Here is a 107,748-nt window from a genome sequence, read left to right as displayed (position 1 = left end):
TGCGCTGGAAGCCTTGCCACTGCTGGCTTTCCCGCTTCCCCGTGCCCCGGTGTCCGAAGCACGAAAGAGCGAGATTCTAGCGAGCCCGAAGAGGGCTTGCAAGCGTTATTTTGACAAGCGTATTAACGGTGCTTGAAAACCGGCTTGCGCTTCTCCACGAACGCGGCCATGCCTTCCTTCTGGTCTTCTGTCGCGAAGAGCGAATGGAACAGGCGGCGCTCGAAATGCACGCCTTCCGCGAGGGTCGTTTCATAGGCGCGGTTGATCGCCTCCTTCACCATCATCACCGCCGGCAGCGGGAATTCCGCGATGGTCGCGGCCGCAGCTATCGACTCATCAAGCAGTGAGGCAGCCGGAATAACACGCGAAACCAAGCCGGCACGCTCAGCTTCCGCCGCATCCATGAAACGGGCGGTCAGACAAAGATCCATCGCTTTCGCTTTCGAGACAGCACGCGGCAGTCGCTGCGTGCCGCCGGCGCCCGGCATGATGCCGAGCTTGATTTCCGGCTGGCCGAACCTGGCCGTGTCGGCAGCAAAAATGATGTCGCACATCATCGCCAACTCGCAGCCGCCGCCAAGCGCAAAACCCGCCACCGCGGCAATGATCGGCTTACGGATGGAGCGAACCGTTTCCCAGTTGCGGGTGATGTAGTCGCCTTTGTAGACATCCATATAGGTGTACGTCGACATCATGCCGATGTCGGCGCCAGCGGCGAACGCTTTCTCGCTACCCGTCACCACAATCGCACCGATCGCGTCGTCGCCGTCGAACTCGCGCAGCGCGCCCCCAAGTTCGTCCATCAATGCGTCGTTCAGAGCGTTCAACGCCTTCGGGCGATTCAACGTGATCAAACCGACCCGTCCCCGCGTCTCAACCAGAATGTTCTCGTAAACCATGCCACCTCCTAATGGTTAATCACACGCGAAAACGCTTCGCGCGGCTCTCTTAATAATGCTACCATTCCCCAACCAACCGGTCGGTCAATTATTAGACAGGCTTTTCCCCAACGTACAGCCAAGCCCCTCTGCCATGACACATCTGCTATTCACCAAGCACGAAGACACGCTGCAAAAGGCACTTACCGCGGTTGAAACGCGCGGCTACTGGAGCCCGTTCGTCGAGATGCCCAGTCCGAAAGTGTACGGGGAAACAGCCAACGCGGACGGCGAAGCCGCCTTCAAAGCGCTGCTCAACACAACGTTCGAACTGGACCAGCCGTCGACGGGAGAAACGGTCGGCGACGAAGTTTCGCCGTTCGGCTTCCCGCTCGGCGTGCGCTACCCAAAAGCCAACCCTGACGCCCTGATCGCAGCAGCCGCCGCCGCGCAGCGCGACTGGCGCGCGGCAGGCCCGCAGGCGTGGATCGGCGTGAGCCTCGAAATCCTCGCGCGGGTGAATCGCGCCAGCTTCGAAATTGGCTACAGCGTGATGCACACGACCGGCCAGGCATTCATGATGGCTTTTCAGGCCGGTGGCCCGCATGCACAAGACCGCGCGCTCGAAGCGGTCGTGTATGCGTGGGACCAGTTGCGCCGCATTCCCGCCGACGCTCACTGGGAAAAGCCGCAAGGCAAGAATCCGCCGCTCGCGATGCACAAGCGCTATACCGTCGTGCCGCGCGGCACCGGCCTTGTGCTCGGCTGCTGCACGTTCCCGACGTGGAATGGTTATCCGGGCCTCTTCGCCGATCTGGCCACTGGCAACACGGTCATCGTCAAGCCGCATCCGGGCGCGATTCTGCCGCTCGCGCTGACCGTACGAATCGCGCGTGACGTTTTGCGCGAAGCGGGGTTCGATCCGAACGTCGTCACGTTGCTGGCTTCCGAGCCGAACGATGGCGCACTCGTGCAGGACCTGGCCCTGCGCCCGGAAATCAAACTCATCGACTTCACCGGCAGCACCCAAAACGGCACGTGGCTCGAGCGCAATGCACACCAGGCTCAGGTCTACACCGAAAAAGCCGGTGTCAATCAGATCGTGATCGACTCGGTCGACGACATCAAAGCAGCCGCGCGCAACATCGCCTTCTCGCTGGCGCTGTACTCGGGCCAGATGTGCACCGCGCCGCAGAACATCTACGTGCCGCGCACCGGCATTCGCACTGCCGACGGCACGCTCGGTTTTGACGAAGTCGCTCAAGCCATTGCGGGCGCTGTGCAAAAACTCGTTGCCGACCCGGCCCGCGCGGTCGAACTGCTCGGCGCCATTCAGAACGAAGGCGTCACCCAGCGCATCGGCGAAGCCAGCAAGCTCGGCCGCGTTCTCGTCGAGAGCCAGCCGCTCGAACATCCGGCTTTTGCCGGCGCTCGCGTGCGCACGCCGCTCGTTCTGCAACTGGACGCAGCCACCGACCACGCGCAGTTCACCAAAGAGTGGTTCGGACCGATCTCGTTCGTGATCGCGACGGACTCGACCGCGCAGTCGCTCGATCTCGCCGGCGCCATTGCCGCCGAGCACGGCGCGCTGACGCTGTCGGTCTACAGCACCGACGCAGGCGTGCTCGACGACGCGCACGAGGCGTCGATCCGCGGCGGCGTAGCACTGTCGATCAATCTGACCGGTGGCGTGTTCGTCAATCAGTCCGCGGCCTTCTCCGACTTCCATGGCACGGGCGCGAACCCGGCAGCCAACGCCGCGCTGGCCGACGCAGCTTTTGTCGCAAACCGTTTCCGCGTAGTTCAAAGCCGCGTTCATGTTGAACCGAAAGCGGCGCCGGCGGTAGCTGGCTGAATGGCATAAGACAACGGCATAAGAAAGTGCACGGCTCCATTCCTACGCCATTTGGCTGAATGGACCGGGTCGTGCGCCCCAACTAACATGAGACATCGGATCGGCGTTACGCGCCGATCCGCCCCAGCGGGAAATCCTATGAACGACGCCTTCATCTGCGATGCGATTCGCACCCCCATCGGCCGCTACGGCGGCGCCCTGAAAGATGTCCGCGCCGACGACCTCGGCGCCGTCCCGATCAGGGCGCTGATCGAGCGCAATCCCGGGGTCGACTGGCGAGCTCTCGACGACGTAATCTACGGCTGCGCCAATCAGGCCGGCGAAGACAACCGCAACGTTGCACGCATGTCGGCATTGTTGGCCGGTCTGCCCACGGATGCGCCGGGCGCCACCATCAACCGCTTGTGTGGCTCGGGCATGGACGCGGTCGGCACCGCCGCACGCGCGATCAAGGCGGGCGAGGCGCGCCTCATGATTGCCGGCGGTGTCGAAAGCATGACGCGCGCGCCATTCGTCATGGGCAAGGCAACGAGCGCGTTCTCACGTCAAGCCGACATTCACGACACGACCATCGGCTGGCGTTTCATCAATCCGCTGATGAAGCGTCAGTACGGCGTCGATTCAATGCCGGAGACCGCGGAAAACGTCGCCGTCGAGTTCAGCGTGAGCCGCGCGGATCAGGATGCGTTTGCGCTTGCAAGCCAGCAAAAAGCGGCCCGAGCGCAACGTGATGGCACGTTGGCGCAGGAAATCGTCGGTGTCGACATCGCGCAGAAAAAAGGCGACCCCGTGCGCGTCCTGCTCGACGAGCATCCGCGGGAAACATCGCTCGAAAGTCTGGGCAAGCTCAAGGGCGTGGTTGGTCCGGACGGCAGCGTGACGGCAGGCAATGCGTCAGGCGTGAACGACGGCGCTTGCGCGCTGTTGCTTGCGAATCAGCAGGCGGCGGACCAGTACGGCCTGCGCCGCCGCGCACGCGTGGTGGGCATGGCGACCGCAGGCGTCGAACCGCGCATCATGGGTGTCGGACCGGCACCGGCGACGCAAAAGCTGCTCAAGCAACTCGGCATGACGCTCGAACAATTCGACGTGATCGAGCTTAACGAAGCATTCGCGTCGCAGGGCTTGGCCGTTCTGCGTACGCTCGGTCTGCGCGACGACGATCCGCGCGTCAATCCGAACGGCGGCGCCATTGCGCTCGGCCACCCGCTGGGCGCATCGGGCGCGCGTCTGATCACGACCGCGCTGTATCAACTGGAACGGATCAACGGCCGCTTTGCGCTGTGCACGATGTGCATCGGCGTAGGTCAAGGCATTGCACTGGTCATCGAGCAGCTCTAATCGCAACGCCGCAGTGCCCATCAGCAAAAGAGACTTTGAGGAGACACCCAATGTCATATGAAGCGATTCGCCTGGACATCGACGCATCGAGCCATGTAGCAACCATCACGCTGAACCGGCCGGACAAGCTCAACAGCTTCACGCGCGCGATGCATCAGGAACTGGGCGCCGCGCTTGATCAGGTTGAAGCGTCCGGCGCCCGTGCGCTCGTGCTGACGGGCGCGGGCCGAGGCTTTTGCGCCGGCCAGGATCTCGCCGACCTCGACTTCACGCCAGGCGCGACGACGGACCTGGGCGATCTGATCGACGAGCATTTCAACCCACTGATTCGCCGTCTGCAAGCACTGCCGCTACCGGTGATCGCGGCGGTCAACGGTACAGCTGCCGGCGCCGGCGCCAATCTCGCGCTGGCCTGCGACCTCGTGCTCGCGGCCCGTTCCGCCAGCTTCATTCAGGCGTTCGTGAAGATCGGCCTCGTGCCGGACTCGGGCGGCACCTGGTTCCTGCCGCAGCGCGTCGGCATGGCGCGCGCCTTGGGGCTCGCCATTACTGGCGACAAACTCAGCGCGGAAAAAGCCGAAAGCTGGGGCATGATCTGGCAGGCGCTCGACGACACGGAACTCTCCGCCACCGCGGCTAAACTCGCGGCCCAGTTCGCACGGCAACCTACGCGCGCCATCGCCGCGATCAAGCAGGCAATGCGTGCGGGCGCGACGCAAACCCTCGACCAGCAACTCGATCTCGAACGCGATCTGCAACGCGAGCTCGGTGCATCCCACGACTACACAGAAGGCGTGCAGGCATTCGTGGAAAAGCGTGCGCCACGCTTCGAGGGCCGCTGACATGTCCACTCAAGCCAACCACGCCAGCCAGATGACGCCGGACGAGCTCGCCCGCGCGACCGCTGCCGCGATGTACGAGAACGATGCCTGCAGCCGGGCGCTCGGACTCGAAATCCTGGAAGTGCGCGCTGGGTATGCGCGTCTGCGCATGGCGGTGCGCGACGACTTTCTGAACGGCCACGAGATTTGCCACGGCGGCCTGATTTTCACACTCGCCGACTCGACGTTCGCGTTCGCCTGCAACACATACAACATCAATACGGTCGCGGCCGGCTGTTCGATCGAGTACCTGAAACCTGTGCGAGGCGGCGATGTGCTGACGGCGGAAGCCGTCGAGCAGACACTGAGCGGGCGCACCGGCATCTACGATATTCGCGTCACGAATCGCGCCGAGGAGACTGTCGCCATGTTTCGCGGCAAGTCGGCGCAAATCAAAGGCAACCTGATTCCCACGGGCGATTGAAAGGCAAACGCGCGATGAACCGACGACAACGCAGCGGCAAAGGCCGCCGCAGCACCGCGGCAAACTCGCGACACAGTAGCGGCTCACCGACGCCCTATCCCAAAATAGCAGCCAGTCCCCGGTTTTTTGCGCGAGAGCGCACCGTACATCAGACTCAAGCACTGAGGCAGCAAGGAGACATTCAATGACGACCGTCCTTCCGCTCGATCCAATCGAGACCGCCAGCCGCGACGAACTTGCCGCGCTTCAACTTGAACGGCTCAAATGGTCGCTGAACCATGCGTATGAAAATTCGCCGGTCTATCGACGCAAGTTCGATGAAGCCGGCGTTCACCCGAGCGAAGTCCAAACGCTCGCGGATCTGGCGCGCTTTCCGTTCACCACCAAGAAGGATCTGCGCGACAGCTATCCGTTCGGGATGTTCGCCGTACCGCAGGAGCAGATTTCACGGATTCACGCATCGTCCGGCACGACGGGCAAGCCGACCGTCGTCGGCTACACCGCGCGCGATATCGACACGTGGGCGAATCTCGTCGCGCGTTCGATCCGCGCCGCCGGCGCGAAGCGCGGCGACAAGGTTCACGTGAGCTACGGCTACGGGCTGTTCACCGGCGGCCTCGGCGCGCACTACGGCGCCGAACGCGCGGGCCTCACCGTGATTCCGTTCGGTGGCGGCCAGACCGAGAAACAGGTGCAGCTGATTCAGGATTTCCGGCCGGACATCATCATGGTGACGCCTAGCTACATGCTCTCGATCGCCGACGAACTCGAACGGCAAGGCATCGACCCGGCCACTTGTTCGCTGCGCATCGGCATCTTCGGTGCGGAGCCGTGGACCAACGACATGCGTCAGGCGATCGAAAAGCGCATGGGCATCGATGCCGTCGACATCTACGGCCTGTCCGAGGTGATGGGCCCCGGCGTGGCATCGGAGTGCGTGGAAACGAAGGACGGCCCGACCATCTGGGAAGATCATTTCTATCCGGAGATCATCGATCCCGAAACCGGCGAGGTGCTGCCCGACGGTGAACTCGGCGAGCTGGTGTTCACGTCGTTGACCAAGGAAGCGTTGCCGATCGTCCGCTACCGCACGCGCGACCTCACGCGCCTGCTGCCAGGCAGCGCTCGCACGATGCGCCGGATGGAAAAGATCACCGGCCGCTCGGACGACATGATGATCGTGCGCGGCGTCAACGTGTTCCCGACGCAGATCGAAGAACTGCTGCTCAAGCAGCACGCGCTCGCGCCGCATTACCAGATCGTACTGACCAAGGAAGGCCCGCTCGACGTATTGACGCTGAACGTCGAGCCCTGCCCGGAAACCGCACCGGATACGGCCGCGCTGAACACGGCAAAGCAGACCCTCGCCTATGACATCAAGGCGCTGATCGGTGTGAGCGCGGTGGTGAACGTGCTGGCTGTGAACGGCATTGAACGCTCGGTGGGCAAGGCGCGGCGCGTGGTGGACAAGCGCAGGTCGGGGGGCTAACTCGCGCGAAAAAAAACGGCGTCACGTCCGGATTCACATCCGGACATGACGCCGTTTTCAACTACTCACTCAGCGAAGCTCCCCGGAAGCGGGCGCTCGTGCTGAGAACTCATGCGGGCTCGCTCTGCAAGTCTCGAAGCGGCGGTCTCGATTCAGAAACCCACTGCTTCACAGATCACCGAACTCTCACACTCACGAATTCGGCAGCAACAGCCACATCCTGCCGCCCTGCTTCATCTTGCCGGCCAGATCGCCGGCGTCGTCGCCGAGACCCCAGAAGTAGTCGGCACGCACGCCGCCTTTGATCGCGGAACCGGTGTCCTGCGCGAACACCAGGCGATTCATCGGCGAGTTCGTCAACGGACGCGTGGTCCGCAAGAACACCGGCGTACCCAGCGGAATCGACGTCGGATCGACCGCGATCGACCGCTCCGGTGTCAACGGCACGCCGAGCGCGCCGATTGGACCGTCCGCGCCGCCGCTCGGCACGCTTTCGCCGGACGGCATCTCACGGAAGAACACGAAGCGCGGATTCGTATCGAGCAGCGCATCGACCCGCGTCGGGTTCGCGCGCGCCCATGCCTTGATGCCCTGCATGGTCGCCTGCGCGGGCGTGAGCTCGCCGCGATCCAATAGCCAGCGCCCGATGGACTTGTACGGCTGATTGTTGGTGCCGCCGAAGCCGACGCGCATCACGCTGCCGTCTTCCATCACGACCCGCCCGGAACCCTGCACCTGCAGGAAGAACGCTTCAATCGGATCGTCGACCCAGACGAGTTCATTGCCGTTGAGCACGCCCGCGCGCTCGAGCTGCGCACGCGCCGGCAGCGGCGAGCCCGTGCGATAAGCGGATGGCCAGCGATACAGCGCCGTCTGATACACCCCGTGCCGTGTACGCGAACCGCGCAGCAAGGGCTCGTAGTACCCGGTGACGAGACCGTCGAGCGTGCCGTCGTTATTGGCTAGCTGGAAAGGCGTGAAGTAGGCTTCGAAAAAAGCCCGCGCACTGGTGACGTCGAGATCGTCGATTTGCGAGGCCGCGGCACACGCACGCGACCAGTTCGGCTGACGCGCAAGCCTCACGCAGTTTTGCCGCAACGCCGCCGTCGCGCCGATCAGCGAGTCGTCCTGCCAACCCGGCACCTGCTGCCAGGCGACTGCGGTGAGTCGCGTCGCGGCAATCTGTCCGGGTATGATCGCGGCACCCGTGGGCGGCGAAACCGACGGCCGGACCGCACCGCTGCCTCCGCAGGACGCCAGCAGCACGGCAACCGAAAGCGCTCCGAGCCATGCTCCGGCCGTGCGGACAAAACGCATACAATGTTCGTTCTTGATGGAAACCGCCATGTCTGATCTGTTCGACGAATACCCGATGCTCATCTTCGCGCTGGAAGCGTTCGTCGCGCTCTTTCTGCTCGTCTTCATCGTTGTATGGACGTCGTCCGGCAGGAAGAAAGCGACGCGCGCCAATGCGAGTGAGCATCCCAGGCAGCAAAAACCGCAGTAATGCCATGCGAGAAACCGCGCGCTGAAGCCGAACCAGGCACTCAACTGCGCGTTTAACTGTTTAAAGACCGCGCGCCCGCCCCTCGGTTCAATGCAGCGTGCGCGGCATGCGCAGGATGAACTCCGGCACCGGTGCATCAAAACGCTCGCCGTCCTCGGCGACGCAGAAATAATCGCCGCGCATGGTGCCGACCGGTGTCGCGATGACCGCCCAACTCGTGTATTCGAACTGTTCGCCCGGTTTGAGCAATGGCTGATGACCGACCACGCCCAGACCTTTGACCTCCTGCACGTTGTTGTCGCTGTCGGTGATCACCCAGTGACGCGCAATCAGCTGTGCGGGCACCTGACCGCTATTACGGATAGTCAGCGTGTACGCAAACGCATACTGGCGGCGCTCCGGGTCCGACTCTTCAGGCAGATATTGCACCTGCGCCGAGACGCTGAATTCGTACTGGCTCATCCTGATTCCGGTCTGATGATACGGCTGTGAAAAATCGCGGGAAGGCCCGAACGCCAATGGTTTGCGGCGCATCGGCGAAGCGGCGCTTCTGGATTGGCATTCTGCTTCATGCGCGACATGCCCGCAACCGGACAAATCCTTTGGCCAAGGGCCGTTAAGGCGTTTTGTCATGGTCACGGCCCGCTCGGGAGCCGGCCTCAAACCATCCGTGCGCCGGCCCTGACGTGCACAAAACGGTAAAATGGCGCTTTCCCGCTTGTATCCGCCCCGCCATGACGCAATTCCGCATCGCCCCCAGCATTCTGTCCGCCGACTTCGCCCGTCTCGGCGAAGAGGTCCGCAACGTCGTCGCCGCTGGCGCCGACTGGATTCACTTCGACGTGATGGACAACCACTATGTGCCGAACCTGACCATCGGCCCGCTCGTGTGCGAAGCGCTCCGCCCGCACGTGGGCGTGCCGATCGACGTGCATCTGATGGTGCGTCCGGTCGACCGCATCGTGCCGGACTTCGCCAAAGCCGGCGCGAACCTGATCAGCTTTCACCCGGAAGGCTCGGACCATATCGACCGTACGCTGTCGCTGATTCGCGACCACGGCTGCAAGGCCGGCCTGGTGTTCAACCCGGCCACGTCGCTGAACTACCTGGACCACGTGATGGACAAGCTCGACCTCGTGCTGATCATGTCGGTGAACCCGGGCTTCGGCGGCCAGTCGTTCATTCCTGAAGCACTCAACAAGCTGCGCGAAGCCCGCAAGCGGATCGACGCGTACACGGAACGGACCGGCCGCGAGATTCACCTGGAAGTGGATGGCGGCGTAAAGGTCGACAACATCGCGGAAATCGCGGCGGCCGGCGCGGACACGTTCGTGGCCGGCTCGGCGATCTTCGGCCAGCCCGACCACAAGGTCGTGATCGACAAGATGCGCGCAGCACTCGCCAACGTTCAGCACTGAAACCAGCCAGCCCTATGACCGCTCCATTCCCCGCCCCGACCTTTCCCGGCCCGCGCCTGCAAGGCGCGATCATCGACCTCGACGGCACCATGATCGACACCGCCGACGACTTCACCGCCGGCCTGAACGGCATGCTCGCGCAACTCGACGCGACGGAAACGTCGCGCGAGGAAGTGGTCGGCTATGTCGGCAAGGGTTCGGAGCATCTGATCCGCAGCGTGCTCGCACCGCGCTTTGAAGCGGAACATGTGCAAGACCGCTTCGACGAGGCGCTCGCCATCTATCAGGCGGAATACGCGAAGATCAACGGCGTGCACACGCGGCTTTATCCCGATGTCGAAGCCGGTTTGCGCGCAATGCGCGATGCCGGCCTGAAGCTCGCCTGCGTGACCAACAAGCCGCATCGGTTCGCGGTCGAACTGCTGCAACAGTACGGGCTTGCGCAGTATTTCACCGTCGTGCTCGGCGGCGACAGCCTCGCGAAAAAGAAGCCGGACCCGCTGCCGATGCTCACCGCCGCAGCACAACTGGGCGTCGAACCGCAAGCCACCGTCGCGATCGGCGATTCGGAAAACGACGCGCTGGCGGGCCGCGCGGCGGGCATGGCGACGCTGACCGTGCCGTACGGCTACAACCACGGCCAAGCTATACAAACAATAAAATCCGATGGTATAGTTGCCTCGCTGCTCGACGCCGCCAAGGCGATCGCAGCGCACCATTCCACGACTTGAAAAGTCCTTCATCCTCATGTTTCTGAATAAAAAACGGAGTCTGATCAGCATCGACCGGGGAGCCTGGCCCTGGCGTCGCTGGTCGCGCTAACCTCGCCTGAGGTACGCTGAAGCTCGTCTTCGGCAACCGTTTTTTACTTCGCTGCGCTCACGCGTTTTTTCCATCGTCTTGTTCCGCTGCATCGGTTGATTTGGCCTGCGTGTACCCGCAAAGTACAGCTGTGCGCTGAAACCCCTTGCTCGCGTCGATGGGAAACTCGCGCCGGTCGGTATTATCGTGTCGAAACCTCGACGAACGCCCCGACCGGTCGCGCAACGCCCCGCTTTGTCCGGCGCACGCAGGCGCCGGACCACCGTACAGGATCGGAACATGACCGAACTCGAATTCCAGTCCCTCGCCAATGAGGGCTTCAACCGCATTCCGCTGATCGCCGAAGCGCTGGCCGACCTCGAAACGCCGCTCTCGCTATACCTGAAGCTCGCGCAGACCGAGCGCAACGGCGCCAACTCGTTCCTGCTGGAATCGGTGGTGGGCGGCGAACGTTTCGGCCGCTATTCGTTCATCGGACTGCCGGCGCGCACGCTGCTGCGCACGCGCAATGGCGTGTCGGAAGTGGTGCGCGACGGCACGGTCGTCGAAACGCACGAGGGCGATCCGCTCGAATTCATCCAGCAATTCCAGGGCCGCTTCAAAGTCGCGCAACGCCCCGGGCTGCCGCGTTTTGCGGGCGGTCTGGCCGGCTATTTCGGCTACGACGCAGTGCGCTACATCGAGAAAAAGCTCGCACACAGCGCGCCGAAAGACGATCTGAATCTGCCCGACATCCAGCTGCTGCTGACCGAAGAAGTCGCGGTGATCGACAATCTCGCGGGCAAGCTCTATCTGGTGGTGTACGCCGATCCGACGCAAGCCGAGGCGTACACGAAGGCCAAGCAGCGTCTGCGTGAACTGCGTCAGCGTCTGCGCACGACCGTGCAACCGCCGGTCACCTCGGCCAGCGTACTCACCGAGACCTACCGCGAATTCGCGAAAGACGACTATCTGGCCGCCGTGCGCAAGGCGAAGGAATACATCGCCGCCGGCGAACTGATGCAGGTGCAGGTCGGCCAGCGTCTGACCAAGCCGTACCGCGACAATCCGCTGTCGCTGTATCGCGCGCTGCGCTCGCTGAATCCGTCGCCGTATATGTATTACTACAACTTCGGCGACTTCCACGTGGTCGGCGCATCGCCGGAAATTCTGGTGCGCCAGGAAAAGCGCGGCGAGGACCGCATCGTCACGATCCGGCCGCTCGCCGGCACGCGTCCGCGCGGCAACACGCCGGAACGCGACGCGGAACTCGCGACCGAACTGCTGAACGACCCGAAGGAAATCGCCGAACACGTGATGCTGATCGACCTCGCGCGCAACGACGTGGGCCGCATCGCGCAGATCGGCTCGGTGGTCGTGACCGACAAGATGGTGATCGAAAAGTACTCGCACGTGCAGCACATCGTGAGTTCGGTCGAAGGCAAGCTGAAGCCGGGCACCACCAATTTCGACGTGCTGCGCGCCACGTTCCCGGCCGGCACGCTGTCGGGCGCGCCGAAGGTCCGCGCGATGGAACTGATCGACGAACTGGAACCCGTGAAGCGCGGCCTGTACGGCGGTGCGGTCGGCTACCTGTCGTTCACCGGCGAAATGGATCTGGCCATCACGATCCGCACCGGCGTGATCGCGAACGGCAATCTGTATGTGCAGGCGGCTGCGGGCGTAGTCGCGGATTCGGTGCCGGAATCCGAATGGCAAGAGACCGAGAACAAGGCACGCGCCGTGTTGCGCGCAGCCGAACAGGTTCAAGACGGCCTCGATAGCGACTTCTGACCGGAGACACACCATGCTGCTCATGATCGACAATTACGACTCGTTCACCTACAACCTGGTGCAGTACTTCGGCGAACTCGGCGAAGACGTGCACACCTATCGGAACGACGAAATCACGCTGGACGAGATCGCCAGGCTCAACCCCGAGCGCATCTGCCTGTCGCCCGGTCCCAGCAACCCGCAACACGCCGGCATCACGCTCGACGTGCTGCGCGAATTCGCCGGCAAGACGCCGATTCTCGGCGTCTGCCTTGGCCACCAGGCGATCGGCGAGGCCTTCGGCGGCCGCGTGGTGCGCGCGCAAACCATCATGCACGGCAAGGTGAGCACGATCGAAACGGACTGCAAAGGCGTGTTCGCCGATCTGCCGAAGCATTTCGTCGTGACCCGCTATCACTCGCTCGCGATCGAGCGCGAATCGCTGCCGGACTGCCTCGAAGTCTCGGCATGGACCGCGGACGGCGAAATAATGGGTGTGCGCCACAAGGAACTGGCCGTCGAAGGCGTGCAGTTCCATCCGGAATCGATCCTGTCCGAACACGGCCACGCGCTGCTCGAAAACTTCGTGAAGCAGTCGAAGCTCGTGAGCAGCAAGACGTCCCACAGCGCGTCCCAACGCAACGCTTGATCAAGAGAGACGAAGCCATGTCGATAACGCCCCAGGAAGCGCTGCAACGAACCATCGAGCACCGCGAGATTTTCCACGACGAAATGCTGCATCTGATGCGGCTCATCATGCGCGGCGAACTCTCGCCCGTGATGTCGGCCGCGATCATCACCGGCTTGCGCGTCAAGAAAGAGACCATCGGCGAGATCACCGCCGCCGCCACGGTGATGCGTGAATTTGCCCGGCACGTCGACGTGCAGGACAACTCGAACTTCGTCGATATCGTCGGCACCGGCGGCGACGGCTCGCACACCTTCAACATTTCCACCGCGACCATGTTCGTGTCGGCCGCGGCCGGCGCAAAGGTCGCGAAGCACGGCAATCGCGGCGTGTCGAGCAAATCGGGCAGCGCGGACGTGCTCGAAGCGCTAGGCGTGAATATCGATCTGCAGCCGGACCAGGTCGCGGCGTCGATTGCCGAAACGGGCATGGGCTTCATGTTTGCGCCGAATCATCATCCGGCAATGAAGAACATCGCCGCCGTGCGCCGCGAACTCGGCGTGCGCACCATCTTCAACATTCTCGGCCCGCTGACCAACCCGGCCGGCGCGCCGAACCAGTTGATGGGCGTGTTCCACGCGGACCTGGTCGGCATTCAGGTGCGCGTGATGCAGCGCCTCGGCGCGAAGCACGTGCTGGTGGTGTACGGGATGGACGGCATGGATGAAGTGTCGCTCGGCGCGGCGACGCAGGTCGGCGAGTTGCGCGACGGCGAAATCCACGAGTACGAGATTCATCCGGAAGACTTCGGCATGCAGATGGTGTCGAACCGCACGCTGAAAGTAGCCGACGCAACCGAATCCAAAGCGATGCTGCTCGACGCGCTCGACAACAAGCCGGGCGTCGCGCGCGAAATCGTCACGCTGAACGCGGGCACGGCGCTGTATTCGGCGAACGTGGCGTCGTCGATCGCGGACGGCATTCAACTGGCGCGCGAAGCGATCGCAAGCGGCAAGGCCCGCGCGAAGGTTGACGAGCTGATCCGCTTCACCCAGCAATTCAAGCAGTAATCACGTAGCGAGACACCTATGAGCGACATCCTCGACCGTATCATCGCGGTCAAACGCGAAGAAGTCCGCGCGGCCGAACAGAGCGCGCCGCTTGAAGAGCTGCGCCTCGAAGCATCGTCGCGCGATCTCCGCGACTTCGTCGGCGCGCTGCGCGCCAAACATGCGGCGGGTCTGGCCGCGGTGATCTCCGAAGTGAAGAAGGCTAGCCCGTCGAAAGGCGTGCTGCGCGAGAACTTCGACCCGGCCGAGATCGCGCGTTCGTATGAGAAACACGGCGCGGCCTGTCTGTCGGTGCTGACCGACGTGCAGTTCTTCAAGGGCAGCGTCGCGTATCTGCAACAAGCACGCGCCGCGTGCAGCCTGCCGGTGCTGCGCAAGGACTTCATCGTCGATCCGTACCAGATCGTCGAAGCCCGCGCGATGGGCGCCGACGCGATCCTGCTGATCGCCGCCGCGCTCGACACCTCGCAGATGCAGGATCTCGAAGCGCTCGCCCATTCGCTGGGTCTCGCGGTGCTGGTCGAAGTGCACGACAACGACGAGCTGAAAGAAGCGCTGACGCTGAAAACGCCGCTGATCGGCATCAACAACCGCAATCTGCGCACCTTCGAAACGTCGATCGACACCACCATCGGCATGCTCGACTCGATTCCCGACGACCGCATCGTCGTCACGGAATCGGGCATTCTGTCGCACGCCGACGTCGAACGCTTGCGCGCGATGGACGTGCATACGTTCCTGGTCGGCGAGGCGTTCATGCGCGCGCTAGAGCCGGGTGTCGAACTCGCGCGGATGTTTTTCCAGGCACGGCTCTAACACGCGGCACAGGTAGCGGAACAGATCATGGGCATGGAACGCGAAATCAAGCTGGCGCTGCCGGCTGGGCAGGTGCAGGCGGCGACGCAGTGGTTCGTCGCACGTGCCGGCGGACAGGGACGCCCGGTCAGGCTGGTGAATATCTACTTCGACACGCCGCAGCTGACGTTGGCGAGTTCGAAGAGCGCGCTGCGTCTGCGCCAGACGCCGGATGGCTGGCTGCAAACCTTCAAGACGGCTGGCGACGCGCAGGATGGATTGCACAGCCGGCATGAGTGGGAAATGCCGGTGGCGGGCGCAAAGCTGGAGATCGAGGCGTTGCTGCGCGCATGCGACGAGCCGGCCGCGGCAGATGCGTTGCGCCAGGCGGCGCCGGCGTTGATCGAACTGTTCCGCACGAATTTCACGCGGACGCTGTGGCATGTTCAGGTGGACGGTGCGGAAATCGAAGCAGCGATCGATCAGGGCGACGTGTTCGCCGAAGTCGACGGCGAGAACCGCCGCGCGCCGATTTCGGAGATCGAGCTCGAACTGAAGTCCGGCGACGAAGCCGCCCTGCGCGCGCTCGCGGCGGAACTCGGCAAGCAGATCACCGGCCTCGCGCCGGACAACATCAGCAAGGCGCAGCGCGGCTATCAGTTGCGGGCGGGTTGAGCGGCGATGCGCGCGATGCGATGCGCGGCGCCGCCGCACCTTGAGCCCGCGCGCGTTTGCTGCGACACTCCCCCGCCATGACCTCCGCTTCCCGAACCCGCTCCAACCCGTCGCAGGCTTCCCTGTTCGGCGACGCCGCATCCACACCGGCCAGTGCCATGATCAACCCGCAGCAGTCATCGGACGCCGACACCCCGCCGACGCTCGAAGCCCAATTCGCCGCGCTGCCCACCGCATGGCGCACGCATCTGACGCCCTTCATCGACAGCGATGCGTACGCGCCGCTCTGCCGTTTCGTCGACGGTGAACGCGCGGCCGGCAAAACCGTCTATCCGGCCGACGTGTTCCGCGCGCTGCGCCTGACCAGCCCCGACGAAGTGAAAGTGGTGATCCTCGGCCAGGACCCGTATCACGGCGAAGACCGCGGCACGCCGCAAGCTCACGGCCTCGCGTTTTCGGTCGCGCCGAACGTGCGCACGCCGCCGTCGCTACGCAATATCTTCAAGGAAATCGCCGCGAGTCTCGGCCACGAAACGCCGCGTCACGGCTGCCTCGACACATGGGCGAAGCAAGGCGTGCTGCTGCTGAACACGGTGCTGACCGTCGAACGCGACAGCGCCGCGAGCCACGCGAAACGCGGCTGGGAGAAATGCACGGACACGCTGATCCACGAACTGGCGATGCGCCACGACGGCCTCGTGTTCATGCTCTGGGGCGCGCATGCGCAGGCCAAGCGCGCGCTGCTCGGCGGCAAGTCGCATTGCGTGCTGGAGGCGCCGCATCCTTCGCCGCTGTCGGCGCATCGCGGCTTTCTCGGTTGCGGGCACTTCGCGAAGGCCAACGAATATCTGGTCGAGCACGGCCGCGAACCGATCGACTGGCGCCTGCCCGACGAAGCGCAAATGCTGGCGTAACGGCGCGAGCTTCGCCGCAATAGAAAAACGCCACGGATTCACATTCGTGGCGTTTTTCATTGCACCGCTATCCGCCGCTATTTACGGCATCAAAGCGGCAAGACCTTACGCAGCAGCGATCGCTTCGCGCGCGGAAGCCAGCGCGGCACCGGCAGCGTCCGGGCCCATGTTCAGGCCTTCTGCGTAGATGAAGTTCACGTCGGACATGCCGAGGAAGCCCAGGAAGCTCTTCAGATACGGCGTCTGGCTGTCGTTCGGCGTGCCCAGATACTTGCCGCCGCGAGCCGACACGACGTGGACCTTCTTGCCCTTCACGAGACCTTCCGGACCGTTCGCCGTGTATTGGAACGTGATGCCGGCGCGTGCGATGAAGTCGAAGTACGTCTTGAGCTGCGACGAGATACCGAAGTTGTACATCGGTGCGCCGATCACGACGATGTCGGCGGCTTGCAGTTCGGCGATCAGCGCTTCGCTGCGTGCGGCGATCGCGGCTTGCTCGGCCGTGCGCTGGTCAGCCGGCGTGAAGAACGCGCCGAGGACGGCGTCGTCGAGGTGCGGCAGCGGTTCGGCTTGCAGGTTGCGGACGACGACTTGCGCGCCCGGATTCGACTGTTGCAGCTTTGACGTCAGCTCGTTGACGAGCAGCGTCGAGTTCGCGCCTTGCGAGCGGGCTGCCGAGTTGATTTGCAGGATCGTGGTCATGGTTGACTCCAGTAGGGGCGCGCCGTGTTGCGCGAGTGGAGTCATTGTGTTTTTTTACCGCCCCGGGAAAAAGCCATCCAGCGGCGAAGGATTGTTGCACTGGTAGAACAATCCGACGCCGCCACCCTTCAATTAGTATCGGTCAAGATTACGATCAGCTTGCCAGCCAGCGCTCGCGCGCCTTGCGCGCGGCGACCCGCTTGTCGCTGACCGCGAGCTTGTAGCGTGCCGCCTCAGGCCCGTCCAGCTTGACTTGCGTGGTGCGCAGCTCGTCGCGGCGGAACGCGTGGACTGCCACTTTCGCGCCCGGTTGGTAGCGTGCCAGCAGGCCGTCAAGATTCGAGCCGGTCACCCGCAAGCCGTCTAGCGCGATCAGCACGTCGCCGGCCGACAGACCGGCTTTCTGCGCGGCGCTGCCTTCATGGACCGCCGCCAGCGTGCAATCCGCGCCGCCACGCAGGCGCGCGCCGAGCGACGGCTTGCCGTTCTTGTCGAATTCGGGCGCGAGCGAAACGCCGAACGGCGCGAGCAACGCGTCGAGCGGCAGGTCGCGGGTGCCGTGCACCGCGTCGGCGAACAATTCGCCCAGTTGCGCGCCGGTCGCTGCCGCGAAAATCGCCTCGATGCCGCTTTCGTCGACGCCGACCGGATTGCCGCGATAGAAGTCACGTCCAAAACGCTGCCACAGCAGCCGCATCACGTCGTCGAGCGATTTGCGGTTGCCGGTCTGCGCGCGGATCGTCAAATCGAACGCTAGCGCGACGAGCGAGCCCTTGGTGTAATAGCTGACGATCGCGTTCGGCGCGTTCTCGTCCTGCCGGTAGTATTTGACCCACGCGTCGAACGAGCTTTCGGCGACGGTCTGCTTCAGGCGGCCGCTGCCGCGCTGCACGCCGCCGATCACCTTGCCGAGCATGCCGAAATAGTCGTCCTGCGAAATCACGCCGCTGCGCACGAGGATCAGGTCGTCGTAGTAAGACGTAAAGCCTTCGAACAGCCACAGCAGCGACGTGTAGTTTTCGACGCCCAGGTCATACGGCGCGAACACGGCCGGCTTGATGCGCTTGACGTTCCAGGTGTGGAAATACTCGTGGCTGCACAGGCCGAGGTAGGTCCGGTAGCCTTCGGTCGGCGCGTTAAGACCTTCCACCGGCAGATCGCCGCGATTGCAGATCAGCGCAGTGGAGGCTCGATGTTCCAGCCCACCGTAACCATCGGTGACGGCCAGCGTCATGAACACGTAGCGATCGACCGGCGCCTTCTTCGTCTTGGGTTCGAACAATGCGATCTGCGCTTCGCAGATGCGCTTCAGGTCGGCGCACAGGCGCGCCATGTCCAGCCCGACCACCCGCCCGGCGATCACGACGTCGTGCGGCACGCCATGCGCGTTGAAGGTCGCCAATGCGAATTCGCCCAGCGTGACTGGATGATCGATCAGCTCGTCGTAGTTCTGCGCGCGATATTCGCCAAAGCCGTAGCGCTTCGTGCCGCGCGCTTCCGGCAGCGCGGTCGCGACGCACCACTTGCGATACGCCGCGCCTTGCGGCTTCTGGATCTCCACCACGCACTGCGCTTCCTCATGACCGAGCGGCGACAGGAACACGCTCGTGCCGTTGAAAAAGCCCGTTGTATCGTCGAGATGCGCGGCGCGCACCGACAGGTCCCACGCGTACACCTCGTAGCGCAACGTCAGCGCGCCTTTGACTGGCGCGGCCTGCCACGTGTGCTTGTCGGTCTTTTCCACCCGCACCTTGCGGCCTGCGTCGTTGACGGCGCGCAGCGTGACGATGTTGCGCGCGAACTCGCGCACCATGTAGCTGCCCGGAATCCACACCGGCAGCATGAAACGCTGGCCGGCCGGATCGGGATCGGCGACGGTCACGGTGACTTCGAACAGGTGGGCGGCGGGTTGCTTCGGAACGATGGTGTAGCGGATCGGCTTCATCGGCGGCGATTAGGAGATTCGAGACGGGGATATACGGAATGGCTGCATCGGGGGCTTGATGCGAAAGGAGGCGCTGTGCGCGCCTCCTTACCTGGACGTGTGCCGCGTGTGCTCAATGCACCGCGGACATTTCCCTGTCCAACCGGTCTGCCGGCACGGCGCCAGGCAGGCGGCGGCCGTCGGCGAGGAACACCGTGGGCGTGCCGTCGACGTTCATCGAATGGCCGAGCGCCAGGTTCTTGTCGATCGCGGCGGTGTCGCACGTGCCGGCGGCGGTGGGCGCCTGACGGTCCTGCATCCACGATTCCCAGGCCTTCGCGCGATCCGCCGAACACCAGATCGACTTCGACTTGGCCGTCGAATCCGGCGACAGAACCGGGTACAGGAACGTGTAGACCGTCACGTTGTCGAGCGACTTCAGCGACGTTTCGAGCTGCTTGCAGTACGGGCAGTTCGGATCGGAGAACACCGCGATCTTGCGCGCGCCGTTGCCGCGCACGACCTTCACCGCGTTCGCAAACGGCAGGCTCGCAAAATCAATCCGGTTGGTTTCCGACAGACGCGCTTCGGTCAGATTCTTGCGGGTCTTCGCGTCGACCATGTCGCCGAGCAACAGGTAATCGCCGTTCGCGTCGCTATAGACGATCTGGGTGCCGAGGTTCACCTCGTACAGGCCGGCGATCGGCGACTTCGTGACGCTCTTGATCGTCACGTCAGCGAGACGCGTTTGCAGCGTGGCTTTGAGCTTGTCGGTAGCCTGGTCGGCCTGGGCCGAGCAGCCGATCGTAAAGGCGGCAATCGCGAGCGCGCCGGCCACCATGCGGAAGTTTTTTTTCATGCTGAATTCCTGGGTTCGATCGCGCATCGTGCGCGTTTTGTCACGTGTCCGGCCGGACCGGAACGGCGTCAATCCGCTCATGATACCTGTGTTGCCGGCCGTGGCTGCCGGCGCCGCGATTTATCCCAGCGCGGCCGACACCAGCCAGCGTTTGATGAACGGCTGCGCGCCGACGAACGCCATGCCGGTATTGCGCAGCACCTTGACGAACGGACCGGGCGCGGAGAACAGTTTTTGCAGCCCATCCGTGGCGATCATCAGCGCGCGGATATCTTCGCGGCGGGCGCGTTCGTAGCGGCGCAGCAGCACCATATCGCCGAGATCGCGGAACGATTCCTTGCTGGCGACCGTGTCGACGAGCGCCGCGACGTCGCGCAAACCGAGGTTCATGCCTTGGCCCGCCAACGGGTGAATCAGATGCGCGGCGTCGCCGACCAGCGCGACGCGCGGCGCCGCGAGCCGGTCCACCGTTTGCAGCGCGAGCGGGAAGCCTTGCGCAGGCGTCACGCATTCGAGCGCGCCGAACTGGCCGCCGGTCACGCGCTCCACTTCGGCGGCGAGCTGCGCCGGATCGAGCGCGAGCAGTTGCCCCGCGTGCTCGGTGCGTGCCGACCAGACCAGCGACACGTGGCCGTCCGGCATCGGCAGCAGCGCGATGATCTCGCCGTCGCGGAACCATTGACAGGCGGTTTCGCCGTGCGGCTTGGCGGCCTTGAAATTGGCGACCACGCCGGTTTGCTTATAGTCGCGGCGGACCATCTTCGAGCCAATCTGCGCCCGCACCCACGAATGCGCGCCGTCCGCGCCGACCACCAGATCGGCTTCGACCACGTTGCCATTCGCGAGACCGACGCTGGCGCTCTGCGCAGCGAAGTCCAGCGCCTGCGCGCGCGTGTCGATCCACGTGAGGTTCGGCTGGAAGCGCAGCGCCGCATCCAGCGCGCGCTCGATCACCGACGACTCGACGATCCACGCCAGTTGCGGCACCGAGGCCTGGAACGCGGAGAAATGCAGTTCAGCATGCGCGTCGCCGTAGACGCGCATGTCGTAGACCGGCCCGAGCCGCGACAGATCGAGCGCCTGCCAGACCCGCAAGCGCTCCAGCAGCGCCTGCGAACTCGACGACAACGCGTAGACCCGCGAGTCGTAGGCGGCGCCGGCGGGCAATGCCGCGCACGGTTGCGCGAGCAGCGCCACGCGCAGGCCGCCTTGCGTCAGCGCGAGCGCCGCGGTCTTGCCGACGAGCCCGCCGCCGATTACGGCGGCATCAAAGGTCTGGTGGTGTGCGTTCATGCGCGCATTATAGCCGCGGGGGTTGCGGGGGACGGATCGGCGCGTGCGGCATTTGCGCCCGAATAATCGGCCGACGCCGGCTAATGTTTAGTGTTGCGGCCCCGTGGCTTGGCCTCGCCCGGCTTTCCCGCCGCCGCACCGGTGAGCCAACCCGAACGGGTTACAATTGCGCTTTCCGTGAAAACTCGCACTCAATCGTTGAGCCAACGCCCCGATTCGGTGACTTGTCCCGCTCCGCTGCGTTTGCCCGCCACGCCACACGCGAAAGCTTTCCGAAGCCGCACACAGCGTCGAGCGCATCACGCAACTTACTGATTCACTGAAGGATTTCCATGAGCCTCCAATGCGGCATCGTCGGCCTGCCTAACGTCGGCAAGTCCACCCTGTTCAATGCGCTGACCAAGGCGGGCATCTCCGCCGAAAACTATCCGTTCTGCACGATCGAGCCGAACGTCGGCATCGTCGAAGTGCCGGACGCGCGTCTGAAGGCGCTCGCCGAAATCGTCAAGCCGGAGCGCATCCTGCCGGCGGTGGTGGAATTCGTCGACATCGCCGGTCTCGTGGCCGGCGCCAGCAAGGGCGAAGGCCTCGGCAACCAGTTCCTCGCGAACATCCGCGAGACCGACGCGATCACGCACGTGGTGCGCTGCTTCGAAGACGACAACGTGATTCACGTCGCGAACAAGATCGATCCGCTGTCGGATATCGAAGTGATCAACACCGAACTGGCGCTGGCCGACCTCGCCACTGTCGAAAAGGCGCTCACGCGCTATTCGAAGGCCGCCAAGTCGGGTAACGACAAGGAAGCCGCCAGGAACGCCGCCGTGCTGGAAAAGGTCCGTGCTCAGCTCGACCAGGCCAAGCCGGTCCGTGCGCTCGATCTGTCGGACGAAGAAAAGGCGACGCTCAAGCCGTTCTGCCTGATCACCGCCAAGCCGACCATGTATGTGGCCAACGTGAAGGACGACGGTTTCGAAAACAACCCGCACCTGGACGCGGTGACGAAATTCGCGGCGGCGGAAAACGCGCCGGTCGTGGCCGTATGCGCGGCAATCGAAGCGGAAATCGGCGACCTCGACGAAGCCGACATGGCCGTGTTCCTTGCCGACATGGGCATGGAAGAGCCGGGGCTGAACCGCGTGATCCGCGCGGGCTTCAAGCTGCTCGGCCTGCAAACCTACTTCACCGCCGGCGTGAAGGAAGTGCGCGCGTGGACGATTCATATCGGCGATACCGCGCCGCAAGCGGCAGGTGCGATTCACACCGACTTCGAACGCGGCTTCATTCGTGCGCAGACGATCTCGTTCAACGACTTCATCACCTACAAGGGTGAGCAAGGCGCGAAGGAAGCCGGCAAGATGCGCGCGGAAGGTAAGGAATATGTCGTGCACGACGGCGACGTGATGAACTTCCTGTTCAACGTGTAAGGTTCAGCGTTGCTGCGACGCACGTAGTGCTCGAAGTTTGAGCACTGCAGTCCGCAGCATTCTCGTTCAGAAAAGCCCGCTTTTTGCGGGCTTTTCTATTACTCCGTCCGATTGCTCAGGAACGCGAACAACGCACGCGGCATCGGCACAGGTTCCTGGCTGCCGCCATTTGCAACATCGAATCCATCCACATCGCCGCCTCCGACGGTTTCCGTTTCATGACGGCCGATGTTAAATTGCGGCTGCGCCGCCCGCCTACGACGGTCCACGCCGCCCGGCCAGAGACGCCGAACTGTCATCGAACACAAATAGAATCGCGCGATTCGCCTTCGCGCCCGTTCCGATTAGCAACTACGTTGCACAGGAGACAAATCGATGAATTGCAAGCCGCTGTTCCGTTCGCTTTCCGTTGCCGCCGTGTTGAGCATCGGCTTCAACCAGCCGGCCCACGCCGCGACTGAGATCCAGTTCTGGCACGCGATGGAAGCCGCACTGGGCGAACGTCTGAACGACATTGCCAACGACTTCAACGCGTCGCAAAGCGACTACAAGATCGTGCCGGTATTCAAAGGCACCTACGACCAGACCCTCGCCGCCGGCATCGCCGCCTATCGCAGCGGCAACGCGCCGACCATTCTGCAGGTCTACGAAGTCGGCACCGCCACGATGATGCAGGCGAAGAAGGCCGTGATCCCGGTCACCGATGTGTTCCAGCAAGCCGGCGTGCCGCTCGACCAGAAGGCATTCGTGCCGACCATCGCGAGCTATTACAGCGACGCCAAAACCGGCAAGCTGATCTCGATGCCGTTCAACAGCTCGACGCCGGTGCTCTACTACAACAAGGACGCGTTCCAGAAAGCCGGGCTCGACCCGAATCAGCCGCCGAAAACCTGGGCCGAATTGCAGATCGACGCGCAGAAGCTGAAAGCGTCCGGCATGGCGTGCGGCTATTCGTCGGGCTGGCAGAGCTGGATTCAGCTCGAGAATTACAGCGCGTGGCATGCCGCGCCGTTCGCGTCGAAGAACAACGGTTTCGACGGGCCGGAAGCCGAGCTCGAATTCAACAAGCCGCTGCAGGTCGCGCACCTCCAGTTCCTGCAGAACATGCAGAAGGACGGCACCTTCACCTATGTCGGCCGCAAGGACGAACCGGTGTCGAAGTTCTATAGCGGCGACTGCGGGATCATCACGAACTCGTCGGGGTCGCTCGCCACGATCAAGAAGTACGCGAAGTTCAATTTCGGCACCGGCATGATGCCGTACGACGCAAGCGTGAAGGGCGCGCCGCAGAACGCGATTATCGGCGGGGCGAGCCTGTGGGTATTGTCGGGCAAGGATCCGGCCGTCTACAAGGGCGTGGCGAAGTTCCTCGCGTATCTGTCGTCGGCGCCGGTGGCCGCGAAGTGGCACCAGGACACGGGCTACCTGCCGATCACGACCGCCGCATACGATCTGACGCGTCAGCAAGGCTTCTACGAGAAGAATCCCGGCAGCGACACCGCGATCCGGCAGATGCTCAACAAGCCGCCTCTGCCGTACACGAAGGGCTTGCGTCTGGGCAACATGCCGCAGATCCGCACGGTGATCGACGAAGAACTCGAACAGGTGTGGGCGCAGAAGAAGACGCCGCAGCAGGCACTCGACTCGTCGGTATCGCGTGGCGACGAGCTGCTGCGCCGCTTCGAAAAAGCCGGTAGCTAGCCATTCGCCGGCAGGGATGCGGCGCGCTCGCGCCGCATCCCGTGGTTGCAGCCAACCTTGGGAATCCTCGATGGAAAAGCGCTCCAGCTTCGGCACCAGCCTGCTGCCCTACCTGCTCGTCGCGCCGCAACTCGTGATCACGCTGCTGTTCTTCCTGTGGCCGGCCGGCGAGGCGCTCTGGCAATCCACCCAGAGTCAGGACGCGTTCGGCACGTCGAGCGAGTTCGTCGGACTCGCGAACTTCAGGCAACTGCTCAGCGATCCGCTCTACCTGTCGTCGTTCAATACGACGCTGATCTTCTGCGCGCTCGTCACGGTGTCGGGGCTCGTGATCTCGCTGTTGCTGGCGGTCTGCGCCGATCGCGTGACGCGCGGCGCGAAGACCTATCAAACGCTGCTGATCTGGCCATACGCGGTCGCGCCCGCGATCGCCGCGGTGTTGTGGTCGTTCCTGTTCAATCCAAGCATCGGCCTCGTCACCTACGCGCTGGCCAGCCACGGCGTCGTGTGGAATCACGCGTTGAACGCGGGCCAGGCGATGTTCCTCGTGGTGCTCGCGTCGGTCTGGAAACAGGTCAGCTATAACTTCCTGTTCTTCTACGCGGGCTTGCAGGCGATTCCGCGCTCGCTGATCGAAGCGGCGGCAATCGACGGCGCCGGTCCGGTGCGACGCTTCTTCGGCATCGCGCTGCCGCTGCTGTCGCCGACCAGTTTCTTCCTGCTGGTGATCAACATCACCTACGCGTTCTTCGACACCTTCCCGGTGATCGACGCCGCCACCGGCGGCGGCCCCGCGCAAGCGACCCGCACGCTGATCTACAAGATCTTCGCCGAAGGCTTCCAGGGACTCGACATCGGCAGTTCGGGCGCGCAATCGGTGATCCTGATGATCATCGTCATCGCGTTGACGGTCGTGCAATTCCGCTTCATCGAACGCAAGGTTCAATACTCATGATCGAGAACCGCCGCGGTTTCGACCTCTTCTGCCACGCGGTGCTGATTCTCGGTGTCGTGCTGGTGGTGTTTCCAGTGTACGTCGCGTTCTGCGCGGCGACGATGAGCGAGCACGAAGTGTTCAGCGTGCCGCTGTCGCTGGTGCCGAGCACGCATCTGTTCGAGAACATCGCGACCATATGGTCGCACGGCAGCGGCAATGCGGCGGCGCCGTTCGGCCGCATGCTGTTCAACAGCCTCGTGATGGCGCTGGTGATTTCGATCGGCAAGATTGCCGTGTCGATGATCTCCGCGTACGCGATCGTGTTCTTCCGCTTTCCGTTTCGCACGTTCGCGTTCTGGCTGATCTTCGTCACACTGATGCTGCCGGTCGAAGTGCGGATCTTCCCGACCGTGCAGGTCGTGTCGTCGATGCATCTGAGCAACACGTATAGCGGTTTGACGTTGCCGCTGATCGCGTCGGCCACCGCGACGTTCCTGTTTCGCCAGTTCTTCATGACGCTGCCGGACGAATTGATGGAAGCGGCGCGCATCGACGGCGCGGGGGCCATGCGTTTTTTCTGGGACGTCGTGCTGCCGCTGTCCAGGACGAACATGGCGGCGCTGTTCGTGATCACGTTCATCTACGGCTGGAATCAGTATCTGTGGCCGATCCTGATTACGAGCCAGCAGTCGCTGACGACCGCGGTGATCGGCATCAGAAGCATGATCGCGTCCGGCGACACCGCGACCGAATGGCATCTCGTGATGAGCGCGACGCTGCTCGCGATGCTGCCGCCGCTCGCGGTCGTGCTGACGATGCAGCGCTGGTTCGTGCGCGGACTGGTGGATTCGGAGAAGTAGTCCGCGTCGCGTGGACGAGTTTCCTCCGGCATTGGAATACAAAACACCGCGCATTGAGCGGCAAGCAAAGAAAGGCTAAAACGCATGGCTGCACTGACTCTGCAAGGCGTTAAAAAAACCTATGACGGCAAACAGTTCGTGCTGCACGGCATCGACGTGGACGTGGCCGACGGCGAGTTCGTCGTGATGGTCGGACCGTCCGGCTGCGGCAAATCCACGTTGCTGCGGATGGTGGCCGGGCTCGAACGCATCTCCGACGGCCGCATTTCGATCGCCGGCAAAGTGGTCAACGAACTGGAGCCGAAGGATCGCAACATCGCGATGGTGTTCCAGAACTACGCGCTGTACCCGCATATGAGCGTGGCCGAGAACATGGGCTACGCGCTGAAGATCGCGGGCGTCGACCGGGCGCAGATCACGAAGCGTGTGCAGGGCGCCGCGCAGATTCTCGAACTCGAAGCGCTGTTGCAGCGCAAGCCGCGCGAGTTGTCCGGCGGGCAGCGGCAGCGCGTCGCGATGGGCCGCGCGATCGTGCGCGAGCCGGCGGTGTTTCTGTTCGACGAGCCGCTGTCGAATCTCGACGCGCGTTTGCGCGTGCAGATGCGCCTCGAAATCCAGCGTCTGCATGCGCGCCTCGCCACCACGAGTCTGTACGTCACGCACGATCAGATCGAAGCGATGACGCTCGCACAACGCGTGATCGTGATGAACAAGGGTCACGCCGAACAGATCGGCGCGCCGACCGAGGTCTACGAGCGGCCGGCCACGGTGTTCGTCGCGAGCTTCATCGGTTCGCCGGGGATGAATCTGCTGGAAGGTCGCGTGTCCGATGACGGCGCCACGTTCGACGTCGCCGGCAACGGCCCGAAACTGCCGCTGACCGGCGTCGCGCCGATCGGCCGGGAAGTCGCCAAGGGACGCGAGTGGACGCTCGGCATTCGCCCCGAGCACATGAGCCCGGGTCAGGCGGACGCATCGCACGCGACGCTCAGCGTCGATTCGTGCGAACTGCTCGGCGCGGACAATCTCGCGCACGGCCGCTGGGGCAAGCACGATGTGACGGTGCGCTTGCCGCACGCGCATCGGCCCGCGGCGGGCGAAGCGCTGCAGGTGGCGCTGCCGGCGCAGCATCTGCATTTTTTCGATCCGGCGACGGGACGGCGCGCGAACTGACGCACGCGAATCGACCTCCGCACCGCCGTCTCCTGCCGCGCCACCCGCCTCGCGAAGTACAATGCCACCTGAACCACCCGCCCGCGCGCGGGGCGTCGCTCAGTTCGACGCCGCGCTCGATGCCGCGCCGGCCGGCGCCAGGCACTCCGCCCGGCCCTGACACCGATTACCCATCCACCCCACGATTGCCCGCCCCCTCGCGGCCGGCGTCGTCAACGTCTATTGCAAGCAAATGGCCCAATACGTCTTCACCATGAACCGGGTCGGCAAGATCGTGCCGCCCAAGCGTCAAATCCTGAAAGACATCTCGCTGTCGTTTTTCCCCGGCGCGAAGATCGGCCTGCTCGGCCTGAACGGCTCGGGCAAGTCGACGCTGATCCGCATCATGGCCGGTGTGGACAAGGACATCGAAGGCGAAGCCACGCCGATGCCGAACCTGAACATCGGCTATCTGCCGCAGGAACCGCAGCTCGATCCGAGCAAGACGGTGCGTGAAGCGGTCGAGGAAGGTCTCGGCGACGTGTTCAACGCGCAGAAGAAGCTCGACGAAATCTATGCGGCCTACGCCGAGCCGGACGCCGACTTCGACGCGCTCGCCGCCGAACAGGCGAAGTACGAAGCGATCCTCGCCACGTCGGACGGCGGCAACGCCGAGCAGCAGATCGAAATCGCCGCCGACGCGCTGCGCCTGCCGGCCTGGGACGCGAAGATCGAACATCTGTCGGGCGGCGAAAAGCGCCGCGTCGCGCTGTGCAAGCTGCTGCTCGAAAAGCCGGACATGCTGCTGCTCGACGAGCCGACCAACCACCTGGACGCGGAATCGGTCGACTGGCTCGAACAGTTCCTGACGCGCTTCCCGGGCACCGTGGTCGCGGTGACTCACGATCGCTACTTCCTCGATAACGCCGCCGAGTGGATTCTCGAACTCGACCGCGGCTATGGCATTCCGTGGAAGGGCAACTACAGCAGCTGGCTCGACCAGAAGGAAGAGCGCCTGAAGCAGGAAGAGTCGTCGGAATCGGCGCGCCAGAAGGCTATCAAGAAGGAACTGGAGTGGGTGCGCCAGAATCCGAAGGGCCGTCAGGCGAAGTCGAAGGCGCGTATCGCCCGCTTCGAGGAACTGAACAGCCAGGACTACCAGAAGCGCAACGAAACCTCGGAAATTTTCATTCCGGTCGGCGACCGCCTCGGCAATGAAGTGATCGAGTTCAAGAACGTCAGCAAATCGTATGGCGACCGGCTGCTGCTCGACGACATCAGCTTCAAGATTCCGGCGGGCGCGATCGTCGGCATCATCGGCCCGAACGGCGCCGGCAAGTCGACGCTGTTCCGCATGCTGACCGGCCGCGAACAGCCGGATTCGGGCGAGATCGTGCAAGGCCCGACCGTCAAGCTCGCTTACGTCGACCAGAGCCGCGACGCGCTGGACGGCTCGAAGACCGTGTTCGAGGAAATCTCCGGCGGTGCGGACGTGCTCACGGTCGGCAAGTACGAAACGCCGTCGCGCGCGTACATCGGCCGCTTCAACTTCAAGGGCGGCGATCAGCAGAAGGTCGTCGGCAACCTGTCGGGCGGCGAGCGCGGCCGGCTGCATCTGGCGAAGACGCTGATCGCGGGCGGCAACGTGCTGCTGCTGGACGAACCGTCGAACGACCTCGACGTCGAAACGCTGCGCGCGCTCGAAGACGCGTTGCTCGAGTTCGCGGGCTCGGTGATGGTGATCTCGCACGATCGCTGGTTCCTCGACCGGATCGCGACGCACATCCTCTCGTTCGAAGGCGATTCGCAAGTCACGTTCTTCGACGGCAACTACCAGGAATACGAAGCGGACAAGCGCGCACGTCTCGGTGAAGAGGGTGCGCGTCCGAAGCGTCTGCGTTACAAGCCGATCACGCGGTAAGCGTGGGGTTCGGCGGCCTGCCTGGTGTTCGAGGGGCGGGCCGCTTTGCTGGTCCGTTTTGCTGGTCCGCTTCGGCCGTCGTTTTGCCTGCTGTGCCGCCGGCCGTTTTCCCTGTCGCTTTGCCGGTAGCCGCGGCGGTGGTTATCCATGGCATTTCGTGGCGCGCGCCGCGCATCCTTCGCATCGGCGCAATAGGCGCAATAAGCGGCAAGGCACACGCATTGCGTGCCCAAGCGTATTACATGTCGTCGTTCTGGTGGAACGCAGCCGTTCCGCCAGAACGGGCGTGCGCGAGGCCAGCGCACGCACAGGCCGTTCACAGCCACACCGCGCGCAACGTGGTGCCGAGGAGGCAAGCATGGCGATGTCGAAGGGCAAGCGCTGGTTGGTCGCCGTGGGCGCCATGCTGCTGGTGCTGATTGTGGTGGCACTCGGCGCGCTGCGGTTCGCGCAGCAGGAGGTCAAGGACCGCGTGGTCGCGGCGCTCGGCCCGCTCGGCAGCGCCGATAACATCGACGTCGGCCTCACCGCGGTTCATCTCACCAACGTACTCATCAAAGCGCCGCCCGGCTGGTCGGCCGGCGACCCGCTCAGAGCGGACGAGATCTCCGTCACCCCCGACATCCGTGAGCTGCTCTCACGGCGCCTGCGTATCCGCAGCGTGGTGGTGCGCGGCTTCGACTTGGCCGTGCTACGCACGAAGGACGGCTCGATCAAGCTGCTGCCGAATCTGCGGGAAGCGGTGAATCGCTCCGATGCACAAACCGGTGGCGTAGTGGCGCCTGCCCGACGCGAGAAGCAGGTCGATCACATCAGCTTCGAGCATGGCAACTTCCATTTCTACGACATGACGGTCGGGCCGCCGGCGTTCAAGGTGACGGTCAGCAACGCCAATGCGAGCGTCGACAACCTGAAGCTGCCCGCCCTCAGCGAGCGGACCAACGTCAGCGTCAGCGGCGCGCTCAAAGGCCCGGCGCACACGGGCACCGTGTCGTTCGGCGGCTGGATCAGAATCGCCAGCAAGGATTCGCAGACCACCACCAAACTGCACGGCGTCGATCTCGTGATGCTCGACCCGTACTTGCTGAAAAAGGCCGGCACAAGAGCGCAAGTGACGGGCGGCACGGTCGACTTGACGGTCGAGTCGACGGTACGCAACTATCAGTTGCACGCCCCCGGCACGGTGACGATCCACAATCTGCAACTCGCCGACAGCGACAATCCGCTCGAGACCTTCATGTCGATTCCGACCAAGGCGGCCGTTGCCGCGCTCAAGGCGCACGACGGCGACATCACGGTGCATTTCGTTCTGGACGGGGATTTGCGCGACCCGAAATTCTCGGTACGAGAAGGCATCATGATGCGCATCGGCGCTGGCTTTGCGAAGTCGCTAGGCGTGAGCGTCGAGGGCGTGGCGAAAGGCGCTGGGGAGACCGTGAAAGGGCTGGGTAATGCGTTGAAGAATTTGCTGGGTCAGTAGATCAGAGTCGGGCGCGCGACGCGGATGGGGCGTGCAGACAAGGGTCGGCGAAGGCAAGCGAAGGCAGCCGAAAGCTTGCGATGAAGCGAAGCGGGTGCTGCCAAAAAAGCGCAGACGCCCGTCTCGCCGCTCAATCAGACTTCACGCTCAAACCGGCAGCCCCAACTCGCGCAGCTTCGTTTCGGTTTGCGCGGCGCTGGTGTGATGCACGCCGTGCCAGCCGAGCGCCGTCGCGGCTTGCGCGTTCTTCGGGTTGTCGTCGATGAAAACCAGTTCGCCCGGCTGAACGCCGGGCATTTGCGCGTCGATCCGCTCACGCATTGCCGCGAAGATCGCGGGATCGGGCTTCACCAGTTTCACCCGCCCCGACACCACGATGTCGCGAAACCGCCGCAGCACCGGGTAGTGCTCCCACGCGTACGGAAAGGTCTCCGCCGACCAGTTGGTCAGCCCGAACAGCGGCACGTCGGCGGCTTCGAGCTTTTCCATGATCGCGACGCCCTCGTCCAGCACGCCGGCCACCATCTCGTGCCAGCGCTCGTAGAACGCGCGGATCAGCGCTTCGTGATCGGGAAACTTCGCGATCAGCTCGTCGGTCGCCTCGACGATCGGCTGGCCGCCGTCCTGCCGGATCACCCAGTCCATCGAGCAGACGTGAGTCAGAAACCAGCGGCGCTCGGTTTCGTCAGGGATCAGCTCGCGATACAAATACTCTGGACTCCAGTCGATCAGCACGCCGCCGAAATCGAACACGACTGCCTTGATGGCCATGCACTCTCCGTTAGCAAATTCGCTGCTGCGTTCAGATGGGTTGCGTACGCAGCTCCAACCACGCCTTCGCGTCGCCCGACACATGCGGCGACAGGCGCGTGCGCACCGTCTCGTGATACGCGTTGAGCCACGCGCGCTCGTCGTCGCGCAGCAGTGACAGGTCGAGGCAGCGCGTGTCGATCGGACACAGCGTCAACGTCTCGAACTTGAGGAAATCGCCGAACTCGGTCTTCCCGGCGGGCACGTTCAGCACGAGGTTCTCGATCCGCACGCCCCACTTGCCCGGCCGGTAAATGCCCGGTTCGACCGACGTGATCATGCCCTCTTCCATCGCGGTCCACGGTTCGGCCGGCGCGTAGTGCGAAATCACCTGCGGGCCTTCGTGCACGTTCAGGAAGTAGCCGACCCCGTGACCGGTACCGTGGCCGTAGTCCGCGCCGGCTTCCCAGATCGGCGCGCGGGCGATCGCGTCGAGCATCGGCGAACGGATGCCGCGCGGAAACTGCGCGCGCGACAACGCCATCGTGCCCTTGAGCACGATCGTGAAATCGCGCCGCTGCGCGTCGCTGGGAGTGCCGATCGGCACGACGCGCGTGATGTCGGTCGTGCCGCTCAGATACTGCGCGCCCGAGTCGATCAGCAACAGGCCGTTGCCCTCGATCACCGAATGCGCTTCCTGCGTTGCGCGGTAGTGCGGCATCGCGCCGTTCGCGTTGAAGCCCGCGATCGTCGCGAAGCTCAGCGATACGAAGTCCGGACGGCGCGCGCGCGCAGCCGTCAGGCGCTCGTCGATGGTCAGCTCGGTGATCGTCTCGCGGCCCAACGCGCTTTCGAACCACGCGAAGAATTCGGCCAGCGCCGCGCCGTCCTGTTCCATCGTCGCGCGCACATGCGCGGCTTCCGCCCCGGTCTTGCACGACTTGAAGAAGGTGGACGGATTGACGGCCTCGACCACCTTGACCGTCGACGGCACTGCTTGCAGCGAGCCGTAGGTGATGCGGCGCGGGTCGATCAGCAGCGTGCTGCCGGCGGGCAGCGCGGCGAGCGCGTCCGCCGCCTTCGCATAGGGCTCGACGCTGATGCCGTCGCGCGCCAGCGCATCGGCCAGTTCCTGCGACACCTTGCCGTCCGCGACGAACAACGACACGCGATCGACACCGATCAGCGCGTGCGCGACGAACACCGGGTTATAGCTGACGTCGGCGCCGCGCAGATTCAGCAGCCACGCGAGGTCGTCGAGCGTGGAGACGAAGTGCCATTGCGCCCCCTGGTCCGCCATCGCGCGGCGAATCTGCGCGAGCTTTTCCGAACGGCCGACGCTCGCATGCGGCGCCGCGTGTTCGAATACGGCGGCAGCCGGCAGCGACGGACGCTGTGGCCAGATCGCGTCGAACAGATCGACATCGGTGCGCAGTTGCACGCCGCGCGCGCTGAGCGCCTGGCTCAATGCCCGCGCCGCCGCCACGCCGAGCACCGCGCCGTCCACGCCGACCGTGCCGCCGGTCGGCACGTTCTGCGCGAGCCAGTCGAAATGCGGCGAGGTCTGCTGGCCGCCGGTCATCTTCATCAATTGCACGCCGGTACCGGCCAGCTGCGCATTGGCCTGTTCCCAATAGCGGCTGTCGGTCCAGACGCCCGCGAAGTCGGCGGTCACGACCAGCGTGCCGGCCGAGCCGGTGAAGCCGGACAGCCACTGCCGGCCCTGCCAGCGCTCAGGCAGATACTCGGACAGATGTGGGTCCGCAGACGGCACCAGGTAGGCGGCGACGCTTTCGCGCGCCATCGCGCTACGCAATTTCGCGAGCCGTTCGGGAATGGAGGAAGTTTCGGGGAGTCGGGCATTCATCGGGAGTCACCTGCAAATATTCATCGACGGGCAAGCAAGCCGACCGTCGCGGCAACGGCGATCAACGCGATGGCGGTGCATACCGGCCATTCGAGCGTATCACCGTCGTGGAAGAGACCAGTCACGTTGCCGGCCATGCGCGCGACAGCCGCGCCAAGCACGCCGGCCAGCAGCGCCATCCACCAGCGGGCGCGGCTCGCACGGCGCAGCGGATGCAGCCACCAGCCCGCGAGACCGATTGCCACACCCAACACGACAATGCCGGGCCACCCCATTAGCGGTCGACCTCGCGCATTTTCAGATTGATCTGATAGGCACGAGGGGCCAAGGCAACTAGCATTTTTGTCTCATTAACTATAGAAGTTCAGCACGGCGCTTTCCGCATAGCGGTTGAGTTTAGGGGTCGGGGTGATGTTAGGCAAGCTGCACGCCTGGCGGAACAGTCCAGGTCCCGGCCGTTGCCAGGCTAAAGCCGCACCATGCGAATCGCCCTTATCGAGCCGGATGTGCAACACGCCAAACTGGTCGACCGGCTGATCTTCGCCGGCGGGCATGTGTGCCAGCACTTCACCACCAGCGCACCGTTCCTGCATCGCGCCACGGACGAGTTCTTCGACCTTCTGATCACCGAAAGCTGGGCCGGCGACCATTCCGCCGAGGACGTGATCCCACGCGCGCGCTCCATCCTGCCGAGTTTGCCGGTCATCGTGCTGATGTCGGCTCCGCGCGAAAGCCAGATCGTCGCCGCGCTGCACGCCGGCGCCGACGACTGCCTGAGCAAACCGGTTCGCGGCCCCGAAATGCTGGCGCGGGTGGACGCGCTGCTGCGTCGCGCGGGGCTGCGGCGGCCGTCGAACCGGCGGCGGGACATCATCGGCGGCTATGCGTTCGACGCGGCGCACTTCGCGGTCACCTTCCGTGAACTGACGGTGATCCTCACGCCGAAGGAATTCCGCCTCGCGCTGCTGCTGTTCAACAATCTGGCGCGGCCGGTGTCGCGCGCGCATATTCTTGAAACCGTTTGGGCGCGCCGCCGCGACGTAAGGTCGCGTACCATCGACACGCACGCGTCGCGCGTGCGCAGCAAATTGCAACTGCGCCCTGAGCTGGGCTATTCGCTGACGCCGGTTTATGGCTACGGCTATCAGCTCGACGCGATCCCGCAGGAAGCCGTTGCCGAAACCGGTTGACGCGCAGGATGTAAGAATCGTGGAAACGCTATAATGGTGGGCCAAACCATAGCTCCCCCAAATGCAGCTTCTAACGATCGGAATCAATCACCACACTGCGCCTGTCGCCTTGCGCGAACGCGTGGCGTTTCCGCTCGAACAGATCAAACCTGCTTTGGACACGTTCAAGGGCGTCTGGCTCGCCCGCACCGCGCGCACAGCGCCGGAAGCGGCGATTCTGTCCACCTGCAACCGCACCGAACTCTACTGCGTCACCGACGACCAGGCCGCGCGCGAAGCCGCAATCCAGTGGTTTTCGAAGTACCACAGCCTGCCAATCGACGAACTCGCGCCGCACGTCTATGCGCTGCCGCAGTCGGAAGCCGTGCGCCACGCGTTCCGCGTCGCGTCGGGACTCGATTCCATGGTGCTCGGCGAAACGCAAATCGTCGGACAAATGAAGGATGCGGTGCGCACCGCATCCGAAGCGGGCGCGCTCGGCACCTATCTGAACCAGTTGTTCCAGCGCACCTTCGCTGTCGCGAAGGAAGTGCGCAGCACGACCGAAATCGGCGCGCAGTCGGTTTCGATGGCGGCGGCCGCCGTTCGGCTCGCGCAGCGGATCTTCGACAAGGTCTCGAACCAGCGCGTGCTGTTCATCGGCGCGGGCGAAATGATCGAGTTGTGCGCGACGTACTTCGCCGCGCAACATCCGCGTGAGCTCGTGGTCGCCAACCGCACGGCCGAGCGCGGCTCGCGGCTCGCCGAGCGCTTCAACGGCCGGGCTATTCCGTTGTCGGAACTGCCGGCGCGCATGCACGAGTTCGACATCATCGTGTCGTGCACCGCGTCCACGTTACCGATCATCGGTCTCGGCGCGGTCGAGCGGGCGGTGAAGGCGCGCCGTCACCGGCCGATTTTCATGGTCGATCTGGCCGTTCCTCGCGACATCGAACCCGAAGCCGGCCAGCTCGAAGACGTGTTCCTGTACACCGTCGACGACCTCGGCGCGATCGTCCGCGAAGGCAATGCGTCGCGCCAGGCCGCGGTCGCGCAGGCCGAAGCGATCATCGAAACGCGGGTGCAGAACTTCATGCAGTGGCTCGACGCGCGCAGCATCGTGCCGGTGATCCGCCATATGCACACGCAGGCCGACGTGCTGCGCCGCGCCGAAGTCGAACGCGCGCAGAAAATGCTCGCGCGCGGCGACGACCCGGCCGCCGTGCTCGAAGCGCTGTCGCAGTCGCTCACCAACAAGCTGATCCACGGTCCCACGCACGCGCTCAATCGCGCGAGCAGCGAGAACCGCGACACGCTCATCGAACTGATGGGCGGTTTCTACAAACACTCCGGCTCCACGGAGCGTTAGCGGCGCAGCCCGCGCCGCGCTGTCCGCGCCACCCGCAAGTGGCGCGCGACGTGCTTCCGATCAGGGCATCCGCCCACTCCCCTAGTCGCCGTCCTTGCCGGAGCCCGCTCCGATACCCGTCCGATGAAAACCAGCATGCAACGCAAGCTCGACCAGCTCACTACCCGGCTGGCCGAACTGAACGACCTGTTGAGCCGCGAGGACATCACCTCGAATCTCGATCAATACCGCAAGCTCACGCGCGAACACGCGGAGCTCGGGCCGGTGGTCGAGCATTACGCGCTGTGGCGCCTGGCGATGAACGACGCGGAAACCGCGCAGGAACTGCTGGCGGACACGTCGATGCGCGACTTCGCGGAAGACGAAATTCGCGCGGCGCGTGACCGGATGGACAAGCTCGGCGCCGAGTTGCAGAAAATGCTGCTGCCGAAAGACCCTAACGACGACCGCAATATCTTCGTCGAAATTCGTGCGGGCACCGGCGGCGACGAGTCCGCGCTGTTCGCGGGCGACCTGCTGCGCATGTACCTGCGCTTTGCCGAGCGCAATCGCTGGCAGGTCGAGATGATGTCGGCGAGCGAATCGGATCTCGGCGGCTACAAGGAAGTGATCGTGCGGATCGCCGGCGAAGCCGCGTATTCGAAGCTCAAGTTCGAGTCCGGCGGGCATCGCGTGCAGCGCGTGCCGGCCACCGAAACGCAGGGCCGCATTCACACGTCGGCCTGCACGGTCGCGGTCATGCCGGAAGCGGACGAAATCGGCGAAGTCGAGATCAATCCGGCCGATCTGCGCATCGACACGTTCCGCGCGTCCGGCGCGGGCGGGCAGCACATCAACAAGACCGACTCCGCGGTGCGCGTCACGCACTTGCCGACCGGGATCGTCGTCGAATGTCAGGACGACCGCTCGCAGCACAAGAACAAGGACCGTGCGCTGAAGGTGCTCGCCGCGCGCATCTACGACAAGCAGTCGCACGAGCAGCAGGCGAAGGAAGCCGCCACGCGCAAGAGCCTGATCGGCTCGGGCGACCGTTCGGAGCGGATTCGCACGTACAACTTCCCGCAGGGACGGCTGACCGATCACCGGATCAATCTGACGCTGTATCGCCTCGACGCGATCATGGACGGCGATCTCAACGAACTGATCGCGGCGCTCGTCAGCGAGCATCAGGCTGAATTGCTGGCCTCGCTGGGCGACGCGGACTGACGCGCCGATGATGCCCGTCACACCGGCCAACCCGGCAGCGCCTGTCACGTCCGGCGCGCTGTTGCGCGCCTCGCCGCTGCCGCCGCTCGAAGCGCGGATTCTGCTCACGCACGTGCTCGGCTGGCGGCATACGCAACTGATCACTCGCAGCGATGAGCCGCTCGACGGCGCGAGCGTCGCGCGTTACCAGGCGCTGGAAGCGCGGCGCGTGGCCGGTGAGCCGGTCGCGCAACTGGTCGGCGCACGGGAGTTTTTCGGACTGGATTTCGAAGTCACGCCGCACGTGCTGATTCCTCGCCCTGAAACCGAACTGCTGGTTGAAACCGCGCTGACGGCCATGGAAGACATCTCGCGGCCGCGCGTGCTCGATCTCGGCACCGGCACCGGCGCGATTGCCGTGGCGATTGCATCGACGCGGCCCGACGCGCAGGTCTGGGCGCTCGACCGTTCGGCCGAAGCGCTGGCGGTCGCCACGCGCAACGCCGCTCGTCTGCTGGACGTGAAACGCCCGGGCGGCGCTGTGGCGTTGACGCAAAGCGACTGGTACGACTCGCTCGACCCCGCACTGCGCTTCGACGTGATCGTCAGCAATCCGCCGTATATCGCGAGCGGCGATCCGCATCTGTCGGAAGGCGATCTGCGCTTCGAGCCACGCGGCGCGCTCACCGACGAAGCCGACGGCCTCAGCGCGATCCGCGCGATCGTCACCGGCGCGCCCGCACGCCTCGCCGCCAATGGCGTATTGTGGATCGAGCACGGCTACGATCAGGCCGAAGCCGTGCGCGAACTGCTGACCGCGCAAGGGTTCGCGCAGGCCCGCTCGGAACGGGACCTCGCCGGTATCGAGCGGATCAGCGGCGGCCGACTCGGCGGCTAGGCTGCGCCACGCGCTGAATACCCACAGTCGGCGCACGGGCAACGCAACCCTCCGCCGGCCGTACCGAAATCCGCTATCATTTCAGCCTATTCCCTACACATAACGGAACCGCAAGGTCAGTCATGGATACGCAACAACGCATCAAGCAAATCGTCGACGAAAACAACGTCGTCCTCTTCATGAAGGGCACTGCCCAGTTCCCGATGTGCGGCTTTTCGGGCCGCGCCATCCAGATCCTGAAGGCGTGCGGCGTCGGTGAAATCAAAACCGTCAACGTCCTCGAAGACGACGAAGTCCGTCAGGGCATCAAGCAGTTCTCGAACTGGCCGACCATTCCGCAGCTCTACGTGAAGGGCGAGTTCATCGGCGGCTCGGACATCATGATGGAAATGTACGAATCGGGCGAACTGCAGCAGCTGTTCGCCGCGGCCTGAGCGGCCACGGTCCCTACATTTGTATCCCTAAGACGCCGCGAGCCATGGAAACACGCGCTGCGGCGCCACGCCGGCTGATCGTCGCGATTACCGGTGCGACCGGCGCCATCTACGGCATCCGGCTGCTCGAAACGCTGCGCAGGCTGGGCGGCGTCGAGAGCCATCTGCTGATTTCGAGCGCGGGCTGGCTCAATATCCAGCACGAACTCCAGTTGAGCAAAGAAGACGTGCATCCGCTCGCGGATGTTGTCCATTCGGTGCGCGACGTCGGCGCGAGCATCGCGTCCGGCTCGTTTGCCACGGACGGCATGGTGATCGCCCCCTGCTCGATGAAGACGCTTGCGAGCGTCGCGCACGGCCTCTCCGACAACCTGATCACTCGCGCCGCCGATGTCACGCTCAAAGAGCGCCGCCGCCTGGTGCTCCTCGTGCGCGAAACGCCGTTCAATCTCGCGCATCTGCGCAATATGACGGCGGTCACCGAAATGGGCGGTGTGATCTTCCCGCCGCTGCCTGCGTTCTACAACCAACCTACGTCGATCGACGAAATGGTCGACCACACCGTGGCGCGCGTGCTCGATCTGTTCGCGCTCGGGCCGGCTTTGTCCCCCGCGTGGGCGGGACTGCGTGGCGCTCAGGAGTAGCGCGCAGCTTCGTGTCGCAGCCGTTGCGTGATTCCATGCGGATCGATTGACAACGGCGGCGACACAATCAATTCTGTTTTCGCCCGTTTATCAAACGGCAGTGCGGGCCTATATTGATAGCAACCCAACCTCTGCGCCGCGCCCTCGCGGCTGTGTTGCTGCCATGACCCGCCTACCTTCGCTTTTCCTGTCCCACGGCGCACCCACGCTGCCGATCGACCCGTCGTTGCCGTCCGCGGAATTCGGCGCACTGAGCGCGCAACTGCCGCGTCCGCAAGCCGTGCTGATGCTGTCGGCCCACTGGGGCACTGCGCAGCCGCTGGCGAGCATCGCCACGGCGCCGGAAACCATCCACGACTTCTACGGCTTTCCGCGTCAGCTGTACGAGATTCAGTACCCGGCGCCGGGCGCGCCCGACATCGCGCGCCGCGCCGCCGTGCTGCTCAGCGATAACGGCATCGTCGCGGACGTCCAGCCGCACGGACTCGACCACGGCGCATGGGTGCCGATGCTGTTGATGTTCCCGCATGCCGACCTGCCGATCGCGCAGTTGTCGATCCAGCCGCACATGGACGCCGCGCACCACTTCCGTGTGGGCCGCGCGCTGCGCTCGCTGAAAGACGACGGCGTGATGGTGATCGGCTCCGGCCAGATCACGCACAACCTGCGCGCCGCCGACTTTTCCGCACGCCCGGAAGATGCCGATCCGCGCGTCACCGAATTCACCGACTGGTTCGAGGCGAAGCTCGCCGCGCACGACGTCGACGCGCTGCTCGACTACCGCCGCCAGGCGCCGTACGCGGTGCTGATGCATCCGACCGACGAGCATCTGCTGCCCGTGTTCGCCGCATTGGGCGCGGCAGACGACGACTATTCGCTGGCCATTCAGTCGCTCGGCACGTACCAGCGTTCGCTCGCGATGACGAACTACGTGTTCGGCACCGCCTGATCCTGCGCCAGCACGCGGCAGCAAACAAAAAAGCCCGCCTGAGCAACTCAGGCGGGCTTTTTTTCGTCCCGGACCCAACCACGCTCCGGCCGACAGGCTCAGCGTGGCGCTTTAATGCGCGCCTATGCTTTCGAGCACTTCGTCGTGGGTCTCACGCTCTTCCAGATACTCCGAGCGATAGCCGCTATTGACACCCCAGTAGTAGAACACCAGCGAGAACGCGATCACCACCAGCATGTCCCAGCCGTACGGCAGGATGCCGAAGCCGCCGAACTGCTTGCTGCCGATCAGCGACAGAATCGCCATGATCGGCAGGTAGGCGACCAGCCACCATGCCGCCTTCAGATCGCGGCCCCAGCCGGCAAAGCCCGACTTCGCCTGGAAGTAGAAGTACACCGGCAACGCGACGACCATCAGCAGAATGATTTCGCCGGTGAGCGGCCACTTGGCCCAGTAAAGGATCAGCGACGCGCACACGAACGCGAACGGCGCGATCACCCTCATGCCGACGATGTGCAACGGACGCTCAAGATCCGTCGCCGCGCGGCGCAACGCCATCAGGCTGATCGGGCCCGTCAGGTACGAGATCACGGTGGCGACCGAGATCACCGCCGCCAGCGAACTCCAGCCGCGGAAGAAGAACAGGAAAATGAACGACACCAACAGGTTGAACCACATCGCCTGGCGCGGCACGCCATAGAACGGGTGCACATTGCCGAACATCTTCGGCATCGTGTTGTTGCGCTCCATCGCGTAGATCATGCGGGTGGTGGTCGCCATATAGGTCGTACCGGTGCCGCTGGGGCTGACGAAGGCGTCGACGTACAGCAGGATCGCCAGCCAGTTCAGGTTCAGCGCGATCGCGAGTTCCGCGAACGGCGAAGCGAAGTTGAAGTGGCTCCAGCCCTTCATCACGTCGCTCGGGTTCACCGCGCCGATATACGCGATCTGCAGCAGCACGTAGATCACCAGCGCCAGCAGGATCGAGCCGATCACCGCGAACGGCACGCTCTTGCCCGGATTGCGCGCTTCACCGGCGAGGTTGATCGGGCTCTGGAAACCGTTGAACGCGAACACGATGCCGCTCGTCGCCACCGCGGTCAGCACCGACGACCAGCCGTACGGCGCGAAGGTGCTCACTTCGCCGAAGTTTTCCTTGTGGAAGCCCGTCAGCATCAAGCCGAGGATCGTCGCGCCGGGGATCAGGAACTTGAAGATCGTGATCGCCGAATTGGCGCGCGCGAACAGTTTGACGCCCCAGTAGTTGAGCAGGAAGTAAATGATCACGAGGCCAGCGGACAGCAATAACCCGTTGGTGGTTAATGATCCATCGATGAACAACGCATGCGCCCATGGATAGGGCCATGTACTCATATATTGAATGGATGCTTCAGCCTCGATTGGAATCACCGAAACGATTGCGATCCAGTTGGCCCACGCGCTGATGAAACCGACCAGCGCACCATGCGAATAGCGCGCATAACGCACCATCCCGCCAGACTCCGGGAACATCGCGCCGAGTTCCGCGTAGGTCAGCGCAATCGCGAGAATCACGACCGCACCGATGACCCATGCGCAAATGGCAGCCGGACCGGCAATCTTTGCGGCCTTCCACGCGCCGAACAGCCAACCTGATCCGATGATCGAACCCAGGCCGGTCAGCAGCAGCGCGAACGGCCCGATGTTCCGTTGTATAGAACTTTTCACGTCTTCTCCTGTATCAGAACCATGTCGGCACCACGTGACATCGCTTGTGGCGCTGGAGACGAGGTGACGCGCATGCATGCGCGACGGATCCACCCTAGATAGGTGCAACCGACGCGCGGCGCGTAGTTTAACGGTTGCACCGACTTGCTGCAGCGAAACCAAGGGTTCTCCCTAGCAAAAAACCCGGACAGACAGCAAGCTTTGTAAGCAAAAACCGCGCCCACCTGCCAAATATTCGTAAAGATTTGAGCAGAGGTGTTGACCTTCGCTCGAAATGGCCGTATAACGTTCGGGCAGGATTTCAAGCGGCGAGTGAATTGGTCTTTCGTAGTTCGCCCATCAACGGTACTCCGGTTGGTCCCATTACCCCCTTCCTTGATTTTCATGCACCCTCTGGGCTTCGGCCTTATTTACCATCTTTAGGAACAAGTAATATGGAAACCGGTACCGTCAAGTGGTTCAATGACGCAAAGGGCTTTGGCTTCATCACGCCGGACGGCGGTGGCGAAGATCTGTTCGCGCATTTCTCGGAAATCCGCACGGAAGGCTTCAAGACGCTGCAAGAAAACCAAAAGGTTACGTTTGAAGTGAAGACGGGCCCGAAGGGCAAGCAAGCTGCTAACATCAAGCCGGTGTAAGCAACACGCTTCCTTCTGGACGCAAAAAACCCCGCCTCGGCGGGGTTTTTTTATATGCGCTGCAACTGAATACGCTGATTATCTTCGCAGTATGCGACGGATTAGTTTGCTGGTTATCCGAACAAACGCCGGGCGTGAATACCGAGTCCCGTCGCGACACTGGCGAGACGATCGCCGAATACCGCTTTGGCATCCGGAAATGCCGCCGCCAATGCGCCGGATAGAAACGCCAGACCGGTCGAACCGCCCGTGAAATAAATCGCCCCGACATCGCGCGGCGCGACGCCGGCCGCCTGGACCGTGTCGCGCGCCGCCTGCACGATGCGCTGCGTCTCATCCTGGCCCGCCTTGATGAGTTGGGCTTCGTCGAATGCGAGGCGCAGGTCGTCTTCCACTTCGTCGAGGTCGATCAGCGTCTCGCCGCCCGCCGCCACGCCGATCTTCGCCTCTTCCGCGTGCGCCGCCAGCGCGTGCCCGAGGCGGCGCTCCACGACGCGCATCAGGCGGTCGTGGTGCTTGACCTCGGTGAACAGGTGCCGCATCAGCGCGAGTTCGCTCACGCGCTTCGGCGCATAGACCGTGTTGATCAGGTGCCAGGTCGCCAGATCGAAATAGATCCGGTTCGGAATCTCACGCCCTTCCGGATCGAGCGCCTGATAGCCGAGTTCACGCAGGATCGTCGTCAGTTCGACGCGGCGGTCGAAGTCCGTGCCCGCGACGTGCACGCCGTGGTGGGCCAGCACGTCGTCCTTGCGCTCGACGCGCTTCATCCGCTCCGGCCCGACCCGCACCAAGGAAAAGTCCGACGTACCACCGCCGATATCGGCCACCAGCACGAGTCCCTCTTCCGTCAGATGCGATTCATAGTCGAACGCGGCCGCGATCGGCTCATACTGAAAGTGAATTTCCCGCAAGCCGACCGACCGCGCCGCAGCTTCGAGCTGCTGCTGCGCCATCTGATCGGCGCGCGGATCGTCGTCGACGAAAAACACCGGGCGGCCCAGCACCGCGCGGTTGATCGCGCCGCCGACGCTCTTTTCGGCCGAACGTTTGAGGTGATCGACGAAAATCGCGATCACCTCGGTGTACTTGATCGCGGAACCATCGCCCAGATCGGTGGAGTTCTCGGCGAGCGGCGAGCCGAGAATGCTTTTCATCGAGCGCATCAGGCGGCCGTCGAATCCGTCGATGTACGCGGCCAGCGCCGCCCGCCCGAATTCGCGGGTGTCCTCGTCGGTATTGAAAAAGACCGAGGTGGGCAGCGTCGTATAGGCGCCTTCGACGGGCGCGAGCTTCAGCTGAGTGCCGTCAGGCACGGCCACGGCCGAGTTGGAAGTACCGAAGTCAATCGCGCAATAGTTCATGGCAGGAATCGCCGCTCACGGCTGGCGCGGACAGAAAGGGGAGCGGCTTTGTATCACGAAAGCTCAATCAGTATCAACTAACGCTTTTGGAATGGCCGCGGTATCGCAAACGTATCGTTCGACGGAACGAATCTTGCTCGTTTCGACAGGATACGCCGCCAAATTTCCGGATTGAGGAGACTTCAAGCAATGAGCGCACCGCCGACTGCCGCCGTTCACGAAAAAACCGCCATGCTGATCGAAACGGACCTGCCCTCGCGGCTCGACCGGCTGCCGTGGGGCCGCTTTCACTCGCTGATCGTGGTGGCGCTGGGCGTCACGTGGCTGCTCGACGGTCTCGAAGTGACGCTGGCGGGCGCCGTCGCGAGTGCGTTGAAGTCCAGTCCGTCGTTGCGCTTTTCCAACGCTGACGTGGGCCTCGCGGGCAGCGCGTACATCGCCGGCGCGGTGCTCGGTGCGCTCGGGTTCGGCTGGCTGACCGACCGGCTCGGCCGGCGCAAGCTGTTTTTCATCACGCTCGCGCTCTATCTGGCCGCCACCGCGGCGACCTCGCTGTCGTGGAATCTGGGCAGTTTCCTGCTGTTTCGCTTCCTGACCGGCGCGGGCATCGGCGGCGAATACACGGCGATCAATTCGACGATCCAGGAATTCACGCCGGCCCGGGTGCGCGGCTGGACCGATCTCGGCATCAACGGCACGTTCTGGGTCGGCGCGGCGCTCGGCGCGGCGGGCTCGCTGGTGCTGCTCGATCCACACCTGCTGCCGGCCGACTGGGGCTGGCGCGCCTGCTTCTTCATCGGCGCGGTGCTGGCGCTGGGGATTTTGCCAATGCGCGTCTGGATACCCGAAAGCCCCCGCTGGCTGGTGACGCACGGCGGCGAGCGCGCCGCACGCTCGATCGTCGAACGGATCGAGACGCGCTTTCGCCACGAAGGCCACGTGCTCTCCGACGACAGCCTCACGCGACTGCGGCTGCGCGCCCGCCGGCATACGCCGCTGCGCGAGGTATTCCACACGCTCTTCAAAGTGCACCGACGCCGCGCTCTGGTCGGCCTGACGCTGATGACCGCGCAGGCGTTCTTCTACAACGCGATCTTCTTCACCTACGCGCTCGTGCTCACCGATTTCTACCAGGTGCCAGGCGAGCGCATCGGCTGGTACCTGCTGCCCTTCGCACTCGGCAATTTTCTCGGGCCGCTGCTGCTGGGCCGGCTGTTCGATGTGATCGGACGGCGCAAGATGATCGCGACGACCTATGCGATGTCCGCGATCCTGCTGACGCTGAGCGGCTACCTGTTCGAGCAGCACCTGCTAACCGTCGTCACGCAGACGATCGCCTGGATGGTGATTTTCTTCTTCGCCTCGGCAGCGGCGAGTTCGGCCTATCTGACGGTCAGCGAATCATTTCCGCTCGAAATCCGCGCGCTGGCGATCGCGGTCTTCTATGCGTTCGGCACGGCGCTTGGCGGCATTGTCGGGCCGGCGTTCTTCGGCCGGCTGATCGACACGCAGCAACGCAGCGAGGTGTTTTCGGGCTATCTGGTCGGCTCGGGGCTGATGCTGGTGGCGGCTGTGGTCGCGGCGATCTGGGGTGTGGACGCGGAGCGGAAACCGCTCGAGCACGTGGCGGCGCCGCTATCGAGCGTCGCGGACGACGCGGAATAAAAAACGCGCGGTCGGCGCCGCGCGTTTTTTTGTCACCTCAGGGGCTGCAAGCCGTTCAGAAAGCCTTCTTCCAGCCGCCGCCGTAGGCGATGTCCGCCAGCGGCAGGCGCTGGCGCACCGACTTCTCGCGTTCGCGCAGCACCGGATCCAGCTTGTCGACCTCACCGTAGTGGCCGAGCGAAATCATCGCGATCACTTCGACGTCGTTCGGCAGCGCGAATGCCGTGCGGAATGCGTTCGGATCGAAACCGCTCATCTGATGCGCGGCAAGCCCGAGCGCATGCGCCTGCAGTACCAGCGCCATGGCCGCGGCGCCCGCATCGTACGCTGCGCAGCGATTCACTTCGCCCTTGCTGGTCAGCGTGTGCGCGGTCACGGCGATCAACACCGGCGCCCGGGTATTCCAGCCCTGGTTGAACGGCACCAGCGTCGCGAAAGCCTGCTTGTACGAGACCTCATCGACGCTGCGATCGAATACGAGAAAACGCCAAGGCTGCGCGTTATACGAAGACGGCGCCCAGCGTGCCGCTTCGAGCACGGAACGCAAATTCTCGCGGCTCACCAGTTCGCTCGAATACGCGCGCGGGCTCCAGCGGCCTGCAATCAGCTCGTGAATGGCAACTTCGGTAGGGGCAGGTTTGTTGGTCATGCGCTTCTCTCGGTCGAAATTCATGATCGCCGGGCGGCCGCCCGGGGTCACATAGCATAACCGGGCTTCGGCGCGCGCGGTCCAACAAGCGAGCAGTTTGTTTCCACGCGCTTTGCAAAAGGAAACGGCCCCTGGGTGGGCCCGTCGCGTGTTGCTCTGTTGCTCTGTTGCGACCGCGGCGCGCAGCTTTACACCGCTTGCGGTTCCGGCACCTTCGCCGCCCGGTTGATCCGCAACACAATTACCGCGGCGACCAGGCACAGGCCGCCCGAAATCATCGACGCCACCGTATAAGTGCCCAGGCTCGCGCGCAGCATGCCCGCGCCGAGCGCCGCGAACGCCGCCCCGAGCTGGTGGCCCGCCACCACCCAGCCGAATACCACCGGCGCCGACTCCTTGCCGTATACGTCCGTCGCCAGACGCACGGTCGGCGGAACGGTGGCGATCCAGTCAAGGCCGTAGAACACGGCAAACAGCGGCAGACCGAAGAAGTCGATGCCGAACGCGTGCGGCAGATACATCAGCGACAGGCCGCGCAGACCGTAATACCAGAACAGCAGCACGCGGCTATTGAAGCGGTCCGACAGCCAGCCTGACAGCGTCGTGCCGAACAGATCGAAGATGCCCATCGCGGCGAGCAGCGACGCGCCCTGCACCTCGGTCATGCCGTAGTCGCCGCACATCGCGATCAGATGGGTGCCGACGTAGCCGTTGGTGCTCGCGCCGCAGATGAAAAAGCTGAAGAACAGCAGCCAGAAGTCGCGGGTCTTGCTCGCCATCGCGAGCGTGCCGAACGCAATGGCGAGCGGATTCTGTCTGGTGACGGTGCTGGCGGCCGGTGCGTCGTGCGGCTCGCCGTACGGACGCAACTTCATGTCGTCCGGGCGTTCGGGCAGCAGAAACGCGACCAGCGGAAGCACGACCGCCGCCGCGAGCGCGACGACCCATACGACCTGGCGCCAGCCGTAATGCTCGGCGATGGCCGCGAGCACCGGCAGGAACACGAGTTGGCCAGTGGCCGAACTTGCCGTGAGAATGCCCATCACGAGGCCGCGGTGCGTGGTGAACCAGCGCGTCACCACGGTCGCCGACAACGACAGCGCCGCGACACCCGTCGAGCCGCCGACCATCACGCCCCAGATCAGCACCATCTGCCACGGATGCGTCATCAGCGACGACAGCGCCACGCCCGCGGCCATCGTGCCGAGCGCGACCAGCAGCGTGGGACGGACGCCGAAACGCTGCATCGCCGCCGCCGCGAACGGCCCCATCAGCCCGTAAAGCGCGATGTTCACGGAAATCGCCAGTGAGATCGTCGCGCGGCTCCAGCCGAACTGATGCTCGAGCGGCACCATCATCACGCTCGGCGTGGCGCGCGTGCCGGCCGCCGCCAGCAGTACCAGAAACACCACCGCTACGGTCAACCAGCCATAGTGGAAACGCCCGCCAATCACTCTCGCTGCCCAGTTCATTGGTTCTCCAATCGACGCGTCGCCCCCGCAGGCTGCGTCGTTCGCATTATTACGACTTTGGTAAAGGACTTGTGACAGATCAGTCACAATGGTGTTGCGATCTTAGTTACTGGTCGGTAACATGTCAAGGCGTCAATTCAATTCAGGTGGCCATCATGTCCGACAGCGAAACCCTCAAGCCGGCCCGTGCGAGGCGCGCGCGCAGCGCGCAGACGGCGGGGCCGCAGGCCCAGCGGAATCTGCTGCGCGCCGCGAGCGAGTTGTTCTATCGCGAGGGCGTGCGAACGGTTGGCGTCGACGCGGTGGTCGAGCGCGCCGGTGTGAACAAGATGAGTCTGTACCGGCAGTTTTCGTCGAAGGACGAATTGGTGCTGGCTTATCTGGAGCAAAAGGACGAGCAGTTCTTCGGCTATGTGGAGATGAGTTTCGCCAAACATCCGGGCGAGCCGGCGAAGCAGCTTCAGCAGTATTTCGACGACCTCGTGGTGCGCGCGTCGGTCGACGACTATCGCGGCTGTCCGTTTGTGAACGTGTCGGTGGAGTTTCCGGATACCGCGCATCCGGCGCGGCAGTTCGTATTCCGCAACAAGCAGCGTTTGATGGCGCGTCTCACCGAACTGACGACGGCCGCGGGCGCCGATGACCCAGTGGCGCTCGCCAATGGGCTCGGTTTGATGATCGAGGGCGTGTATGCGGCGAGCCAGACTTACGGCCCAGGCTGCGGACCCATCCTGGCCGTGCCGAAGATCGCTGCGCAGTTGATCGCCGCGGCATGCGGCGGTGCGCAGGCGAGTTGAGCCGGGCCGGGGTCGAGTTGAGCTGAGTCAAGGTTTTTAGCGCCGCTGTTTGCGCTGGGCGCAAAGCGTCGCAGGTCAGCGCCGTTAGAATGGCGCTTTTACCCGCTGTGTCGCCAGCCATGCCGTTGCCTGCCGAATCCCACGACGCCGTCGTTGCCGCCACTCGTCACTGGCTGACCGAGGCCGTGATCGGCCTTAATTTGTGCCCGTTCGCGAAGGCCGTGCATGTGAAGGGGCAGATTCGCTACGCTGTCAGCGACGCCGTGGACATGGAAGCCGTGTTGACCGATCTCGAAGCCGAGCTTCAGACGCTGATCGCGGCCGCGCCGGATGCCGTCGACACCACGCTGCTAATTCTGCCGCGCGCGCTCGGCGATTTTCTCGACTTCAACGATTGCCTGTTTTTCGCCGAACGGCTCATCAAGCAGCTTCGGCTCGAAGGGATTGTTCAGATTGCGAGCTTTCATCCTTCTTATCAGTTTGAAGGCAGCGAGCCCGACGATATCGAGAATTACACGAACCGGGCGCCCTATCCGATCCTGCATCTGCTACGCGAGGACAGCATTGAGCGGGCCGTTCAGGCCTTCCCCGATGCGCAAGAGATTTACGGGCGCAATCAGGCAACCCTGCGGCGGATCGGCCTTGCCGGCTGGAACGAGTTGATGAAGCGGTGATTCGAGTAATGGAAGTGGCGGCCCGCAAGAGCCGCCCTTGTCAGCGAAGAAGCGTCGCCACCGCCAACCTGGACGCAATCAGGCAGCAACAAAAAAGCGCTCTTTCAACTCTTCGATACCGAGCGTTTCCATCACCTCATTAAGCCGCTCGGCCGGCCGACGCCGCGGCAAATCCTTGTACTGCGCGATGATGAGTTCATTCTTCATCGAATGCTCCCACCCGACCAGTTCGGTCACGCTGACCTGATAGCCATGCGCTTCCAGCTGCAAACACCGCAGCACATTCGTGATCTGGCTGCCGAATTCCCGCGTGTGCAGCGGATGCCGCCAGATCTCCGTCAATGCGTTCCCCAGCGACTTCCCCTTGTTCTGCCGTAGCACCCCGGCCACCTCAGCCTGACAGCACGGCACCACCACGATGTACTCGGCGTGCTTTTCCAGCGCGAACCGGATCGCGTCGTCGGTCGCGGTATTGCAGGCATGCAGTGCCGTCACGATGTCAATCTGCGCCGGCAAGCGCGCCGACGTGATCGACTCCGCCACCGACAGGTTCAGAAACGACATCCCCGTAAAGCCCAGCCGGGTGGCCAATTCTTCGGACTTCGTCACGAGATCCTCGCGGGTTTCAATGCCGTAAATGTGCGAAGCCCCACCTGCGGCGTCCTGAAACTCCTTGAAGAAAAGATCGTAAAGAATAAAACCTAGATATGACTTGCCCGCGCCATGGTCGACGAGCGTCAACGCGCCCTGCTTGTCCTTGAGGTCTTTGAGCAGCGGTTCGATGAACTGGAACAGATGGTAGACCTGCTTCAGCTTGCGGCGGCTGTCCTGGTTCATCTTGCCGTCGCGCGTGAGGATGTGGAGCTCCTTCAACAACTCGACGGATTGGTTCGGACGGATTTCGTGGGTTTTACTGGACATCGTGTGAACCGCCATCAATTGCAACGCGAACGTGCGACAGATGACGGAAAAAGGGAAAAATTGCTGCCAGTTTACCCAAAGTGCGACACGCTCACCGAATGAGCCGCGCAAACTTGCAGGAAAGCCGTCAACCTGGAACGCTTCCTGCTCGAAAAACATCATACGAGACGTTTCGGGAGTGGCTGAAAACAGCTTGCGCGCCGGCCCAGCCCAATAGCGCAGACCGAGTCGCCGATAACAAGAGGCTGCCGGCCGTGGCACCGATCACGCGAACCGAAGGCATGTGGGGAGGACGTCCCGGAACCCGGGCCGAACGTTACGTAACCAGCAGCGCGCCGAGACTTCAACCGGACGCGCGCTCGGATGATAGAAGAGGCAGCAATGGATACGGTACCCAACGGAAACGTCGAACAGAAGTTTCAGGAAATGCTGGCGAAGCTCACCGCGACGCCGGCCTGGTCAGAAAAGCAGCAACTCGAACTGGAGATGGCGCGCGACATCTCCACCGAAATGCTACGTCTCGCGGAGGTCATGCGCGATGGCTGCGTCGACATGGAAACGTGTCTGACCATGCTCAAGTACGCCAAAGTGCTCGATTTCGTGATGACCACGCTCGCGTCGCGGCGCGACATCAAACCCCAAACGCTGCGGGTCATTTTCAAGCTCGCCGGGCTGAAGGTGGACGAGGCTTACCCCGGTTAGGAGAGTCCAACCATCACATCACGCGACCACGCCGCGACCCGCGGGCGGCTCTGCGCCGCTCGCCCGGTCGGCCAGGCATCTTCCGTCCGCCGAGGGACGAACACTCACGCGCGCGGCGCTTCGGCCGGTGGCGTGCCCTCATGAAACAGCGTTTTGAGTTGCGCACGCAGTTCCGGTGAATCCGTGTGTTTGTGCACGGCCACCGCATGCTGAACGGCCGCGTCGAGCAATTCGCTCTCGCTGTCGGCGGATAGGGCAACGGTGCAGTTCATTTCGCTCGGGAACTCGCGGCAGTCGATGTATTTGCGGGTCATGGCAGTCTCCTCGATCCAGACGATCAGAGCTTCACTCCTTCACGCAGACAGCAGACGCGCGAACCACGTCGCCGGCCGTGGCGCGGCAGCATTGGCCGCGTCGGGCGGTAAGCAGACAGTGGGGCTGGTTTTGCGCGGGAAAGACGCGAATTGCGTCCGAGGGAAGGTGTTTGAAAAGTATAGTTCGCACCGTTCAATAACGACGACGCGAACGCGCGCGAAACGGATACGGGAACGCCTGAACCCAGCTTTTTTCGGCTCGCCGTCCCGGCTGCTCGTTTGCCCTGCGCTGTCCGCGGTGTGAAAATAGCGCCCTTCGCGCCGCGTGCTCATCCGGACAGGCCGGCGCGCCGCCTCTTCCTTCCGCTTACCCGCAGGACCGCATGCCATCTTCCTTCGATTCCGTCCGCGTCGCCGTGACAGGCGGCGGCCCCGCCGGCTTGATGGCGGCCGAGGCGCTCGCCCGGCGCGGCGCGCAAGTCGACGTTTATGACGCGATGCCGTCGGTCGGCCGCAAGTTCCTGATGGCGGGCAAAGGCGGCATGAACATCACGCATTCGGAACCGCTCGAGCCGTTTCTCGGGCGCTACGGCGCGCGCCGTGAGCAGATCGCGCCGCTGCTGGACGTATTCGGGCCCGACGCGCTGCGAGCCTGGTTGCAAGGGCTCGGCATCGAGACCTTCGTCGGCAGTTCCGGGCGGGTTTTTCCTGCCGATATGAAAGCCGCACCGATGCTGCGTGCGTGGCTGCATCGACTGCGAGAGGCGGGTGTGCAGTTTCACATGCGGCACAAGTGGAACGGTTGGAGTCCGGACGCTGCCGACACCGCCACACACACGCTGCGCTTCGCGACGCCCGACGGCGAGCAGACCGTGACCTGCGATGCCGTGGTATTCGCGCTGGGCGGCGCAAGCTGGCCGCGGCTCGGATCGGACGCCGCCTGGGTGCCGTTGATGGCCTCGCGCGAAGTGCCGGTGACGCCGTTGCGGCCCGCGAACTGTGGCTTCGACGCGGACTGGAGCCCGTATCTGCGAGAACGTTTCGCAGGCCAGCCGATCAAGCCGGTCGCCATTACGCTCACCGATGTAGACAATAAAGTCCACCATCGACAAGGTGAAATACTTCTGACCGAAACCGGCCTCGAAGGGAGTCTGATTTACGCGTTGTCGGCAGCGATCCGCGAGCGAATTCTGGCCGACGGAGAGGTCACGATCGCTCTGGATTTGGTGCCCGGCTTGACGCTCGAGCGAGTCGTCGCCGAAGTCACGCGGCCGCGCGGCTCACGCTCGATGGCGAGTCATCTGCACGGCAGAATCGGGATTGGCGGGGTCAAGCTGGCTTTACTGCACGAGATTTTATCGAAGGAAGCCTTCGCCGACGTGGACGGCCTCGCGCGCGCTGTCAAGGCGCTGCCGGTGCGGCTGACGCGAGCGCGGCCTATCGCGGAAGCGATCAGCACCGCCGGCGGCATTCCGTTCGAAGCGCTCGACGCGCACCTGATGATCGAGCGTCTGCCTGGCGTGTTCTGTGCGGGCGAGATGCTCGACTGGGAAGCGCCGACCGGCGGCTATTTGCTCACCGCCTGTTTTGCCAGCGGACTGGTGGCCGGTCGAGGTGCGTTGGCGTATCTCAAGGCGCTTAGGGCGCGTGATGCGTAGCGCGTAGGCGTGACGCGCCGCCTCTCAGCTTCGCGACAACGCTTCTCGCTGCCGTCTCACCACTCAACGCGCCTTGAGACGCCACAACGACGTCACTTCAGCCACTCGCGCCGTGTGCAGCGCGTCGGATTCATCGGTCGACTTCGGATGCCGCGGACGAATGTCCTCGCGGCCCACCACGGTCAGCCCGGCCTTTTCAATCGCAGCAAGCAGCCACTCGCGCGTGCGCAAGCCAAGATGCTCGGCGAAATCCGACAGGATCAACCAGCCCTCGCCACCCGGCGACAGATGCTCCGCGAGACCGTTCAGGAACCCGAGCAGCATGCGGCTTTCCGGATCGTAGACCGCATATTCGACCGGCGACGCGGGCCGTGCCGGCACCCACGGCGGATTGCAAACGACGAGCGGCGCCCGGCCTTCCGGAAACAGATCCGCTTGCACCACCTCGACTTGCTGGTCGTAACCGAGGCGTGCGAGGTTCTCGCGTGCACAGGCAAGCGCTCGCGGGTCCTGATCGGTGGCGATGATTTTCTTCACGCCGCGTTTGGCAAGCAACGCGGCCAACACACCCGTACCGGTGCCGATATCGAACGCCTTGTTCAGCGACGGCAGCGGCGTGCGCGCAACCAGATCGACATATTCACCGCGCACCGGCGAAAACACGCCGTAGTGCGGATGGATGCGCTCGCCCAACACCGGAATCTCGACGCCCTTCTTACGCCACTCGTGCGCGCCGATCAGGCCGAGCAGTTCGCGCAACGATACGACCGACGCTTCATCGGTGGACGGTCCATAGGTTTCGATACAGGCCTGCCGCACCTCGGGCGCGCGGCGCAGCGGAATGCCGTACGCGGCGTCGAGCGGAATCAGGATCATGCCGAGCGTGCGCGCGCGTTGCGACTGCGCCTGCCGATGCAGGTTGAACGCGTCGATCGGCGTTTCGCCCTGCTTGCGCGGTTTGCGCTCGAGCCGGCGCGTGACCGCCTGCAGCAGTTGACGCGCGTTCTGGAAGTCGCCGTTCCACAACAGCGCGGTCCCTTCGCAGGCGAGGCGGTAGGCCGAGTCGGCGGTGGTGCGGTCATCCGCGACGATTACGCGTTTAGGCGGCGGCACGGCCGCTTCGGAGCGCCAACGCGCGGTGCGGGGGCCGTCGGCTTCGGGCCATGTAATGGTTGCAGGGCTGGTCATGGTGAGGTGGGATCGGTGTTGCGGGAGTGACGCGATGCGACGTTGCGTCGTCGGGGGCGTTGCCCGCCGGAGTACTTGATAGCGAGGCCGACTGACGCCCGAATAGTACCTCTGTCGTACGGGTTCGCGGTGCGCTATTCGTCGGCGGGCGTGACTGAAGTAGACGCCGGCGCGCAGAATCTAGACTAAAACGTCCACAATCGACAAGGTGAAAGAGATATGGCGATTCTGGGCCCTTTTCGGCCTCATCGACGCAGTGCGCGAGAGGCTCGGCGCGCGCTCAGGAGGCGGCCTCGGAATACAAGGCCAGCAGGTCGCGCGCGGCATGCCAGGCATCTGTCGCGGCACTCTGACGGCCGGAAATCTGCATCGCCAGCGTGGCGCCATCCAGCAGCATCACGATCACGGACGCCAGCCCCTTGGCCTGCGCGGACGGCACGATATCCGCGGCCAGTTGCTCGATAAACCGCGTAAGGTCCGCCTTCTGTTCGACGCTGATCTTGTGGATGCTGCTGCCTTTGTCGGCGAATTCGGCAGCGGCGTGCGTGAACATGCAGCCGGTGAAGGTGTCGCTCGTAAACCAGTCCCGATGCCAGTCGAAAACCCGTTCGAGGCGGGCCAGCGGCATATCGGCCTGGGCCACGAACGCCTTGAGCGACACCGCGCACTGCCGCTGGCGCTGCCGCAACACGGCGATCACCAGATCGGTTTTGGACGGGAAATGCCGGTACATCGTCATTTTCGCGACGCCCGATTCGGCAATGATCCAGTCCACGCCAACCGCATGGTAGCCATGCTTGCTGAACAGAATCGTTGCGGTATCGAGAATCTGCTGACGCTTGGCGGACACGGCGGCCTCAAATGATAAAAATATGCGAAATGATTAATCAAGTAGGCCGAATTGTCTATTGCGCGACATCACGTTTTAGCGGAGTTCTCGGCCAGAAAATAGACAGGTCCGTATCGGCTGGGTATAGTTCCTGAAAGCACGAATACGGCTGAACAAAAAAGAACCTGAGAGATCCACAACGGCGCGGCAAGTCAGCCTGCATAGCGCCCAGTCAAAATATGCAAGCCTTCAGTTTCAGTTGCGGACATCCTTATGTCCGCAACTCATCTTTTCTTCAACGCTTAATCGCCATTGGCGCGCCGTTAGCGTTTTTACGCAGTGAGGCTCGTTTCCTTCTTCGATACGCGCGCTTGTCCCGCTTGGCACAATTTAATAATCACGCGCCGCAGACAATCACTTGCGGACCCGCAAATGAAAAACGGGGTTTCTGACTGAACAGAAACCCCGTTTCGTACTACTGGTGCCGGCTGCAGGACTCGAACCCGCCACCTCATGATTACAAGTCAAGCGCTCTACCTGATGAGCTAAGCCGGCATGAGGCCGTGATTCTACTTCATTTTACGATCTTGAGGCGAGCCCTTCCGCCACCTTTCGAACCATCGTCGTCAGGCTGGGGGCTGTCCGCCGCGCTATCGGCCTTCGCGGCAGTCGTATCGGCCGCCGGCGACGTCTCGACCGCACGCGGCGCAGCCGGCACGGCGGTCTCGTCCGCCGGTTCCGCGTCGGCGCCGGAGTCCTGCGCTTCGCCGCCCGCCGACTCGACCGGGAACGCCATGCCCTGCCCGTTTTCGCGCGCATAGATCGCGAGAATATTGGCGATCGGCACCTCGATCTTGTGCGACTTGCCGGAGAAGCGCGCGCTGAACTCGATCCACTCGTTGCCCATCTGCAACTGGCTGGTCGCCTCGAAGCTGATGTTCAACACGATTTCGTTGTCGCGCACAAACTGACGCGGCACGCGCGTCTGATTGTCGACCCGGACCGCGATGTGCGGCGTATAGCCGTTATCCGTGCACCACTCGTAGAGCGCGCGCAGCAGATAAGGCTTCGTGGAAATCTCTTGCATCAACAGTCCTCTTACCGGGCGCAGGCCCGCGCAATGTGCTGCGCGGCGCCCTCACCCCAAAGCCAAACTCAACGACGCATCACCTTTTCCGAAGGCGTCAGCGCTTCGATATAAGCCGGGCGGCTGAAAATGCGCTCGGCGTACTTCATCAGCGGTGCTGCGTTCTTCGACAGCTCGATGCCGTAATGATCCAGACGCCACAGCAGCGGCGCGATCGCGACGTCGAGCATCGAGAACTCTTCGCCGAGCATGTACTTGTTCTTCAGGAAGATCGGCGCGAGCTGCGTCAGGCGATCGCGGATCGCCAGACGGGCCTTCTCGTGATTCTTCTCGGCCGCCTTGCCCTTCTCATTTTCGAGGGTGCCGACGTGCACGAACAGTTCCTTCTCGAAGTTCAGCAGGAACAGGCGGGCGCGGGCGCGCTGCACCGGATCAGCCGGCATCAGCTGCGGATGCGGGAAGCGCTCGTCGATGTACTCGTTGATGATGTTCGATTCGTACAGAATCAGGTCCCGTTCGACGAGAATCGGCACTTGACCATACGGATTCATCACGGCGATGTCTTCCGGCTTGTTAAACAGGTCGACGTCGCGGATCTCGAAGTCCATGCCCTTTTCGAACAACACCAGCCGGCAGCGCTGGGAGAACGGGCAAGTTGTGCCGGAATACAGAACCATCATGTTTACATTTCCTCAAAAAGCTGAAAGGCCAGCGCGCGAAAAAACCGTTCAGCAGGTTTTTCCTGGCGCCGGCCCCACGCCGGGTGACGGCGTGATTATTTGATATGTTTCCAGTACGCGGCGTTCAGTCGCCAGGCGAAAAAGCTCAGGATACCGAGGAACATTAGCACCCACACGCCAAGCTGTTTGCGGGTTTTCTGCGTCGGTTCGGACATCCATGACAGGTACGACACGAGGTCGGCCACAGCAGAATCATAATCTACCGGCGACATAGTCCCCGGAGTGAGCTGCTGGAAGCCGACAAATTTGTGTACCGTCTCGCCAGTTTTTTCGTCTGTTTCGTTACCGAATTTCGCTGCGCGTTGCCCCTGAAGCTGCCACAGCACGTGAGGCATGCTCACGTTCTCGAACACCAGATTATTCCAGCCGGTGGGCCGCGTATTGTCGCGATAAAAACTGCGCAGATACGTGTACAGCCAGTCCTTGCCGCGCGCCCGCGCTTCCACCGACAGATCCGGCGCCGCCGCCCCGAACCACGCCTTCGCGTCGTCCGGGCGCATCGCCACGGTCATCGTGTTGCCGACCTTGTCGGTGGTGAACAGCAGGTTCGACTGGATTTCGCTCGGCGTGATGCCGAGATCGGTCAGCCGGTTGTAGCGCATCAGGTTCGCGCTGTGGCAATTCAGGCAGTAGTTTACAAACAATTGCGCGCCGTGCTGCAAAGAAGCGAAATTCTCTGCGTTATCCGGCGCGCGGTCGAGAGGGAAATTCTCGTCCGCGTAAGCCGGGCCGGCCAGCACCGCGAGCAGTGTCGCGCCGATCAGCGCGCACGTCGAAAGCAGTTTTTTCATTTCGTATTCTCCTGGCTCGCGATTAGTGAGGCTTGAACCGCACCCGTTCGGGCGGCTGCTTGAACGTGCCAAGCCGCGTCCAGAACGGCATGCCAAGGAAAAACGCGAAGTAGATCAGCGCGCATGCCTGGGCAATCAGCGTCGAGGCAGGCGACGGCGGCCTCGTGCCGAGGAAGCCCAAGGTCAGGAAAGCGAGCACGAAGATCCCATAGAACACCTTGTGAAAAAACGGCCGGTAACGGATCGACTTCACCGGCGAGCGGTCGAGCCACGGCAGGAAGAACAGCGAGATCACCGCGCCGCCCATCACCACCACGCCCCAGAACTTCGATTCGGTGAAGGCCATCGCCAGAATCACCAGCACCGCGAGCACCGGCAAGCCGATCTTCCACTTGCCGCGCGCCCGCACCAGCGCGAGCAGGCCGAGCAGCGCGATCACGATCATCAGCACGATCTTGAACGGATCGGTGGTGGCGCGCAGCATCGCGTAGAAGGCCGTGAAGTACCACACCGGCGCAATTTCCGGCGGCGTTTGCAGCGGATTGGCGGGAATGAAGTTGTTCGCTTCGAGGAAGTACCCGCCCATTTCCGGCGCGAAGAAGATGATCACGGCGAAGATCAGCAGAAATACCGACGTGCCCATGAAATCGTGCACCGAGTAGTACGGGTGAAACGGAATGCCGTCGAGCGGAACCCCGTCCGGGCCCTTCTTCGCCTTGATCTCGATACCGTCCGGGTTATTCGACCCCACTTCATGCAGCGCGACCAGGTGCGCGATCACCAGCCCGACGAGCACCAGCGGAATCGCAATCACATGAAACGCGAAGAAGCGATTGAGCGTGACGTCCGAGACCACATAGTCGCCGCGAATCCACAGCGACAGATCGGGCCCGATGAACGGAATCGCCGAGAACAGGTTGACGATCACCTGCGCGCCCCAGAACGACATCTGTCCCCACGGCAGCAGATAGCCGAAGAACGCCTCGGCCATCAGGCTCAGGAAGATCAGGCAGCCGAAGATCCACACCAGCTCGCGCGGCTTGCGGTACGAGCCGTACATCAGCCCGCGGAACATATGCAGATACACGACCACGAAAAACATCGACGCGCCCGTCGAGTGCATATAGCGGATCAGCCAGCCCCACGGCACCTCGCGCATGATGTACTCGACCGACGAGAACGCGAGCGTCGCGTCGGGCTTGTAGTTCATCGTGAGGAAGATGCCGGTGACGATCTGAATGACCAGCACCAGCAACGCGAGCGAACCGAAGAAGTACCAGAAGTTGAAGTTCTTCGGCGCGTAGTACTCGGAAACGTGCTTCTTCCAGGTGGCCGTCATCGGAAAGCGCCGGTCGATCCAGCCGGCCAGCCCGGTCGTCTCTACTTCGTGGTCCATCGCCATTACGCTTCTCCTTTCTCGTCCTTCCCGATCACGAGGCCGGTGGCCGACGTGAACATGAAGCGCGGGATGTCGAGGTTCTGCGGCGCAGGTTTGTTCTTGAAGACGCGGCCGGCCATGTCGTAGGTCGAGCCGTGGCACGGGCACAGAAAGCCGCCCGGCCAGTCGTCGGGAAGATTGGGCTGCGCGCCCTCCTGGAAGCGCGGCGTCGGCGTGCAGCCCAGATGGGTGCACACGGCGACGGCGACTAAAAGATGCCTGTTTTCGGCGCGTGAACGGAATTCGTTGTTGCAGTAGTCCGGCAACGGCATCGAAAAGGGAATCGTGGTGTGGGGGTCCGCTACCTGGCTATCGGCTTTCTGCACATCGGCGAGCATCCTGTCGGTGCGGTTGATGATCCACACGGGTTTACCGCGCCAGGCAACGGTCATCATGTCGCCAGGCTTGAGATTGCCGATATCGACCTCGACCGGGGCACCTGCTGCCTTGGCCTTTTCAGATGGTGCAAACGAACCAACAAAGGGTACGACAATGGCAACGCCTCCTATGCCACCTGCTACGGTCGTCGCTACCAGCCAGTTCCGGCGGCTGCCGTCGACGCGTTCATCTTCTTTGTCTCGCATCACACGCCCCACTTCCGAGTTGGATTTTTCCTTCACGTCTCTTCTACCGCCGCTAGTTTGCGGGAATGGAGTCGCCATTTACAAGGGCCGATTGCCAAAAACCGTGCGAAGCCCTTGATAACTCAGGGTTTCTCCGTACGGAAACGCAAACTTTCTCGCACCTCTTTTTAAGTGCCTTCTGCGTTATTCGCGCGTTTTTCTTCTTTTTCTTCTTTAATGCAATTTGCAATTCAAACGGGATTGGGGATATCGATAAACAGATGTTCGATATCGAACTGCTCGGACAGATGCTTGCCCACCGCCTGCACACCGAAGCGTTCCGTCGCGTGATGTCCGGCCGCGAGAAACGCAACGCCGCTTTCCGCCGCCGTGTGCATCACCGACTCCGACACCTCGCCGGTCAGGTAGACGTCGGCGCCGGCGTTGATCGCCGCGTCGAACATGCCTTGCGCGGCGCCCGTGCACCAGCCCACGCGGCGCAGCACGCGGTCCGGGTCGCCGAACACGAGCGGCGTGCGGCCGAGCGTCTGCTCGATTTCCGCGGTGAAGTGCGCGAGCGTGATCGGCATCGGAAAAGTGGCGAGCCAGCCGAGGTCGTTCTCGCCGAAGCGCGCGTCGCTGATCCAGCCCATCTTCGCGCCGATCTGCGCGTTGTTGCCCAACTCGGGATGGTCGTCGAGCGGCAGGTGATAGGCGAACAGATTCAGGTCGTTGCCGATCAGCAGTTTCAGACGCGCATGTTTGCGGCCGGTGATCTGCGGCGCTTCGTTGCGCCAGAAGTAGCCGTGATGGACCAGCACGGCGTCCGCGCCCCAGTCGAGCGCAGCCTCCAGAAAGGCCACCGACGCGGTTACGCCGGTAGCGAGCTTATTGATCCGGCGACGCCCTTCGACCTGCAATCCATTGGGGCAATAGTCCTTGAAGCGCGCAGTTTCAAGAAGATTGTTCAAGTACAATTCAAGTTCGATCCGATCCATATAAACCTCTAGTCTTCAGATGCTTAGACGCTTTTGGCTGTTCTTTGCCCAAGCGGTGACTGTGCTGTTGGCGCTGATGTTCATCATTGCGACCCTCAAACCGCAGTGGCTCCAGCGTCAAGGGCAATTCGGCAAGCAACTCGCCGAACCCATCGTCGCCCTGCGGGAAGTGGCGCCAGGCATCGGCAGCGGGCCCCCCCAGGAGTCCTATGCGGACGCCGCGCAAAAGGCGATGCCCGCGGTCGTCAATGTGTTCTCCAGCAAGGATGGCTCACTGCCGCCCGATCCGCGCGCGAAAGATCCGCTGTTCCGCTACTTCTTCGGCGACAAGAACAAGCGCAAGCAACGGGAGCAACCGGCATCCAACCTCGGCTCCGGTGTGATAGTGAGTTCGGAAGGTTACATTCTAACGAACCAGCACGTCGTGGACGGCGCCGATCAGATCGAAATCGCGCTGGCCGATGGTCGCACCACCAATGCGAAGGTGATCGGCATCGACCCTGAAACGGATCTGGCCGTGCTCAAGGTCAACATGACCAATCTGCCCGCCATCACGCTCGGCCGCATGGACCAGACGCGCGTCGGCGACGTGGTGCTGGCGATCGGCAATCCGTTCGGCGTCGGCCAGACGGTGACCATGGGCATCGTCAGCGCGCTCGGGCGCAACCATCTCGGCATCAACACGTTCGAAAACTTCATCCAGACCGACGCGGCCATCAACCCGGGCAACTCGGGAGGCGCGCTGGTCGACGTGAACGGCAACCTGCTCGGCATCAACACCGCGATCTATTCGCGTTCTGGCGGCTCGCTCGGCATCGGCTTTGCAATCCCGGTGTCGACCGCTCGCAGCGTGCTGGAGAGCATCATCACCACCGGCTCGGTAACGCGTGGTTGGATCGGCGTCGAGCCGCAGGATGTGACGCCGGAGATCGCCGAGTCGTTCGGGCTCGACCAGAAATCGGGGGCGATCGTCGCAGGCGTGCTGAAGAGTGGTCCTGCCGACCGTGCAGGCATCAAGCCGGGCGACATTCTGATGAGGGTGAACGGCCAGGAGATCACCGACACCACGCGTCTGTTGAACGTCATTGCGCAGATCAAGCCGGGCACGGCTGCGAAAGTGCACCTGGTGCGCAAGGGCCGCGAGATCGAGCTGGACGTGACTATCGGCAAGCGCCCGCCCCCGCCGAAGCAACCGGTCGAAGATAACGGCGGCGGCGATCAGCAGGACAACGAAGGCGGTTGAAGCACGAAGCGGCGCTGCGAGGCCATAGCGGCCAGCCACGCCGAAGCAAAAACATAAAGGGCAGTCCGCGATGGACTGCCCTTTTGGTTTTGTTCGCCTTTTTCCGCAAGCGCCCGAAGCGCTACATCAATTCGACGGCGGACTCGCGTCTTCGATCACAGCCGGCTGCTTGCCGACAAATAGACGCGCCGCGATGATCCCCGCCTCGTACAGCACGATCAGCGGAATCGCGAGGATCAGCTGCGAGAACACGTCCGGCGGCGTCACCACGGCGGAAATCACGAACGCGCCGACGATCACATACGGACGAATCTCCTTGAGCTTCTTGATGGTCAGCACGTTCATGCGGACCAGCAGCACCACGACGATCGGCACTTCGAACGTCACACCGAACGCGATGAACATCGTCAGCACGAAACTCAGGTAATTGTCGATGTCGGTGGTCATTTCCGCGCCGAGCGGCGCGTTGTAATGCGCCATCACACGGAAGATGGTCGGGAACACCACGAAGTACGCGAACGCCATGCCGCACAAAAACAGCGTGTAGCTGCTGGCCACCAGCGGCCCGACCAGCTTCTTCTCGTGCTGATAAAGTCCCGGTGCGACAAATGCCCAGATCTGATATAGCACGACGGGCAGCGCGATCACGAAAGCGACCAGCATGGTCACCTTCATCGGCACGAAGAACGAGCCGGTGACGTCGGTGACGATCATCTTGCCGTCCTTCGGCAGGTTCTGCATTAGCGGGCGCGCCAGCAGCCGGAAGATGTCCGGCGCCCAATATACGAGTCCGATGAACACCACGATGACGGCAAGGCCCGCACGGATGATGCGGTCGCGCAGTTCAACGAGGTGTGAAATGAAGGTCTCTTCAGTGCCTTCGTCCTGGGTTTGCTGGGGGTCGCTCACGCCGGCCCTCGGTTGGAGATTGTCGTTCTGATCATCAGAAGAACCGCGTGGGACGACGCATGGTGGCGGGCGTATGCCGCGCGACGCGCGCAGCACCCGACTGCACGCGCGTGCGACGCGTGGTTGCGCGCTTATACCAGGTGGGCATGGCGGTCTGCTTGACGCGCCAGTTCTTGCGCCTGGGCGCCGTGGACGGCGTGCTGTTCGGCCACGACGAATTGCCGACGTCTTCGAGCGCGCCGCCGGCAATGCTGGGCGACACCGACGTGCCGCTGTTCCACGCGTCGTTCAGTTCGCTTTCGTGCTTGCGCAGATTGTCCTGAACGGAGGTTTCGACATTGCTCGCGGCTGTTTCGAACTCGGTCTTCATGCGACGCAGTTCGTCGAGTTCGATTTCGCGCGTGACTTCGGCCTTCACGTCGTTGATATACCGCTGCGCGCGGCCGAACAGCGCGCCGGCCGTGCGGGCGACACGTGGCAGGCGCTCAGGCCCAAGTACGACCAGCGCGACGACGCCGATCAGCGCCATCTTGGTTAGACCGAGGTCCAGCATGAAGTGGAATGTCCGTCAGTAACGCGGGTAAGCCGCGGCTTAGCGGTAATCGCCGGAACGCGGCGCTTTTTCCTTCGCATCCACATCCACCGCGCCGTTGCGCGGCAGTTCACGCTGCTGCGCTTCGCCTGCCGGCGTTTCGGCTTCCTTCATGCCTTCCTTGAAGCCCTTCACCGCGCCGCCCAGATCGGTGCCGATGTTGCGCAGCTTCTTCGTGCCGAACACGAGCGCCACGATCAACAACACGATCAGCCAATGCCAAATGCTCAACGAACCCATGACTACTCTCCTTAACCCCGACACCGCACCGTGATGCGGCAAAATTCGTGCGCCTTGCGGCGTGACCTGAAGCGCTGATGCTTCATCTATACGTTACCGCAGGCTCTCCCGATTCAACCAGCGGCGCGACAAATGTCATTGTGGCCCGATGATCGCGTCGACGTTATTACATGTTGCAGAAAACGACGGCCGCGCTATTGTCCCTGACCAAAACTCGCAGCGGGGTCCATGACCCGCGCTTTTCCGTCAGCCCATTCGTTGCCAGGGGCGTGGTCCCGCGAGAATGTGCGCGTGCAGGTGATACACCTCCTGGCCGCCGCCCGGACCCGTATTGATTACCGTGCGAAAACCCGTTTCGCCGCCGATGTACGCAACACCCAGTTGATCGGCCAGACGCGCCACCAAGATAAGCATTCTACCAAGCAGCGGCGCATCGCTTTCGGTGCAATTCGACAGCGTGGCGACGTGCTTGCGCGGAATCACCAGCACGTGCGTCCTGGCCGCCGGACGGATGTCGCGAAAGGCAACAAACTCTTCGTCTTCGTGGACTTTGGTCGACGGGATCTCGCCGGCGGCGATCTTGCAGAAAAGGCAGTTTGGATCGTGACTCATCGTATTCCTGACGCGGTATGACTGGAGCGCGAAGCGTGACGCAGCCAGGTTCGAGTCAGGCCCGACAAACGGACCGACGACACTCAGACCCAGCCGCGCGGATTCGCAAGCGGCTTGTTATCGTACAGATACAGCCAGCCTTTGATAATACGGTACAACATCCAGATACTGACGGCCCACAGGACCGGAATGCCGATCACCACGAGCAGCAGCAGGGCGCCGATCGCGTAACCGAGCAGACACAGCCAGAAAGAACGGATCTGCCACTCGAAATGGGCTTCGTACGCCGTGCCCACCACATCGGGCCGCTTCACGTAGTTGATGATGATCGCTATCAGAATCGTCAGGCCGCCAGTCAGCCAGTGGACCGCGTACAGCGCATACAGCACGTGCGTGAGCGTGCGCAGGCTGCGTTCGCGCTCCGGCTCCATGGCGTTGCGATAGACCGGCGGCGGATAGCTCTCGTGCGACTGTTCCATGCTTGCGTCCTCCCGAAGATGCGTTCAGATGCGTTCAGTGCAAAGTGGGCGCCGGCGCTCGCGACTTCTAGCCGGGCCGGTCAATCGCCGTTCTGTTCGCGCTCGCGGCTCTTGCGCAGCGCCTTTTCCTCGATGCCCGACAGCCCTTCGCGGCGCTCGAGTTCGGCGAGCACGTCCGCCGGGCCCAGATCGAAGTGCGACAGCATCACGAGGCAGTGAAACCACAGGTCCGCGACCTCGCCGACCAGCGCCTTCGGCGCGCCGCCGTGACGCGCGTCCTTGGCGGCCAGCACGACTTCGGTGGCTTCTTCGCCGATCTTCTTCAGCACCGCGTCATCGCCCTTGTGGAACAGGCGCGACACGTAGGAGACGTCCGGATCACCGCCCTTGCGGCTGTCGATGATCGCCGCGAGGCGCAGCAGCGTGTCGGCGGTGGACGCGGGTTGGGACGACGTGGATTGCGTGGATTGCGTCATTTGTAGATGTGTTCGGGGTCTTTCAGCACGGGATCGACGGCGACCCAATCGCCCTCGTTCACCGAGCCTTCGAATTTCTGGAAAAAGCACGAGTGGCGGCCGGTGTGGCACGCGATGCCCGACACCTGCTCCACCTTCAGCAGCACGACGTCTTCGTCGCAATCGAGCCGCACTTCATGCACGTGCTGCACATGGCCGGACTCTTCGCCCTTGAACCACAGGCGCTGACGCGAACGCGAGAAGTACACCGCGCGGCCGGTTTCGATGGTCTTCGCCAGCGCTTCGCGGTTCATCCACGCGAACATCAGCACGTCGTTGCTCGACGCTTCCTGCGCGATCACCGGCACGAGGCCGTTCGCGTCCCACTTGACCTTGTCGAGCCAGTTCACTGCCGAGGGATTCACCACGTCACAACCTCACCGAAATGCCTTGATCGGCCATGAAGCGCTTGGCCTCGCCCACAGTGTGCTCGCCGTAGTGGAAGATGCTCGCGGCCAGCACCGCGTCCGCGTGGCCGGTCTTGATGCCGTCGGCCAGATGCTGCAGGTTGCCCACGCCGCCCGACGCGATCACCGGAATCGGCACCGCGTCCGACACCGCGCGCGTGAGCGCGAGGTCGAAGCCGCTCTTGGTGCCGTCGCGGTCCATGCTGGTCAGCAGGATCTCGCCGGCGCCGAGTTCGGCCATCTTGCGCGCCCATTCGACCGCTTCGAGGCCGGTGGCCTTGCGCCCGCCGTGCGTGAAGACTTCCCAGCGCGGCGGCTCGCCGTCCGCGGAGACGCGTTTCGCATCGATCGCGACGACGATGCACTGCGAGCCGTATTTGTCCGTTGCGTCTTTGACGAGCTGCGGATTCGCGACCGCCGACGAATTCATGCTGATCTTGTCCGCGCCCGCGTTCAACAGGCGCCGCACGTCTTCGACGGCGCGCACGCCGCCGCCGACCGTCAGCGGAATGAACACCTGGGAGGCGACCGCTTCGATGATCGGCAGGATCAGATCGCGCTGATCGGAAGTGGCGGTGATGTCGAGGAAGGTGAGTTCGTCGGCGCCCTGATCGTCGTAACGGCGGGCGATTTCGACCGGGTCGCCCGCGTCGCGCAGTTCGACGAAGTTGACGCCCTTGACCACGCGTCCAGCCGTGACGTCGAGACAGGGGATGATGCGTTTAGCTAGAGCCATGATCTTGCAATTCTGCCAATACCGCTGATGAAGCCGCTCGCCTGGGGCTTGCGGCACAGTGCCGGCGCGACGCCCGGAGCACGAGCCCGAAACAACCTTTAAGCGTCGTCCGATTCGCGCAACCGGTCCGCGAGCGTCTGCGCCGCGGCGAAGTCGAGATCGCCCGAGTAGATCGCCCGGCCGCAGATCACGCCTTCAATGCCTTCGTCTTCGACTTCGCACAGCGACTCGATGTCGGTGAGATTCGACAGACCGCCGCTCGCGATCACCGGAATCTTCACCGCGCGCGCGAGGCGCACCGTCGCTTCGATGTTGATGCCTTGCAGCATGCCGTCGCGGCCGATATCGGTGTAGATGATCGATTCACAGCCGTAGTCCTCGAACTTGCGCGCGAGATCGGCCACTTCATGGCCGGTCAGCTTGCTCCAGCCGTCGGTGGCGACCTTGCCGTCTTTCGCATCCAGCCCGACGATGATATGGCCGCCGAACGCCGTGCACGCATCCTGCAGAAAGCCCGGATTCTTCACCGCCGCGGTGCCGATGATCACGTACGACAAACCGTCGTCCAGATAGCGCTCGATCGTGTTCAGGTCGCGGATACCGCCGCCCAGCTGCACGGGAATCTCGCCGCCCACTTCCTCGATGATCGCCCGGATCGCGTCTTCATTCTTCGGCTTGCCCGCGAACGCGCCATTCAGGTCGACGAGGTGCAAACGGCGGGCGCCACGCTCGACCCAATGTCGGGCCATCGCCGCCGGTTCCTCGGAAAATATCGTCGCCTGGTCCATATCGCCTTGTTTGAGGCGTACACACTGACCGTCTTTCAGGTCGATGGCGGGAATCAGCAGCATAGCAATCGGGTGTTGTCTGGGAAGGGGTTGAAGGTCGGCGGCAGCGGCTGTCCGCGGGAGCGCCGTTTCGCTAGTTTAGTACAACTCTTTCGACGCCCTTGCGGAGCGCCCTCTGGGAGCGAAATCGTGGTGCTGCGGTCGTGGCGCGCGGCAAACGCCCCGCTTGTGGCGGAACAGGGCACCGCAACGGGATGAAGAAAGGCGCTCACGGGTTCCAGTGCACGAAGTTGCGATACACGCGCAGCCCCGCGTCGGCGCTCTTTTCCGGGTGGAATTGGGTGGCGAAGATGTTATCCCGCGCCACCGCCGAGGTAAAGGGCACACCGTACACCGTTTCGCCCGAGGTATGGGCGGGATTGTCCGGCTGCACGTAATAGCTGTGCACGAAGTAGAAGAACGCGTTGTCGGCGACGCCGTCCCATAACGGATGCGGCTGCGCCTGACGCACGCGGTTCCAGCCCATTTGCGGGACCTTGAAGCGCGAACCGTCGTCCTGCACCTGGCCTTCCAGATCGAAGCGCAGCACCTTGCCGGGCAACAGGCCCAAGCCTGGCGTGTCGCCTTCGGCGCTCCAGTCGAACAGCATCTGCTCGCCGACGCATACGCCCATCAGCGGCTTGCTGCGCGATGCCTCGATGACCGCTTCCTGCAGGCCGGACTCGCCGAGACTGCGCATGCAGTCGGGCATCGCACCCTGGCCGGGCAGCACCACGCGGTCGGCCGCGCGGATCGCTTCGGGCCGGTCGACGATCGCCACATCCGCTTCCGGCGCGGCTTTGCGCAATGCCTGGGCAACCGAGCGCAGGTTGCCCATTCCGTAATCCACAATCGCTATCGAAGTTTTCATTTCAAGTCTGGCGGCAATGCCTTCAATCCACCGACGGTGATGTCCAGCGCCGAACGACGGTTGGCCGACGCGCGGTCCTGGTCAATGAGTCGTCTAAAGTTGAACGGCTTAAAGGCTGCCCTTGGTCGACGGAATCTGCCCTGCCGCGCGTTCGTCCATTTCAGTGGCCATGCGCAACGCACGCCCGAATGCCTTGAACACCGTTTCCATCTGATGGTGGGCGTTCAGGCCGCGCAGGTTGTCGATGTGCAGCGTGACCCCGGCGTGGTTCACGAAGCCGCGGAAAAACTCGATCGACAGATCGACGTCGAACGTGCCGATGCGCGCGCGCGTGAACGGCACGTGGAATTCGAGGCCCGGACGGCCGGAAAAATCGATCACGACGCGCGACAGCGCTTCGTCGAGCGGCACGTACGAATGACCGTAACGGCGGATGCCCTTGCGCTCGCCGATCGCTTTCGCGACAGCCTGGCCGAGCGTGATGCCGGTGTCTTCGACCGTGTGGTGGTCGTCGATATGCAGGTCGCCATGCGCTTCGATTTCGAGGTCGAACAGGCCATGCCGTGCGATCTGGTCGAGCATGTGGTCCAGAAACGGCACGCCGGTGGCCAGCTTCTGCTGACCGGTGCCGTCCAGATTGATCTTCACACGGATCTGCGTTTCGCTGGTGTTGCGAACGACTTCCGCAAGGCGCATGGTAATTCCTCGAATCGAGCTAGAAAGCGATAGTAGTGTGGGGTGGGAAAACGGCGAGGCCGTTCAATGCAGCACGAGTTTCAGTCCGGCGAGCAATTGGGCGTTTTCTTCCGGCGAACCGACGGTCAATCGCACGCAATTAGCCAGCAATGGATGCATTTTACTCACGTTTTTGATCAGAACCCGCGCCGTCAGCAGCGTTTCGAACATCACGGATGCGTCGGGCACCCGCACCAGCACGAAGTTGCCGGCGCTCGGGAACACTTCGGCGCCCGGCAACGCGGCCACCGCCTGCGCGAGTTTCGTGCGTTCTTCGCGCAGTTGTGCGGCTTGCGCGTCGAGCACGTCGACGTGGTCGAGCAGGAAATCGGCGGCGGCTTGCGTCAGCACGTTGGTGTTGTACGGCGGGCGCACCTTGTCGAATTCGGTCAGCCACGCGGGTTTGCCGACCAGGTAGCCGAGACGGATACCGGCGAGGCCGAGCTTGGACACCGTACGCATCACGACGACATTGTCGAACGCGTCGGCGCGCGGCAGCCAGCTTTGCTGCGCGAACGGCTGATAAGCCTCGTCGATCACCACGAGGCTCTGGTTCGCCGCGGCGATGATGCGCGCCATGTCGGCGTCGTCGAACAGCGTCCCGGTCGGGTTGTTCGGATACGCGAGATAGATGATCGCCGGTTCATGCTCGGCGATCGCCGCGAGCATCGCTTCGGTATCGAGCGTGAAGTCCGCCTTCAACGGCACGCCGACGAATTCGAGATTCGCCAGCTGCGCCGACATCTGATACATCACGAAACCCGGCACCGGCGCGAGCACCTTCGCGCCCGGCTTCGCGCACGCGATCGACACGAGGCTGATGATTTCATCCGAGCCGTTGCCGAGCAACACGTCGCAACCGGTGGGCACGCCCATCACGCGCTTGATCTTTTCAATCAGCGCTTCCGGGCGCGGCGCCGGGTAGCGGTTCAGCGCAACACCGGCCAGATGCTCGCCCAGATGCGCGGCCAGCACCGGCGGCAGCGGAAACGGGTTTTCCATCGCGTCGAGCTTGATGAAGCCCGTGGCGTCGGGAACCGGATAACTCGTCATCGCGAGTACGTCGCGGCGGATGATGTCTTGAGGTGTCGTCATAGGTCTATGGACCGGGCCGCGAGGCAGATGCCGGCCGGGCATCGGCGGCGCACGGGCCGCCCCGGTTCGTCTGTATTGTCGTGATGAACGGAATGGTGAGCGGGCGCGCGCACGCAATCCGTCGTTGGAGTTTGCGGGCACCGGCTCGATGCCCGCCTGCTTCTCTTCTGTATCAGGTGCGCCGCGCCCCGCCGCGGCTAGCCGCGGTCATTGTTCTGCCGCATCCGGTATTCGGCGCTGCGGGCATGCGCCTGCAGGCCTTCGCCGTACGCAAGTTCGGCGGCGATCTCGCCGAGCGTCTGCGCGCCTTCCGCGCTGACCTCGATCACGCTGGAGCGCTTGAAGAAATCATAGACGCCCAGCGGCGACGAGAACCGTGCGGTACGAGACGTAGGCAGCACGTGATTCGGTCCCGCGCAGTAGTCGCCCAGGCTCTCGCTGGTGTAGCGGCCGAGGAAGATCGCGCCGGCATGGCGGATCAACTTGCCCCACTGATGCGGCTCCAGCGCGGAGATTTCGAGGTGCTCCGGGGCGATATCGTTGGCGATCGCGCAGGCTTCCGCCATGTCGCGCACCTTGATGAGCGCGCCGCGGCCTTCGAGCGACGCGCGGATCACGTCCTGACGCGGCATGCCCGGCAGCAATTCGTTGATCGCGTCATGCACGCGGGCGATGAACGCGTCGTCCGGGCACAGCAGGATGGATTGCGCGAGTTCGTCGTGCTCGGCTTGCGAGAACAGGTCCATCGCGACCCAGCGCGGGTCGGTGGTGCCGTCGCACAGCACCAGAATTTCCGACGGCCCGGCGATCATGTCGATACCCACCGTGCCGAACACGCGGCGCTTGGCCGACGCGACATACGCGTTGCCGGGACCGCAGATCTTGTCGACCGCGGGCACGGTTTGCGTGCCGTACGCCAATGCGCCCACAGCCTGCGCGCCGCCGATGGTGAACACGCGATCCACCCCGCCCAGCAGCGCGGCCGCCAGCACCAGCGGATTCTTCACGCCGTCCGGCGTCGGCACGACCATGACGATTTCGCGCACCCCGGCCACCCGCGCCGGAATCGCGTTCATCAGCACCGACGACGGATACGCCGCCTTGCCGCCCGGCACGTAGATGCCCGCGCGATCGAGCGGCGTGACCTTCTGGCCAAGCACCGTGCCGTCGGCCTCGGTGTACTGCCAGCTATGGCTGCCGCACTCGATCTTCTGCTTCTCGTGATAGCCGCGCACGCGCGCCGCCGCCGCTTCGAGCGAGGCCCGGCGCTTCGGCTCCAGGCCTTCGAGCGCCGCTTCCAGTTCCGCCATCGGCAGCTCCAACGCGGCGACGCTCTTCGCGTCGACCCGGTCGAAGCGGTTCGTGTACTCGAGCACCGCCGCGTCGCCGCGCGCCTTCACGTCGTTCAGAATCTGCGCGACCGAGCGCTCGATTGCTTCGTCTTCGCTCGCCTCGAACGCGAGCACCTCGTGCAGCGACCTCTGGAAGCCGGGAGCGGTGGAATCGAGTTTGCGAATCTTGATAGACATACGGGTATCCGTTCCAGTAAGGCGCGCTTTACAGCGTGGTCACACTGACACTATCGGGCCGTCGCTCAGCCGGCTTTCGACGCGCGTTCGAACGCGTCGAGAATCGGCCGCAACGCGGCGCGCTTGAGTTTCAGCGCCGCCTGGTTCACAACGAGGCGCGACGAGATTTCCATGATCTCCTCCACCTCGACAAGATTGTTGGCGCGCAAGGTATTGCCCGAACTCACCAGGTCGACGATCGCGTCGGCGAGGCCGACCAGCGGCGCCAGCTCCATCGAACCGTACAGCTTGATCAGGTCGACGTGCACGCCCTTGGCGGCAAAATGCTCGCGTGCGGTTTCGACGAACTTGGTCGCCACGCGCAAGCGGGCGCCCTGGCGCACCGCCTTCGCATAATCGAAACCCGCCGCGACCGCGACCGACATCCGGCAACGCGCGATCTCCAGGTCGACCGGCTGATACAGCCCGCTGCCGCCGTGCTCGAGCAGCACGTCCTTGCCCGCCACGCCGAAGTCGGCCGCACCGTACTCGACATAGGTCGGCACGTCGGTGGCGCGCACGATGATCACGCGCAGGTTCGCGTCGGTGGTCGGCAGGATCAGCTTGCGCGAGGTTTCCGGATCCTCGGTCACTTCGATGCCGGCTGCAGCGAGCAGCGGCAGCGTTTCTTCGAAGATACGCCCTTTCGACAACGCCAGCGTGAGCGGTGCGCTCACCGCCGGAGACGACGACGTTTGCGGCATCGAACTCATGCGTGGCTCCCGGACACCCGGCGCACCTCCGCGCCGATCGCGTTGAGCTTGGTCTCCATCCGGTCGTAGCCGCGATCCAGGTGATAGATGCGGTCGATCAGCGTCTCGCCTTCGGCGCGCAACGCGGCGATCACGAGACTCGCGGACGCGCGCAGATCGGTGGCCATCACCATCGCGCCGGACAGCTTGTCGACGCCGTTCACGAGCGCGGTGTTGCCGTCGATCGTGATGCTGGCGCCGAGGCGGTTCAGTTCCTGCACGTGCATGAAGCGGTTTTCGAAGATCGTTTCGACGACCTGCGAGGTGCCTTGCGCGATCGTGTTCAGCGCCATGAACTGCGCCTGCATGTCGGTCGGGAACGCCGGGTATTCAGACGTGCGGAACGTGACGGCGGCCGGACGCCGGTCCATGCGCACGCGCATCCAGTGATCGCCCTCTTCGATCGTGACGCCGGCTTCGCGCAGCTTTTCGGTCACCGCTTCGAGGATCAGCGGACGCACTTTGCGCAACGTGACGTCGCCGCCGGCGACCGCCACCGCGCACAGGAACGTGCCGGCTTCGATGCGATCCGGAATCACCGTGTGCTTCGCGCCATGCAGCTTGTCGACGCCCTGGATCAGCAGGCGGTCCGTGCCGATGCCTTCGATCTGCGCGCCCATCGCGACCAGCAGATGCGCGAGGTCGCCGACTTCCGGCTCACGCGCCGCGTTCTCGATGACCGTTTCGCCTTCGGCCAGCACCGCTGCCATCAGCAGGTTTTCGGTGCCGGTCACCGTGATCATGTCGGTGACGATGCGCGCGCCCTTCAGACGCTTCGCGCGTGCTTCGATGAAGCCGTGCTCGATCGTGATCTCGGCGCCCATCGCCTGCAGGCCCTTGATGTGCTGGTCGACCGGACGCGCACCGATTGCGCAGCCGCCCGGCAGCGACACCCGTGCGTGACCGAAGCGCGCGACCAGCGGGCCGAGCACGAGGATCGACGCGCGCATGGTCTTGACCATTTCGTACGGCGCGACGACGTTGTCGACCTTCGACGCGTCCAGCGCCACGCGCCCTTCGCCGCTCTCGATACGCACGCCCATCTGACCGAGCAGCTTGAGCATCGTGCGCACGTCCTGCAGATCGGGCACGTTCTCCAGATGCACCGGCTCCGCGCTGAGCAGACCCGCGCACAGGATCGGCAACGCCGCGTTCTTCGCACCTGAGACGACGACTTCACCCGACAGCGGGTAGCCACCTTCAATGACGAGTTTATCCATGCCTGTCAGTTCCTGATTGACCCGGACTTCGGCCGGGGCTGCATTGACCGTGTTCGACGCGCCGCTACCGGCGTCGCGTCCTTCTTGAGTAATTCGCACTAAATTTCCAGATTACGCGTTCTGCCATTCGGCGGGCGTCAGCGTTTTCATGCTGAGCGCGTGGATTTCTTCACGCATGCGGTCGCCGAGCGCCGCATACACGAGTTGATGGCGCTGGATCAGACGCTTGCCTTCGAAGCTCGGCGAAACGATGGTCGCAAAGAAATGCTGGCCGTCGCCTTCGACTTCGAGATGCTGGCAAGCGAGCCCAGCCGCAATGTATTGCTTGACCTGTTCTGGAGTCGGCAACATGAGAGAAGCTCCTGATCAGTGGCGCAGTTTGTAGCCGGAAGCGAGCATGCGCATCGCCACCACGGCCAGCACCACAAAGAAACCGGCGACGATCGCGAGGCTCACGAGCGGATTGATATCCGACATCCCGAAGAAGCCGTAGCGAAAGCCGTCGATCATGTAGAAAAAAGGATTGAGCCGCGACACTTCGCGCCATCCCGCCGGCAGCGTGTGCGTCGAGTAGAACACGCCCGAGAGGAACGTGAGCGGCATGATCAGAAAGTTTTGAAACGCGGCAAGCTGATCGAACTTCTCGGCCCAGATGCCGGCGATCAAACCGAGCGTGCCGAGAATCGCCGCGCCGAAAATCGCGAACAGAATGATGTAGAACGGCGCGATGAAGCTGAGCGGCACGAACCAGATCGTCACGATGAACACGCCGAAGCCGACCGCCAGTCCGCGCGCGACGGCGGCGAGCACGTAGGCGCCGAACATCTCGTAGTGCGACAGCGGCGGCAGCAGCACGAACACCAGGTTGCCGGTGATCTTCGACTGGATCAGCGACGACGAGCTGTTCGCAAACGCGTTCTGCAACACGCTCATCATCACGAGACCCGGAATCAGGAAGCTCGTGTATTCGACGCCCGGATAGACCTGCACATGGCCGCGCAGCGCGTGGCCGAAGATGGTCAGATAAAGAAGCGCGGTAATGACCGGCGCGAGCACGGTCTGGAAGGCAACCTTCCAGAAACGCAGGAGCTCCTTGTAAAACAGCGTACGGAAACCGCTCATGCAAGCTCCTCGATCACTTCCGGACCGTTCATCACCTGAACGAACACATCTTCGAGGTCGGCCTTGCGGACCTCGATTTCTTCGAATGTGCAGCCCGCTGCGCGGCACTGCGCGAGAATCCGCTCGACGTCGTCGTAGCTCACGAGGCGCAGCAGATGCTGGCGGCCATTGCCGTTGCCCGCGCCGCTTTCCACTTCGAGCGGACGCAATTCGGCAGGCAGGACGCCGTGCGCGAAACGCACGAACAGCTGCATGCCGGCAAAGCGTTGCAACAGCGTGCTGGTACGTTCCAGCGCGACCACCTCGCCACGGCGCAACATCGCGATGCGGTCGCACAGCGACTCGGCTTCTTCCAGATAGTGCGTGGTCAGCACGATGGTGTGGCCTTCGCGGTTCAGGCGCGAGATGAACTTCCACAGCGTTTGGCGCAGCTCGACGTCGACGCCCGCGGTCGGCTCGTCGAGCACGATCACCGGCGGCCGGTGCACCAGCGCCTGCGCGACCAGCACGCGGCGCTTCATGCCGCCCGACAGCGCGCGCATGTTGGCGTCGGCTTTGTCGGTGAGGTCGAGATTGGCCATGATCTCGTCGATCCACGCGTCGTTGTTGCGCAGCCCGTAATAGCCGGACTGGATGCGCAAGGTTTCGCGAACGGTGAAGAACGGATCGAACACGAGTTCCTGCGGCACCACGCCGAGCGCGCGGCGCGCGTCGCGGAAATCGGCCACGACGTCGTGGCCGCGTACCGCGATGCTGCCTTCATCGGCGCGAGCGAGGCCGGCGAGGATGCTGATGAGCGTCGTCTTGCCCGCGCCGTTCGGACCGAGCAGTCCGAAGAACTCGCCTTCTTCGACCGTGAGGCTGACGCCCTTGAGCGCCTGCAAGTCCTTGTAGCGCTTCTTGACGTTACGAATTTCTATGGCTGACATGACTGTGGGCCGCGTGCGTCGCGGCGCCTAAAGGAGCCCTGGGAGGGCGCGCAAATGCTGGGAGGAACGGAATTGGGGCCGGTTAAGTGCCCCAAAAAACGTTTGATTATAGGGCAAAAATCAGCGGCCCCGACTCGACCGGGGAGATTGGGAGTGACGCGCTTAGAGCGTCAATGTCGCGCCGACAAGAGGGTATCGACGCCGTAGGCTTGTGCGAGGCTGGCGAGAGCAGCCGGCAGATTGATGATTTCGAACTTGACGCCGCGCGCCTGCGCGGCACGCTCCCACGCGAGGAGCACGGCCAGCGCGGACGAATCGAATTGCGCGAGCGGCGCGCAGTCCACGCCGGTCGCGCCGGCCGCGATGCGTTGCAAACCCGCCGCGAGCGCGGCCTTCGCGCTCTCGTGGGTCAACGTCGCGGCGCTCTCGAAGCGGTTGGCGACGGGGCTCAGCACTTCGTTCACGACTGCTTGCCCGCGGCGAGTTGCTGATTGCGCTGCGTGAGGAACTGGATCAGTCCGTCCACGCCCTTCTGCTGGATCTGCTCGCTGAACTGCTGCTGATACGCCTGAATCAGCCATGCGCCGAGCACGTTGATGTCATACACGCGCCAGCCTTGCGGCGTCTTGTACAGACGGTAGTCGAGTTCGATCGGCGAGCCGTTGTTCATCACGACCGAGCGCACCACTGTGTCGGTGTCGTCCGGGTTCATGCGGAACGGCTTGTACTGGATCTGCTGGTCGCGCACCTGCGCGAGCGCGCCCGAGTACGTGCGGATCAGCAGCATCTTGAACTGCTCGACCACGGCGTTTTGCTGCTCGGGCGTGGCCGTGCGCCAGTTGCGCCCCATCGCCAGTTGCGTGGTGCGGCGGAAATCCATGTACGGCAGGATCTTTTCGTTGACGAGGCGCGTGATCTGCGTGATGTCGCCTTGCTGGATCGACTTGTCGGCGTGGATCGCGTCGATCACTTGCTGCGTGACGGTCTTGACCATGCCGTCCGGCGAACTCGTGTCGACGGTTTGTGCCGATGCACCGGCACTAACGAATGAAAACAACACGGCAAACAACGGAATCAGGAAGAATTTTTTCATATCGAGCCTAGCCTTAAAAGTTGTGCAAGCGTTTGAGCCGACCTTAACACGCGAGTTCGACGGCAATCCATGCGCAAACTGCGAGAGTCGTATCGATCTGTTACGGCAGCACCTTCAGCGCAATTTGAATGACGGAAAGTTGAAACGCGTCGGCGGAACCAGCTGGCCTGCCGGAATCTGCGTCGTTTCGGGCCCGCCGTTCAGGTCGAGCGGCGGCGTTTCGGAGCTGCCGGACGCGGCTTCGGGTGCGGCCGCAGGAGCTGCCTGCGGCGGCGTTGCGACGGCCGTGCCGGATGCCCCGGCCGCCTTCGCAGCAGCGCCCTGCGTGCCCGCCGCAGCGCCGGCTGTTCCGGCTGCCGCACCGGCCGGCGCGGCAGCCGCGCCGCCTTCGACGTCCTCGTACTTCGGCAGCGGCGCTTCCTCGTCGTAATTCGGCAGCGCCTGCGAGCGCCTGCCGTCCGACAGCAGATACTGGCGGCGTTGCAGATACGCGTTACGCACGAACGAGTATTTGTCGAGCGCGGCGCCTTCCAGCACTTCGCTCGCACCCAGCAGATTCGCACGCGTGTTGACGATGTTCAGGCCGTACAGCGCCCAGCTCAGACCCGGCGGATCAATGTAGCTGAGCGGATTCACATAGTAATTGCCGATCGAACCGACCGCGTCGCGCACGGTGCTCGGCCCGAACAGCGGCAGCACCAGGTACGGCCCCGGCGGCACGCCGTAGTGGCCGAGCGTCAGACCGAGGTCGTTGTCATGCTTGGGCAGCTTGGCGAGCGTCGCCACGTCGAACAGGCCACCGACACCGAACACCGTGTTGATCACGATCCGCATGATGTCCTGCACACCATCGGTGATCCTCAACTGCAGCAGGTTGTTCGCCGCGATGTAGACGTCGCCGATGTTCGAGAAGAAGTTCGTCACGCTGTCGCGCACCGGCTGCGGCGTTGCCCACACGTAGCCCTTGGCGACCGGCTTCAGCGCGTACTGGTCGATCTTGTCGTTGACGGTGAAGATCGTACGGTTGAAACCTTCGAACGGGTCGCCCTTGGTCGGCGTCTCCACGGTGGCGCAGCCGGCCAGCAGCGTTGCCACTACCGCCAACTTGCCCAACTGGAAGGCGCGCGCGCCTCCGATGCGTGTGGTCTGCATTGTTGTTCTCCTTATTGGCCGGCAGCGCCGGAGACAGGTGAACCCGGCGCCGGCGCCGCGGGCGAGGTCGCGGGCGCGGCAGGCTTCGACGCCCCCGAATCCGCGGCCTTGCTATACAGGAACTGGCCGATCAGGTTTTCCAGCACGATCGCCGATTGCGTCATCGAGATCGAGTCGCCGGCCTTGAGCATCTCGCTGTCGCCACCGGGTTCGAGTCCGATGTACTGTTCGCCGAGCAGACCCGAGGTCAGGATTTTCGCCGAGGTGTCTTTCGGAAACTGAAATTGCTTGTCGATATCGATCGTGACGACCGCCTGATACGCATTGCTGTCAAAGCCGATCGACGCGACCCGGCCGACCGTCACGCCCGCGCTCTTCACGGGCGCGCGCGCCTTGAGCCCGCCGATATTGTCGAACTTGAGCTTGACCGGGTAGGTTGCCTGGAAAGACAACGAGCTCATGTTGCCGGCCTTCAGCGCGAGAAACAGCAACGCCACGAAACCCAACACCACGAACAGGCCGACCCAGAAGTCGAGAGCAGTCTTTTTCATCGTCATCCCAAAGTGAATCCGCCACGCCGTCGACGCTCCCCGCCGCGCGCGGCCAGTGACGCGCCGCCGGCGGGAAACGTGCCGCGCAGTTTTAGCTGAACATCAGTGCGGTCAGCAGAAAATCGAGTCCGAGTACCGCCAGCGACGCGTACACGACCGTCCTGGTCGTCGCGCGCGACACGCCTTCCGGCGTCGGCTTGGCTTCGTAGCCCTGAAACAGCGCGACGAACGTCACCGCGAGGCCGAACACCACGCTCTTGACGACCCCGGCGCCCACATCGCGCCAGACATCGACGCCGCCCTGCATCTGCGACCAGAACGCGCCTGCGTCGACGCCGATCAGCAGCACCCCCACCACGTAACCGCCCAACACACCGACGGCGCTGAAAATCGCCGCGAGCACCGGCATCGCGATAATGCCGGCCCACAGGCGCGGCGCGACCACGACCTTGACCGGATCGACGGCCATCATTTCCATCGCGGTCAGTTGCTCGCCCGCCTTCATCAAGCCGATCTCGGCGGTCAGCGACGTGCCGGCCCGGCCGGCGAACAGCAGCGCCGTGACCACCGGCCCGAGTTCACGCACGAGCGACAGCGCGACCAAGAGCCCCAGCGCCTGTTCGGAGCCGTAGCGATTGAGCGTGTAGTAGCCCTGCAAGCCGAGCACGAAGCCGACGAACAGCCCCGACACGGCGATGATCACCAGCGAATAATTTCCCAGGAAGTGGATCTGCTTCGTGACAAGGCGCGGCCGGCGCAGCAGCGGGAAAAATTCGAGCAGCAGCCGGAAGAAAAAGCGCGTGGCGTAGCCGGCCGTGCCCAGCCCGCCGGTCACCGAGCGACCGATCGTACTGATCATGACTGGCCTCCGCCGATGCCGAAGTCCGCCGCCAGCGGCGCCTTGCTCGGATAGTGGAATTTGAACGGGCCGTCCGGCGCGCCGTCGATGAACTGCCGCACCGTCGGATCGGCCGACGCGCGCAGCTCGGCCGGCGTGCCCTCGGCGTGCACCCCGCCGTTGGCGAGGAAGTAGACGTAATCCGCGATCGCGAACGATTCCGGCACGTCGTGCGTGACCAGGATCGAGGTCGCGCCCAGCGCCTGATTCAACGCGCGAATCAGGTTCGCGGTAATGCCGAGCGAGATCGGATCGAGACCGGCGAACGGCTCGTCGTACATCATCAGTTCGGGGTCGAGCGCGATGGCACGCGCCAGCGCCACGCGCCGCGCCATGCCGCCCGAAATCTCCGACGGCATCAGGTCGCGCGCGCCGCGCAAGCCGACCGCGTTGAGCTTCATCAACACGAGGTCGCGCAGCAATTCTTCGGGAAGATCGGTGTGCTCGCGCAGCGCGAAGGCGACGTTTTCGAACACCGACATGTCGGTGAACAGCGCACCGAACTGGAACAGCATGCCCATCTTGCGGCGCAGCGCGTAAAGGCCGTCGCGCGACTGCTGGCCGACGTCCTGGCCATCGAAAACAATCTGGCCGCGTTGCGCGCGCACCAGGCCGCCGATCAGACGCAGCACCGTGGTCTTGCCGCAACCCGAGCCGCCCATGACCGCGACGACCTGACCGCGTTTGAAGCGCAGATTCAGGTTCGACAGGACAAGCCGGTCGCCGTAACCGAAGTCGACGTCGCGCAGCTCGAGTAAGGTCTCGGGGGAGGAAGACACGAAACTGACAGTCCTTTTACACGGAAGGCCGAATTATAGGGCCATCATGCAAAACCTGCCGTGAGGTGCCCTTTCCCTTAACGATGCCTGACGATTATCGCGTAAACCCTTGTTGCAGCGCAGAAACCGCGGCAGCCGGGTCGGAAGCTTCCGTGACCGCGCGCACCACGGCCGCGCAGCCGACCCCCGTCGCCAGCACTTCGGGCAGCACTTGCAGGTCGATCCCGCCGATCGCCACCAGCGGCACGACGCCGTCGAGCAGGCGTACGTAGCGCGTGAGGCGTTTGAGACCCTGCGGTGCGGTCGGCATGACTTTGGTGGTGGTCGGAAAGACTGCGCCTAATGCAATGTAGCTCGGCCGAAAATGCAGCGCCTTCAGAATCTCGTAGAAACCGTGCGTCGACAGGCCCAGCCGGATGCCGGCGGCCGCCAGCGCGGACAGGTCGGCGGTGTGCAGGTCCTCCTGACCGAGGTGGACGCCGTACGCACCCGCTTCGAGCGCGGCCTGCCAGTGGTCATTGATGAACACCTGGGCGTCGTGCGCGCGACCGGCGGCCACGCAGCGGGCGATTTCGCGCTTCAGTTCGTCGGCGGGTTCGGCCGATTTGCGGCGCAACTGCACCGTCTTCACGCCGAAGCCCACCACCCGCTCGACCCACTCCGCAGTTGGCAGCACCGGGTACAGACCCAGCCGGTCCGGGCAACGCGCGAACGCTTGCGCCGGCGCGGCCGGCATGCCGGCGAGGCGCGGGAAACGGGCGAGATCGGCCGGGAACGCGTCGTCCGCGCGGGTTTCGTCGCCGTCGCGCCACGCGAGCGCCAGCACCAGCGCGTCATGCGGATCGAAACCGCAGTCGAGAAACGCGGCCAACGCGGCGATCCAGTCTTCCGCCAGATGGCCCTCGAGGCGATACTTTTCGCCGCCCAGATGCAGCGTGGCCTTATTCTGCGCCGCTTCGATCACGCCGGCGCCCTGCACCAGCCAGCGAGCCATCTGTTCGCCATGCTGTTGGGCGTCCGCGATCACGATCAGGTCGCCGCCGTTCGGCGCGTCCGGCGCGGTCAGGCAGATGCGCCACGGCGCATGCGTCGGCGGCCAGTCGCCGAGGCGCGCGCGGATGCGCTCGGTAACTTCGGTGAGTTCGTCGGCGGGCGGCCAGAACAGGTCGCGATCCTTCAATGCCAGTGTTTGCGTCATGCGGCGCTCCCGTCTTGATGCCAGAACGGCATGCCGACTACCGGCGTGCTCGCGTGCGCGCTTTCGCGCTCGGCCATCGGCCCCGCCAGAAAAGCCTGGCGGCCCGCTTCGACACCCAGCGCGAAAGCGCGCGCCATCGCGTCGGGGTGCGTCGCCTGCGACACCGCGGTGTTCAGCAGCACGCCGTCGAAGCCCCACTCCATCACCTGCGCCGCATGCGATGGCACGCCGAGCCCGGCGTCGACGATCAGCGGCACATCCGGCAGCCGCTCGCGCAGCACGCGCAGCCCGTAAGGGTTGATCACGCCCTTGCCGGTGCCGATCGGCGCGCCCCACGGCATCAGCGCTTCACAGCCGGCGTCGAGCAGACGGCGGCCGATCACCAGATCTTCGGTGCAATACGGCAGCACCTTGAAGCCGTCCTTGACCAGTTGCGCGGCCGCTTCGATCAGGCCGACCGGATCGGGCTGCAACGTGTAGTCGTCGCCGATCAGTTCGAGCTTGATCCAGTCGGTTTCGAAGATTTCGCGCGCCATGTGCGCGGTCGTCACCGCCTCGCCGACGGTCAGGCAACCTGCGGTGTTCGGCAGCAGCGGCACGCCGTGGCGCTTGAGCAGATCGAAGAAGCCGGCTTCGGCGCCGCCCTCGTTCATCTGCCGGCGCAGCGCGACGGTCACCATGCCGGGGCGCGCCGCGTCGATCGAATCGGACAGCGACTGCAGCGACGGATAGCGCGAGGTACCGAGCAGCACGCGGCTCGCGAAGGTCTGGCCGTACAGCGTGAGCGCGTCTGCGGTCTGGGGGGAAGTCATGTGCATCATCCTGGTCTCCGGCAATGCGTGGCGAGGCGGCGTTTAGCCGCCCGCCACGGGTTGCACGACGTCGAGCCGGTCGCCCGGCTGCAGCGCGCGCGCCGCATGCTGGGTGCGCGCGACGAAATCGCCGTTCAGCGCGACCGCGAACGGCGGACGCGCGCCGTACGCGGCGAGCGCATCGGCGACAGTCGCGCCTTCGGGCAGCGACAACGGCTTCTGATTGATATGAATGTCCATGGTGTTCGAATACGGTTCAATCGATGGCGAAAGCGGCATGGCGCGCGGCGTTGAAGCCCGTAACGCTCATGCCGGCTCCCGCGCGCAATCCTGTTGGAAGAGCTCGCTCCAGCGCGCGGCGCGGCGCCAGTCGGCGAACGCGTCGGCATCGCCGATGCGGCCGTCGAGCAGCGCGGCGGCGAAGCGCACGGCCTCGTCGGCGACTTCGGGCGCGATCATGTAGCCATGCCGGTACAGGCCGTTCACGCGCAGCGTCTGCGCACCGTCCCACAGCAGCGCCGGACGGTGATCCGGCAAGGTTGGGCGGCACTGCGAATTCAGTTCGAGGATGCGCGCCTCGCCGAAGCCGGGATGCACGGAAAACGCCGCGCTCAGCAGTTCGAGCGCCGAGCGCACGCTGACCGGCGACATGTCCTCGCCTTCGACTTCGGTGGCGCCGATCACGTAGAGGTCGTTCTGCTTCGGCGCGATATAAAGCGGATAGCGCGGATGCAGCAGCCGCACCGGGCGCGTCAGGTTGATACCGGGCGCATGCACGCGCGCGACTTCGCCGCGAATGCCGCGCAACGTGGGCAGCACGGGCTTCGCGCCCAGGCCCCGGCAGTCGATCGTGACGCACGCGGGCGGCAGCGACTGCTCGTCGACCGGCGTATTCCAGTGCGTTTCGACACCGCGCTGGGCGAGGCCCGCGGCCAGGGCAGCCAGCACCTGGCGGTTATCCAGCTGGCCTTCGCGCGGCAGCAGCCAGCCTTGATTGAAGCGGCCCGCCAACGCGGGCTCGGCGGCGCCGACCTGCGCGCCCGCCAGCGTCACGAATCCGCCGTCGAGCAGTTCGGCCGGCGCGTTCGAGCGCACCCGGCGTTCGAACAACGGCGCCTCCGTGCGGTCGGCGTGATGCCAGACGACCAGCGTGCCATTGCGCTGGAAGAAAACCGGCTCGGGCAATTCGGCCAGCACTTGCGGCCAGGCATCGAGGGAACTCGCGCCGAGCCGCGTGATCAGCAGCTCGGCACTGGCGGCTTCCGCCAGCGGCGCCAGCATCGCCGCGGCGACCCATGCGGCGGCCTGCGAACCGGCGGCGTCGCCACGCTCATAAAGCGCCACGCGATGCCCTTGTCCGGCCAGACGCCACGCGACCAGCCGGCCGCAAAGACCGCCCCCGAGGACGGCGAAATCGGGTTGTGCAGGACGGTTCATCGCGCGCACTCCCACTTGCATTCCCGCGTGCATTCCGATACGCGGCAGCAAGCAAGGCTAAAGCAGCACGGCACGCCGACGGCGGCGTGGCGAAGAACAAAACACATATCTGAAGAATAGGCGGTCATCGAGTCCTTTCCGTACGGCCAACAAAACGCACGTACCCAGGACGAAACCGGCGGGTGAAGCCGGCCGGACACTACGCGCGTACCGATGTACGGACGCCGCCCGGCGGGGAATGGAAGACTGCTTGCTTCCGGAAACTTCCCGCGCCGGTATTACCCGGATCGGGTGCAAAGGGTCTCTCTCAGCCTCGCCGCCGCGGTATGAAAATCACACCGCCTGTGGGCGAAGCACCCCTGTTTCGTCGAAGGTCATTAGACCATAAAAGGCGCGGCGCCCGCAAACCAGCGGCTTGCGCGGTCAGCCGGAGTTCGATCCGGCATCCTGTTTCGCCGCGCCGATGCGGGCGGAGTCGGCGCTCTGGCACAATGCCAAGACCGGATGCCGCACGCACGCCTTGCCGCACGCGCCGCGGCGGCATCGAGGCGACGGCTGGCGGCGAAAATTAATTTTCGCTTAAGGGCTTCACGCCAGAATCGCACGCTCGCCCGGACGTGCGTTCGTCGAGCACGACGCCCGGGTAGGTACCACACGCCCGTCGCAGGGCGGTCCCCAAGGTGGGCCAGCCTTCGATGGGATAGACCGAAAGGGGCCGACCAGCAATGCGTCGGCCCGGAATGGGCCAACCCGAGATGGGCCAGCCCAAGATGGGCCAGCACTTCGGATCAGCACTTCATCAGGACGCTCATGACACTAAATACTTCTGCCAGCCCCGCGCTGCCGCCCGACGAAAAAGTCTCCGCCTGGAGTCTGATCAAACCTTACTGGGTTTCCGAAGAACGCAAGACGGCGTGGGGCCTGCTCATCGCGATCATCGTGATGAATTTGCTCGTCGTGTGGATCAACGTGCGCCTGAACCGCTGGAGCGCCGACTTCTACAACGCGCTGCAAACCAAGAACGTGCGCGACTTCCCGCACCTGCTGATGGTGTTCTCGGGACTCGCGTTCGGCTTCATCATCCTCGCGGTGTACGGGCGTTATCTGCGCCAGATGCTCGGCTTCCGCTGGCGCCAGTGGCTCACGACGCGCTACCTGAACGAGTGGCTGCACGACAGCGCCTTCTACCGGATCGAACGCGACCGCCTCGCCGACAACCCCGACCAGCGGATCAGCGACGACCTGCAATCGTTCGCCACCACCACGCTGTCGCTGACGCTCGACCTGCTGTCCACCGTCGTCACGCTGGTGTCGTTCATCACGATCCTGTGGTCGCTGGCCGGCGCGCTGACCCTCTCGCTCGGCGGCATGCCGCTGCAGATTCCGGGCTACATGGTGTGGGCCGCGGCGCTGTACGCGGTGGTCGGCTCGCTGATCATCCAGAAGGTTGGCCATCCGCTCGTGCCGATCAACTACCAGGCGCAGAAAGTCGAGGCGGATTTCCGTTTCGGCCTGATCCGTTTGCGTGAGAACGCCGAGCAGATCGCGTTCTACAACGGCATGGACACCGAGAAGACGAACGCGCAGTCGCTGTTCCGCCGCATCCGCGACAACTGGTGGCAGGTGATGAAGTACACCAAGCGGCTCACCTTCGTGCTGAGCTTCTACGGTCAGATCGCCATCATTTTTCCGCTGGTGGTCGCCGCGCCCCGCTACTTCGCGGGCGCCTTCACCTTCGGCGTGCTGATGCAGATTTCCAGCGCATTCGGCACCGTCAGCGATTCGTTCTCGTGGTTCATCAACAGTTACGCGAGCCTCGTCGAATGGCGCGCCACCGTGAACCGGTTGCGCGAATTCAGGCGCGTCGTGCATGCGCCGCGTCTGAAGGAATCGGTTTCGCCGGCCACCGAGCATGGCGGCATCAACCTGCATTTCGTCGACGCCGACTCGCTGTCCACCGACGGCCTCAAGCTCGCGTTGCCGAACGGCAACCCGCTGTCGCGCATCCGCGATATCGCGATTCAGCCTGGCTCGCGCTGGCTGGTGCGCGGTCCGTCCGGTTCGGGCAAGAGCACGCTGATGCGCGCACTCGCCGGCCTGTGGCCGTTCGGCGATGGCTCGATCGACGCGCCGGTCAACGCGCGCATGATGTTCATACCGCAGGTCAGCTACATGCCGATCGGCACGCTGAAGGCGGCGCTCGCCTATCCGTCCCCGGCCAACACCTACACCGACGACGAATGCCGCGAAGCGCTCATCATCTGCCACCTGTCGGAGTACGCCGACCGTCTGCAGGAATCGGGGCACTGGACCCGCATTCTGTCGCCGGGCGAACAGCAGCGCCTCGCCGCCGCGCGCGTGCTGCTGCACAAGCCGGACTACCTGTTCCTCGACGAAGCGACCAGCGCGCTCGACGCGGAAAACGAGGCGCGTCTTTATCGCCTGTTCACGGAGCGGTTGCCGAAGGCGGCGATTGTCAGTGTCGCGCATCGCGAATCGCTGGCTGCGTTCCACGACGAAACGCTCGACGTCGAGCGCACCGGCGAAGCGATCGCGGCATAAGCGACGTGCGTGGCGCCGCGGAACATGTGATCCATCAAACGCTGGCAAGCTTCGGCGCGCTCGATCAACTGGTCGCCAACGCGGGGCACGCGCAACGCCAAACCCTCAACGCACTCGACCCCGACGCATTCAGCGCCGCCTTCGCCGCGATCCCGGCCGCGTTTGCCGGGCTCGTCAAACGCGCAACCCCTGCCCTGGAAACGTCGAAGCGCGGCCGCGTGATCGCGCTGAGTTCGTCCCGCTCGCCACGCAGCGACGCACGACACACCGGCGCACCCCTCACACGCCGCATCGCAATACAACGCAACATCCGGAAACACGCGAGAAGAGTTCGCAAGCATTTGCGAAGCGGGCAGGCTGTTCCGCCCTTTGAAAATGCCTGCTGGCAGCGACGATAGTCGTGCGGGCCGTACCACCTGCTGGCCCCAACGTCATTCACTGCTACTGGACTCTCCGCCCATGTCATTCGATCGCCGCTCCCACCCTTTGACCCAGCGCATCGCGCTCGCTCTCGGCGCAGCGTTGCTGCTCACGAGCGCCGCGCACGCAGCGCAAGCCACCCAGCCGAACGAGCCGGCGGATGTTTGTCCCGCGCTCAAGCACATCGTCGATGCCGCCGATTTCAAGCAACTGCACGGCCAAGCCGCCGCGCAACTGCCGGGCATGTCGAACACCGATGACTGCCGCGCCAACCAGCACGCGTACGATTGCCACTGGCGTGCGCACTGGCAAGCTGACGGCGTAATCAACGACCCGCTCGAAGAATTCGGCGCCGACATCGCTGCGTGCTTTCCGAACATCGTGCACGACGTCAACACGCCGACGCGTCAGCATTTCATCGTGACCACCGCCGGCCGGCGCGTCAACGTCACGGCCAGCGTGCAAGGGCAAAACGAACTGCGCCTGCGCGTCACGCGCTGAGCGTGCGTCTGAGCGCCGTTCTCCGTTGTGATTCGCCGCATCCCCTGACCGCCACCCGGCACCGCATCATGACCTTCACGCCGAGCATGCGCGCTGACGCTTTCATGCGAGCCACACGGGCTGCGTGGGTCATCTTGCGGCGGCCGTGCGCGCGGCTGGCCGTTGCCGCTCCGCTCGCGCTCGGGCTGAACGGCTGCGCGTGGACGCTGATCCAGGCGGCCGACGCCACCGGCTCGGTGATTCAGGCGGGCTACGCAATCGCGGCGAACTATTCGTCGCCGACTTTCGTCAATGGCCGGCCGGCCGACCTGCATCACGTCTGCATCGAAGTGAACCAGATGGTGTCGGTCGGCGATTTCGTGCCGGCGTTGCAACTCGCGCTCGACCGGCGCGGCATTCGTTCGGACGTCTACAATCCGGGTACCTCGCCCGCCGGATGCGAGGCGCGCCTCGTCTACAACGCCGCAATCGATTACGGCCGCCGCTCGTTCAGCGACGAATCGATCCAGTATCTGTCGATCATCGATCTGACGCTGATCCAGAACGGCCGCATTCTCGTCACGGCCCGCTATCAGACCGGCGGTCTCAACACCGACCGCTTCTCCTCCGCGTCGACCAAGCTCAGCGGTCTGATCGACCGGATGGTGGTCGATCAGACCGACTTCGCGCGGCAGCCGATGCAGACCATCCAAACCTCGCAGGCGAATTGAGCGCCAGCTGCTTGCTTGGTCCTACACGAGAAAGGATTCGAAAGCGTCGCGAGCTTTGCTCGGCACGCGCGGATCACTAAGATAACCTGAATGAACCAATCCATTCTGGTCGTCGACGACGACCCCGTCGTACGAGAACTCGTCAGCGAATATCTGCAGGGGCGCGGCTTCAAGGTCGCCACGCTCGAACACGGCATGGCGCTGCAGCGCAAATTGCAGGACGAGCGTCCCGCGCTGGTCGTGCTCGACATCATGATGCCGGAGCTCGACGGCATCAGCGCGCTGCGCGCGTTGCGCGTCGCCGGCGACGATATCCCCGTGATCCTGCTGACCGCGCGCGCCGATCCGATCGACCGTGTGATCGGTCTCGAACTCGGCGCCGACGACTATCTCGGCAAGCCGTTCGAACCGAGCGAACTGGTCGCGCGGATTCGCACGGTGCTGCGCCGGCGCGGCACGATTGCGCCGAGCGCGCCGGAGCAGCGTGCGCCGTATCACTTCGGTCGTTTTGAAGTGAATTTCCCGGCGCGCGAATTGCGCCGCGATGGCGAGCGCATCACGTTGCGTTCGAGCGAATTCGCGATGCTCAAGGTGTTCGTCACCCACGCGATGACGGTGCTCACGCGCTCGCAATTGCTGGAGAAATTGCACGGCAACAACGAAGCGCATCGCAATCGCAGTCTGGACGTGTCGATCTGGCGTTTGCGCCGACTGATCGAAGTGGACCCGTCCGAGCCGCGCTATGTGCAGACCGTGTGGGGACGTGGTTATGTCTTCGTGCCGGACGGCGAGATTGGCGCGGCTGAGCGAAGCGCGTCGCTAACCTAGCGCGCTGCGCGATGAACGATGCACGAAGCGCGGTGTGTGCGCTGCGTCGCGCATCGCCCGTCACGTGTGCCGGCTTCAGAAAGTCAGCACGCTCAGGAACATTCTCTGCAGCCAGCCCATCGTCGTGGAGTCGGACACCATGCCCACGCCGGCCTGCTCGATGCGCGCGTTCGCGACCTTGCTAGACGCCACATAGTTGCCCGCTTCGATGTCCTTCGGATTGACGATGCCCGACAGCCGCAAGCGGTCGCGGTTGCCGCTCATCGCGATCAGCTTCTCGCCCGACACCACGAAGTTGCCGGTCGACATCGTGCCGATCACGGTAACGGCCAGCGTGCCGCTCATGCCGCTGATGTCGGTGAGACTGCCCTGCCCTTTGTATTCGGTACTCGCCGAGCCGATGTTGAACAGCCTCGCGAGCCGAGCGGCGGCGTTGGTCGAATGATCGGCGGCGTCGGCGGTGATGCTGCTCGAGCGGCTTGCGGCGGCGGTCGAGCTATTGTTGCCGCTATACGACTCCGCGAGGCGGATCGTCAGCACGTCGCCGATATGTTGGGCGCGCGGCGTTTCGTAAAGCAGCAGCGGCGTGCCCGCCTGGTAGATCGCACCTTGCGTGTTGACGTTTAGCGGCGCCGAGGCGAGCGGCGGCGCCATCGGCGTCTCGACGATCGAGTTCTGCTGATGGCTCGCGCAAGCCGCGAGACAAGCTGCGGCGCCTAGCGCGACAGTAAGACGTAGCGCGGTCATGCGTGCTCCCTGGAGCGGATGGGCCGGATCGGCCGGGTTCGAAATGGGCCTGGCCGTGGCACGCAGATAATCAGGCATACTCATCACCCCGCCTCGGCGCCGCTCGCCTGCCATTGCCGCACGACCGACTTCACCCACTTGTCCGAGCCCTTCAGCAGATAAGTTAGCGTGCCGTTGCGGCTGCCCGGCAGAAAGCACAACGTGATCGAGCTCACCGCGTTTTCCCACACGTACATCGGCATCGCGCCCGACGCCGACGCGTTCTGCGTCGCGAGACGCGGCGGTCCGTATCGATCCGCGAGCGCGTCGCGCAAGTCCTCGGCGGTGAGTTCGTCGATCACGAAAGAAATCTCGTACAGACGCAGCGCGCTTTGCGCGTCGGTCCGCGCGAAGCGCAGCACGTGCTCCAGCGCCGGCGCGCCGTCGACCACCGCTTGCGACACCGCCCAGCGGTCGTCCGCGCGATGCGCCCAGCGGCACGCGACCGTCAGGCTCTCGCGCGACTTCAGCCGCATGCCGAGCGTGCCCGCCTGCACGTCAGTCTCGCAGACGGGCACGCTGCCGAGCGGCGTCGCCCGCACGGTCGAGCCCGCGCGGAATTCATCGAGCGTGATGCCGAGCGCCACGCCGCGAAAAGCAAACGGAGCGTCCGGCGAGCGCCGGCGCGCGTCGACGGACGCGTTGTTCGACGCGGCGCTGGCCGCCTTCGCTTCGCGCGCAATGGGCTGCGCGTGAGCGGCCACCGAAACGATGCCGCCTAGCAGCGCCAACGCGCAGGCAATCCGGGTGAGAGTCATGATTCAGTCAATGGCAGAGGCGCACATATCGAACGGCGTGGCCGCGGCATGGCCGACCACCGGGACAATTTTCAGCGTGGCCGAAGTCAGCCGGCACGGCAGCGCGGCAACGGCACAGCCGCCGAGCGGCAGCAGCGCCGCGCCGAGCGTCAAGCACGCAACGACACGTATGAAGCGGTCAGGTATTCTCGGGGTCGACACACAGGCCTCGTGGGATCAGGCTGTCGTATTGACGTTGTGCCCGACGAGGCCGGCGGGCAGCGAGGCGTGCGCCTTGGCGGCGCTTTCCTGTGGCTGCCTGGTCGCGCCCGGATTGTTGGCGGTCGCGGGCTTTTCGGCGGCCGGCGTGCTCGCCAGCGAAGAAAGGCGGGTCGAACTGAGGTTGCTTGGAATGGTCATGATGAGCCTCGCGTGGCATCAGGTTTCGATTTCACGCCGTCTGCCGTGGCCCAACGCATCAAGGCTGTCTCCGGCATGCGGCGCAACGTACTGCACGACGAATCATCTCGCCGCGCCTACGCCCGCGATGCACGAAGAAAAGCGCGCTTTCCGGCGGTGCTTACGAACCGTTCCGAGCGGTTGCTATCGGTTCCAATTGCGCGAATTCTTTCATCGGACGGATGCCGGCGATGCGACACGAATTTCGCACCCCGGCGCACGTTGCCAGATGTGGCAATGCTGAAATATGCTGTGAGCCTTCGGTGGCGGGCTTGACATGCGAGTTGGCCCAAGCCGGGCGGCGCACCGTAAGCATTGGTAAGAAAACAGTCGGCCGCGCGTCGCGCGCACCAGTCTAGAATTTCGCCATGAATCCACAGGTCCTCATCGTCGACGACGATCCGGTCGTACGCGATCTGCTATGCAAGTTTCTGCAATCGAACGGCTTCGACGCGTCCGTGCTGCACGATGGCACCCATCTCCAGCGCCGGCTCGAACGTGAACGGCCGTCGGTCGTCGTGCTCGACATCATGATGCCGAACACCGACGGTCTGCGCGCGCTCACCGCGCTGCGCGCCGCCGGCGACGACATTCCGGTGATCTTCGTGACCGCGCGCGGCACGGTGGCCGACCGCATCGTCGGGCTGTCGCTCGGCGCGGACGACTATCTGACCAAGCCGTTCGATCCACGCGAATTGCTCGCGCGCATCCATACGGTGTTGCGCCGTCGCGGACCGTGCACCACCAGCGCGCCGGAAGCCCGCAAGCGGTATCGCTTCGGTCCGTTCGAACTTGATTTCGCGACCCGCTCCCTGTCGCGCGACGACTCGAAACTGCCGTTGCGCGACAGTGAATTCGCGCTCCTGAAGATCTTCGTCAACAACCCGTACAAGGTGTTGTCGCGCGTGCTGATTCACGATCTCGTGCATCGCGACAATCTCGCGTTCCGCGACCGCAGTCTCGACGTGCCGATCTGGCGCCTGCGCCGCGTGATCGAAGACGATCCGTCCAATCCCTGCTACGTGCAGACAGTGCGCGGCAAAGGCTACGTGTTCGTGCCCGACGCCGACGGTACCCCCTTCGCCGACGAGGCCGCCCCAAGCGCATGAAAAATCCGCTGAACACGCTATTCGGCAGAATGGCGTTGCTGTCGGCGGCGGTGTTGTTCGCGATTCAGGCCGGCTGGTTCGTGCTGGTGGTGATGCAGCCGCCGCGCCATGAAATCGACGGCTTCGCACGCGGCATTCTGCTGGTGCTGCAAGCCATCAACGGCGAACCGATGAAAGGCGCCGCGCTCGCGCCCGCGATGCGCGTGCATCTCGTCCCCACCTGGAACATGCCGGCGAGCGTGCATCTGCGTGCGCCCACGGGTCATCCGCTGGCCGAACTGAGCCGGCATTTGCGGGAGAACCTGCCGCCCGGCACGCAGATCGCCGTCGACGACGTGCTCCCGCCGCAACTCTGGGTGCTGTTTCCCGGCAAGTCGAACTGGGTGGTCCTGCCGGTCGACGTGCCGCCGCGCCCGCGTTTCTTTGTCGAAGGCGTGTCGATGCTGTTCGCCGCGCTGATCCTGTCGCTGCTCGCGGTCTGGCAGATGCAGCGGCCGCTGTCGCGCGTCGCCGACGCCGCGCGCGCGTTCGGCTCGGGCGGCCGGCCGGAACCAGTGACCGTGCAAGGCCCGCGCGAACTGCGTGATCTGATTGGTTCGTTCAACGACATGATGCGGCGCCTGAACGAAGCCGGCGACGACCAGGCGGTGATGCTGGCCGGCGTCGCGCACGATCTGAAAGCGCCGCTCACGCGGCTCAAACTGCGCGCGAGCGTGCTGGTGGCGGAGAACGAGCGCGCCGGTCTGATCCGCGACGTCGATTCGTTGACCAACATCGTCCAGCAATTTCTCGAATTCGCCGGCCAGTCCGCCGACGCGGGGCCGCCGGTCGAAGTCGAAGAATTTCTGCAGGAACAGTTTTCCGCCGGAGACAGCACCGAAGCGCCGCTGTTCACGCTCGATCTGCGCGCCGGCCCGTCGTTCACGCTGCCGCGCACGCTGCTCGACCGGCTCGTGACGAACCTCGTCGACAACGCGCTCGAACACGGCACGCCGCCGGTGGATATCGCCACCGCGCGCGACGACCGGCATTGGGTGATCAGCGTGCGCGATCACGGCTCAGGCATTCCCGACGACCGCATCGCCGCGGCGATGAAGCCGTTCGTCCGGCTCGACGTCGCGCGCGGCGGCGAAGGCCATTGCGGCCTCGGCCTCGCGATCGTCGCGCGGCTCGCGCACGATCGCGGCGGACGTTGTCACGTGCGCAATCACGCACAAGGCGGGCTGGAAGTGCGGATCGAATTGCCGGTTGTCGCCACGCCGGCTTAACGGAGAGTGGATCGGCGGCGGGCGCTGGCGCTTACCGGACCTTACCGGATGAACCTTCGCGCGGGCTGCAACCTTATAGTCATGCCCGGCAACCTCGATGCCGCCCTTCTCCGTCCGCCCAGTCAGTTGGGGCGGACTTTTTTTGCCCGGAGCCCACGGATTCGACGCGGCTCAGCTCACGAGCCGGGTGCGCAACGTGTCGATCGTCGTTTGCGACATGCCTAAGCCGCGCGTCAGATAGTTCGCCATCGTGCCGTAGCTCGACTGCACCTGGTCGAAGCCGGCTTGCAGATAACTTTCCTGAACCACCAGCAACGGCGTCTGGATTGTTACGGCCGCTTCGCCGTCCTGCTCGCGCAACGTGCTGGTCTGCGCGTTGATCGACGCCTCCAGATAAGTGTTGCTGAGCAGATAGTCCTGCATGATGAGGTCGAGCGGGACGTTGGCGATGCTGAGCAATAGCGCCGCGACCCAGCCGGCGCGATCCTTACCTGCATTCGAATGAAACAGTTGCGCGCCGGCGCCGTCGGCCAGGTGCGTCAACAGCTTGCCGTACGCGTCACACTGCGCGGCGCCGGTCACGTAGGCGCGCGCCTGCGCTTCCATGAACGCGACGGCGGCCGCCGCCGTATCCAGAGCAGGCGCAACGAAGTCGCTGATGCCGAGCACGTTGAGCGCCTGCGATGCCGCACCACCCGGCAGCACATCGTCGCTTCGCGCGATTTCGCCCGGCGTGCGCAGATCGTAGACCGACGCGATGCCGAGCTTGTCGATCGACGCTTCGTCGGCGCTGCTGAGTGTCAGTACATTCGCGCGATAGAAGGCGCCACGGCGCATCCGCTTGCCGTCGACGGTCGCGTAGCCGGCGCCGACGCCCGCCAGATCGCGGAAATTGCTGACCGACGCGAGACGCGGTGTTTCCGGCAGATCGGCGTCGAGGCCGCCGCCACCGCACGCCGAGAGCAGCGCGCTGCCCAGACCGGAGACCAGCACGACGCTGGCGGAACCCTTGAGAAAGCCCCTGCGCGACGCGGATAGGCCGTCGAGCGTGCGGTGGTTCGCCCTCACGATCGGCTCGCGAAGCGGCGGGAAGGCGAGCAGATTTTCGCGATTGCGGGCATTAGGCGTGGCTGGCGCGGGCGTGAGGGAGTTGTTCGCAGCATCGGCGCTGCGGGGGCAGTTTAACGGTGGTCAATATCTTTTGCGTTACACAGTAGTAGTTGGTAAGGGAACGCGCGGTCCGCGTTTGCCCACTAATGACGGGTCGAGCGGGCCGGCCAGCGGCGCCGGCTTGTTGCCAAACCGGTTTCCACACGCTTTCGTCTCTTATCGGCAATTACCGGTGCCTGCCATTTTTGTCCACAACTGGCCGCGCGACGCCACATCTCCGTAGAATACAAACACCCTTCTATCAAGCCCCCCGCTGGCAGAAAGACCTGGAGACCACAATAAAACATGCCTTCTCTCCAATGGTTCACCGAGTTGACCCCGCGCGAGCGCCTCACCCTTTACGCCGGCTTCGGCGGCTACGCAGTCGATGCCTTCGACTTCATGATCTACTCATTCCTCATCCCGACGCTGATCGCGACGTGGGGGATAAGCAAAAGCGAAGCCGGCATGATCGCCACCAGTTCGCTGATCTCGGCGGCAATCGGCGGCTGGCTCGCCGGTATTCTCGCCGATCGCTATGGCCGCATCCGCGTGCTGCAATGGACCATCGCCACCTTCGCGATTTTCACCTTCCTGTCCGGCTTCACCAACTCGTTCTGGCAACTGCTCACGACCCGCACGCTGCAAGGCATCGGTTTCGGCGGTGAGTGGTCGGTCGTGACGATCATGATGGCCGAGACCATCCGTTCGCCGCAGCATCGCGCCAAAGCCGTCGGCACCGTGCAGAGCAGCTGGTCGTCCGGCTGGGCGGCCGCGGTCATCGTCATTCGCAGTACACACACATGAAAACGATTGTTCTCGGCGGCGGCGTGATCGGCGTCGCCAGCGCTTTTTACCTGTGCCAGCAAGGCTGCGAAGTCACGGTGATCGAACGCGAGCCCGACGTCGCGCTCGCCACCAGTTTCGGCAACGCCGGCGTCATCGCGCCAGGCTATGTGACACCATGGGCCGCGCCGGGCATGCCGGCGAAGATTCTCAAATACCTGTTCAAGCAGGCCTCGCCGCTGGTCTTCCGGCCGACCTTCGATCCGGCGCAATGGCGCTGGATCGCGCGCTGGCTGCGCGAATGCGATCTCGAACGCTTTCGCGTCAACAAGCAGCGGATGCAGCGCGTCGCTTACTACAGCCGCGATTGCCTGCACGAATTTCGCGGCCGCCATCCGTTCGATTACGGCCGCAGCCAGGGCTATCTGCAGCTATTCCGCAGCGAGTACGACGTCGAGCTCGCGCAACCGGCGCTCGCGGTGCTGCGTGACGCTGGCATTGCGCATCGGCAAGTCAGCGCGGCGCAGTGTGTCGAGATCGAACCGGGTTTGCGCTGGGCAAGTCAGGCGCCGCTCTCCGGTCTCTACCTGCCCGACGACGAAGCCGGCGATTGCGCCCGCTTCACTCGCGAACTGCGCGCAATCTGCGAGCGCAACGGCGTGCGCTTTCGCTTCGACACCCGCGTCGCGTCGCTCGATGTGCAAGGTGGCGCGGTGCGTGGCGTGCGGATCGACAGCGAGCGCGGTCCGCAGACATTGCAGGCCGATGCGGTCGTGGTGGCATTGGGCGTCGATAGCGCGGCGCTGCTCGCACCGCTCGGCGTGAAGGTGCCGCTCTATCCGGTGAAAGGCTATTCGGCAACCTTGCCCGTCATCGACGAAGAAAAAGCCCCGCGCGCGGCGCTGATGGACGAGTCGCTGAAAACGGCGATCACGCGCTTCGGCAACAACTTGCGGGTGGCGGGCACGGCGGAACTCGGCAACGGCCTGACGACGTTGCGCGAGCAGGCGTTGCAGACGTTGATGAAAGTGCTCCGCGACTGGTTCCCGCATGCGGCCAATCCCACGTCCGCGCATTTCTGGGTCGGCCGCCGTCCGATGACACCCGACGGCGCACCGCTGCTCGGTCCATCCGGCGTGGACAATCTGTGGCTGAACCTCGGGCACGGCTCGACGGGTTGGGCGATGTCGATGGGCTCGGGGCGCGTGGTCGCGGATCTGATCGCACAGCGTAAGCCGGAGATCGATCTTGAAGGGCTGACGTTGACGCGGTATCGGAAGTAACGCCGCGAACCGGCGCGTGACTCGAGCGGGAAAGCTCACGCGCGCGCCGCACTATGCTTACGGCCCACCGGACGTGAAAAAGCCGGGTCCGCCCTCTCGGGTGGCCCGGCTTTGTTTTTTACCGCTTTGCTGTACCGCTTATGTGCCGCTTTATGTGCCAATCATGTAGCACATTGTCGTCTCCACCTCTTCCTGCAAGCATTAGCCGGCTTTTACGCCCAGGGGCGAAAACCGGCAGCAACCATGTTGCATGACAGACGACTTTTTAGCGCGGCAGTTCCGAATGACCCATCAGGAACGCATCGACCGAACGCGCGCACTGACGGCCTTCGCGGATCGCCCACACCACCAGCGACTGGCCGCGACGCATATCGCCCGCGGTGAACACCTTGTCCACCGACGTGTAATACGCCCTGTCGCCTTCGGTCGTCGCACGCACATTGCCGCGCGCATCCTTGTCGACGCCGAACGCTTCGAGCACCGGCGACACCGGTTGAGTGAAGCCCATCGCGAGCAGCACCAGATCGGCCTTCATTTCGAATTCCGAGTTCGGCACTTCCTGCATCTTGCCGTCCTTCCATTCGACGCGCGCGGCGATCAGCTTCTCGACCTTGCCGTTCTTGCCTTCGAGGCGCTTGGTCGCGACCGCCCAATCGCGCTCGCAGCCTTCGTCATGCGACGACGACGTGCGCAGCTTGATCGGCCAGTACGGCCACACGAGCGGCTTGTTCTCTTCTTCCGGCGGTTGCGGCAGCAGTTCGAATTGCGTGACGCTCTTCGCACCGTGACGATTCGACGTGCCAACGCAGTCCGAACCGGTATCGCCGCCGCCGATCACGACTACGTGCTTGCCCTTCGCGAGCAACTGGTTCGCGACCTTGTCGCCGGCGTTGACCTTGTTCTGCTGCGGCAGGAATTCCATCGCGTAGTGGATGCCTTCCAGCTCGCGGCCCGGCACCGGCAGATCGCGCGGCGTTTCCGACCCCCCTGCGATCACGACTGCGTCGAACTGTTCTTTCAGCTCGGCCGGCGTGATTGTTTCCTTCGCCGTGTTGCCGATGTATTCCGGCAGCGAATCCGCCTTGCCGATGAACACGTTGGCGCGGAACGTCACGCCTTCGGCTTCCATCTGGCGCATGCGGCGGTCGATCAGCCACTTCTCCAGCTTGAAGTCGGGAATGCCATAACGCAGTAAGCCACCGATGCGGTCGTTCTTCTCGAACACGGTGACATCGTGCCCCGTGCGCGCGAGTTGCTGCGCGACGGCCAAACCGGCGGGGCCAGAGCCGACCACCGCGACCTTCTTGCCGCTCTTGTGCTTCGGCGGCTGCGGTGCAACCCAGCCTTCGGCCCAGGCTTTGTCGATGATCGCGTGCTCGATCGACTTGATGCCGACCGGGTCGTCGTTGATGCCGAGCGTGCACGCCGCTTCGCACGGCGCCGGGCAGATGCGGCCCGTGAACTCCGGGAAGTTGTTCGTCGAGTGCAGCACTTCGATCGCGTTCTTCCAGTCCTGATGGAACACCAGGTCGTTGAAGTCCGGGATGATGTTGTTCACCGGGCAGCCGTTGTTGCAGAACGGAATGCCGCAGTCCATGCAGCGCGCGCCTTGAATCTTCGCTTCGTCGTCGCTCAGTGCCGCGACGAATTCCTTGTAGTGCTTCACACGCGTGAGCGGAGCTTCGTACGCCTCGTGGCGGCGTTCGAACTCGAGAAAACCGGTTGCCTTGCCCATGTGGTTCTCTTCTCTATCTGTATCAGGTGGGGTGATCTACACCCGCCGCGCATCGAACGATCGAGACGCGGCGGGTACGGCTAAATGTGACGTCTGCGGGTGGCGCAGCAGGCCGCGCCCGAGTTTGGCCAGTTAGGCGGCGAGGACTTCCTTGTTCGCCTTCTTCGCAGCCAGCTCGCCCAGCGCGCGCTTGTATTCGGTCGGGAATACCTTCACGAATTGACGGCGCGACGCATCCCAGTTTTCGAGCAGCGCTTTCGCCCGCGGCGAACCGGTGAACTGGAAGTGACGCTCGATGAGGCCCTTGAGCAGCGCTTCGTCGGTGGTCTCGCAGTGCCACAAGCCCTTGTCGACCGTGCGTTCCTGTTCGGCCTGTTGCAAGACCGGATCGAGCGCGACCATCGACTTGTTGCACTTGCTCGCGAACGTGCTGTCCGGATCGAACACATAGGCGACGCCGCCCGACATGCCGGCCGCGAAGTTACGGCCCGTTTCGCCGAGCACAACCACCGTGCCGCCCGTCATGTATTCGCAACCGTGGTCGCCCGTGCCTTCGACAACCGCCGTCGCGCCCGAGTTACGCACGCAGAAACGCTCGCCGGCGACGCCGCGGAAGAATGCTTCGCCTTCGATCGCGCCGTACATCACCGTGTTGCCGCAGATGATGTTCTCTTCCGACTTGCCGCGGAAATCGTTGGTCGGACGGATGATGATGCGGCCGCCCGACAGGCCCTTGCCCACGTAGTCGTTGCCGTCGCCGACCAGATCCAGCGTGACGCCCTTCGCGAGGAACGCGCCGAAGCTCTGGCCCGCGGTGCCCTTCAACTGGATGTGCACCGTGTCGTCGGGCAGGCCGTCGTGGCCATACTTCTTCGCGATCGTGCCGGACAGCATCGCGCCGACCGTACGGTTCACGTTGCGCACCGGCTGGATGAACGAGACGTGCTCGCCCTTCTCGATCGCGGCCTTCGCCTTCTCGATCAGCGTGTGGTCGAGTGCCTTATCGAGGCCGTGGTCCTGCGCGTCGACGTGCTTGCGCGCCACTTCAGCCGGCACTTGCGGCAGATAGAACACACGCGAGAAGTCGAGACCCTTCGCCTTCCAGTGCTCGATGCCCTTCTTCGTGTCGAGCAGTTCGGCGCGGCCGATCAGGTCGTCGAACTTGCGGATGCCTAGTTGCGCCATGATCTCGCGCGCTTCTTCCGCAACGAAGAAGAAGAAGTTCACGACGTGTTCCGGCTGGCCCTGGAACTTCGCACGCAACACCGGATCTTGCGTCGCGACGCCGACCGGGCAGGTGTTCAGGTGACACTTGCGCATCATGATGCAGCCTTCGACGACCAGCGGCGCCGTCGCGAAGCCGAACTCGTCCGCGCCGAGCAGCGCGCCTATCACGACGTCGCGGCCGGTCTTCATCTGACCGTCGGCCTGCACGCGGATACGGCCGCGCAACTGGTTCAGCACCAGGGTTTGCTGCGTTTCGGCGAGACCCAGTTCCCACGGCGTGCCGGCATGCTTGACCGACGACAGCGGCGATGCGCCGGTGCCGCCGTCATGGCCGGCGATCACGACGTGATCGGCCTTCGCCTTCGCGACACCCGCGGCAACCGTGCCGACGCCCGATTCCGACACCAGCTTCACCGACACGCTAGCCGCGGTGTTGGCGTTCTTCAGGTCGTGAATCAGCTGCGCCAGGTCTTCGATCGAGTAGATGTCGTGGTGCGGCGGCGGCGAAATCAGGCCGACGCCCGGCACCGAGTAACGCAGCTTGCCGATGTAGTCCGACACCTTGTGGCCCGGCAGCTGACCGCCTTCGCCCGGCTTCGCGCCCTGCGCCATCTTGATCTGGATCTGATCGGCCGACGCGAGGTATTCCGCCGTCACGCCGAAGCGGCCCGACGCCACCTGCTTGATCCGCGAACGCAGCGAATCGCCGTCCTTCAGCGGAATGTCGACGATCACTTCGTCGCCGATCACGGACTTCATCGTGTCGCCGTTCTTGATCGGAATGCCGCGCAGTTCGTGGCGATAACGGTTTGCGTCCTCGCCGCCTTCGCCGGTGTTCGACTTGCCGCCGATGCGGTTCATCGCGACGGCCAGCGTAGCGTGCGCTTCCGTGCTGATCGAGCCCATCGACATCGCGCCGGTCGCGAAACGCTTGACAATCTCCTTCGCCGATTCGACTTCGTCGAGCGGGATCGCCTTGGTCGGATCGAACTTGAATTCGAACAGGCCGCGGAACGTCATGTGACGCTTGGTCTGATCGTTGATCAGATGCGCATATTCCTTGTACGTCTGATACGAGTTGCTGCGCGCCGAATGTTGCAGCTTGGCGATCGCATCCGGCGTCCACATGTGTTCTTCGCCGCGCACGCGGTAGGCGTACTCGCCGCCCGCGTCGAGCATGTTCGCGAGGATCGGGTTGTCGCCGAACGCGTCGCGGTGCAGACGGATCGCTTCTTCCGCGACGTCGAACAGTCCAATGCCGCCGACCTTCGACGACGTGCCCTTGAAGTACTTCGACACCAGGTCTTCAGCCAGACCGACCGCTTCGAAAATCTGCGCGCCGGTGTACGACATGTAGGTCGAAATGCCCATCTTCGACATGACCTTCTGCAGGCCCTTGCCGACTGCCTTGGTGAAGTTGTAGACCGCCTTCTCCGCCGACAGGTCGCCCTTCAGGCCGGCCGCGAGCTGGCCGAGCGTTTCCATCGCCAGGTACGGGTGCACGGCTTCCGCGCCGTAGCCCGCGAGCAACGCGAAGTGGTGCGTTTCACGCGCCGAGCCGGTTTCGACGACCAGACCCGTGCTCGTGCGCAGACCTTGCTGCACGAGGTGCGTGTGGATCGCCGCGGTAGCCAGCAGCGCCGGAATCGCGACGTTGTCGCGGTCGGTCTTGCGGTCCGACACGATCAGCATGTTGTAGCCGGACTTGACCGCATCGACGGCTTCCGCGCACAGCGACGCGAGACGCGCTTCGATGCCTTCCTTGCCCCAGGCGACCGGATAGCAGATGTTCAGTTCATACGAGCTGAACTTGCCGCCCGTGTACTGATCGATCGCGCGGATCTTCGCGATGTCCTTGAAGTCGAGCACCGGCTGCGACACTTCGAGACGCATCGGCGGGTTGATGTTGTTCGTGTCCAGCAGGTTCGGCTTCGGGCCGACGAACGACACCAGCGACATCACCATGTTTTCGCGGATCGGGTCGATCGGCGGGTTCGTTACTTGCGCGAACAGCTGCTTGAAGTAGTGATACAGCGTCTTGTTCTTGTTGGACATGACCGCCAGCGGCGAGTCGTTGCCCATCGAACCGACCGCTTCTTCGCCGGCTTGCGCCATCGGCGCCATCAGGAACTTGAGGTCTTCCTGCGTGTAGCCGAACGCCTGCTGACGATCCAGCAAAGCAGCGGCTTCGCGGCGTTCCGTCGCGACGTCTTCGGCCTTCGCCTCGATTTCGTCGAGCTTGATCCGGACCGCGTCGATCCAGCTCTTGTACGGCTTGGCGTTCGCGAGGTTGTCCTTCAGTTCCTTGTCGTCGATGATGCGGCCGTGTTCCATGTCGATCAGGAACATCTTGCCCGGCTGCAGACGCCACTTCTTGACGATCTTCGACTCGGGGATCGGTAGCGTGCCCGCTTCCGACGCCATGATGACGAGGTCGTCATCGGTGACGATGTAGCGCGCCGGACGCAGACCGTTACGGTCGAGCGTCGCGCCGATCTGGCGGCCGTCGGTGAAAGCGATTGCAGCGGGGCCGTCCCACGGCTCCATCATCGCGGCGTGGTATTCGTAGAACGCGCGGCGGTTGTCGTCCATCAGCGTGTGCTGTTCCCAGGCTTCCGGGATCATCATCATCATCGCGTGGACGAGCGGGTAGCCGGCCATCACCAGCAGTTCGAGACAGTTGTCGAACGATGCGGTGTCCGATTGGCCCGGATAGATCAGCGGCCACAGTTTCGGCAGATCGTCGCCGAGCACGTGGCTCGCGATCGCGCCGGTACGGGCGTTCAGCCAGTTGACGTTGCCCTTCACCGTGTTGATTTCGCCGTTGTGGGCGATCATCCGGTACGGGTGAGCCAGCTCCCACGCCGGGAAGGTGTTGGTCGAGAAGCGTTGGTGCACCAGCGCCAGCGCCGAGACGGTGCGCTCGTCCTGCAGGTCGCGGTAATACACGCCGACCTGGCCGGCCAGCAGCAGGCCCTTGTAGACCACAGTGCGCGCCGACATCGACGGCACGAAGTATTCTTTGCCGTGCTTGAGCTTGAGCGCCTGGATGCGGTGGCTCGCGGTCTTGCGGATCACGTACAGCTTCCGCTCGAGCGCGTCGGTCACGATGATGTCCTTGCCGCGGCCAATGAAGATCTGGCGGATCAGCGGCTCGCTCGCCTTCACGGTGGGCGAAATCGGCATCGTGTGGTCGACCGGCACGTCGCGCCAGCCCAGCACGACCTGGCCTTCGGCCTTCACCGTGCGCTCCAGTTCCTGTTCGCAAGCGAGGCGCGACGCGTGTTCCTTCGGCAGGAATACCATGCCGACGCCGTACTCGCCGTGCGGCGGCAGCGTCACGCCTTGCCTCGCCATTTCCTCACGATAGAAACCGTCCGGAATCTGGATCAGGATGCCCGCGCCGTCGCCCATCAGCGGATCGGCGCCGACGGCGCCCCGGTGGTCGAGGTTCTCGAGAATCTTCAGGCCTTGCTCGATGATCTCGTGGCTCTTGTGGCCCTTGATGTGAGCGACGAAGCCGACGCCGCAGGCGTCGTGCTCGTTTTGCGGGTCGTACAGACCTTGCGCGGCGGGAACCGGGTGAGTCGGTTGCTGGTGGTCGTTCATGGGGACACCGTCTGTGAGGGGCCGGACAGGCCGTTAAACCGTTTTTCTATTGCCGCAGTTTGCATTGCAACCACGACGGCGCTCTTTGGCTGAATGCCAGACATACCAAAAAGCGCCGGAATTCGGAATATACGCGACGAATCAATGGAATAGCAAATAAAACCTGATGATTGAACCCCAATTATCAAATTGGTGCATTGCGGTTAGTTTTTATTGGTGCCACATCAAAATGGGGCGAAAGAAAACGGCATGCGCGATGCCGTTTTCATGCAGCCCTTTGATGCGAAACGTTTTATTGCGTATGCGGCGTCTCGCGCACTTTGCGCGGCCGGCCGCGCGGCAGCGGCGATACACGCCGGTTTGCGGCCCGCGCCGCCCATTCCCGGTACGTGTCGCTGCCCAAAACCCAGCCTTTCAGCGTGGCCTGCTGAAGCTGGCTGGCTTCGCGCTCGTCGAGCGGCTGCTCGCACAATTCGCGATACGCGCGCTGTCGCTCGAACGGCGTATTGCCGAGCGACCAGTACAACGGATGGTCGGTGATCAGGCTGTCGAGCGTGAGGCCGATGTGATGGCGGTAGCTCGACCAGCGATAGTCTTCCGGCGCGCTGACCAGTTGCGCACGCACCGGACACATCTCGACGACGCGGCTCGCCAGCAGGAAGTACCGCTCGCCTTCGATCACCGTGGCGCGGTAGCGGCCTTCCCATAGCGTGCCGCGACGCGCGTAGCGCCGATTGAAGTGCGCGACGTAGCGACGCCCCACCGCCTGCATCGCTTTGGGCAGACTCGACTCCTCGGTCGGAGTGACGAGCAGTTGCACGGCGCCCGGCATCAACGCGTATGCGTGGATCGACAAGTGATGGTCGCGCGACGCCGCTTTCAGGCAGTCGATGAAGAGTTCGTAGTCCTGGTCGTCGACGAATGCGGGCTGCTGATCGAGCCCGCGGAGGATGACGTGCTGCGGCTGGTCAGGGACATAAAGACGTGCAAGCCGTGCCATGCTGAAGTATCCGATAGTCGCGTTGGTACATACCCGAAGGTCCGAAGAACCGCATGCGCCCGAGGTTCGGCGCGGCGCGGCTAAGCCAGAAAGCGCGCGGCGCTTAGGGAGAAAGCTCTAACCGCCGCGTATGGTTTGTTTCAAACGTTCTCGTCATAATGAGCGGGCCTTTTTTGGAGGAGCACATATGAAATTAAAACAGGCCGTAACGGGGATGGCGGCGCTAGTCTGCATGACAACGGCAGCGCACGCACAATCGGCCGGCAGCTTTTTCGTCACGACGGGCTGGTTCCACTTTGCGCCTCAATCGAGCAGCGACCCGTTGAAAGTAACAAGCATTGGCGGCAGCCCGACCAACATCACAGAAGCCAACACCGGAGCAACACTTAGTTCGGGCGATACGATCGGCCTGACTGCCGGCTATTTCATCACGGATCACATCGCAACCGAATTCGTTATCGGCTACCCACCGTCGTTCGATCTCAACGGCTCGGGCAGCCTTGACCAATTCGGCAAGCTGGGCCAGGCAAAACAGTGGAGCCCGACTCTGCTGTTCAAGTACTACTTCAACGCCCCGACCGCCACGTTCCGTCCGTATCTCGGCGTCGGCGTGAGCCGCATCTGGTTCACCGACGAAAAGATCTCCAACAGCGCATTCGAAGCTAACGTTCTGCATGGTCCGACCAGCGTCTCCACGGATAGTTCGTGGGAGCCGGTGTTTAATGCCGGTTTCACGTACGCGTTCAACCAGCATTGGTTCGCGGGTGTCTCGATCTCGTACCTGCCGCTCAGCACGACCGCCAAGCTGAACACCGCAGCCAGCACGCCAGTCGGCACGTTGAACGTGCAATCGCAGACCAAGATCAAGCTGAACCCGATCGTTACCTACGTCAACATCGGTTACCGTTTCTAACGCCTCGAAAAATTAGGGGCCGTAGAGCTAGGGTAGTCGAATTTTCGTCGCTTGGACAACGCCTTCATCTATCCGACGAAGGCGTTTTTCATTTTGCGCGTGCAACGCAATGACTGAATCGCTGCATGCCGAGGGGCACGCGGTAAGCAGGCGTGAGCATTTGTAAATTTGACCCGGAACCGCCTTGGCTGGTGCAATATCTGCTGGCGATAATTCACCCGCGCCACGTTACCCGCGCCACGCCCTGAAGGCCCGCGGGTTTGGCACCGAAGTTGCGTTCTCACAGTGCTTCCTGCGGCGCGACACTGCGTCTTCGTGACACCACTTGGGACTCTTTTCACCCTCATCGACGGAGCGATCATGACAGCACTTCCGAATACGAGAGACGCCCTCGGCGAATCCTGGACCAGCACGAGCCGCCGCGCGCGCCGCATCGCTCGCCATAGCCGCCATGCGGCCGAAGACATTGCAGGCGAGTTGCGCACGCTAATGTCGGAACTCGAATCCACGCTGGCGGACGGCACCCATGCCGACGCCGTGGCGTTGCGCAGCAAGCTGCGCAAACAACTGGACGCGGCACGCGCCCGCTTGAACGACACCCGCGAAGCCGTGCGCGAACGCGCCGAAGTCGCGATCGCCGACGCCGACGATTACGTGCACGAAAACCCGTGGCAGACGATTGCGATCGTCGGCGGTATTGCGTTGATCGCGGGCGCGTTGTTCGCGTCGCGGTTGCGCTGAGTTGCGCTGAATCGCACTAGATTGCGCTGATCGGCAGCTCGGGACGCCGTCGCATCGGCGGCTTTGATTAGTTCTGGTGGCGAGTTTGCGGTTGCAACGGCGCCGCAGTGTGGTGCCGTTTGCTGCCTGTGCCTCGTGTGGCACCGACGCGCGCTCGCGTCGCGCCGCCTAGTTGTCGTCGATCACGAACAGCCGCTGGTATTCCTTCACCGCATAGCGATCCGTCATGCCCGCAATGTAATGGGCGATCAGACGCGATTGCTGCGTCACGTCCGTCGATTGATAGCTGGGCGGCAACAGCCGCGGGTCTTCCGTGAACGCGTCGAACAGACCCACCACGACGCGGCGCGCCTTGTTGGCCATGCGCATCACCCGGTAATGGCGGTACAGGTTCTTGAACAGAAAGCGCTTGAGCGCCGCGGCCTGGGCGGCGATCGCGTCACTGTGCGCGACGAGCGCAGGCGCGGCGCGCACAGCGTCCAGCGACGTCGGCGCGTGCCGGGCCAGATTCAGCTTGGTCGTATCGATCAGGTCGACGACCAGCGTATTGATGATGCGGCGCACCGTCTCATGGATCAGCCTGCGCCCTTCGATCTGCGGGAAGTCGCGACGCGACGCCTCGTAGTGCGTCTGCCACAACTCCACTTCGGCGAGCTGCTCGACCGTGAGCAAGCCTGAGCGCAAACCGTCGTCGACGTCGTGATTGTTGTACGCGATCTCATCGGCGACATTGGCGATTTGCGCTTCGATCGACGGTTGCCGTCCTTCGAGAAAGCGCTCGCCCAGCGCGCCGAGCCGCCGCGCGTTTTCACGCGAGCAATGCTTGAGGATGCCCTCGCGGGTTTCGAAGCAGAGGTTCAGTCCATTGAACGCGCCATAGTGCTCCTCGAGATCGTCGACCACCGCGAGGCTTTGCAGGTTGTGCTCGAAGCCGCCATGCTCACGCATGCATTCGTTCAGTGCGTCCTGGCCGGCATGGCCGAACGGCGTGTGGCCGAGATCGTGGGCAAGCGAGATGGCTTCGACAAGGTCTTCGTTGACGCGCAGATTGCGCGCCACCGAGCGCGCGATCTGCGCGACCTCCAGGCTGTGCGTGAGGCGCGTGCGAAACAGGTCGCCCTCGTGATTCACGAACACCTGGGTTTTGTACTCGAGCCGGCGGAAAGCCGTCGAGTGGACGATGCGGTCGCGGTCGCGCTGGAACTCGGTGCGCGCGCTCGGCGCGGCTTCAGGATAGCGGCGGCCGCGCGACTGGGCGGAATGCGCCGCGTACGGCGCGAGGTGCGCTTCGAGTGCCTCCTGCGTCGGCACGGCGATTGCCGCGATGCCTGCCGCCGGGTCATGCTTTACATCGTCGCTGCGCCTGTCAGTCACCGGGTTCTCCGAAACATGGGCGGCGCCTCGTGACGCTGGTGCTTGATGCCTGGCTGGAATGCTTCGTCGTATCTAGACAGCGGCGGCCAGCGTGGCGTGCACCTCGGCGTCGGGCGCCTGGGTGATCAGCGTCTCACCGAAACGCTTCAGCAGAATGAATTTGATCGCGCCGGCTTCGGCTTTCTTGTCGACCTGCATCAGCTCGACATAATGGGCTTCGCCGAGTGCAGGCGCCCTGGTCGGCAAATGCGCTGCGACGATCACGTCGACCAGACGCCGGCGCGCGGCTTCTTCGAGATAGCCCATGCGCACGGACAGATCCGCCGCCATCGCCATCCCGCAGCCGACCGCCTCGCCGTGCAGCCACTCGCCGTAGCCGAGGCCGGCCTCGATCGCGTGGCCAAAGGTGTGGCCAAAGTTGAGGATCGCGCGCAGTCCGCCTTCGCGCTCGTCCTGCGCCACCACCGACGCCTTGATTTCGCACGAACGCTTGACCGCCTCGGTCAGCGCTTCGGGTTCGCAGCGATTCAACGCGTCGATATTGGCTTCGATCCAGTTGAAAAAACCGGCGTCGGCGATCGCGCCGGTCTTGATCACTTCGGCGACGCCTGCCGCCAGTTCACGCGCAGGCAACGTGCGCAGCGCGCCAATGTCGGCGATCACCGCTTGCGGCTGGTAGAACGCGCCGATCATGTTCTTGCCGAGCGGATGATTGATGCCGGTCTTGCCGCCCACCGACGAATCCACCTGCGACAGCAACGTGGTCGGCACCTGGATGAACGGCACGCCACGCATGTAGCAGGCCGCGGCGAACCCCGTCATATCGCCGATCACGCCGCCGCCCAGTGCGATCAGCGTGGTCTTGCGATCGGCGCGCGAGCCGAGCAGCGCGTCGAAAATCAGGTTCAGGGTTGCGAGATTCTTGTGCGCCTCGCCGTCCGGCAATATGACCGTCGACACCTGTTTGCCGAGCGGCGCCAGCGCGGCGCGCAGCGTGTCGCCGTAAAGCGGGTCGACCGTGGTATTCGTGACGATCGTGACCGAACTGCCGGCGATATGCGGCGCGAACAGCGCGGTCTGGCCGATCAGATCGGCACCGATATGGATGGGGTAGGCGCGCTCGCCCAGTTCGACGTTGACGGTAATCATACGGTCCATTATGACGCAGGATGTTTGGCGACGCCGGCCATCTCGAGCTGCATCAGAACCATGTTGACGAGTCCGTTGACCGAAGGCCGGCCGGTTTCAATCACGAAATGCGCGCATTCGCGGTAGAGCGGGTCGCGCACTTCGTAGAGCGCTTCGAGGCGTGCTTTGGGGTCTTCGGTTTGCAAAAGCGGGCGATTTTTGTCGCGCCGGGTGCGCAACCACAGATCGTGAGGATTGGCGCGCAGATAGATCACCACCCCGCGACTTCGCAGTGCCTCGCGATTTTCCGGCCGCAGCACCGCGCCGCCGCCGGTCGCCAGCACGATATTGTCGCGCCCGGTGAGCTCGGCAATCACGCTCGCCTCGCGTTCGCGGAAGCCTGCTTCGCCCTCCAGCTCGAAGATCACCGGGATGCGCGCGCCCGTGCGCGCCTCGATTTCATGGTCGGAATCGAAGAACGGGCGC

At 63.8% G+C, this 107,748-nt stretch carries 107 protein-coding genes, 1 tRNA gene, 2 pseudogenes and 1 riboswitch (1 of these 111 only partly in view); of the genes and pseudogenes, 46 read left to right on the top strand and 64 right to left on the bottom strand.

What is annotated here, in order from left to right; all coding sequences use genetic code 11:
* Window positions 1-122 precede the first annotated feature (122 nt).
* Window positions 123-899 carry an enoyl-CoA hydratase gene (locus tag HV744_RS20415; protein WP_175151227.1) on the bottom strand — a complete coding sequence of 259 codons (777 nt, stop codon included), beginning with the start codon at window positions 897-899 and terminating at the stop codon, window positions 123-125.
* Window positions 900-1,032: 133 nt separating this feature from the next.
* Between HV744_RS20415 and paaN the strand changes: the two genes are divergently transcribed.
* The 5 genes from paaN to paaK all read left to right on the top strand — a co-directional run bounded on the left by paaN (window position 1,033) and on the right by paaK (window position 6,868).
* A complete protein-coding gene (gene paaN, locus HV744_RS20410; protein ID WP_175151226.1) occupies window positions 1,033-2,733 on the top strand; it encodes a phenylacetic acid degradation protein PaaN in 1,701 nt (566 codons plus the stop codon).
* A 138-nt stretch (window positions 2,734-2,871) separates the two neighbouring features.
* The gene (gene pcaF, locus HV744_RS20405) at window positions 2,872-4,074 is read left to right on the top strand and encodes a 3-oxoadipyl-CoA thiolase (protein WP_175151225.1); all 1,203 of its coding nucleotides are present in this window, start codon (window positions 2,872-2,874) and stop codon (window positions 4,072-4,074) included.
* A gap of 50 nt (window positions 4,075-4,124) precedes the next feature.
* On the top strand, window positions 4,125-4,916 hold the full coding sequence (gene paaG / locus HV744_RS20400) for a 2-(1,2-epoxy-1,2-dihydrophenyl)acetyl-CoA isomerase PaaG (RefSeq protein WP_175151224.1): 792 nt from the start codon (window positions 4,125-4,127) through the stop codon (window positions 4,914-4,916).
* A 1-nt stretch (window position 4,917) separates the two neighbouring features.
* Window positions 4,918-5,379 carry a hydroxyphenylacetyl-CoA thioesterase PaaI gene (gene paaI / locus HV744_RS20395; protein WP_175151223.1) on the top strand — a complete coding sequence of 154 codons (462 nt, stop codon included), beginning with the start codon at window positions 4,918-4,920 and terminating at the stop codon, window positions 5,377-5,379.
* Between the two features lie 184 nt (window positions 5,380-5,563).
* The gene (paaK, locus tag HV744_RS20390) at window positions 5,564-6,868 is read left to right on the top strand and encodes a phenylacetate--CoA ligase PaaK (RefSeq protein WP_175151222.1); all 1,305 of its coding nucleotides are present in this window, start codon (window positions 5,564-5,566) and stop codon (window positions 6,866-6,868) included.
* Window positions 6,869-7,060: 192 nt separating this feature from the next.
* Here paaK and mltA read toward each other — a convergent pair whose 3' ends face one another.
* Window positions 7,061-8,185, bottom strand: coding sequence for a murein transglycosylase A (gene mltA / locus HV744_RS20385; protein WP_246279120.1), 1,125 nt, complete (start codon window positions 8,183-8,185; stop codon window positions 7,061-7,063).
* Window positions 8,186-8,213: 28 nt separating this feature from the next.
* Here mltA and HV744_RS20380 point away from each other — a divergent pair, with 28 nt between their 5' ends.
* Entirely contained in the window at window positions 8,214-8,375 is a 162-nt protein-coding gene (locus HV744_RS20380) for a hypothetical protein (RefSeq protein ID WP_175151220.1), read from the top strand.
* Between the two features lie 87 nt (window positions 8,376-8,462).
* On the opposite strand, the gene apaG is transcribed toward HV744_RS20380, so the two are convergent.
* Entirely contained in the window at window positions 8,463-8,837 is a 375-nt protein-coding gene (apaG, locus tag HV744_RS20375; RefSeq protein ID WP_175151219.1) for a Co2+/Mg2+ efflux protein ApaG, read from the bottom strand.
* Between the two features lie 272 nt (window positions 8,838-9,109).
* Here apaG and rpe point away from each other — a divergent pair, with 272 nt between their 5' ends.
* The 8 genes from rpe (at window position 9,110) to HV744_RS20335 (ending at window position 16,449) form a co-directional block, all read left to right on the top strand.
* On the top strand, window positions 9,110-9,793 hold the full coding sequence (rpe, locus tag HV744_RS20370; protein WP_175151218.1) for a ribulose-phosphate 3-epimerase: 684 nt from the start codon (window positions 9,110-9,112) through the stop codon (window positions 9,791-9,793).
* A 14-nt stretch (window positions 9,794-9,807) separates the two neighbouring features.
* The gene (locus HV744_RS20365) at window positions 9,808-10,524 is read left to right on the top strand and encodes a phosphoglycolate phosphatase (protein WP_175151217.1); all 717 of its coding nucleotides are present in this window, start codon (window positions 9,808-9,810) and stop codon (window positions 10,522-10,524) included.
* Between the two features lie 370 nt (window positions 10,525-10,894).
* Window positions 10,895-12,388, top strand: a complete 1,494-nt coding sequence (gene trpE, locus HV744_RS20360; protein WP_175151216.1) for an anthranilate synthase component I — start codon at window positions 10,895-10,897, stop codon at window positions 12,386-12,388.
* Between the two features lie 13 nt (window positions 12,389-12,401).
* A complete protein-coding gene (locus HV744_RS20355) occupies window positions 12,402-13,016 on the top strand; it encodes an aminodeoxychorismate/anthranilate synthase component II (protein WP_175151215.1) in 615 nt (204 codons plus the stop codon).
* A 17-nt stretch (window positions 13,017-13,033) separates the two neighbouring features.
* Window positions 13,034-14,065 carry an anthranilate phosphoribosyltransferase gene (trpD, locus tag HV744_RS20350; RefSeq protein ID WP_175151214.1) on the top strand — a complete coding sequence of 344 codons (1,032 nt, stop codon included), beginning with the start codon at window positions 13,034-13,036 and terminating at the stop codon, window positions 14,063-14,065.
* Window positions 14,066-14,083: 18 nt separating this feature from the next.
* Window positions 14,084-14,881, top strand: coding sequence for an indole-3-glycerol phosphate synthase TrpC (trpC, locus tag HV744_RS20345; protein ID WP_175151213.1), 798 nt, complete (start codon window positions 14,084-14,086; stop codon window positions 14,879-14,881).
* 27 nt (window positions 14,882-14,908) lie between these two features.
* On the top strand, window positions 14,909-15,535 hold the full coding sequence (locus HV744_RS20340; RefSeq protein WP_175151212.1) for a CYTH domain-containing protein: 627 nt from the start codon (window positions 14,909-14,911) through the stop codon (window positions 15,533-15,535).
* Between the two features lie 77 nt (window positions 15,536-15,612).
* The gene (locus tag HV744_RS20335) at window positions 15,613-16,449 is read left to right on the top strand and encodes a uracil-DNA glycosylase (RefSeq protein WP_175151211.1); all 837 of its coding nucleotides are present in this window, start codon (window positions 15,613-15,615) and stop codon (window positions 16,447-16,449) included.
* Between the two features lie 105 nt (window positions 16,450-16,554).
* Here the strand turns inward: HV744_RS20335 and HV744_RS20330 are convergent, their stop codons facing one another.
* The 4 genes from HV744_RS20330 to HV744_RS20315 all read right to left on the bottom strand — a co-directional run bounded on the left by HV744_RS20330 (window position 16,555) and on the right by HV744_RS20315 (window position 21,227).
* Window positions 16,555-17,151, bottom strand: a complete 597-nt coding sequence (locus HV744_RS20330) for an FMN-dependent NADH-azoreductase (RefSeq protein WP_175151210.1) — start codon at window positions 17,149-17,151, stop codon at window positions 16,555-16,557.
* A gap of 154 nt (window positions 17,152-17,305) precedes the next feature.
* Window positions 17,306-19,096: a M61 family metallopeptidase gene (locus HV744_RS20325; RefSeq protein ID WP_175151209.1), complete on the bottom strand. Its 1,791-nt coding sequence runs from the start codon at window positions 19,094-19,096 to the stop codon at window positions 17,306-17,308.
* Window positions 19,097-19,208: 112 nt separating this feature from the next.
* Window positions 19,209-19,934, bottom strand: coding sequence for a DsbC family protein (locus tag HV744_RS20320; protein ID WP_175151208.1), 726 nt, complete (start codon window positions 19,932-19,934; stop codon window positions 19,209-19,211).
* A gap of 120 nt (window positions 19,935-20,054) precedes the next feature.
* Window positions 20,055-21,227, bottom strand: coding sequence for a UbiH/UbiF family hydroxylase (locus tag HV744_RS20315; protein WP_175151207.1), 1,173 nt, complete (start codon window positions 21,225-21,227; stop codon window positions 20,055-20,057).
* A 332-nt stretch (window positions 21,228-21,559) separates the two neighbouring features.
* Between HV744_RS20315 and ychF the strand changes: the two genes are divergently transcribed.
* The 7 genes from ychF to HV744_RS20280 all read left to right on the top strand — a co-directional run bounded on the left by ychF (window position 21,560) and on the right by HV744_RS20280 (window position 30,705).
* Complete coding sequence (gene ychF, locus HV744_RS20310; RefSeq protein WP_175151206.1) at window positions 21,560-22,654, top strand: redox-regulated ATPase YchF; 1,095 nt, start codon at window positions 21,560-21,562, stop codon at window positions 22,652-22,654.
* A 375-nt stretch (window positions 22,655-23,029) separates the two neighbouring features.
* Window positions 23,030-24,355, top strand: coding sequence for a sn-glycerol-3-phosphate ABC transporter substrate-binding protein UgpB (gene ugpB / locus HV744_RS20305; RefSeq protein ID WP_175151205.1), 1,326 nt, complete (start codon window positions 23,030-23,032; stop codon window positions 24,353-24,355).
* Window positions 24,356-24,425: 70 nt separating this feature from the next.
* Window positions 24,426-25,310, top strand: a complete 885-nt coding sequence (gene ugpA, locus HV744_RS20300; RefSeq protein WP_175151204.1) for a sn-glycerol-3-phosphate ABC transporter permease UgpA — start codon at window positions 24,426-24,428, stop codon at window positions 25,308-25,310.
* On the top strand, window positions 25,307-26,152 hold the full coding sequence (ugpE, locus tag HV744_RS20295; protein WP_175151203.1) for a sn-glycerol-3-phosphate ABC transporter permease UgpE: 846 nt from the start codon (window positions 25,307-25,309) through the stop codon (window positions 26,150-26,152). Before ugpA ends, ugpE begins: the two co-directional genes overlap by 4 nt.
* A gap of 84 nt (window positions 26,153-26,236) precedes the next feature.
* Complete coding sequence (locus HV744_RS20290; protein WP_175151202.1) at window positions 26,237-27,325, top strand: sn-glycerol-3-phosphate import ATP-binding protein UgpC; 1,089 nt, start codon at window positions 26,237-26,239, stop codon at window positions 27,323-27,325.
* A gap of 232 nt (window positions 27,326-27,557) precedes the next feature.
* Complete coding sequence (gene ettA, locus HV744_RS20285; protein ID WP_175151201.1) at window positions 27,558-29,225, top strand: energy-dependent translational throttle protein EttA; 1,668 nt, start codon at window positions 27,558-27,560, stop codon at window positions 29,223-29,225.
* Window positions 29,226-29,583: 358 nt separating this feature from the next.
* Window positions 29,584-30,705: a DUF748 domain-containing protein gene (locus HV744_RS20280; RefSeq protein WP_175151200.1), complete on the top strand. Its 1,122-nt coding sequence runs from the start codon at window positions 29,584-29,586 to the stop codon at window positions 30,703-30,705.
* A 147-nt stretch (window positions 30,706-30,852) separates the two neighbouring features.
* Here HV744_RS20280 and HV744_RS20275 read toward each other — a convergent pair whose 3' ends face one another.
* Genes HV744_RS20275 through HV744_RS20265 form a run of 3 tightly spaced genes read right to left on the bottom strand, consistent with a single transcriptional unit; the run spans window position 30,853 to window position 33,597 of the window.
* The gene (locus HV744_RS20275; RefSeq protein ID WP_175151199.1) at window positions 30,853-31,476 is read right to left on the bottom strand and encodes an HAD family hydrolase; all 624 of its coding nucleotides are present in this window, start codon (window positions 31,474-31,476) and stop codon (window positions 30,853-30,855) included.
* Window positions 31,477-31,507: 31 nt separating this feature from the next.
* A complete protein-coding gene (locus HV744_RS20270; RefSeq protein WP_175151198.1) occupies window positions 31,508-33,322 on the bottom strand; it encodes an aminopeptidase P family protein in 1,815 nt (604 codons plus the stop codon).
* Window positions 33,323-33,342: 20 nt separating this feature from the next.
* The gene (locus HV744_RS20265) at window positions 33,343-33,597 is read right to left on the bottom strand and encodes a hypothetical protein (protein WP_175151197.1); all 255 of its coding nucleotides are present in this window, start codon (window positions 33,595-33,597) and stop codon (window positions 33,343-33,345) included.
* Window positions 33,598-33,801: 204 nt separating this feature from the next.
* Between HV744_RS20265 and HV744_RS20260 the strand changes: the two genes are divergently transcribed.
* The 7 genes from HV744_RS20260 to HV744_RS20230 all read left to right on the top strand — a co-directional run bounded on the left by HV744_RS20260 (window position 33,802) and on the right by HV744_RS20230 (window position 39,970).
* A complete protein-coding gene (locus tag HV744_RS20260; RefSeq protein WP_175151196.1) occupies window positions 33,802-34,512 on the top strand; it encodes a response regulator transcription factor in 711 nt (236 codons plus the stop codon).
* Window positions 34,513-34,573: 61 nt separating this feature from the next.
* Window positions 34,574-35,860 (top strand): glutamyl-tRNA reductase, encoded by a 1,287-nt coding sequence (hemA, locus tag HV744_RS20255; RefSeq protein ID WP_175151195.1) that lies wholly within the window; start codon window positions 34,574-34,576, stop codon window positions 35,858-35,860.
* Between the two features lie 123 nt (window positions 35,861-35,983).
* A complete protein-coding gene (gene prfA / locus HV744_RS20250) occupies window positions 35,984-37,066 on the top strand; it encodes a peptide chain release factor 1 (protein WP_175151194.1) in 1,083 nt (360 codons plus the stop codon).
* A 7-nt stretch (window positions 37,067-37,073) separates the two neighbouring features.
* Window positions 37,074-37,943 carry a peptide chain release factor N(5)-glutamine methyltransferase gene (gene prmC / locus HV744_RS20245; protein WP_175151193.1) on the top strand — a complete coding sequence of 290 codons (870 nt, stop codon included), beginning with the start codon at window positions 37,074-37,076 and terminating at the stop codon, window positions 37,941-37,943.
* 122 nt (window positions 37,944-38,065) lie between these two features.
* The gene (grxD, locus tag HV744_RS20240; protein WP_175151192.1) at window positions 38,066-38,377 is read left to right on the top strand and encodes a Grx4 family monothiol glutaredoxin; all 312 of its coding nucleotides are present in this window, start codon (window positions 38,066-38,068) and stop codon (window positions 38,375-38,377) included.
* A gap of 44 nt (window positions 38,378-38,421) precedes the next feature.
* Window positions 38,422-39,021: a UbiX family flavin prenyltransferase gene (locus HV744_RS20235; protein WP_175151191.1), complete on the top strand. Its 600-nt coding sequence runs from the start codon at window positions 38,422-38,424 to the stop codon at window positions 39,019-39,021.
* Between the two features lie 163 nt (window positions 39,022-39,184).
* Window positions 39,185-39,970, top strand: a complete 786-nt coding sequence (locus tag HV744_RS20230) for a DODA-type extradiol aromatic ring-opening family dioxygenase (RefSeq protein WP_175151190.1) — start codon at window positions 39,185-39,187, stop codon at window positions 39,968-39,970.
* 111 nt (window positions 39,971-40,081) lie between these two features.
* Here HV744_RS20230 and HV744_RS20225 read toward each other — a convergent pair whose 3' ends face one another.
* Window positions 40,082-41,677, bottom strand: a complete 1,596-nt coding sequence (locus HV744_RS20225) for an APC family permease (protein ID WP_175151189.1) — start codon at window positions 41,675-41,677, stop codon at window positions 40,082-40,084.
* Between the two features lie 434 nt (window positions 41,678-42,111).
* On the opposite strand from HV744_RS20225, the gene HV744_RS20220 reads away from it, so the two are divergent.
* Window positions 42,112-42,315 (top strand): cold-shock protein, encoded by a 204-nt coding sequence (locus HV744_RS20220; RefSeq protein WP_007180251.1) that lies wholly within the window; start codon window positions 42,112-42,114, stop codon window positions 42,313-42,315.
* A gap of 113 nt (window positions 42,316-42,428) precedes the next feature.
* Here the strand turns inward: HV744_RS20220 and HV744_RS20215 are convergent, their stop codons facing one another.
* Window positions 42,429-43,679 carry an Hsp70 family protein gene (locus HV744_RS20215; protein ID WP_175151188.1) on the bottom strand — a complete coding sequence of 417 codons (1,251 nt, stop codon included), beginning with the start codon at window positions 43,677-43,679 and terminating at the stop codon, window positions 42,429-42,431.
* A 189-nt stretch (window positions 43,680-43,868) separates the two neighbouring features.
* Between HV744_RS20215 and HV744_RS20210 the strand changes: the two genes are divergently transcribed.
* Complete coding sequence (locus HV744_RS20210; RefSeq protein ID WP_175151187.1) at window positions 43,869-45,344, top strand: MFS transporter; 1,476 nt, start codon at window positions 43,869-43,871, stop codon at window positions 45,342-45,344.
* Between the two features lie 55 nt (window positions 45,345-45,399).
* Here HV744_RS20210 and HV744_RS20205 read toward each other — a convergent pair whose 3' ends face one another.
* On the bottom strand, window positions 45,400-45,993 hold the full coding sequence (locus HV744_RS20205; RefSeq protein ID WP_175151186.1) for a nitroreductase family protein: 594 nt from the start codon (window positions 45,991-45,993) through the stop codon (window positions 45,400-45,402).
* A gap of 188 nt (window positions 45,994-46,181) precedes the next feature.
* Window positions 46,182-47,465: an MFS transporter gene (locus HV744_RS20200; RefSeq protein ID WP_175151185.1), complete on the bottom strand. Its 1,284-nt coding sequence runs from the start codon at window positions 47,463-47,465 to the stop codon at window positions 46,182-46,184.
* A 155-nt stretch (window positions 47,466-47,620) separates the two neighbouring features.
* Here HV744_RS20200 and HV744_RS20195 point away from each other — a divergent pair, with 155 nt between their 5' ends.
* Both HV744_RS20195 and HV744_RS20190 read left to right on the top strand, forming a co-directional pair.
* On the top strand, window positions 47,621-48,262 hold the full coding sequence (locus tag HV744_RS20195; RefSeq protein WP_175151184.1) for a TetR/AcrR family transcriptional regulator: 642 nt from the start codon (window positions 47,621-47,623) through the stop codon (window positions 48,260-48,262).
* Window positions 48,263-48,381: 119 nt separating this feature from the next.
* Window positions 48,382-48,936, top strand: coding sequence for a DUF1415 domain-containing protein (locus HV744_RS20190; protein WP_175151183.1), 555 nt, complete (start codon window positions 48,382-48,384; stop codon window positions 48,934-48,936).
* A 78-nt stretch (window positions 48,937-49,014) separates the two neighbouring features.
* On the opposite strand, the gene HV744_RS20185 is transcribed toward HV744_RS20190, so the two are convergent.
* On the bottom strand, window positions 49,015-49,857 hold the full coding sequence (locus tag HV744_RS20185) for a class I SAM-dependent methyltransferase (RefSeq protein WP_175151182.1): 843 nt from the start codon (window positions 49,855-49,857) through the stop codon (window positions 49,015-49,017).
* A 381-nt stretch (window positions 49,858-50,238) separates the two neighbouring features.
* On the opposite strand from HV744_RS20185, the gene HV744_RS20180 reads away from it, so the two are divergent.
* Window positions 50,239-50,559: a type II toxin-antitoxin system HicA family toxin gene (locus HV744_RS20180; RefSeq protein ID WP_175151181.1), complete on the top strand. Its 321-nt coding sequence runs from the start codon at window positions 50,239-50,241 to the stop codon at window positions 50,557-50,559.
* A gap of 104 nt (window positions 50,560-50,663) precedes the next feature.
* Here HV744_RS20180 and HV744_RS20175 read toward each other — a convergent pair whose 3' ends face one another.
* Window positions 50,664-50,873: a DUF1059 domain-containing protein gene (locus HV744_RS20175; RefSeq protein ID WP_175151180.1), complete on the bottom strand. Its 210-nt coding sequence runs from the start codon at window positions 50,871-50,873 to the stop codon at window positions 50,664-50,666.
* Between the two features lie 383 nt (window positions 50,874-51,256).
* On the opposite strand from HV744_RS20175, the gene HV744_RS20170 reads away from it, so the two are divergent.
* Window positions 51,257-52,531 (top strand): TIGR03862 family flavoprotein, encoded by a 1,275-nt coding sequence (locus HV744_RS20170; RefSeq protein ID WP_175151179.1) that lies wholly within the window; start codon window positions 51,257-51,259, stop codon window positions 52,529-52,531.
* Window positions 52,532-52,594: 63 nt separating this feature from the next.
* Here the strand turns inward: HV744_RS20170 and HV744_RS20165 are convergent, their stop codons facing one another.
* The 9 genes from HV744_RS20165 to HV744_RS20125 form a co-directional block, all read right to left on the bottom strand.
* On the bottom strand, window positions 52,595-53,719 hold the full coding sequence (locus HV744_RS20165; RefSeq protein ID WP_175151178.1) for a methyltransferase: 1,125 nt from the start codon (window positions 53,717-53,719) through the stop codon (window positions 52,595-52,597).
* Between the two features lie 280 nt (window positions 53,720-53,999).
* Window positions 54,000-54,569, bottom strand: a complete 570-nt coding sequence (locus tag HV744_RS20160; RefSeq protein WP_175151177.1) for a TetR/AcrR family transcriptional regulator — start codon at window positions 54,567-54,569, stop codon at window positions 54,000-54,002.
* A gap of 458 nt (window positions 54,570-55,027) precedes the next feature.
* Window positions 55,028-55,103, bottom strand: a tRNA-Thr gene (locus tag HV744_RS20155).
* 19 nt (window positions 55,104-55,122) lie between these two features.
* Window positions 55,123-55,635: a ClpXP protease specificity-enhancing factor gene (locus HV744_RS20150; RefSeq protein ID WP_175151176.1), complete on the bottom strand. Its 513-nt coding sequence runs from the start codon at window positions 55,633-55,635 to the stop codon at window positions 55,123-55,125.
* A 68-nt stretch (window positions 55,636-55,703) separates the two neighbouring features.
* The gene (locus HV744_RS20145; protein ID WP_006052302.1) at window positions 55,704-56,315 is read right to left on the bottom strand and encodes a glutathione S-transferase N-terminal domain-containing protein; all 612 of its coding nucleotides are present in this window, start codon (window positions 56,313-56,315) and stop codon (window positions 55,704-55,706) included.
* Window positions 56,316-56,410: 95 nt separating this feature from the next.
* Window positions 56,411-57,166 carry a cytochrome c1 gene (locus HV744_RS20140; protein ID WP_175151175.1) on the bottom strand — a complete coding sequence of 252 codons (756 nt, stop codon included), beginning with the start codon at window positions 57,164-57,166 and terminating at the stop codon, window positions 56,411-56,413.
* A gap of 22 nt (window positions 57,167-57,188) precedes the next feature.
* The gene (locus HV744_RS20135; protein WP_175151174.1) at window positions 57,189-58,568 is read right to left on the bottom strand and encodes a cytochrome b; all 1,380 of its coding nucleotides are present in this window, start codon (window positions 58,566-58,568) and stop codon (window positions 57,189-57,191) included.
* Window positions 58,568-59,188 (bottom strand): ubiquinol-cytochrome c reductase iron-sulfur subunit, encoded by a 621-nt coding sequence (petA, locus tag HV744_RS20130; protein WP_246279121.1) that lies wholly within the window; start codon window positions 59,186-59,188, stop codon window positions 58,568-58,570. Before petA ends, HV744_RS20135 begins: the two co-directional genes overlap by 1 nt.
* A gap of 230 nt (window positions 59,189-59,418) precedes the next feature.
* A complete protein-coding gene (locus HV744_RS20125) occupies window positions 59,419-60,165 on the bottom strand; it encodes a Nif3-like dinuclear metal center hexameric protein (protein WP_175151172.1) in 747 nt (248 codons plus the stop codon).
* Between the two features lie 19 nt (window positions 60,166-60,184).
* On the opposite strand from HV744_RS20125, the gene HV744_RS20120 reads away from it, so the two are divergent.
* Window positions 60,185-61,408, top strand: coding sequence for a Do family serine endopeptidase (locus HV744_RS20120; RefSeq protein WP_175151171.1), 1,224 nt, complete (start codon window positions 60,185-60,187; stop codon window positions 61,406-61,408).
* Window positions 61,409-61,534: 126 nt separating this feature from the next.
* Here the strand turns inward: HV744_RS20120 and tatC are convergent, their stop codons facing one another.
* The 28 genes from tatC to HV744_RS19980 form a co-directional block, all read right to left on the bottom strand.
* The gene (gene tatC / locus HV744_RS20115; protein WP_175151170.1) at window positions 61,535-62,317 is read right to left on the bottom strand and encodes a twin-arginine translocase subunit TatC; all 783 of its coding nucleotides are present in this window, start codon (window positions 62,315-62,317) and stop codon (window positions 61,535-61,537) included.
* Window positions 62,318-62,351: 34 nt separating this feature from the next.
* On the bottom strand, window positions 62,352-62,870 hold the full coding sequence (tatB, locus tag HV744_RS20110; RefSeq protein WP_175151169.1) for a Sec-independent protein translocase protein TatB: 519 nt from the start codon (window positions 62,868-62,870) through the stop codon (window positions 62,352-62,354).
* A gap of 39 nt (window positions 62,871-62,909) precedes the next feature.
* Window positions 62,910-63,149 (bottom strand): Sec-independent protein translocase subunit TatA, encoded by a 240-nt coding sequence (gene tatA / locus HV744_RS20105; RefSeq protein ID WP_007180217.1) that lies wholly within the window; start codon window positions 63,147-63,149, stop codon window positions 62,910-62,912.
* A gap of 246 nt (window positions 63,150-63,395) precedes the next feature.
* Window positions 63,396-63,761 (bottom strand): histidine triad nucleotide-binding protein, encoded by a 366-nt coding sequence (locus HV744_RS20100; RefSeq protein ID WP_175151168.1) that lies wholly within the window; start codon window positions 63,759-63,761, stop codon window positions 63,396-63,398.
* 83 nt (window positions 63,762-63,844) lie between these two features.
* Window positions 63,845-64,240, bottom strand: coding sequence for a DUF4870 family protein (locus HV744_RS20095; RefSeq protein WP_175151167.1), 396 nt, complete (start codon window positions 64,238-64,240; stop codon window positions 63,845-63,847).
* An 80-nt stretch (window positions 64,241-64,320) separates the two neighbouring features.
* Window positions 64,321-64,716, bottom strand: coding sequence for a phosphoribosyl-ATP diphosphatase (locus tag HV744_RS20090; RefSeq protein ID WP_175151166.1), 396 nt, complete (start codon window positions 64,714-64,716; stop codon window positions 64,321-64,323).
* The gene (gene hisI, locus HV744_RS20085) at window positions 64,713-65,123 is read right to left on the bottom strand and encodes a phosphoribosyl-AMP cyclohydrolase (RefSeq protein ID WP_175151165.1); all 411 of its coding nucleotides are present in this window, start codon (window positions 65,121-65,123) and stop codon (window positions 64,713-64,715) included. Before hisI ends, HV744_RS20090 begins: the two co-directional genes overlap by 4 nt.
* A gap of 1 nt (window position 65,124) precedes the next feature.
* On the bottom strand, window positions 65,125-65,898 hold the full coding sequence (gene hisF, locus HV744_RS20080; protein ID WP_175151164.1) for an imidazole glycerol phosphate synthase subunit HisF: 774 nt from the start codon (window positions 65,896-65,898) through the stop codon (window positions 65,125-65,127).
* A 98-nt stretch (window positions 65,899-65,996) separates the two neighbouring features.
* Window positions 65,997-66,749, bottom strand: a complete 753-nt coding sequence (hisA, locus tag HV744_RS20075) for a 1-(5-phosphoribosyl)-5-[(5-phosphoribosylamino)methylideneamino]imidazole-4-carboxamide isomerase (RefSeq protein ID WP_106284196.1) — start codon at window positions 66,747-66,749, stop codon at window positions 65,997-65,999.
* Window positions 66,750-66,954: 205 nt separating this feature from the next.
* Window positions 66,955-67,596 carry an imidazole glycerol phosphate synthase subunit HisH gene (gene hisH, locus HV744_RS20070; protein WP_175151163.1) on the bottom strand — a complete coding sequence of 214 codons (642 nt, stop codon included), beginning with the start codon at window positions 67,594-67,596 and terminating at the stop codon, window positions 66,955-66,957.
* A 108-nt stretch (window positions 67,597-67,704) separates the two neighbouring features.
* Complete coding sequence (hisB, locus tag HV744_RS20065) at window positions 67,705-68,292, bottom strand: imidazoleglycerol-phosphate dehydratase HisB (RefSeq protein ID WP_175151162.1); 588 nt, start codon at window positions 68,290-68,292, stop codon at window positions 67,705-67,707.
* A 63-nt stretch (window positions 68,293-68,355) separates the two neighbouring features.
* Window positions 68,356-69,426, bottom strand: coding sequence for a histidinol-phosphate transaminase (gene hisC / locus HV744_RS20060; RefSeq protein ID WP_175151161.1), 1,071 nt, complete (start codon window positions 69,424-69,426; stop codon window positions 68,356-68,358).
* 197 nt (window positions 69,427-69,623) lie between these two features.
* Complete coding sequence (gene hisD / locus HV744_RS20055) at window positions 69,624-70,955, bottom strand: histidinol dehydrogenase (RefSeq protein ID WP_175151160.1); 1,332 nt, start codon at window positions 70,953-70,955, stop codon at window positions 69,624-69,626.
* A gap of 65 nt (window positions 70,956-71,020) precedes the next feature.
* Window positions 71,021-71,707: an ATP phosphoribosyltransferase gene (gene hisG / locus HV744_RS20050; protein ID WP_175151159.1), complete on the bottom strand. Its 687-nt coding sequence runs from the start codon at window positions 71,705-71,707 to the stop codon at window positions 71,021-71,023.
* Window positions 71,704-72,966 (bottom strand): UDP-N-acetylglucosamine 1-carboxyvinyltransferase, encoded by a 1,263-nt coding sequence (murA, locus tag HV744_RS20045; protein WP_175151233.1) that lies wholly within the window; start codon window positions 72,964-72,966, stop codon window positions 71,704-71,706. Before murA ends, hisG begins: the two co-directional genes overlap by 4 nt.
* A 111-nt stretch (window positions 72,967-73,077) precedes the next feature.
* The gene (locus HV744_RS20040; protein ID WP_006052280.1) at window positions 73,078-73,317 is read right to left on the bottom strand and encodes a BolA family protein; all 240 of its coding nucleotides are present in this window, start codon (window positions 73,315-73,317) and stop codon (window positions 73,078-73,080) included.
* A gap of 15 nt (window positions 73,318-73,332) precedes the next feature.
* Window positions 73,333-74,088, bottom strand: coding sequence for an ABC transporter permease (locus tag HV744_RS20035; RefSeq protein WP_175151158.1), 756 nt, complete (start codon window positions 74,086-74,088; stop codon window positions 73,333-73,335).
* The gene (locus HV744_RS20030) at window positions 74,085-75,017 is read right to left on the bottom strand and encodes an ABC transporter ATP-binding protein (protein WP_175151157.1); all 933 of its coding nucleotides are present in this window, start codon (window positions 75,015-75,017) and stop codon (window positions 74,085-74,087) included. The genes HV744_RS20035 and HV744_RS20030 overlap by 4 nt, the downstream gene beginning before the upstream one ends.
* A gap of 170 nt (window positions 75,018-75,187) precedes the next feature.
* On the bottom strand, window positions 75,188-75,481 hold the full coding sequence (locus HV744_RS20025) for an STAS domain-containing protein (RefSeq protein WP_175151156.1): 294 nt from the start codon (window positions 75,479-75,481) through the stop codon (window positions 75,188-75,190).
* Window positions 75,478-76,110, bottom strand: coding sequence for an MlaC/ttg2D family ABC transporter substrate-binding protein (locus tag HV744_RS20020; RefSeq protein WP_175151155.1), 633 nt, complete (start codon window positions 76,108-76,110; stop codon window positions 75,478-75,480). The genes HV744_RS20025 and HV744_RS20020 overlap by 4 nt, the downstream gene beginning before the upstream one ends.
* 114 nt (window positions 76,111-76,224) lie before the next feature.
* Window positions 76,225-77,262: an MlaA family lipoprotein gene (locus tag HV744_RS20015; RefSeq protein ID WP_175151154.1), complete on the bottom strand. Its 1,038-nt coding sequence runs from the start codon at window positions 77,260-77,262 to the stop codon at window positions 76,225-76,227.
* An 11-nt stretch (window positions 77,263-77,273) separates the two neighbouring features.
* The gene (gene mlaD / locus HV744_RS20010; protein ID WP_175151153.1) at window positions 77,274-77,813 is read right to left on the bottom strand and encodes an outer membrane lipid asymmetry maintenance protein MlaD; all 540 of its coding nucleotides are present in this window, start codon (window positions 77,811-77,813) and stop codon (window positions 77,274-77,276) included.
* Between the two features lie 91 nt (window positions 77,814-77,904).
* The gene (gene mlaE / locus HV744_RS20005; RefSeq protein WP_175151152.1) at window positions 77,905-78,672 is read right to left on the bottom strand and encodes a lipid asymmetry maintenance ABC transporter permease subunit MlaE; all 768 of its coding nucleotides are present in this window, start codon (window positions 78,670-78,672) and stop codon (window positions 77,905-77,907) included.
* On the bottom strand, window positions 78,669-79,490 hold the full coding sequence (locus HV744_RS20000) for an ABC transporter ATP-binding protein (RefSeq protein ID WP_175151151.1): 822 nt from the start codon (window positions 79,488-79,490) through the stop codon (window positions 78,669-78,671). The genes mlaE and HV744_RS20000 overlap by 4 nt, the downstream gene beginning before the upstream one ends.
* Window positions 79,491-79,584: 94 nt before the next feature.
* Window positions 79,585-80,688 carry a thiamine phosphate synthase gene (gene thiE, locus HV744_RS19995; protein WP_175151150.1) on the bottom strand — a complete coding sequence of 368 codons (1,104 nt, stop codon included), beginning with the start codon at window positions 80,686-80,688 and terminating at the stop codon, window positions 79,585-79,587.
* Window positions 80,685-81,500, bottom strand: a complete 816-nt coding sequence (locus HV744_RS19990) for a thiazole synthase (RefSeq protein ID WP_175151149.1) — start codon at window positions 81,498-81,500, stop codon at window positions 80,685-80,687. The genes thiE and HV744_RS19990 overlap by 4 nt, the downstream gene beginning before the upstream one ends.
* A 42-nt stretch (window positions 81,501-81,542) precedes the next feature.
* Window positions 81,543-81,740, bottom strand: a complete 198-nt coding sequence (gene thiS / locus HV744_RS19985) for a sulfur carrier protein ThiS (RefSeq protein WP_121315856.1) — start codon at window positions 81,738-81,740, stop codon at window positions 81,543-81,545.
* Between the two features lie 66 nt (window positions 81,741-81,806).
* On the bottom strand, window positions 81,807-82,937 hold the full coding sequence (locus tag HV744_RS19980; RefSeq protein WP_175151148.1) for an FAD-dependent oxidoreductase: 1,131 nt from the start codon (window positions 82,935-82,937) through the stop codon (window positions 81,807-81,809).
* 247 nt (window positions 82,938-83,184) lie between these two features.
* Window positions 83,185-83,308: riboswitch (TPP riboswitch) on the bottom strand.
* 439 nt (window positions 83,309-83,747) lie between these two features.
* Between HV744_RS19980 and HV744_RS19975 the strand changes: the two genes are divergently transcribed.
* The 5 genes and pseudogenes from HV744_RS19975 to HV744_RS19955 all read left to right on the top strand — a co-directional run bounded on the left by HV744_RS19975 (window position 83,748) and on the right by HV744_RS19955 (window position 87,958).
* Window positions 83,748-85,499 carry an ABC transporter ATP-binding protein/permease gene (locus HV744_RS19975; protein ID WP_175151147.1) on the top strand — a complete coding sequence of 584 codons (1,752 nt, stop codon included), beginning with the start codon at window positions 83,748-83,750 and terminating at the stop codon, window positions 85,497-85,499.
* Window positions 85,500-85,507: 8 nt separating this feature from the next.
* A pseudogene (locus HV744_RS37440) lies at window positions 85,508-85,897 on the top strand (SDR family NAD(P)-dependent oxidoreductase); the annotation flags it as partial.
* Between the two features lie 61 nt (window positions 85,898-85,958).
* Entirely contained in the window at window positions 85,959-86,420 is a 462-nt protein-coding gene (locus HV744_RS19965; protein ID WP_175151146.1) for a hypothetical protein, read from the top strand.
* 68 nt (window positions 86,421-86,488) lie between these two features.
* The gene (locus HV744_RS19960) at window positions 86,489-87,130 is read left to right on the top strand and encodes a hypothetical protein (RefSeq protein ID WP_175151145.1); all 642 of its coding nucleotides are present in this window, start codon (window positions 86,489-86,491) and stop codon (window positions 87,128-87,130) included.
* 90 nt (window positions 87,131-87,220) lie between these two features.
* Window positions 87,221-87,958 carry a response regulator gene (locus tag HV744_RS19955; RefSeq protein WP_175151144.1) on the top strand — a complete coding sequence of 246 codons (738 nt, stop codon included), beginning with the start codon at window positions 87,221-87,223 and terminating at the stop codon, window positions 87,956-87,958.
* Between the two features lie 75 nt (window positions 87,959-88,033).
* Here the strand turns inward: HV744_RS19955 and HV744_RS19950 are convergent, their stop codons facing one another.
* The 4 genes from HV744_RS19950 to HV744_RS19935 form a co-directional block, all read right to left on the bottom strand.
* Window positions 88,034-88,705 carry a flagellar basal body L-ring protein FlgH gene (locus HV744_RS19950; protein WP_175151232.1) on the bottom strand — a complete coding sequence of 224 codons (672 nt, stop codon included), beginning with the start codon at window positions 88,703-88,705 and terminating at the stop codon, window positions 88,034-88,036.
* Window positions 88,706-88,788: 83 nt separating this feature from the next.
* Window positions 88,789-89,502: a hypothetical protein gene (locus tag HV744_RS19945; protein WP_175151143.1), complete on the bottom strand. Its 714-nt coding sequence runs from the start codon at window positions 89,500-89,502 to the stop codon at window positions 88,789-88,791.
* A gap of 3 nt (window positions 89,503-89,505) precedes the next feature.
* The gene (locus HV744_RS19940) at window positions 89,506-89,673 is read right to left on the bottom strand and encodes a DUF6726 family protein (RefSeq protein WP_343056436.1); all 168 of its coding nucleotides are present in this window, start codon (window positions 89,671-89,673) and stop codon (window positions 89,506-89,508) included.
* Window positions 89,674-89,718: 45 nt separating this feature from the next.
* Entirely contained in the window at window positions 89,719-89,901 is a 183-nt protein-coding gene (locus HV744_RS19935; protein ID WP_175151142.1) for a hypothetical protein, read from the bottom strand.
* A 407-nt stretch (window positions 89,902-90,308) separates the two neighbouring features.
* On the opposite strand from HV744_RS19935, the gene HV744_RS19930 reads away from it, so the two are divergent.
* Window positions 90,309-91,049: a response regulator gene (locus tag HV744_RS19930; RefSeq protein ID WP_175151141.1), complete on the top strand. Its 741-nt coding sequence runs from the start codon at window positions 90,309-90,311 to the stop codon at window positions 91,047-91,049.
* Window positions 91,046-92,317 carry an ATP-binding protein gene (locus HV744_RS19925; protein ID WP_175151140.1) on the top strand — a complete coding sequence of 424 codons (1,272 nt, stop codon included), beginning with the start codon at window positions 91,046-91,048 and terminating at the stop codon, window positions 92,315-92,317. The genes HV744_RS19930 and HV744_RS19925 overlap by 4 nt, the downstream gene beginning before the upstream one ends.
* Window positions 92,318-92,488: 171 nt before the next feature.
* Here the strand turns inward: HV744_RS19925 and HV744_RS19920 are convergent, their stop codons facing one another.
* Window positions 92,489-93,385, bottom strand: coding sequence for a tyrosine-protein phosphatase (locus HV744_RS19920; protein ID WP_246279119.1), 897 nt, complete (start codon window positions 93,383-93,385; stop codon window positions 92,489-92,491).
* 387 nt (window positions 93,386-93,772) lie between these two features.
* On the opposite strand from HV744_RS19920, the pseudogene HV744_RS19915 reads away from it, so the two are divergent.
* Both HV744_RS19915 and HV744_RS19910 read left to right on the top strand, forming a co-directional pair.
* A pseudogene (locus HV744_RS19915) lies at window positions 93,773-94,252 on the top strand (MFS transporter); the annotation flags it as partial.
* A 17-nt stretch (window positions 94,253-94,269) separates the two neighbouring features.
* Entirely contained in the window at window positions 94,270-95,535 is a 1,266-nt protein-coding gene (locus HV744_RS19910; protein WP_175151139.1) for a D-amino acid dehydrogenase, read from the top strand.
* 265 nt (window positions 95,536-95,800) lie between these two features.
* On the opposite strand, the gene HV744_RS19905 is transcribed toward HV744_RS19910, so the two are convergent.
* The 3 genes from HV744_RS19905 to HV744_RS19895 all read right to left on the bottom strand — a co-directional run bounded on the left by HV744_RS19905 (window position 95,801) and on the right by HV744_RS19895 (window position 103,106).
* Window positions 95,801-97,270, bottom strand: coding sequence for a glutamate synthase subunit beta (locus tag HV744_RS19905; RefSeq protein ID WP_175151138.1), 1,470 nt, complete (start codon window positions 97,268-97,270; stop codon window positions 95,801-95,803).
* A gap of 132 nt (window positions 97,271-97,402) precedes the next feature.
* The gene (locus tag HV744_RS19900; RefSeq protein ID WP_175151137.1) at window positions 97,403-102,106 is read right to left on the bottom strand and encodes a glutamate synthase-related protein; all 4,704 of its coding nucleotides are present in this window, start codon (window positions 102,104-102,106) and stop codon (window positions 97,403-97,405) included.
* A gap of 292 nt (window positions 102,107-102,398) precedes the next feature.
* Entirely contained in the window at window positions 102,399-103,106 is a 708-nt protein-coding gene (locus HV744_RS19895) for a transposase (protein WP_042329221.1), read from the bottom strand.
* Between the two features lie 187 nt (window positions 103,107-103,293).
* Between HV744_RS19895 and HV744_RS19890 the strand changes: the two genes are divergently transcribed.
* Both HV744_RS19890 and HV744_RS19885 read left to right on the top strand, forming a co-directional pair.
* The gene (locus tag HV744_RS19890) at window positions 103,294-104,019 is read left to right on the top strand and encodes an OmpW/AlkL family protein (protein ID WP_175151136.1); all 726 of its coding nucleotides are present in this window, start codon (window positions 103,294-103,296) and stop codon (window positions 104,017-104,019) included.
* A 360-nt stretch (window positions 104,020-104,379) separates the two neighbouring features.
* On the top strand, window positions 104,380-104,760 hold the full coding sequence (locus tag HV744_RS19885; protein WP_175151135.1) for an ElaB/YgaM/YqjD family protein: 381 nt from the start codon (window positions 104,380-104,382) through the stop codon (window positions 104,758-104,760).
* Window positions 104,761-104,928: 168 nt separating this feature from the next.
* Here HV744_RS19885 and HV744_RS19880 read toward each other — a convergent pair whose 3' ends face one another.
* The 3 genes from HV744_RS19880 to HV744_RS19870 all read right to left on the bottom strand — a co-directional run.
* Window positions 104,929-106,134, bottom strand: coding sequence for a deoxyguanosinetriphosphate triphosphohydrolase (locus HV744_RS19880; RefSeq protein WP_175151134.1), 1,206 nt, complete (start codon window positions 106,132-106,134; stop codon window positions 104,929-104,931).
* A gap of 72 nt (window positions 106,135-106,206) precedes the next feature.
* Complete coding sequence (gene aroB, locus HV744_RS19875) at window positions 106,207-107,292, bottom strand: 3-dehydroquinate synthase (RefSeq protein ID WP_175151133.1); 1,086 nt, start codon at window positions 107,290-107,292, stop codon at window positions 106,207-106,209.
* On the bottom strand, window positions 107,292-107,748 hold the 3' portion of the coding sequence (locus tag HV744_RS19870; protein WP_175151230.1) for a shikimate kinase. It continues 95 nt past the right edge of the window; 457 of the gene's 552 nt are visible here — the last part of the coding sequence; its start codon lies beyond the right edge, outside the window; it ends in the stop codon at window positions 107,292-107,294. The genes aroB and HV744_RS19870 overlap by 1 nt, the downstream gene beginning before the upstream one ends.

It is taken from the genome of Paraburkholderia ultramafica (assembly GCF_902859915.1).
Classification (GTDB): domain Bacteria; phylum Pseudomonadota; class Gammaproteobacteria; order Burkholderiales; family Burkholderiaceae; genus Paraburkholderia; species Paraburkholderia ultramafica.
This window is presented reverse-complemented; position numbering and strand designations above follow the sequence as displayed.

Coding starts and splice junctions, on each gene's coding strand:
- HV744_RS20415 (WP_175151227.1), bottom strand. CDS start 899: ATGGTTTACGAGAACATTCTGGTTGAGACGCGGGGACGGGTCGGTTTG.
- paaN (WP_175151226.1), top strand. CDS start 1,033: ATGACACATCTGCTATTCACCAAGCACGAAGACACGCTGCAAAAGGCA.
- pcaF (WP_175151225.1), top strand. CDS start 2,872: ATGAACGACGCCTTCATCTGCGATGCGATTCGCACCCCCATCGGCCGC.
- paaG (WP_175151224.1), top strand. CDS start 4,125: ATGTCATATGAAGCGATTCGCCTGGACATCGACGCATCGAGCCATGTA.
- paaI (WP_175151223.1), top strand. CDS start 4,918: ATGTCCACTCAAGCCAACCACGCCAGCCAGATGACGCCGGACGAGCTC.
- paaK (WP_175151222.1), top strand. CDS start 5,564: ATGACGACCGTCCTTCCGCTCGATCCAATCGAGACCGCCAGCCGCGAC.
- mltA (WP_246279120.1), bottom strand. CDS start 8,185: ATGCGTTTTGTCCGCACGGCCGGAGCATGGCTCGGAGCGCTTTCGGTT.
- HV744_RS20380 (WP_175151220.1), top strand. CDS start 8,214: ATGTCTGATCTGTTCGACGAATACCCGATGCTCATCTTCGCGCTGGAA.
- apaG (WP_175151219.1), bottom strand. CDS start 8,837: ATGAGCCAGTACGAATTCAGCGTCTCGGCGCAGGTGCAATATCTGCCT.
- rpe (WP_175151218.1), top strand. CDS start 9,110: ATGACGCAATTCCGCATCGCCCCCAGCATTCTGTCCGCCGACTTCGCC.
- HV744_RS20365 (WP_175151217.1), top strand. CDS start 9,808: ATGACCGCTCCATTCCCCGCCCCGACCTTTCCCGGCCCGCGCCTGCAA.
- trpE (WP_175151216.1), top strand. CDS start 10,895: ATGACCGAACTCGAATTCCAGTCCCTCGCCAATGAGGGCTTCAACCGC.
- HV744_RS20355 (WP_175151215.1), top strand. CDS start 12,402: ATGCTGCTCATGATCGACAATTACGACTCGTTCACCTACAACCTGGTG.
- trpD (WP_175151214.1), top strand. CDS start 13,034: ATGTCGATAACGCCCCAGGAAGCGCTGCAACGAACCATCGAGCACCGC.
- trpC (WP_175151213.1), top strand. CDS start 14,084: ATGAGCGACATCCTCGACCGTATCATCGCGGTCAAACGCGAAGAAGTC.
- HV744_RS20340 (WP_175151212.1), top strand. CDS start 14,909: ATGGGCATGGAACGCGAAATCAAGCTGGCGCTGCCGGCTGGGCAGGTG.
- HV744_RS20335 (WP_175151211.1), top strand. CDS start 15,613: ATGACCTCCGCTTCCCGAACCCGCTCCAACCCGTCGCAGGCTTCCCTG.
- HV744_RS20330 (WP_175151210.1), bottom strand. CDS start 17,151: ATGACCACGATCCTGCAAATCAACTCGGCAGCCCGCTCGCAAGGCGCG.
- HV744_RS20325 (WP_175151209.1), bottom strand. CDS start 19,096: ATGAAGCCGATCCGCTACACCATCGTTCCGAAGCAACCCGCCGCCCAC.
- HV744_RS20320 (WP_175151208.1), bottom strand. CDS start 19,934: ATGAAAAAAAACTTCCGCATGGTGGCCGGCGCGCTCGCGATTGCCGCC.
- HV744_RS20315 (WP_175151207.1), bottom strand. CDS start 21,227: ATGAACGCACACCACCAGACCTTTGATGCCGCCGTAATCGGCGGCGGG.
- ychF (WP_175151206.1), top strand. CDS start 21,560: ATGAGCCTCCAATGCGGCATCGTCGGCCTGCCTAACGTCGGCAAGTCC.
- ugpB (WP_175151205.1), top strand. CDS start 23,030: ATGAATTGCAAGCCGCTGTTCCGTTCGCTTTCCGTTGCCGCCGTGTTG.
- ugpA (WP_175151204.1), top strand. CDS start 24,426: ATGGAAAAGCGCTCCAGCTTCGGCACCAGCCTGCTGCCCTACCTGCTC.
- ugpE (WP_175151203.1), top strand. CDS start 25,307: ATGATCGAGAACCGCCGCGGTTTCGACCTCTTCTGCCACGCGGTGCTG.
- HV744_RS20290 (WP_175151202.1), top strand. CDS start 26,237: ATGGCTGCACTGACTCTGCAAGGCGTTAAAAAAACCTATGACGGCAAA.
- ettA (WP_175151201.1), top strand. CDS start 27,558: ATGGCCCAATACGTCTTCACCATGAACCGGGTCGGCAAGATCGTGCCG.
- HV744_RS20280 (WP_175151200.1), top strand. CDS start 29,584: ATGGCGATGTCGAAGGGCAAGCGCTGGTTGGTCGCCGTGGGCGCCATG.
- HV744_RS20275 (WP_175151199.1), bottom strand. CDS start 31,476: ATGGCCATCAAGGCAGTCGTGTTCGATTTCGGCGGCGTGCTGATCGAC.
- HV744_RS20270 (WP_175151198.1), bottom strand. CDS start 33,322: ATGAATGCCCGACTCCCCGAAACTTCCTCCATTCCCGAACGGCTCGCG.
- HV744_RS20265 (WP_175151197.1), bottom strand. CDS start 33,597: ATGGGGTGGCCCGGCATTGTCGTGTTGGGTGTGGCAATCGGTCTCGCG.
- HV744_RS20260 (WP_175151196.1), top strand. CDS start 33,802: ATGCGAATCGCCCTTATCGAGCCGGATGTGCAACACGCCAAACTGGTC.
- hemA (WP_175151195.1), top strand. CDS start 34,574: ATGCAGCTTCTAACGATCGGAATCAATCACCACACTGCGCCTGTCGCC.
- prfA (WP_175151194.1), top strand. CDS start 35,984: ATGAAAACCAGCATGCAACGCAAGCTCGACCAGCTCACTACCCGGCTG.
- prmC (WP_175151193.1), top strand. CDS start 37,074: ATGATGCCCGTCACACCGGCCAACCCGGCAGCGCCTGTCACGTCCGGC.
- grxD (WP_175151192.1), top strand. CDS start 38,066: ATGGATACGCAACAACGCATCAAGCAAATCGTCGACGAAAACAACGTC.
- HV744_RS20235 (WP_175151191.1), top strand. CDS start 38,422: ATGGAAACACGCGCTGCGGCGCCACGCCGGCTGATCGTCGCGATTACC.
- HV744_RS20230 (WP_175151190.1), top strand. CDS start 39,185: ATGACCCGCCTACCTTCGCTTTTCCTGTCCCACGGCGCACCCACGCTG.
- HV744_RS20220 (WP_007180251.1), top strand. CDS start 42,112: ATGGAAACCGGTACCGTCAAGTGGTTCAATGACGCAAAGGGCTTTGGC.
- HV744_RS20215 (WP_175151188.1), bottom strand. CDS start 43,679: ATGAACTATTGCGCGATTGACTTCGGTACTTCCAACTCGGCCGTGGCC.
- HV744_RS20210 (WP_175151187.1), top strand. CDS start 43,869: ATGAGCGCACCGCCGACTGCCGCCGTTCACGAAAAAACCGCCATGCTG.
- HV744_RS20205 (WP_175151186.1), bottom strand. CDS start 45,993: ATGACCAACAAACCTGCCCCTACCGAAGTTGCCATTCACGAGCTGATT.
- HV744_RS20200 (WP_175151185.1), bottom strand. CDS start 47,465: ATGAACTGGGCAGCGAGAGTGATTGGCGGGCGTTTCCACTATGGCTGG.
- HV744_RS20195 (WP_175151184.1), top strand. CDS start 47,621: ATGTCCGACAGCGAAACCCTCAAGCCGGCCCGTGCGAGGCGCGCGCGC.
- HV744_RS20190 (WP_175151183.1), top strand. CDS start 48,382: ATGCCGTTGCCTGCCGAATCCCACGACGCCGTCGTTGCCGCCACTCGT.
- HV744_RS20185 (WP_175151182.1), bottom strand. CDS start 49,857: ATGTCCAGTAAAACCCACGAAATCCGTCCGAACCAATCCGTCGAGTTG.
- HV744_RS20180 (WP_175151181.1), top strand. CDS start 50,239: ATGGATACGGTACCCAACGGAAACGTCGAACAGAAGTTTCAGGAAATG.
- HV744_RS20175 (WP_175151180.1), bottom strand. CDS start 50,873: ATGACCCGCAAATACATCGACTGCCGCGAGTTCCCGAGCGAAATGAAC.
- HV744_RS20170 (WP_175151179.1), top strand. CDS start 51,257: ATGCCATCTTCCTTCGATTCCGTCCGCGTCGCCGTGACAGGCGGCGGC.
- HV744_RS20165 (WP_175151178.1), bottom strand. CDS start 53,719: ATGACCAGCCCTGCAACCATTACATGGCCCGAAGCCGACGGCCCCCGC.
- HV744_RS20150 (WP_175151176.1), bottom strand. CDS start 55,635: ATGCAAGAGATTTCCACGAAGCCTTATCTGCTGCGCGCGCTCTACGAG.
- HV744_RS20145 (WP_006052302.1), bottom strand. CDS start 56,315: ATGATGGTTCTGTATTCCGGCACAACTTGCCCGTTCTCCCAGCGCTGC.
- HV744_RS20140 (WP_175151175.1), bottom strand. CDS start 57,166: ATGAAAAAACTGCTTTCGACGTGCGCGCTGATCGGCGCGACACTGCTC.
- HV744_RS20135 (WP_175151174.1), bottom strand. CDS start 58,568: ATGGCGATGGACCACGAAGTAGAGACGACCGGGCTGGCCGGCTGGATC.
- petA (WP_246279121.1), bottom strand. CDS start 59,188: ATGCGAGACAAAGAAGATGAACGCGTCGACGGCAGCCGCCGGAACTGG.
- HV744_RS20125 (WP_175151172.1), bottom strand. CDS start 60,165: ATGGATCGGATCGAACTTGAATTGTACTTGAACAATCTTCTTGAAACT.
- HV744_RS20120 (WP_175151171.1), top strand. CDS start 60,185: ATGCTTAGACGCTTTTGGCTGTTCTTTGCCCAAGCGGTGACTGTGCTG.
- tatB (WP_175151169.1), bottom strand. CDS start 62,870: ATGCTGGACCTCGGTCTAACCAAGATGGCGCTGATCGGCGTCGTCGCG.
- tatA (WP_007180217.1), bottom strand. CDS start 63,149: ATGGGTTCGTTGAGCATTTGGCATTGGCTGATCGTGTTGTTGATCGTG.
- HV744_RS20100 (WP_175151168.1), bottom strand. CDS start 63,761: ATGAGTCACGATCCAAACTGCCTTTTCTGCAAGATCGCCGCCGGCGAG.
- HV744_RS20095 (WP_175151167.1), bottom strand. CDS start 64,240: ATGGAACAGTCGCACGAGAGCTATCCGCCGCCGGTCTATCGCAACGCC.
- HV744_RS20090 (WP_175151166.1), bottom strand. CDS start 64,716: ATGACGCAATCCACGCAATCCACGTCGTCCCAACCCGCGTCCACCGCC.
- hisF (WP_175151164.1), bottom strand. CDS start 65,898: ATGGCTCTAGCTAAACGCATCATCCCCTGTCTCGACGTCACGGCTGGA.
- hisA (WP_106284196.1), bottom strand. CDS start 66,749: ATGCTGCTGATTCCCGCCATCGACCTGAAAGACGGTCAGTGTGTACGC.
- hisH (WP_175151163.1), bottom strand. CDS start 67,596: ATGAAAACTTCGATAGCGATTGTGGATTACGGAATGGGCAACCTGCGC.
- hisB (WP_175151162.1), bottom strand. CDS start 68,292: ATGCGCCTTGCGGAAGTCGTTCGCAACACCAGCGAAACGCAGATCCGT.
- hisC (WP_175151161.1), bottom strand. CDS start 69,426: ATGACGACACCTCAAGACATCATCCGCCGCGACGTACTCGCGATGACG.
- hisD (WP_175151160.1), bottom strand. CDS start 70,955: ATGTCTATCAAGATTCGCAAACTCGATTCCACCGCTCCCGGCTTCCAG.
- hisG (WP_175151159.1), bottom strand. CDS start 71,707: ATGAGTTCGATGCCGCAAACGTCGTCGTCTCCGGCGGTGAGCGCACCG.
- murA (WP_175151233.1), bottom strand. CDS start 72,966: ATGGATAAACTCGTCATTGAAGGTGGCTACCCGCTGTCGGGTGAAGTC.
- HV744_RS20040 (WP_006052280.1), bottom strand. CDS start 73,317: ATGTTGCCGACTCCAGAACAGGTCAAGCAATACATTGCGGCTGGGCTC.
- HV744_RS20035 (WP_175151158.1), bottom strand. CDS start 74,088: ATGAGCGGTTTCCGTACGCTGTTTTACAAGGAGCTCCTGCGTTTCTGG.
- HV744_RS20030 (WP_175151157.1), bottom strand. CDS start 75,017: ATGTCAGCCATAGAAATTCGTAACGTCAAGAAGCGCTACAAGGACTTG.
- HV744_RS20020 (WP_175151155.1), bottom strand. CDS start 76,110: ATGAAAAAATTCTTCCTGATTCCGTTGTTTGCCGTGTTGTTTTCATTC.
- HV744_RS20015 (WP_175151154.1), bottom strand. CDS start 77,262: ATGCAGACCACACGCATCGGAGGCGCGCGCGCCTTCCAGTTGGGCAAG.
- mlaD (WP_175151153.1), bottom strand. CDS start 77,813: ATGAAAAAGACTGCTCTCGACTTCTGGGTCGGCCTGTTCGTGGTGTTG.
- mlaE (WP_175151152.1), bottom strand. CDS start 78,672: ATGATCAGTACGATCGGTCGCTCGGTGACCGGCGGGCTGGGCACGGCC.
- thiE (WP_175151150.1), bottom strand. CDS start 80,688: ATGACGCAAACACTGGCATTGAAGGATCGCGACCTGTTCTGGCCGCCC.
- HV744_RS19990 (WP_175151149.1), bottom strand. CDS start 81,500: ATGACTTCCCCCCAGACCGCAGACGCGCTCACGCTGTACGGCCAGACC.
- thiS (WP_121315856.1), bottom strand. CDS start 81,740: ATGGACATTCATATCAATCAGAAGCCGTTGTCGCTGCCCGAAGGCGCG.
- HV744_RS19980 (WP_175151148.1), bottom strand. CDS start 82,937: ATGAACCGTCCTGCACAACCCGATTTCGCCGTCCTCGGGGGCGGTCTT.
- HV744_RS19975 (WP_175151147.1), top strand. CDS start 83,748: ATGACACTAAATACTTCTGCCAGCCCCGCGCTGCCGCCCGACGAAAAA.
- HV744_RS19965 (WP_175151146.1), top strand. CDS start 85,959: ATGTCATTCGATCGCCGCTCCCACCCTTTGACCCAGCGCATCGCGCTC.
- HV744_RS19960 (WP_175151145.1), top strand. CDS start 86,489: ATGACCTTCACGCCGAGCATGCGCGCTGACGCTTTCATGCGAGCCACA.
- HV744_RS19955 (WP_175151144.1), top strand. CDS start 87,221: ATGAACCAATCCATTCTGGTCGTCGACGACGACCCCGTCGTACGAGAA.
- HV744_RS19950 (WP_175151232.1), bottom strand. CDS start 88,705: ATGACCGCGCTACGTCTTACTGTCGCGCTAGGCGCCGCAGCTTGTCTC.
- HV744_RS19945 (WP_175151143.1), bottom strand. CDS start 89,502: ATGACTCTCACCCGGATTGCCTGCGCGTTGGCGCTGCTAGGCGGCATC.
- HV744_RS19935 (WP_175151142.1), bottom strand. CDS start 89,901: ATGACCATTCCAAGCAACCTCAGTTCGACCCGCCTTTCTTCGCTGGCG.
- HV744_RS19930 (WP_175151141.1), top strand. CDS start 90,309: ATGAATCCACAGGTCCTCATCGTCGACGACGATCCGGTCGTACGCGAT.
- HV744_RS19925 (WP_175151140.1), top strand. CDS start 91,046: ATGAAAAATCCGCTGAACACGCTATTCGGCAGAATGGCGTTGCTGTCG.
- HV744_RS19910 (WP_175151139.1), top strand. CDS start 94,270: ATGAAAACGATTGTTCTCGGCGGCGGCGTGATCGGCGTCGCCAGCGCT.
- HV744_RS19905 (WP_175151138.1), bottom strand. CDS start 97,270: ATGGGCAAGGCAACCGGTTTTCTCGAGTTCGAACGCCGCCACGAGGCG.
- HV744_RS19900 (WP_175151137.1), bottom strand. CDS start 102,106: ATGAACGACCACCAGCAACCGACTCACCCGGTTCCCGCCGCGCAAGGT.
- HV744_RS19895 (WP_042329221.1), bottom strand. CDS start 103,106: ATGGCACGGCTTGCACGTCTTTATGTCCCTGACCAGCCGCAGCACGTC.
- HV744_RS19890 (WP_175151136.1), top strand. CDS start 103,294: ATGAAATTAAAACAGGCCGTAACGGGGATGGCGGCGCTAGTCTGCATG.
- HV744_RS19885 (WP_175151135.1), top strand. CDS start 104,380: ATGACAGCACTTCCGAATACGAGAGACGCCCTCGGCGAATCCTGGACC.
- aroB (WP_175151133.1), bottom strand. CDS start 107,292: ATGGACCGTATGATTACCGTCAACGTCGAACTGGGCGAGCGCGCCTAC.